98 protein-coding genes and 1 tRNA gene (2 of these 99 cut by a window edge) are annotated in these 115,343 nt (G+C 58.8%); 70 read left to right on the top strand and 29 right to left on the bottom strand.

The annotated features are described in order from the left end of the window. Positions 1 to 714 carry the start of an ammonium transporter gene (locus H8711_RS02370; protein ID WP_249281922.1) on the bottom strand. Its footprint begins 993 nt before the window's first position, so only the first 714 of its 1,707 coding nucleotides appear in the window; it begins with the start codon at positions 712 to 714; the stop codon falls past the left edge of the window. Between the two features lie 88 nt (positions 715 to 802). Then, positions 803 to 2,905: a glutamine synthetase III family protein gene (locus H8711_RS02365; protein ID WP_249281921.1), complete on the bottom strand. Its 2,103-nt coding sequence runs from the start codon at positions 2,903 to 2,905 to the stop codon at positions 803 to 805. A gap of 446 nt (positions 2,906 to 3,351) precedes the next feature. On the opposite strand from H8711_RS02365, the gene H8711_RS02360 reads away from it, so the two are divergent. From H8711_RS02360 to H8711_RS02295, 14 genes are all read left to right on the top strand, one after another. Continuing rightward, positions 3,352 to 4,446 carry a class II glutamine amidotransferase gene (locus H8711_RS02360; protein ID WP_249281920.1) on the top strand — a complete coding sequence of 365 codons (1,095 nt, stop codon included), beginning with the start codon at positions 3,352 to 3,354 and terminating at the stop codon, positions 4,444 to 4,446. Beyond that, entirely contained in the window at positions 4,446 to 5,951 is a 1,506-nt protein-coding gene (locus tag H8711_RS02355) for a glutamate synthase-related protein (RefSeq protein WP_249281919.1), read from the top strand. Before H8711_RS02360 ends, H8711_RS02355 begins: the two co-directional genes overlap by 1 nt. A gap of 54 nt (positions 5,952 to 6,005) precedes the next feature. Continuing rightward, on the top strand, positions 6,006 to 7,277 hold the full coding sequence (locus H8711_RS02350; protein ID WP_249281918.1) for an adenylosuccinate synthase: 1,272 nt from the start codon (positions 6,006 to 6,008) through the stop codon (positions 7,275 to 7,277). Between the two features lie 12 nt (positions 7,278 to 7,289). Then, positions 7,290 to 7,727 (top strand): 4Fe-4S dicluster domain-containing protein, encoded by a 438-nt coding sequence (locus H8711_RS02345; RefSeq protein ID WP_249281917.1) that lies wholly within the window; start codon positions 7,290 to 7,292, stop codon positions 7,725 to 7,727. Next, positions 7,724 to 8,956 (top strand): NAD(P)/FAD-dependent oxidoreductase, encoded by a 1,233-nt coding sequence (locus H8711_RS02340; RefSeq protein WP_249281916.1) that lies wholly within the window; start codon positions 7,724 to 7,726, stop codon positions 8,954 to 8,956. Before H8711_RS02345 ends, H8711_RS02340 begins: the two co-directional genes overlap by 4 nt. Continuing rightward, positions 8,953 to 9,678: a GltB/FmdC/FwdC-like GXGXG domain-containing protein gene (locus H8711_RS02335; protein ID WP_249281915.1), complete on the top strand. Its 726-nt coding sequence runs from the start codon at positions 8,953 to 8,955 to the stop codon at positions 9,676 to 9,678. The genes H8711_RS02340 and H8711_RS02335 overlap by 4 nt, the downstream gene beginning before the upstream one ends. Before the next feature lie 92 nt (positions 9,679 to 9,770). Continuing rightward, complete coding sequence (locus H8711_RS02330; RefSeq protein WP_249281914.1) at positions 9,771 to 11,090, top strand: glutamine synthetase family protein; 1,320 nt, start codon at positions 9,771 to 9,773, stop codon at positions 11,088 to 11,090. A 41-nt stretch (positions 11,091 to 11,131) separates the two neighbouring features. Then, positions 11,132 to 11,701, top strand: coding sequence for an ANTAR domain-containing response regulator (locus tag H8711_RS02325; protein ID WP_249281913.1), 570 nt, complete (start codon positions 11,132 to 11,134; stop codon positions 11,699 to 11,701). 91 nt (positions 11,702 to 11,792) lie between these two features. Beyond that, positions 11,793 to 12,890 (top strand): carbamoyl phosphate synthase small subunit, encoded by a 1,098-nt coding sequence (locus tag H8711_RS02320; protein ID WP_249281912.1) that lies wholly within the window; start codon positions 11,793 to 11,795, stop codon positions 12,888 to 12,890. After that, complete coding sequence (gene dapF / locus H8711_RS02315; RefSeq protein WP_249281911.1) at positions 12,887 to 13,726, top strand: diaminopimelate epimerase; 840 nt, start codon at positions 12,887 to 12,889, stop codon at positions 13,724 to 13,726. Before H8711_RS02320 ends, dapF begins: the two co-directional genes overlap by 4 nt. Beyond that, complete coding sequence (gene pyrG / locus H8711_RS02310) at positions 13,723 to 15,315, top strand: CTP synthase (RefSeq protein WP_249281910.1); 1,593 nt, start codon at positions 13,723 to 13,725, stop codon at positions 15,313 to 15,315. Before dapF ends, pyrG begins: the two co-directional genes overlap by 4 nt. Positions 15,316 to 15,423: 108 nt before the next feature. Further along, complete coding sequence (gene glmS / locus H8711_RS02305) at positions 15,424 to 17,247, top strand: glutamine--fructose-6-phosphate transaminase (isomerizing) (RefSeq protein WP_249281909.1); 1,824 nt, start codon at positions 15,424 to 15,426, stop codon at positions 17,245 to 17,247. 65 nt (positions 17,248 to 17,312) lie between these two features. Continuing rightward, entirely contained in the window at positions 17,313 to 18,494 is a 1,182-nt protein-coding gene (locus H8711_RS02300; protein ID WP_249281908.1) for an LL-diaminopimelate aminotransferase, read from the top strand. A gap of 69 nt (positions 18,495 to 18,563) precedes the next feature. Next, positions 18,564 to 20,471: an NAD(+) synthase gene (locus tag H8711_RS02295; protein ID WP_249281907.1), complete on the top strand. Its 1,908-nt coding sequence runs from the start codon at positions 18,564 to 18,566 to the stop codon at positions 20,469 to 20,471. 62 nt (positions 20,472 to 20,533) lie between these two features. Here the strand turns inward: H8711_RS02295 and fba are convergent, their stop codons facing one another. Then, on the bottom strand, positions 20,534 to 21,397 hold the full coding sequence (gene fba, locus H8711_RS02290; protein WP_249281906.1) for a class II fructose-1,6-bisphosphate aldolase: 864 nt from the start codon (positions 21,395 to 21,397) through the stop codon (positions 20,534 to 20,536). Between the two features lie 152 nt (positions 21,398 to 21,549). After that, positions 21,550 to 22,386, bottom strand: coding sequence for a DNA-3-methyladenine glycosylase family protein (locus H8711_RS02285; protein WP_249281905.1), 837 nt, complete (start codon positions 22,384 to 22,386; stop codon positions 21,550 to 21,552). Positions 22,387 to 22,864: 478 nt separating this feature from the next. Between H8711_RS02285 and H8711_RS02280 the strand changes: the two genes are divergently transcribed. The 20 genes from H8711_RS02280 to carB all read left to right on the top strand — a co-directional run bounded on the left by H8711_RS02280 (position 22,865) and on the right by carB (position 48,047). After that, entirely contained in the window at positions 22,865 to 23,128 is a 264-nt protein-coding gene (locus tag H8711_RS02280) for a hypothetical protein (RefSeq protein WP_249281904.1), read from the top strand. 125 nt (positions 23,129 to 23,253) lie between these two features. Continuing rightward, on the top strand, positions 23,254 to 24,012 hold the full coding sequence (gene rlmB, locus H8711_RS02275; RefSeq protein ID WP_249281903.1) for a 23S rRNA (guanosine(2251)-2'-O)-methyltransferase RlmB: 759 nt from the start codon (positions 23,254 to 23,256) through the stop codon (positions 24,010 to 24,012). A 33-nt stretch (positions 24,013 to 24,045) separates the two neighbouring features. After that, entirely contained in the window at positions 24,046 to 26,787 is a 2,742-nt protein-coding gene (locus H8711_RS02270; RefSeq protein WP_249281902.1) for a hypothetical protein, read from the top strand. Positions 26,788 to 27,083: 296 nt separating this feature from the next. Beyond that, on the top strand, positions 27,084 to 29,156 hold the full coding sequence (locus H8711_RS02265; protein WP_249281901.1) for an elongation factor G: 2,073 nt from the start codon (positions 27,084 to 27,086) through the stop codon (positions 29,154 to 29,156). Between the two features lie 129 nt (positions 29,157 to 29,285). After that, complete coding sequence (locus H8711_RS02260; RefSeq protein WP_249281900.1) at positions 29,286 to 30,023, top strand: DUF4830 domain-containing protein; 738 nt, start codon at positions 29,286 to 29,288, stop codon at positions 30,021 to 30,023. 222 nt (positions 30,024 to 30,245) lie between these two features. Then, the gene (locus tag H8711_RS02255) at positions 30,246 to 30,980 is read left to right on the top strand and encodes a pseudouridine synthase (protein WP_249281899.1); all 735 of its coding nucleotides are present in this window, start codon (positions 30,246 to 30,248) and stop codon (positions 30,978 to 30,980) included. Between the two features lie 321 nt (positions 30,981 to 31,301). Continuing rightward, positions 31,302 to 32,387: a PucR family transcriptional regulator gene (locus H8711_RS02250; protein WP_249281898.1), complete on the top strand. Its 1,086-nt coding sequence runs from the start codon at positions 31,302 to 31,304 to the stop codon at positions 32,385 to 32,387. 95 nt (positions 32,388 to 32,482) lie between these two features. Continuing rightward, positions 32,483 to 33,157, top strand: coding sequence for a cell division ATP-binding protein FtsE (gene ftsE, locus H8711_RS02245; protein WP_249281897.1), 675 nt, complete (start codon positions 32,483 to 32,485; stop codon positions 33,155 to 33,157). 1 nt (position 33,158) lies between these two features. Then, entirely contained in the window at positions 33,159 to 34,058 is a 900-nt protein-coding gene (gene ftsX, locus H8711_RS02240; RefSeq protein ID WP_249281896.1) for a permease-like cell division protein FtsX, read from the top strand. Positions 34,059 to 34,141: 83 nt separating this feature from the next. Continuing rightward, positions 34,142 to 35,338 carry a murein hydrolase activator EnvC family protein gene (locus tag H8711_RS02235; RefSeq protein WP_249281895.1) on the top strand — a complete coding sequence of 399 codons (1,197 nt, stop codon included), beginning with the start codon at positions 34,142 to 34,144 and terminating at the stop codon, positions 35,336 to 35,338. Positions 35,339 to 35,396: 58 nt separating this feature from the next. After that, on the top strand, positions 35,397 to 36,677 hold the full coding sequence (locus tag H8711_RS02230; protein ID WP_249281894.1) for a S41 family peptidase: 1,281 nt from the start codon (positions 35,397 to 35,399) through the stop codon (positions 36,675 to 36,677). Between the two features lie 167 nt (positions 36,678 to 36,844). Next, positions 36,845 to 37,234 (top strand): GNAT family N-acetyltransferase, encoded by a 390-nt coding sequence (locus tag H8711_RS02225; RefSeq protein ID WP_343253304.1) that lies wholly within the window; start codon positions 36,845 to 36,847, stop codon positions 37,232 to 37,234. 159 nt (positions 37,235 to 37,393) lie between these two features. Next, on the top strand, positions 37,394 to 38,245 hold the full coding sequence (locus H8711_RS02220; RefSeq protein ID WP_249281893.1) for a hypothetical protein: 852 nt from the start codon (positions 37,394 to 37,396) through the stop codon (positions 38,243 to 38,245). A 145-nt stretch (positions 38,246 to 38,390) separates the two neighbouring features. Further along, positions 38,391 to 38,873 (top strand): transcription elongation factor GreA, encoded by a 483-nt coding sequence (greA, locus tag H8711_RS02215; protein ID WP_249281892.1) that lies wholly within the window; start codon positions 38,391 to 38,393, stop codon positions 38,871 to 38,873. Positions 38,874 to 39,018: 145 nt separating this feature from the next. After that, positions 39,019 to 40,539, top strand: coding sequence for a lysine--tRNA ligase (gene lysS / locus H8711_RS02210; protein ID WP_249281891.1), 1,521 nt, complete (start codon positions 39,019 to 39,021; stop codon positions 40,537 to 40,539). Positions 40,540 to 40,935: 396 nt separating this feature from the next. Continuing rightward, complete coding sequence (pyrR, locus tag H8711_RS02205; RefSeq protein WP_343274340.1) at positions 40,936 to 41,484, top strand: bifunctional pyr operon transcriptional regulator/uracil phosphoribosyltransferase PyrR; 549 nt, start codon at positions 40,936 to 40,938, stop codon at positions 41,482 to 41,484. Further along, positions 41,478 to 42,767, top strand: coding sequence for a dihydroorotase (locus H8711_RS02200; RefSeq protein WP_249281890.1), 1,290 nt, complete (start codon positions 41,478 to 41,480; stop codon positions 42,765 to 42,767). Before pyrR ends, H8711_RS02200 begins: the two co-directional genes overlap by 7 nt. Further along, entirely contained in the window at positions 42,764 to 43,696 is a 933-nt protein-coding gene (pyrF, locus tag H8711_RS02195) for an orotidine-5'-phosphate decarboxylase (RefSeq protein ID WP_249281889.1), read from the top strand. The genes H8711_RS02200 and pyrF overlap by 4 nt, the downstream gene beginning before the upstream one ends. Before the next feature lie 50 nt (positions 43,697 to 43,746). Further along, the gene (locus H8711_RS02190) at positions 43,747 to 44,856 is read left to right on the top strand and encodes a carbamoyl phosphate synthase small subunit (RefSeq protein ID WP_249281888.1); all 1,110 of its coding nucleotides are present in this window, start codon (positions 43,747 to 43,749) and stop codon (positions 44,854 to 44,856) included. Next, a complete protein-coding gene (carB, locus tag H8711_RS02185; protein ID WP_249281887.1) occupies positions 44,856 to 48,047 on the top strand; it encodes a carbamoyl-phosphate synthase large subunit in 3,192 nt (1,063 codons plus the stop codon). The genes H8711_RS02190 and carB overlap by 1 nt, the downstream gene beginning before the upstream one ends. Positions 48,048 to 48,104: 57 nt before the next feature. Here carB and H8711_RS02180 read toward each other — a convergent pair whose 3' ends face one another. The 4 genes from H8711_RS02180 to H8711_RS02165 all read right to left on the bottom strand — a co-directional run bounded on the left by H8711_RS02180 (position 48,105) and on the right by H8711_RS02165 (position 51,683). Beyond that, positions 48,105 to 48,506: a hypothetical protein gene (locus tag H8711_RS02180; RefSeq protein ID WP_249281886.1), complete on the bottom strand. Its 402-nt coding sequence runs from the start codon at positions 48,504 to 48,506 to the stop codon at positions 48,105 to 48,107. 91 nt (positions 48,507 to 48,597) lie between these two features. Continuing rightward, entirely contained in the window at positions 48,598 to 49,437 is an 840-nt protein-coding gene (locus tag H8711_RS02175) for a DeoR/GlpR family DNA-binding transcription regulator (RefSeq protein ID WP_249281885.1), read from the bottom strand. 59 nt (positions 49,438 to 49,496) lie between these two features. Beyond that, the gene (locus H8711_RS02170) at positions 49,497 to 49,949 is read right to left on the bottom strand and encodes a hypothetical protein (RefSeq protein ID WP_249281884.1); all 453 of its coding nucleotides are present in this window, start codon (positions 49,947 to 49,949) and stop codon (positions 49,497 to 49,499) included. Between the two features lie 591 nt (positions 49,950 to 50,540). After that, positions 50,541 to 51,683, bottom strand: coding sequence for a ribose-phosphate pyrophosphokinase (locus H8711_RS02165; RefSeq protein ID WP_249281883.1), 1,143 nt, complete (start codon positions 51,681 to 51,683; stop codon positions 50,541 to 50,543). A gap of 217 nt (positions 51,684 to 51,900) precedes the next feature. On the opposite strand from H8711_RS02165, the gene H8711_RS02160 reads away from it, so the two are divergent. The 8 genes from H8711_RS02160 (at position 51,901) to H8711_RS02125 (ending at position 60,408) form a co-directional block, all read left to right on the top strand. Further along, positions 51,901 to 54,177 (top strand): vitamin B12-dependent ribonucleotide reductase, encoded by a 2,277-nt coding sequence (locus tag H8711_RS02160; RefSeq protein WP_249281882.1) that lies wholly within the window; start codon positions 51,901 to 51,903, stop codon positions 54,175 to 54,177. A 77-nt stretch (positions 54,178 to 54,254) separates the two neighbouring features. Then, positions 54,255 to 55,082, top strand: a complete 828-nt coding sequence (locus H8711_RS02155) for an epoxyqueuosine reductase (protein ID WP_249281881.1) — start codon at positions 54,255 to 54,257, stop codon at positions 55,080 to 55,082. A 369-nt stretch (positions 55,083 to 55,451) separates the two neighbouring features. Then, the gene (locus H8711_RS02150; protein ID WP_249281880.1) at positions 55,452 to 56,507 is read left to right on the top strand and encodes a lipid II:glycine glycyltransferase FemX; all 1,056 of its coding nucleotides are present in this window, start codon (positions 55,452 to 55,454) and stop codon (positions 56,505 to 56,507) included. 1 nt (position 56,508) lies between these two features. Continuing rightward, positions 56,509 to 57,867, top strand: coding sequence for an aminotransferase class I/II-fold pyridoxal phosphate-dependent enzyme (locus tag H8711_RS02145; RefSeq protein WP_249281879.1), 1,359 nt, complete (start codon positions 56,509 to 56,511; stop codon positions 57,865 to 57,867). 58 nt (positions 57,868 to 57,925) lie between these two features. Continuing rightward, a complete protein-coding gene (locus tag H8711_RS02140; RefSeq protein ID WP_249281878.1) occupies positions 57,926 to 58,249 on the top strand; it encodes a cyclic-di-AMP receptor in 324 nt (107 codons plus the stop codon). Positions 58,250 to 58,257: 8 nt separating this feature from the next. Next, the gene (locus H8711_RS02135; protein WP_283245799.1) at positions 58,258 to 59,232 is read left to right on the top strand and encodes a DNA polymerase III subunit; all 975 of its coding nucleotides are present in this window, start codon (positions 58,258 to 58,260) and stop codon (positions 59,230 to 59,232) included. Between the two features lie 44 nt (positions 59,233 to 59,276). After that, a complete protein-coding gene (locus H8711_RS02130; protein WP_249281876.1) occupies positions 59,277 to 60,140 on the top strand; it encodes a PSP1 domain-containing protein in 864 nt (287 codons plus the stop codon). A 97-nt stretch (positions 60,141 to 60,237) separates the two neighbouring features. Continuing rightward, positions 60,238 to 60,408 carry a DUF362 domain-containing protein gene (locus H8711_RS02125; protein WP_249281875.1) on the top strand — a complete coding sequence of 57 codons (171 nt, stop codon included), beginning with the start codon at positions 60,238 to 60,240 and terminating at the stop codon, positions 60,406 to 60,408. Between the two features lie 245 nt (positions 60,409 to 60,653). Here H8711_RS02125 and H8711_RS02120 read toward each other — a convergent pair whose 3' ends face one another. The 3 genes from H8711_RS02120 to H8711_RS02110 all read right to left on the bottom strand — a co-directional run bounded on the left by H8711_RS02120 (position 60,654) and on the right by H8711_RS02110 (position 62,197). Further along, positions 60,654 to 60,908: a helix-turn-helix transcriptional regulator gene (locus H8711_RS02120; RefSeq protein ID WP_425516018.1), complete on the bottom strand. Its 255-nt coding sequence runs from the start codon at positions 60,906 to 60,908 to the stop codon at positions 60,654 to 60,656. Between the two features lie 148 nt (positions 60,909 to 61,056). Continuing rightward, positions 61,057 to 61,578, bottom strand: a complete 522-nt coding sequence (locus H8711_RS02115; protein ID WP_249281873.1) for a spore maturation protein — start codon at positions 61,576 to 61,578, stop codon at positions 61,057 to 61,059. Then, positions 61,571 to 62,197, bottom strand: coding sequence for a nucleoside recognition domain-containing protein (locus H8711_RS02110; protein WP_249281872.1), 627 nt, complete (start codon positions 62,195 to 62,197; stop codon positions 61,571 to 61,573). Before H8711_RS02110 ends, H8711_RS02115 begins: the two co-directional genes overlap by 8 nt. 198 nt (positions 62,198 to 62,395) lie before the next feature. Between H8711_RS02110 and H8711_RS02105 the strand changes: the two genes are divergently transcribed. Next, entirely contained in the window at positions 62,396 to 62,638 is a 243-nt protein-coding gene (locus H8711_RS02105; protein ID WP_249281942.1) for an AbrB/MazE/SpoVT family DNA-binding domain-containing protein, read from the top strand. Between the two features lie 233 nt (positions 62,639 to 62,871). Here the strand turns inward: H8711_RS02105 and H8711_RS02100 are convergent, their stop codons facing one another. The 3 genes from H8711_RS02100 to H8711_RS02090 form a co-directional block, all read right to left on the bottom strand. Further along, positions 62,872 to 63,777, bottom strand: a complete 906-nt coding sequence (locus H8711_RS02100) for a DUF975 family protein (RefSeq protein WP_249281871.1) — start codon at positions 63,775 to 63,777, stop codon at positions 62,872 to 62,874. A 15-nt stretch (positions 63,778 to 63,792) separates the two neighbouring features. Next, positions 63,793 to 64,878, bottom strand: coding sequence for a 3-isopropylmalate dehydrogenase (gene leuB / locus H8711_RS02095; protein WP_249281870.1), 1,086 nt, complete (start codon positions 64,876 to 64,878; stop codon positions 63,793 to 63,795). An 81-nt stretch (positions 64,879 to 64,959) separates the two neighbouring features. Next, positions 64,960 to 65,688 (bottom strand): histidine phosphatase family protein, encoded by a 729-nt coding sequence (locus H8711_RS02090; RefSeq protein ID WP_249281869.1) that lies wholly within the window; start codon positions 65,686 to 65,688, stop codon positions 64,960 to 64,962. Between the two features lie 143 nt (positions 65,689 to 65,831). Here H8711_RS02090 and H8711_RS02085 point away from each other — a divergent pair, with 143 nt between their 5' ends. From H8711_RS02085 to H8711_RS02055, 7 genes are all read left to right on the top strand, one after another. Further along, positions 65,832 to 66,533, top strand: a complete 702-nt coding sequence (locus H8711_RS02085) for a helix-turn-helix domain-containing protein (RefSeq protein ID WP_249281868.1) — start codon at positions 65,832 to 65,834, stop codon at positions 66,531 to 66,533. 223 nt (positions 66,534 to 66,756) lie between these two features. Further along, the gene (locus H8711_RS02080; RefSeq protein ID WP_249281867.1) at positions 66,757 to 68,151 is read left to right on the top strand and encodes a hypothetical protein; all 1,395 of its coding nucleotides are present in this window, start codon (positions 66,757 to 66,759) and stop codon (positions 68,149 to 68,151) included. A gap of 27 nt (positions 68,152 to 68,178) precedes the next feature. Then, positions 68,179 to 68,889, top strand: a complete 711-nt coding sequence (locus H8711_RS02075; protein ID WP_249281866.1) for a response regulator transcription factor — start codon at positions 68,179 to 68,181, stop codon at positions 68,887 to 68,889. A gap of 31 nt (positions 68,890 to 68,920) precedes the next feature. Continuing rightward, complete coding sequence (locus H8711_RS02070) at positions 68,921 to 70,351, top strand: sensor histidine kinase (protein ID WP_249281865.1); 1,431 nt, start codon at positions 68,921 to 68,923, stop codon at positions 70,349 to 70,351. A 75-nt stretch (positions 70,352 to 70,426) separates the two neighbouring features. Continuing rightward, positions 70,427 to 71,368: a DUF1385 domain-containing protein gene (locus H8711_RS02065; protein WP_249281864.1), complete on the top strand. Its 942-nt coding sequence runs from the start codon at positions 70,427 to 70,429 to the stop codon at positions 71,366 to 71,368. Continuing rightward, a complete protein-coding gene (gene prmC / locus H8711_RS02060) occupies positions 71,362 to 72,228 on the top strand; it encodes a peptide chain release factor N(5)-glutamine methyltransferase (protein ID WP_249281863.1) in 867 nt (288 codons plus the stop codon). The genes H8711_RS02065 and prmC overlap by 7 nt, the downstream gene beginning before the upstream one ends. 58 nt (positions 72,229 to 72,286) lie before the next feature. After that, entirely contained in the window at positions 72,287 to 72,694 is a 408-nt protein-coding gene (locus tag H8711_RS02055) for an effector binding domain-containing protein (protein ID WP_249281862.1), read from the top strand. A gap of 55 nt (positions 72,695 to 72,749) precedes the next feature. On the opposite strand, the gene trpS is transcribed toward H8711_RS02055, so the two are convergent. After that, positions 72,750 to 73,778: a tryptophan--tRNA ligase gene (gene trpS, locus H8711_RS02050; protein ID WP_249281861.1), complete on the bottom strand. Its 1,029-nt coding sequence runs from the start codon at positions 73,776 to 73,778 to the stop codon at positions 72,750 to 72,752. Further along, a complete protein-coding gene (locus H8711_RS02045) occupies positions 73,778 to 74,965 on the bottom strand; it encodes an aminotransferase class I/II-fold pyridoxal phosphate-dependent enzyme (protein WP_249281860.1) in 1,188 nt (395 codons plus the stop codon). Before H8711_RS02045 ends, trpS begins: the two co-directional genes overlap by 1 nt. Before the next feature lie 176 nt (positions 74,966 to 75,141). Between H8711_RS02045 and H8711_RS02040 the strand changes: the two genes are divergently transcribed. The 5 genes from H8711_RS02040 (at position 75,142) to H8711_RS02020 (ending at position 80,916) form a co-directional block, all read left to right on the top strand. Next, on the top strand, positions 75,142 to 76,002 hold the full coding sequence (locus H8711_RS02040) for a DUF975 family protein (protein WP_249281859.1): 861 nt from the start codon (positions 75,142 to 75,144) through the stop codon (positions 76,000 to 76,002). A gap of 90 nt (positions 76,003 to 76,092) precedes the next feature. Beyond that, positions 76,093 to 78,093: a fructose-1,6-bisphosphatase gene (locus H8711_RS02035; RefSeq protein ID WP_249281858.1), complete on the top strand. Its 2,001-nt coding sequence runs from the start codon at positions 76,093 to 76,095 to the stop codon at positions 78,091 to 78,093. A 60-nt stretch (positions 78,094 to 78,153) separates the two neighbouring features. After that, on the top strand, positions 78,154 to 79,050 hold the full coding sequence (locus H8711_RS02030) for an ABC transporter ATP-binding protein (RefSeq protein ID WP_249281857.1): 897 nt from the start codon (positions 78,154 to 78,156) through the stop codon (positions 79,048 to 79,050). After that, positions 79,047 to 80,345, top strand: coding sequence for an ABC transporter permease (locus H8711_RS02025; RefSeq protein WP_249281856.1), 1,299 nt, complete (start codon positions 79,047 to 79,049; stop codon positions 80,343 to 80,345). Before H8711_RS02030 ends, H8711_RS02025 begins: the two co-directional genes overlap by 4 nt. Next, positions 80,302 to 80,916: a hypothetical protein gene (locus H8711_RS02020; RefSeq protein WP_249281855.1), complete on the top strand. Its 615-nt coding sequence runs from the start codon at positions 80,302 to 80,304 to the stop codon at positions 80,914 to 80,916. Before H8711_RS02025 ends, H8711_RS02020 begins: the two co-directional genes overlap by 44 nt. Before the next feature lie 116 nt (positions 80,917 to 81,032). On the opposite strand, the gene gltX is transcribed toward H8711_RS02020, so the two are convergent. Continuing rightward, on the bottom strand, positions 81,033 to 82,490 hold the full coding sequence (gene gltX, locus H8711_RS02015) for a glutamate--tRNA ligase (protein WP_249281854.1): 1,458 nt from the start codon (positions 82,488 to 82,490) through the stop codon (positions 81,033 to 81,035). 310 nt (positions 82,491 to 82,800) lie between these two features. Between gltX and H8711_RS02010 the strand changes: the two genes are divergently transcribed. Both H8711_RS02010 and H8711_RS02005 read left to right on the top strand, forming a co-directional pair. Next, entirely contained in the window at positions 82,801 to 84,345 is a 1,545-nt protein-coding gene (locus tag H8711_RS02010; protein ID WP_249281853.1) for an alkaline phosphatase, read from the top strand. Between the two features lie 93 nt (positions 84,346 to 84,438). Further along, positions 84,439 to 85,614 (top strand): YibE/F family protein, encoded by a 1,176-nt coding sequence (locus H8711_RS02005; RefSeq protein ID WP_249281852.1) that lies wholly within the window; start codon positions 84,439 to 84,441, stop codon positions 85,612 to 85,614. Here the strand turns inward: H8711_RS02005 and H8711_RS02000 are convergent. Beyond that, positions 85,593 to 86,735, bottom strand: a complete 1,143-nt coding sequence (locus tag H8711_RS02000; protein WP_249281851.1) for a slipin family protein — start codon at positions 86,733 to 86,735, stop codon at positions 85,593 to 85,595. The genes H8711_RS02005 and H8711_RS02000 overlap by 22 nt on opposite strands. A gap of 795 nt (positions 86,736 to 87,530) precedes the next feature. On the opposite strand from H8711_RS02000, the gene H8711_RS01995 reads away from it, so the two are divergent. Beyond that, positions 87,531 to 88,769, top strand: a complete 1,239-nt coding sequence (locus tag H8711_RS01995; protein ID WP_249281850.1) for a WYL domain-containing protein — start codon at positions 87,531 to 87,533, stop codon at positions 88,767 to 88,769. Further along, complete coding sequence (locus H8711_RS01990) at positions 88,769 to 89,755, top strand: WYL domain-containing protein (RefSeq protein ID WP_249281849.1); 987 nt, start codon at positions 88,769 to 88,771, stop codon at positions 89,753 to 89,755. The genes H8711_RS01995 and H8711_RS01990 overlap by 1 nt, the downstream gene beginning before the upstream one ends. A gap of 67 nt (positions 89,756 to 89,822) precedes the next feature. On the opposite strand, the gene cls is transcribed toward H8711_RS01990, so the two are convergent. The 5 genes from cls to H8711_RS01965 all read right to left on the bottom strand — a co-directional run bounded on the left by cls (position 89,823) and on the right by H8711_RS01965 (position 96,699). Next, complete coding sequence (gene cls / locus H8711_RS01985) at positions 89,823 to 91,361, bottom strand: cardiolipin synthase (protein WP_425516108.1); 1,539 nt, start codon at positions 91,359 to 91,361, stop codon at positions 89,823 to 89,825. Positions 91,362 to 91,364: 3 nt separating this feature from the next. Further along, complete coding sequence (locus tag H8711_RS01980) at positions 91,365 to 92,555, bottom strand: AI-2E family transporter (RefSeq protein ID WP_249281848.1); 1,191 nt, start codon at positions 92,553 to 92,555, stop codon at positions 91,365 to 91,367. Between the two features lie 169 nt (positions 92,556 to 92,724). Next, positions 92,725 to 93,093, bottom strand: a complete 369-nt coding sequence (locus tag H8711_RS01975) for a PqqD family protein (protein ID WP_249281847.1) — start codon at positions 93,091 to 93,093, stop codon at positions 92,725 to 92,727. Between the two features lie 14 nt (positions 93,094 to 93,107). Further along, positions 93,108 to 95,057, bottom strand: coding sequence for an OPT family oligopeptide transporter (locus H8711_RS01970; protein WP_249281846.1), 1,950 nt, complete (start codon positions 95,055 to 95,057; stop codon positions 93,108 to 93,110). 181 nt (positions 95,058 to 95,238) lie between these two features. Next, positions 95,239 to 96,699, bottom strand: coding sequence for an aminoacyl-histidine dipeptidase (locus H8711_RS01965; RefSeq protein WP_249281845.1), 1,461 nt, complete (start codon positions 96,697 to 96,699; stop codon positions 95,239 to 95,241). Between the two features lie 247 nt (positions 96,700 to 96,946). Between H8711_RS01965 and H8711_RS01960 the strand changes: the two genes are divergently transcribed. Further along, a tRNA-Leu gene (locus H8711_RS01960) sits at positions 96,947 to 97,032 on the top strand. Between the two features lie 189 nt (positions 97,033 to 97,221). Here H8711_RS01960 and H8711_RS01955 read toward each other — a convergent pair. Continuing rightward, a complete protein-coding gene (locus tag H8711_RS01955; protein ID WP_249281844.1) occupies positions 97,222 to 97,404 on the bottom strand; it encodes an SRP1/TIP1 family protein in 183 nt (60 codons plus the stop codon). A 124-nt stretch (positions 97,405 to 97,528) separates the two neighbouring features. Continuing rightward, on the bottom strand, positions 97,529 to 98,545 hold the full coding sequence (locus tag H8711_RS01950) for a glycosyl hydrolase family 18 protein (RefSeq protein WP_249281843.1): 1,017 nt from the start codon (positions 98,543 to 98,545) through the stop codon (positions 97,529 to 97,531). A gap of 37 nt (positions 98,546 to 98,582) precedes the next feature. On the opposite strand from H8711_RS01950, the gene H8711_RS14170 reads away from it, so the two are divergent. The 3 genes from H8711_RS14170 (at position 98,583) to amrB (ending at position 105,112) form a co-directional block, all read left to right on the top strand. Next, on the top strand, positions 98,583 to 98,963 hold the full coding sequence (locus H8711_RS14170) for a hypothetical protein (protein ID WP_249281842.1): 381 nt from the start codon (positions 98,583 to 98,585) through the stop codon (positions 98,961 to 98,963). 249 nt (positions 98,964 to 99,212) lie between these two features. Next, entirely contained in the window at positions 99,213 to 104,165 is a 4,953-nt protein-coding gene (locus H8711_RS01940; protein WP_249281841.1) for an Ig-like domain-containing protein, read from the top strand. Then, positions 104,162 to 105,112, top strand: coding sequence for an AmmeMemoRadiSam system protein B (amrB, locus tag H8711_RS01935; protein WP_249281840.1), 951 nt, complete (start codon positions 104,162 to 104,164; stop codon positions 105,110 to 105,112). The genes H8711_RS01940 and amrB overlap by 4 nt, the downstream gene beginning before the upstream one ends. A 22-nt stretch (positions 105,113 to 105,134) precedes the next feature. Here the strand turns inward: amrB and H8711_RS01930 are convergent, their stop codons facing one another. Then, a complete protein-coding gene (locus H8711_RS01930) occupies positions 105,135 to 106,352 on the bottom strand; it encodes a nucleotidyltransferase family protein (RefSeq protein ID WP_249281839.1) in 1,218 nt (405 codons plus the stop codon). Between the two features lie 157 nt (positions 106,353 to 106,509). On the opposite strand from H8711_RS01930, the gene H8711_RS01925 reads away from it, so the two are divergent. Both H8711_RS01925 and H8711_RS01920 read left to right on the top strand, forming a co-directional pair. Further along, entirely contained in the window at positions 106,510 to 107,709 is a 1,200-nt protein-coding gene (locus H8711_RS01925) for an acetate/propionate family kinase (protein ID WP_249281940.1), read from the top strand. 63 nt (positions 107,710 to 107,772) lie between these two features. Beyond that, entirely contained in the window at positions 107,773 to 108,855 is a 1,083-nt protein-coding gene (locus H8711_RS01920; protein WP_249281838.1) for an FAD-binding protein, read from the top strand. A 75-nt stretch (positions 108,856 to 108,930) separates the two neighbouring features. Here the strand turns inward: H8711_RS01920 and H8711_RS01915 are convergent, their stop codons facing one another. After that, positions 108,931 to 109,140, bottom strand: a complete 210-nt coding sequence (locus H8711_RS01915; RefSeq protein ID WP_249281837.1) for a DUF378 domain-containing protein — start codon at positions 109,138 to 109,140, stop codon at positions 108,931 to 108,933. 292 nt (positions 109,141 to 109,432) lie between these two features. Between H8711_RS01915 and guaA the strand changes: the two genes are divergently transcribed. Further along, a complete protein-coding gene (gene guaA / locus H8711_RS01910; RefSeq protein WP_249281836.1) occupies positions 109,433 to 110,962 on the top strand; it encodes a glutamine-hydrolyzing GMP synthase in 1,530 nt (509 codons plus the stop codon). A gap of 115 nt (positions 110,963 to 111,077) precedes the next feature. Here the strand turns inward: guaA and H8711_RS01905 are convergent, their stop codons facing one another. After that, the gene (locus H8711_RS01905) at positions 111,078 to 112,151 is read right to left on the bottom strand and encodes a site-specific integrase (protein WP_249281835.1); all 1,074 of its coding nucleotides are present in this window, start codon (positions 112,149 to 112,151) and stop codon (positions 111,078 to 111,080) included. A 42-nt stretch (positions 112,152 to 112,193) separates the two neighbouring features. Further along, entirely contained in the window at positions 112,194 to 112,799 is a 606-nt protein-coding gene (locus H8711_RS01900; RefSeq protein WP_249281834.1) for a helix-turn-helix domain-containing protein, read from the bottom strand. Positions 112,800 to 113,002: 203 nt separating this feature from the next. Between H8711_RS01900 and H8711_RS01895 the strand changes: the two genes are divergently transcribed. The 4 genes from H8711_RS01895 to H8711_RS01880 all read left to right on the top strand — a co-directional run. Next, complete coding sequence (locus H8711_RS01895; RefSeq protein ID WP_009260790.1) at positions 113,003 to 113,209, top strand: hypothetical protein; 207 nt, start codon at positions 113,003 to 113,005, stop codon at positions 113,207 to 113,209. Further along, positions 113,196 to 114,368: an AAA family ATPase gene (locus H8711_RS01890; protein ID WP_249281833.1), complete on the top strand. Its 1,173-nt coding sequence runs from the start codon at positions 113,196 to 113,198 to the stop codon at positions 114,366 to 114,368. Before H8711_RS01895 ends, H8711_RS01890 begins: the two co-directional genes overlap by 14 nt. Positions 114,369 to 114,468: 100 nt before the next feature. Then, positions 114,469 to 114,723: a complexin-2 gene (locus tag H8711_RS01885; RefSeq protein WP_117461373.1), complete on the top strand. Its 255-nt coding sequence runs from the start codon at positions 114,469 to 114,471 to the stop codon at positions 114,721 to 114,723. A 394-nt stretch (positions 114,724 to 115,117) separates the two neighbouring features. Next, positions 115,118 to 115,343: the 5' end (the start) of a plasmid recombination protein gene (locus H8711_RS01880; RefSeq protein WP_249281832.1), read on the top strand. It continues 1,037 nt past the right edge of the window; only the first 226 of its 1,263 coding nucleotides appear in the window; it begins with the start codon at positions 115,118 to 115,120; its stop codon lies beyond the right edge, outside the window.

Here is a 115,343-nt window from a genome sequence, read left to right as displayed (position 1 = left end):
TTCACCCATCGAGGACAGGACGCTGTCGCCGGTCGCGGAGACAGTGGAGCCGCCGTTGAACCCGAACCAGCAGAACCATAGGATGAATACGCCGAGCGCGCCGATGGTCAGGTTGTGGCCGAGGATCGCATTGGGCTTGCCGTCGGGGCCGTATTTGCCGAGGCGGGGCCCCAGGATTTTTGCGCCGATCAGGGCGCACAGGCCGCCCACCATGTGAACCGCCGTGGAGCCCGCGAAGTCATGGAAGCCCATTTGGGCCAGCCAGCCGCCGCCCCAGATCCAGTGGCCCGATACCGGGTAGATCAGGGCGCTGATGGCGATGCTGTAGATACAATAGGCCGAAAACTTGGTTCGCTCCGCCATCGCGCCGGATACGATGGTCGCGGCCGTGGCGCAGAACACCGTCTGAAAGATCAAAAATGCGTAGAGCGGGACGCCGCTGGGCAGGATCGCGCTGTAGTCCCCACGGACCATGGGGTCGAAGGAACCGAACAGCAGCCCGCTGGAACCGAACATAATGCCGAACCCGAGCAGCCAGTAGACCGGGGTTCCCAGGGCAAAGTCCATCAGGTTTTTCATGATGATGTTACCGGAGTTTTTCGCACGGGTGAAGCCCGCCTCCACCATCGCAAAGCCCGCCTGCATAAAGAACACAAGTGCGGCCGCAACCAACACCCATATGGTGTTTACCGAAGAATAGATTCCCGTTTCCATAAAGTCGCCTCCTAAAGATTAGAGTCAAAAAAAGGCGTGCACACCGCCTCAAACTCACGGTGCGCACGCCATTGTGCCTCTTCTATGTTTAAATGTCGTACAGCAGCTTGCTGTAGGTGGGGAACGGCCAGTCCTCCTGGCTACAGACCGATTCCAGTTCATCCGCCACCGCGCGTACCTCCTGCATCGAGGCGAAGATGACATCCTTGTAGTAATCGGCGAGCTCCTTTGCGCTGCCTTCGTGCTCCTTCACCTTCAGCAGCTCGTCGTCGAGCTGGTTGACCTTCTTACATAAGCTCGCGGAGAGGGAGGTCAATTTTGTAATCAGCGTCTCTTCCATCTCGCAGGAAATCGAGGGGAGCAGGGCGCGCTTATCCAGCGCGGACCGGCAGAGCTTGTCGGTATATTTTGAAATCGCCGGCAAAATCTGTTTTTTCACCATGTCGCACATGGTCAGCGCCTCGATACCGATCGTCTTGCTGTAGTTTTCCAGCAGGATCTCGTAGCGGGAGAGCATCTCGGTGGAGGTGAAGATCTTGTGCTTGGTGAACAGCGCCACATTTTTGTCCGCGACAAAGTAAGGCAGCGCATCCGGCGTGGATTTCAGGTTGAGCAGGCCGCGGCACTCCGCTTCGGCCACCCACTCGTCGGAGTAGTTGTTGCCGTTGAAGATGATGCGCTTGTGCTCCTGGTAGGTGGTTTTCACCAGTTTGGTGAGATCGGCGTTGAAGTCGGCGGACTGTTCCAGCACATCTGCGAACTGCGACAGCTCCTCGGCCACGATGGTGTTGAGCACGATGTTGGGGCCTGAGATCGAGAAGGTGGAGCCCAGCATACGGAACTCGAACTTGTTGCCAGTGAATGCAAACGGGGAGGTGCGGTTGCGGTCGGTGGTGTCCTTGGGGAAGCGCGGCAGGGTATGTACGCCCAGCTTCATAACCTCGGTGCACTTGGGGCTGTAAGGCGCATCGTTCGCGATCGACTCCAGCACTTCGGTCAGTTCGTCGCCCAGGAACATCGAGACGATGGCGGGCGGGGCCTCATTCGCACCCAGGCGGTGGTCGTTGCCCGCGTTGGCTACAGAGACGCGCAGCAGGTCCTGATACTCGTCGACCGCCTTGATCACCGCGGAGAGGAACAGCAGGAACTGCGCGTTCTCCCGCGGGGATTCGCCGGGCTCCAGCAAGTTTGCGCCGGTGTCCGTGGAGATCGACCAGTTGTTGTGCTTGCCGCTTCCGTTGACCCCCGCGAACGGCTTCTCATGCAGCAGGCAGACCAGGTCGTGGCGGGCAGCCACCTTTTTCATGATCTCCATCGTGAGCTGGTTGTGGTCGGTGGCGGTGTTGGTATTGCTGAAGATCGGGGCCAGCTCGTGCTGTGCGGGCGCGACCTCGTTGTGCTCGGTCTTGGCGAGGATGCCCAGCTTCCAGAGCTCCTGGTCGAGGTCCTTCATATAGGCCATGACGCGCGGTTTGATGGAGCCGAAGTAGTGGTCCTCCATCTCCTGGCCCTTGGGCGGCTTTGCGCCGAACAGCGTGCGCCCGGTGAGAATCAGGTCCTCGCGCTGGCTGTACAGCTTTTTGTCCACCAGGAAGTATTCCTGTTCGGGACCGACCGTGGTGGTGACACGGGTGGTCTCGGTGTCGCCGAACAGCCGCAGGATGCGCAGCGCCTGCCGGTTGATATCCTCCATCGAGCGCAGCAGCGGGGTTTTCTTATCCAGCGCTTCGCCCGAATAGGAGTAGAACACGGTGGGGATGCAGAGCGCGTTGTCTTTGATGAACGCGTAGGAGGTGGGGTCCCAAGCAGTGTAGCCCCTCGCCTCAAAGGTGGCGCGCAGGCCGCCGGAAGGGAAACTCGACGCATCCGGTTCGCCACGGACCAGCTCCTTGCCGGAAAACTCCATGATCACCCCGCCGCCTTCGGTGGGGGAGATGAAACTGTCGTGCTTCTCAGCGGTCACTCCGGTCATCGGCTGGAACCAGTGGGTGAAATGGGTAACCCCCTTTTCCACCGCCCAGTCCTTCATGGCGTTGGCGACGATGTTGGCGATGCTGGGGTCCAGGCTTTTGCCCTTTTCCATGGTGCGCTTGAGCGCCTTATAGGTTTCTTTCGGCAGGCGTTCCTTCATCACATGGTCGTTGAAGACGAGGCTGCCAAAGATTTCGGGTACCTGAGTGGATGCACTCATTCAAAATCCCTCCTCTAAAAATTCTGCAACAGCCGGAAAATAAAAAAGACGCTGCGGGTGGTTCCCCACCCACAGCGCCTTTGCTGTCTACGCTACGCATTATAGCCCGGTGTGAAAGATTTGTCAAGGTCTTTCTGTAAAAAAATTGCAAGTTTTTTTATGCTGTTGGCAAATCTCTTCTAGTTTACACAATGAAAACGAGAAATCAACCCCATTTTTGCAGAAATTGAAAAAATTTTTGCAAGTTACTTGACATGCTCCTGCAAATTTCCTATAATAACCATGATGAACAAAGGCGTTCATAGAAGGGTAAGCCCACGGCGGCATATCCTTTTATGAGCGCCTATTTTTTGTTGTGTAAAACATGGCGGCAGCCACGCGCGCAACGGACCTCACAACATCCCGGGGTGGTCCCCGAAACGCTTTTGGATAGGGAGGAAGCCCACATGTTAAAAAAGGAAGGTCAAGTCAGAATTCCATCGGGCTGTGCGATATCTGGAATTTTTTCCCGTAGCGGCAAGCGCCTGTGCGGCGACGCGATCGTCAAGTCGATTGCAACCATGCACGACCGCAGCAACGGTTTGGGCGGCGGCTTCGCAGGCTACGGTATCTACCCCGAATATAAGGACCTGTACGCATTTCATATCTTTTACGACGATACCAAGGCCAAGGAGGAGTGCGAGCGCTTTCTCGAGCGCCACTTCGACGTGGTCAACCTCTCCAAAATCCCGGTCAAGAAGGTGCCCAGCATCACCAACGAACCGCTCATCTGGCGCTATTTCGTCGCCCCGCTGCCCACCCGCCTGGCTGACGCCCAGCTCGACGAGCGGGAATACGTGGTGCGCTGCGTCATCCGCGTCAATACGCAGATCGACGGCGCCTACGTCTTTTCCAGCGGCAAGAATATGGGCGTCTTCAAAGCGGTGGGTTTCCCCGAGGATGTGGGCGAGTTTTACCGCCTCAGCGAATACGAGGGCTACTGCTGGACGGCGCACGGCCGCTACCCGACCAACACCCCCGGCTGGTGGGGCGGCGCGCACCCCTTTGCGCTGCTCGACTATTCGATCGTACATAACGGGGAGATCTCCTCTTACGATGCCAACCGGCGCTACATTGAGATGTTCGGCTACCAATGCACCCTGCTCACCGACACCGAGGTGATCACCTATCTGGTGGACTTTCTGCACCGCCGCAAACAGCTCACCCTGGAGGAGGTGGCCAGCGTGATGGCCGCGCCATTCTGGAGCACGATCGAGCAGAGGCCGGCGGAGGAGCGCGAGCGCCTGACCTACCTGCGCACCATGTTTTCCAGCCTGCTGGTCACCGGGCCGTTTTCCATCCTGTTGGGGTTCGACGGCGGCCTGATGGCGCTCAACGACCGGCTGAAGCTGCGCTCGATGGTGGTGGGCGAAAGGGGAGACATGACCTACATCGCCAGCGAGGAGTGCGCTATCCGCGCCATTCAGCCCGACCTCGACCGCCTGTGGTCGCCCAGGGGCGGCGAGCCGGTGATCGTCACATTGAACGGAGGTGTCCGGTAATGGCAGTGGATTTCCTGTATCCGGAATATGAAGTGATCCGCAACCCGCAGCGCTGCATCGCCTGTAGGGTGTGCGAACGCCAGTGCGCCAACGAGGTGCACAGCTACGACGAGGAATTGGGCGTGATGCTCAGCGACGAGAGCAAATGCGTCTGCTGCCACCGCTGCGTGGCGCTCTGCCCTACGCGCGCGCTGAAGATCGTCAAATCCGACCATACCTTTAAGGAAAGCGCCAACTGGAGGGGCGACACCATCGCCGAGGTCTACCGCCAGGCGGGCAGCGGCGGGGTGCTGCTCTCCTCGATGGGCAACCCCAAAGATTTTCCCGTTTACTGGGATAAAATTCTCATCAACGCATCCCAGGTGACCAACCCCTCCATCGACCCGCTGCGTGAGCCGATGGAGACGCAGATCTACCTGGGCAAGCGTACCGCCGATGTGACGCGCGGCGCAGACGGCAAGATCGCCGCCGAGCTGCCGCCCCATCTGAGCCTGAAGGTGCCGGTGATGTTTGGCGCGATGTCCTACGGGTCGATCAGCTACAACGCGCACGAGAGCCTGGCGCGCGCCGCGTGCGAGCTCGGCACCTACTACAACACCGGCGAGGGCGGCCTGCATCAGGATTTCTACCAGTACGGGCCGCACACCATCGTACAGGTGGCCTCCGGCCGGTTCGGCGTCCACAAGAGCTACCTGGAGGCGGGCGCGGCCATCGAGATCAAGATGGGCCAGGGCGCCAAGCCGGGCATCGGCGGGCACCTGCCGGGCGCGAAGATCACCGGCGATGTATCCCGCACCCGCATGATTCCGGAGGGGAGCGACGCGATTTCGCCCGCCCCGCACCACGACATCTATTCAATTGAAGACCTGCGCCAGTTGGTTTTCAGCCTCAAGGAGGCCACCGCATATCAAAAGCCGGTCAGCGTAAAGATCGCTGCGGTGCACAACGTGGCGGCAATCGCCAGCGGTATCGCGCGCAGCGGAGCAGATATCATCGTGATCGACGGCTTCCGCGGAGGCACCGGCGCGGCGCCCACCCGCATCCGCGACAATGTGGGCATCCCGATCGAGCTGGCGCTCGCGGCTGTGGACCAGCGGCTGCGCGAGGAGGGCATCCGCGACAATGTTTCCATTGTGGTCAGCGGCAGCATCCGCAGCAGCGCGGACGTGGTCAAGGCGGTCGCGCTGGGCGCGGATGCGGTGTATATCGGCACTGCGGCGCTGCTGGCGCTCGGCTGCCACCTCTGCCGGAGCTGCCAGGCGGGCCGCTGCAACTGGGGCATCGCCACCCAGCGCCCCGACCTGGTCAAGCGCCTTAACCCGGATATCGGCTACAAGCGCCTGGTCAACCTCGTCACCGCTTGGGATCACGAGATCAAGGAGATGATGGGCGGCATGGGCATCAACTCGATCGAAGCGCTGCGCGGGAACCGCCTGATGCTGCGCGGGATCGGCTTAAACGAGAAGGAACTGCAAATACTAGGGATTAAGCACGCCGGTGAGTGACGGGCATGGCCCGCTGAAAATCACCGTGATAGGGAATGAAAGGACTGGAGCAATATGTTAACCTCGATTGTAGGCATCAACTGGGGCGACGAGGGCAAGGGGCGCATGGTGGATCTGCTCTCGGCCGACTACGACATTGTGGCGCGGTATCAGGGGGGCAACAACGCGGGCCACACGGTCATCAACCACCTGGGCAAGTTTGTGCTCAACCTGCTGCCCTCGGGAATCCTCCGCCCGAAGGTGGTCAACGTGATGGGAAACGGCATGGTAATCGACCTCGAGCACCTGTGCGGGGAGATCGGCCGCCTCACCGCGGCGGGGGTCAAAATCAGTCCGCAGAACCTCAAGATCAGCGACAAGGCGGTCGTGTGTATGCCCTACCACAAGCTGCTCGATTGCCTGGAGGAGGACCGGCTGGGCGACGCGAAGTTCGGCTCCACCCGCCGGGGCATCTCGCCGGTCTACAGCGACAAATATATGAAAAAGGCGATCCGCATGGGCGACCTGCTGGAGCCGGAGGCCCTCAAGGAACATCTGAAGGGAATCGTTGCGTGGAAGAACCTGACGGTGCAGGGGGCGTACGGCGCCGACCCGGTCAGCTTCGACGAGATATGGAGCTGGCTGCGCACCTACGGCGAGCCGCTGCTCCCCTACATCTGCGACGCTGGCCTCTATCTCGACAACGCCGAGCAGATGGGAAAAAAGATCATGTTCGAGGCGCAGCTCGGCGCGCTGCGCGACATCGATTTCGGCATCTACCCGTTCACCTCCGCGTCCTCCACCATCGCGGCCTACGCCCCGATCGGCGCGGGCATCCCCAACCGTAAGCTCGACAGGACCGTCGGCATCATGAAGGCGTACTCCACCTGCGTGGGGGAGGGACCCTTTACCTGCGAGTTGTTCGGCCCCGAGGCCGACCGGCTGCGCGAGGCCGGCGGCGAATACGGCGCGGCCACCGGCCGGCCCCGCCGGGTGGGTCCCTTCGACGTGGTAGCGTCAAAATACGGCGTGAAGGTGCAGGGGGCCGACGAGCTGGCGCTCACCAAGATGGATGTGCTCAGCTACCTGGAGGAGATCCCCGTCTGCGTCGGCTACGAGGTGCGCGGCGCGTTCACCCAGCACTTCCCGGTGGGGGCCAGGCTGGATGCGGCGAAGCCGGTGGTGGAGACCATGCCCGGCTGGCACTGCGACATCAGCGGTTGCCGCCGTCCGGAGGATCTGCCGAAGGCTGCGCTCGATTACATCCGTTATCTCGAGGAACAGGTCGAGTGCAGAATCAAATACGTTTCTGTGGGGCCCGAGCGGGAACAATATATCGTACTGTGAGGCGGAAAAGAGATGAAACGAATCTACGTCAATGAAAAGTGGTGCCTCGGCTGCCATCTGTGCGAATACTACTGTGCGTTTGCCAACTCCGGAGCGAAGAATATGGCCAAGGCGCTGCGCGACATCACCATCCACCCCCGCATTCGCATCGAGGAGGGGCGGGATGTCAGCTTCGCGGTGTCCTGCCGCCACTGCAAGGAGCCGCTCTGCGTCAAGAGCTGTATCACCGGCTCCCTCAAAATTGAGGATGGAGTGATCACCTTCGATCGGGAGCGCTGCGTGGGATGCTACACCTGCATCCTGTCCTGCCCCTATGGCGCGATCATGCCGGCCGAGGGCGGGGTGATTCAGAAGTGCGAGCTGTGCGTGCAGAATGCCGGTGGGTCCCCCGCCTGCGTGGCGGGATGCCCGAACAAGGCGATCGTATTTGAAGAGAGGGGAGAGCTATGAAGTACATAATCATCGGCAACTCCGCCGCCGCGGTGGGCTGTATCGAGGGCATCCGCAGGCAGGACGCCGATTCGCCGGTCACGGTGATTTCAGCGGAGCGCTACCATACCTATTCCCGTCCGCTCATCTCCTACCTGCTGGCGGGCAAGACCACCGAGCGCAAGATGAAATACCGTCCCGAGAGCTTTTACAGCGACAACCGCTGCAAGCTGATCGCGGGCAAGACGGTTATTTCCATCCAACCGGACAAAAAGACGGTGACCCTTTCCGACGGGAAGAGCCTGGATTACGATAAGCTGTTGGTCGCCACCGGTTCCACCCCGTTTGTGCCGCCCATCGCCGGGCTGGACAGCGTTACCCGAAAGACCACCTTTCTATCATTGGACGACGCGAAGGGGTTGGAGCAGTCGATCGCCAAGGATTGCCGGGTGCTGATCCTGGGCGCGGGGCTTATCGGCCTCAAGTGCGCCGAAGGGATCAACAAGCGGGTGCAGAGCGTCACGGTGGTGGATATGGCAGACCGCATCCTGCCGAGCATCCTCGACCAGGCGGGCGCGGCAATGGTCAAAAGCCACATGGAGAAAAAGGGAATTCAGTTTCTCCTCTCCGATTCGGTGCAGGAGTTCAGGGGCGACCTGGCGATTCTGAAAAGCGGCAAAAAGATCCCATTCGACCTGTTGGTGATCGCGGTGGGCGTGCGGTCCAACACCGCGCTGGTGGCGAATGCGGGCGGCGAGGTCGGCCGCGGCATCGCGGTGAACGACCGCTGCGAGACCAGCCTGCCGGATGTCTATGCGGCGGGCGACTGCACCGAATGCAAGGAGGTGACCAGCGGCGAGCGGCGGGTGTTGGCGCTGCTGCCCAACGCCTACATGCAGGGGGAGTGCGCGGGCGTCAATATGGCGGGGGGCAGCGCGCACTACGACAAGGCGATCGCGATGAACGCCATCGGCTTTTTCGGCCTGCATATCCTCACGGCTGGAAGCTACGAGGGCGAGGACTACATCACCAAGAGCGCGGGCGTCTACAAGCGCCTGTTCTGTAAGGATAACCGCCTGTGCGGCTACATCCTGATCGGGGATGTGGCGCGCGCGGGCATCTACACCCAGATGATCAAGGATCGGACCCCGTTGGATACGGTGGACTTTGAGCTCATTAAGGAAAAGCCCCAGCTGATGGCCTTTTCGCGGGCCAGGCGGAAAGAGATGTTGGGAGGGGAATCGGCATGAGAATCCAAGCGGGAGACATGCATTTTCAAAAGCTCAATCAGGCGGTGCGCGCAACCGAGGACACGCGCGTCATCATCGACAATTGCCTTGGCCAGCGGTACATCGCCAGCGGGCTGGGCGGCAAGGAGATTGTCATCAACGGCACGCCGGGCAATGCGCTGGGTGCCTACATGGACGGCTGCACCGTCACGGTCAACGGCAACGCGCAGGACGCCACCGGGGACACCATGAACGCGGGGGAAATCCGCATCCACGGCAGCTCGGGCGACGCCACCGGCTACGCGATGCGCGGCGGCCGGATTCTCGTCCACGGGGATACCGGATACCGCGCGGGTATCCATATGAAGGCTTATCAGGACAAAGTCCCGGTGCTGGTGGTGGGCGGCCGGGCGGGCAGTTTTTTGGGGGAGTACCAGGCCGGCGGCCTGATTGTGGTGCTGGGGCTTTCGGGCGACGGCAGGGAGGCACCGGTGGGTTATTTCTGCGGTACCGGGATGCACGGCGGCCGGATGTTCCTGCGCTGTGAGGAGCCTCCAGCGGGGCTCCCGCCGCAGGTGCACGCGCGGGCCGCCACCGATGAGGATCTGGAGGAAATCCTGCTCCACCTCGAGGCGTTTTGCAGCGAATTTTCCGAAGACCTGGAGGCCATCCGGAACAGCCGCTTTTATCTGTTGACGCCGGATACCAAAAATCCTTACAAACAGCTTTATACGCAGAATTAAATGATGTATAATAACCACAGAAAATCGGTGGGAGGGCGGCAGCGGGGTGCGCCGCCGCTTTCCAAATATACCACCCGACGGGAGGAACCACGATGAATTACACCGTGTCCGAGGTGCTGCAATTTGTCCGGGAAAACGACGTCAAGTTTATTCGTCTGGCTTTCTGCGACATCTTCGGCGTTCAAAAGAACATCTCCATCATGCCGGCCGAACTGCCCCGCGCGTTCGAGAACGGCATCTCCTTCGACGCTTCGGCGGTGCGCGGCTTTCTGAATGTGGATGAATCCGACCTCTTCCTGTTCCCGGACCCCGCCACGTTGAGCATCCTGCCCTGGCGGCCGGCCCACAGCCGGGTGGTGCGTATGCTGTGCGATATCCGCCGCCCTGACGGAACCCTCTTTGAGGGGGACACCCGTGGCCTGCTGCGCCGTGCGGTGGCCGACGCCGCGCGGATGGGGCTGCAATGCCGGGTCGGAGCGGAATGCGAGTTTTACCTGTTCGAGCGGGACGAAGCCGGTGAACCCACCATGATCCCGCACGACCGGGGCGGTTACTTCGACGTTTCCCCGCGGGACAAGGGGGAGAATGTGCGCCGCGAAATCTGTCTGACCCTTGAGGAGATGGGCATTCAGCCGGAGAGCTCCCACCACGAACAGGGCCCCGGCCAGAACGAGATCGACTTCAAGTACAGCGACGCGCTCACTGCGGCGGATAATCTTATCACCTTCAAATGGGTGGTGCGCACCACCGCGGCGCGCAACGGCCTGCACGCCTCCTTCCTGCCCAAGCCGTTCGCAGACTGGAGCGGCAGCGGCCTGCACGTCAACCTTTCGGTGTGTAAAAACGGCATCAATCTGTTCGACCACAACCGCTCGATCCACAACCCAGAGGTGGAGGCGTTTATGCAGGGCATCCTCGACCGCGTGCCGGAGATCACCGCGTTTCTCAATCCGCTGACCAATTCCTACGCGCGGTTTGGACGCATGGAGGCGCCGGGCTATGTCACCTGGTCGCATCAGAACCGGTCGCAGCTCGTGCGCGTTCCGGCGGCAAAAGGGGAGTACAGCCGCATGGAGCTGCGCTCGCCCGATCCGTCCTGTAACCCCTATTTGGCGTTTGCGCTGCTCATCCAAGCGGGACTGGAGGGGATCGGACAGAACAAAAAGCTGTGTGCGCCGGTGGACGGCAATCTCTTTTCCATGAGCGCAGAGGAGCTCGCCGCCTATACGCGGCTGCCGCAAGACCTGGAGGAGGCGCTCGGCCTCGCACAGGAAAGCGCGTTCGTCCGGCGGGTGCTCCCGACGGGCACGCTGGATCGATACATTGCCGCCAAGCGCGCGGAGTGCGACGCATGCGGCGCGGCTGGCGACCGTGAGCAATTTGAACGCGACCGCTATTTTGCCGAGGTCTGACCCAGAGCGGATGTATATCGACGACGACAAGGGGGAACCGTATGGACAAACTGCTCATTGTGTCCAGCAGCGACCAGGGGCGGAAATTTTTGACCGAGCTCTGCGCCGCGCAGTCCCTTGGCCGCCCCTCCGTGGCTGAAAACGGCGCGCAGGCCCGTCGGATGTTGATCGACGACTGCTACGACCTCATCGTCATCAACGCCCCCTTGCGCGATGAATTCGGGCAGGAGCTGGCGCTCGGCCTCACCCAGTCCACCGACGCTGGCATCATCCTGTTGGTGAAGGGCGAGATGGCGGACGCCGTCTCCGCCAAGGTGGAGGATTACGGGGTGCTGGTGCTGGCCAAGCCCCTGAGCAAGCAGCTTTTTTTCCAGTCGGTCAAGATGGTGGCGGCCTCCCGCCGGCGGTTATTGGGGCTGCAAACGGAAAACATCAAGCTCCAACACAAAATCGAAGAGATCCGCATGGTGGACCGGGCCAAGTGCGCGCTCATCCAGTACCTCGGCTTTACCGAGCCGCAGGCCCACCGCTACATTGAAAAGCAGGCGATGGACCTGCGCCAGACCCGCCGCGAGGTGGCGGAATCGATCCTAAAAACCTACGAAAGCTAACCATCGCGGCCCCGCATTCATTGTCCGCGCGTGAGGGCCGCGGTTTCAAGATGACGCCGTGCGCGGCGGCCAGGAGTGAGGGATAACAGCTATGGATACCGTCTATTTGATTTTGGAAAACGGCAGGGTATTTGAGGGCAAGGGCTTCGGCGCGGATGCTGAGGTGACGGGAGAAATCGTCTTTACCACCGGTCTGGCCGGATATCTCGAGACATTGACCGACCCCAGCTACTACGGGCAGATCGTGGTGCAGACATTTCCGCTCATCGGCAACTATGGAATGATCTCCGCCGACTTCGAGAGCGACCGCCCCGCCTTAACTGCATATGTTGTACGTGAATGGTGCCAGGAGCCCTCGAACTTCCGCAGCGAGGGCACTCTTGACACCTTTTTAAAAAAGTGGGGTATCCCCGGCATCTGCGGGGTGGATACCCGCGAACTCACCCGTATCATCCGTGAACACGGCGTGATGGGCGCGCGCCTGGTCCATTCGCTCGATCATCTGTCCGAGGAGATCGAACGGGCGAAGGGGTTCCGCGTCACCGGCGCGGTCAGGGCGGTGAGCTGCCGCGAGGCGTCCACTGCGCAGCCTGAGGGCCCGGTGAAGCACCGGGTGGTGCTGTGGGACTTCGGCGCCAAGGCCAACATCCGCGGCGAGCTGCTCAGGCGGGGATGCGAGGTAACCACCGTGCCCTATGATACCACAGCGGACCGGATTCTCGCCCTGCACCCGGACGGCGTGATGCTCTCCAACGGCCCGGGCGACCCCACAGAGAATACCGGCGTGATCGAACAGCTCCGCCTGCTGTGCGCCTCCGGCCTGCCCATCTTCGGCATCTGCCTGGGCCACCAATTGTTGGCGCTCTCCCAGGGCGCGTCCACCCGGAAGATGAAGTACGGCCACCGCGGTTCCAACCAGCCGGTGCGCGACCTCGCCTCCAACCGGGTGTATATTACCAGCCAGAACCACGGCTATGCGGTGGAGGGTGACAGCCTGCCGGAGGGCGCGAGGGTCAGTTTTGTCAACGGCAACGAGCCGGCCAGCTGCGAGGGGGTCGATTATGACTACATGTCCGCTTTCACGGTGCAGTTCCACCCCGAGGCATGTGCAGGGCCGCAGGACACGGCGTTTTTGTTCGACCGGTTTATGGGGATGATGGAGCAGAAGAAGGAGGAGAAGGCGGGATGAAACGGCGGTTTACCAAGATGCACGGCTGCGGCAACGACTACGTCTATTTTGACTGCATGGAGCAGAAATTTCCTGAACCGGAGAAAAACGCTGTCTGGATTTCAGACCGCCACCGGGGCGTGGGGGGAGACGGCATCATCCTGATCTGCCCCTCCGAGGTGGCGGACGCCAAGATGCGGATTTTCAACATCGACGGCAGCGAGGGGAGGATGTGCGGCAACGGCATACGCTGCGTGGGCAAGTTTCTTTACGACAAGGGTATCGTCCACAAAACGGAGCTCGCAGTGGAGACCCTGAGCGGGGTCAAGCGCCTCAGCTTGCAGGTGGAGGATGGCGCGGTGACGTCGGTCACGGTGGATATGGGCCCCGCGGAGCTGGTACCTGAGAAAATCCCGGTGCACCTGCCGGGCGAGCGCGCGGTCGGTGCGCCGCTCGAGGTGGACGGCGAAACCTATGCGGTCACCTGCGTGTCGATGGGCAACCCCCACTGCGTCGTTTTCTGCGGCGATCCGGACGCGGTGGAGCTGGAGAAGCTCGGCCCGCGGTTTGAATATCACCCGGCGTTCCCCGAGCGGGTCAACACCGAGTTTGTCTCGGTGGAGGACAGCCATACCCTGCATATGCGGGTGTGGGAGCGGGGCAGCGGCGAGACGATGGCCTGCGGCACCGGGGCGTGCGCGTCGGTGGTGGCGGCAGTGCTCAATGGGCATTGCCCCAAGGATAAGGATGTGACCGTGCGGCTGCGCGGCGGCGACCTGAGCATCCGCTACACCGATCGGACCGTCTGGATGACAGGGGAAGCGAAAATTGCGTTTGAAGGGGAGATCGAGCTATGACCAAGTACATCTTTGTGACCGGCGGCGTGGTGTCCGGCCTGGGCAAGGGGATCACTGCGGCGTCGCTGGGCCGTCTGCTGAAGGCGCGCGGACTCACCATTGCCGCGCAGAAGCTGGATCCCTATATCAACGTCGATCCGGGCACCATGAGTCCCTACCAGCACGGCGAGGTGTTCGTCACTGACGACGGCGCGGAGACCGACCTGGACCTCGGCCACTACGAGCGTTTTATCGATGAAAATTTGAATCAGTATTCCAATTTGACCACCGGTAAGGTATACTGGAATGTGTTGACCAAGGAGCGCGGCGGGGAATATCTGGGCGAGACGGTGCAGGTCATCCCGCATATCACCAACGAGATCAAGAGTTTCATCTACTCGGTCGGCAAAAAGACCGGTGCGGATGTGGTAATCACCGAGATCGGCGGCACCACCGGCGACATCGAGAGCCAGCCGTTCCTCGAAGCGATCCGGCAGGTGGGCCACGAGGTGGGCCGCGAAAACTGCCTGTTTCTCCACGTGACGCTGGTGCCTTACCTCCAGAGCTCGGGTGAGCACAAATCCAAGCCTACCCAGCACTCGGTCACGGAGCTGCAATCGTTCGGCATCCAGCCGGACATCATCATCGCGCGGTGCGACGAGCCGATCGAGGAGTCGATCCGGCGCAAGATCGCGCTGTTCTGCAACGTCAAGTCCGACTGCGTTGTGGAAAACCTCACCCTGCCCGTTCTCTACCAGTGCCCGATCATGCTCGAGGAGAACGGCCTGGCGGACATCGTCTGCCGGGAACTCGGCCTCACCTGCGGCAAGGGCGACCTGACAGAGTGGCGGCAGATGCTCCAGCGCATCGAGACAGCCGAAAAGACGGTGACCATCGCGCTGGTGGGCAAGTATGTCAAGCTGCACGACGCTTATCTCTCGGTTGCGGAATCGCTGCGCCACGCGGGCTATGAGAACGGCGCCAAGGTCAAAATTGAATGGGTGGATTCGGAGTTCCTGGATGAAGGCAATGTTGCCCAGCGCCTCGCGGGCGCGCAGGGGATCATCGTCCCCGGCGGCTTTGGCGACCGAGGCATCGAGGGCATGATTCTGGCTGCGCGTTATGCCCGGACCAATGGCATTCCGTATTTTGGCATCTGCCTTGGTATGCAGATCGCCGTGATCGAATATGCTAGAAATGTGCTGGGCTGGAAGGACGCCGACTCCAGTGAATTTGTACCGAACACCCCGCATCCGGTCATCGACCTGATGCCCGACCAGCAGGGCAACCTGCCCAAAGGCGGCACTATGCGCCTGGGCGCGTACCCCTGCAAAATCAAAGCCGGAACCCTGCTGGAAGCGACCTACGGCCAGCAGGAAATTTCTGAGCGCCACCGCCACCGCTACGAGTTCAACAACCGTTTCCGCGAGGATTTCACGCGGGCGGGGATGGTGCTTGCGGGCACTTCGCCCGACGAACGGCTGGTTGAGGCGGTGGAGCTGCCGGATCATCGTTTCCACCTCGGGGTGCAGTATCACCCCGAGTTTAAGAGCCGCCCCAACCGGGCGCATCCGCTGTTCCGCGAGTTTATCGCGGCAGCGCTGGAATAAACGGTTTCTTCCTCACATAACTTGGGCCCGTCCGACGAGGCCGGTTTCAGGAGGGATGGAACCGGCCAACAGGAGTAAGGACATCATTTTAGAACGGGGGATCATTTTATGTGTGGAATTGTCGGGTTTACCGGAAGAACAGATTGTGTCAAGGTGCTGCTCAGCGGCCTGGAATCCCAGGAATACCGCGGCTATGACTCCGCGGGCATCGCCGTGCTCGGCCAGGACGGGCTCCAGGTGCGCAAGGCGGCCGGCCGGCTCGCCAACCTGCGCGCGGAGCTCACCCAAAATCCCGTGGGGGGCTGTACCGGCATCGGCCACACCCGTTGGGCCACCCACGGCGAACCCAATGAGGTCAATGCCCATCCGCACACCGATATGTCGGGCAGAGTCGCTGTAGTGCACAACGGCATCATTGAAAACTTTGCCGAACTTAAAAGCCAACTGATCGACCAGGGGGTCAAGTTCCGCAGCCAGACCGACACCGAGGTGGTGGCGCAGCTGCTCGGCCTTTGCGACCGGGGAGACATGCGCGCCACCCTGCGGCAGGTGCTGCCCATGCTGCGCGGCTCCTATGCGCTGGTGATCGCCAGCGCAAGCCAGCCGGACACCCTGTGGTGCGTGCGCTGCAACAACCCGCTGGTGATCGGCCGCGGGGAGGGCGCCAACTACATCGCAAGCGATGTGGCGGCGCTGCTGCGCTATACCCGCGAGGTCTACCTGCCCGACGACCATGAGGTCGCGGAGATCACCGCCGACCGCATCTCCTTCTTCGCGCCGGACGGCAGCCCCATTGAGAAGGAGATTCAGCAGGTCGGCTGGGATGTGGATTCCGCTCAGAAGAAAGGGTTCGACCACTTCATGCTCAAGGAAATTTTTGAGCAGCCCCGCGCGATTGCGGACACCTTGCGGCATTATGTCGATACCGACACCCTCACCCTGCGGCGCGACCGTATGCCGTTCACCCGCAAGCAGGCGGTCCTGCTGCGCCAGCTCACCATTGTGGCGTGCGGCACCGCCTACCACGCGGGCATGATGGGCAAATCCCTCATCCAGCGCCTGGCGCGCATTCCGGTGCAGGCCGAGATCGCCAGCGAATACCGCTACAGCGAGACCCTTGCGACCGAAAACGAGGTGGTCATCGCGGTCAGCCAGTCGGGCGAGACGGCCGACACGGTGGCTGCGGTGCGCAAGGCGAAGAAAAACGGCCAACGGGTGATCTCGCTGTGCAATGTGATCGGCAGCACCATCGCGCGTGAGACCGACGCGGTGCTCTACACCCTCGCCGGGCCGGAGATTGCGGTGGCGTCCACCAAGGCGTACAGCACCCAGATGCTGCTGTTCGAGCTGATTGCGCTCGACCTCGCCAACCTGCGCGGCGAGCTGTCCGACGAGGAGCTCCGGGAACACCTGGCCGAACTGCTGCGCATCCCCGAGAAGATGGAGCAGATCCTCGCGCAGAAGGACATGGTGAAGGAGTTCACCCGCAGGATGAAGGACTGCGAGGACGTTTTCTTCATCGGTAGATTGATGGACTACTACAGCTCGCTGGAGGCGGCTCTCAAGCTCAAGGAGATCTCCTATCTCCACAGCGAGGCGTATGCGGCGGGCGAGCTCAAGCACGGCACCATCGCCATGATCGACGACACCACCCTGGTGGTCGCGATCGCAACCCAGGAGAGCGTCCTGGAAAAGACCATGAGCAATGTGGAGGAGGTGCGTGCGCGGGGGGCGCGGCTGTTGCTGCTGTCCGACCACGAGATCGCCGTACCCGCCAAGGCCGAGGTCTGGGCGGTCCCGCAGACCTTCGACGCGTTCGCTCCCATCCTGACCATCGTTTATCTGCAACTGTTTGCATACTATATGGCGCTCCAGCGCGGCTGCGACATCGACAAACCGCGCAATCTGGCCAAGAGCGTCACCGTGGAATAATATTGGGGCCTCTGAAAGTTTTTTCATCTGACGCCCCAGGACGAAAAAGTGAGGCGAATTTGGGCATGAATATCAATAAGCATTACCTCGAATTGCAGGAAAGCTACCTCTTCTCTACCATCAACCACAAGGTGGCGGAATTTCAGCGGGAGCATCCCGACCGCAAGCTCATCCGCATGGGCATCGGCGACGTGACGCTGCCGCTCGCCCCGGCGGTGGTGGCGGCCATGCAGGCGGCCGTGGCCCAGATGGGCTGCAAATCCACCTTTCACGGCTACGGCCCCGAACAGGGCTATGGATTTCTGCGCGAGGCGATCGCCGTGTATTACCAGAGATTCGGCGTGACCCTGCCTGCGGATGATATCTTTGTCAGCGACGGCGCGAAGAGCGACCTGGGCAACATCCTCGACCTGTTCGACGCGGATAACACCGTGCTGATCCCCGACCCGGTCTACCCGGTGTACGTCGATACCAATGTGATGGCCGGGCGCAAAATCGTGTTCGCCGATGCGAACGAGGAAAACGGCTTTCTGCCCATGCCCGACCGGTCGGTGCACGCGGATATCATCTACCTGTGCTCCCCCAACAACCCCACCGGCGCGGCCTACAGCCGCGGCCAGCTGGAGGCATGGGTGGACTACGCGCTTTCTGAGGACGCGGTGATCCTGTTCGACGCGGCCTATGAGGCGTTTATCTGCGACGAGGACCTGCCGCACAGCATCTATGAGATCGAGGCCGCCAAGCGCTGCGCCATCGAGTTCTGCTCCTTCTCCAAGACGGCCGGGTTCACCGGTACCCGCTGCGGCTACACGGTGGTGCCCTCCGAGCTGGTGGCGCAGGAGATCGGGCTGCGCAAGCTGTGGCTGCGCCGTCAGACCACCAAGTTCAACGGCGTGCCCTACATCGTGCAGCGCGGGGCCGAAGCGGTGCTTTCCGAAGCGGGGCAGCGCCAGTGCCGGGCCAATATCGCGGTCTACCAGGAGAACGCCCGCATCATCGCGGATACCCTGCGCGGCATGGGCATCTGGTTCACAGGCGGGAAAAATTCGCCCTATATCTGGCTCAAATGTCCGGGCGGACTGGATTCCTGGACGTTCTTTGACAGGCTGCTCGCCGAGGCCGGCGTGATCGGCACCCCGGGCAGCGGGTTCGGCAAAAACGGCGAGGGATTTTTCCGCCTCACCGGGTTTGGCGAAAAGGCGGCCACCGAGGTGGCGATGAAGCGGTTCCAAAATTTGTTTGCATAAACGACAGAAGGTTCCCCCGGCCGCTTTCGCCGGGGGAACCTTCTGTTCCAATTGCGGGAGGTCATCAAGATGAAGGATGGATTTGTGAAGGTGGCGGCTGCGACCCCGGCGATCCAAGTGGCGGACTGCGCCTATAACGCCGCGCAGATTGAAACGCTGATGCGCAGCGCGGCGGACCAGGGGGTGTCGCTGCTGGCGCTGCCCGAGCTGTGCATCACCGGGTATACCTGCGGCGACCTGTTTTTGCAGAGCGCTTTGCTCGACGGCGCGCGCGCAGCCCTGCGCCGGCTGATCGATGTGAGCGCCGGACTGCCGCTGGCAGTGGCGGTGGGGTTGCCGCTGGCGCGCGGCAACCGCCTTTATAACTGCGCGGCGGTGTTCTGCTGCGGCGAGCTGCTGGGGGTGGTGCCCAAGACCCATCTGCCCAACTACGGCGAGTTTTACGAGCGCCGCCACTTTTCCCCAGCTCCGCAGGAGAACGCGTCCATCACGGTCGACGGCCGCGATTATCCGTTCGGGCCGCGGCTATTGTTCTGCTGCCGGGCTCTGCCCGCGTTCCAGTTCGCGGTGGAAATCTGCGAGGACCTCTGGGTGCCGTGCAGCCCCTCGGAGACGCATGTTCTGGAAGGCGCGACCGTGATCCTCAATTTGTCCGCGAGTGACGAGACGATCGGCAAAGCCGAGTACCGCCGGCAGTTGGTGTCGAGCCAGTCGGCCAAGCTGCTCTGCGGCTACCTCTACGCGGATGCAGGGGAGGGGGAATCCACCACCGACCTGGTGTTCGGCGGGCACAACCTGATCGCGGAAAATGGCGCGGTGCTGGCAGAAACCCCGCCGTTTACCGGCGGAATGGCGGTCACAGAACTGGACGTTTGCCGCCTGGAGCACGACCGGCGGCGCATGACCAGCTTCCCCGAGCAGCAGAGAAAGTCGATCCAAATCCCGTTTGATCTGCCGCTTACCGAGACCGCGCTCACCCGGCCGGTCGCGCGGCATCCCTTTGTACCGCAGGACGAGCGGGACCGCGCTGCGCGCTGTGAGGCGATCCTTGCAATTCAGGCCGCGGGTCTTCAAAAGAGGATGGAGCACACCGGCTGCAGGAAGCTGGTGATCGGCGTCTCGGGCGGGCTGGATTCCACCCTCGCAGTGTTGGCGGCGATCCGGACGCTCGACCGGATGGGGAGGCCGCACGCCGACCTGCTCGCGGTCACCATGCCCTGCTTCGGCACCACTGCGCGCACCAAGGGCAATGCCGAGCTGCTGTGCGAGCGGCTGGGGGTCGCTTTCCGGACGGTGGAAATCGGCGCGAGCGTGACGCAGCATTTTCGGGATATCGGCCTGCCACCGGGGGAGCGCGGCGCGGCCTTTGAGAACGGTCAGGCCCGCGAGCGCACCCAGGTGTTGATGGATTTGGCCAACCTCGAGGGCGGGCTGGTGATCGGCACGGGCGATCTCTCTGAGCTGGCGCTGGGATGGGCTACCTACAACGGCGACCACATGTCGATGTACGGGATCAATGCGTCGATTCCCAAGACGCTGGTGCGCCACCTGGTGCGCTACGAGGCGGACCGCACCGCCGATTCCGAGCTGCGCCGTGTCCTGCTCGACATTCTGGACACCCCGGTGAGCCCCGAGCTGCTGTCGGCCAAGGACGGCGAGATCACCCAGATCACTGAGGAGTTGGTGGGGCCGTACGAGCTGCACGATTTTTTCCTCTACCATGTCATCCGCTTCGGTTTTGGCCCGGCCAAGGTGCTGCGGTTGGCCGAACGCACCTTCGCGGGCGCCTACCCCCGCGACACCCTGCTGCACTGGCTTAAAACCTTCTACCGTCGGTTCTTCTCTCAGCAGTTTAAGCGCTCCTGCCTGCCCGACGGGCCGAAGGTGGGTTCGGTTTCGCTCTCCCCACGCGGGGATTGGCGGATGCCCAGCGATGCGAGCGCCACGCTTTGGCTAAGCGAGCTGGAACGGATTTAAGACGGAAAAAAGCTCCCTCCGAGGCAACCCGGAAGGAGCTTTTGCTGTTATTTTCTGAAAAATCAGGCTTTGCCGACCGAACCGAACATCTCCATCTTCTCTTTGACGGTATCAACGATCGCGGCGGCGCCGGGAGCGAGCAGCTTGCGGGGGTCAAAGCCCTTGCCCTCGAGGTCCTTGCCGGCTTCGACGTATTTCCGGGTCGCAGCCGCAAAGGCGAGCTGGCACTCGGTGTTCACGTTGATCTTGGAAACGCCCATGCTGATGGCCTTTTTGATCATTTCGTCGGGGATACCGGTGCCGCCGTGCAGAACCAGGGGCACGCCCGCGGTGATCTCGTGGATTTTCTCCAGCGCGTCGAAGCGCAGGCCGGGCCAGTTGGCAGGATATTTGCCGTGGATGTTGCCGATGCCGGCAGCCAGCATGGTCACACCCAGGTCGGCGATCATCTTGCACTCAGCGGGGTCTGCAACCTCGCCCGCGCCGACGACGCCGTCCTCCTCGCCGCCGATCGAACCGACCTCGGCCTCGAGGGAGATGCCCCTTGCGTTGGCAAGCTCGATCAGCTCTTTGGTTTTGGCGATGTTCTCATCGATGCTGTAGTGGGAACCGTCGAACATGATGGAGGAGAAACCGGCCTCAATGCAGGCCTTCGCGCCTTCATAGGAGCCGTGGTCCAGATGCAGGCAGACGGGAACGGTGATGCCCATCGACTCGACCATCGCCTTGACCATAGCGGCCACGGTTTTAAAGCCGGTCATATATTTGCCTGCGCCCTCGGAAACGCCGAGGATGATCGGGGAGTTGCACTCCTGGGCCGCCTGCAGAGCGGATTTGGTCCACTCCAGATTGTTGATATTGAACTGGCCGACCGCATAATGGCCATCGCGGGCTTTGGTAAGCATTTCTTTTGCAGATACTAACATAATATTGAAACCTCCCACTACATTTTGAGGTCTTACTTGACCCCATTCCAGTAATCTATTATATCTGATTTTGGCACAAATAGCAAACCACTAATATCATCAAAAAAAGATGGTTTTTAGCTGTTAAATTTATCACAAACAGGAAATCCCGGCTATTTTTTGTCGAATGCCTCTGGGCAGACGCGCGCGTAGTGGAAGATGTACTGCTGCGCGATGCCCGCGTCGGCCCGGGCACAGCGGGGCAAGCCTTTGGGAAACAACTGCTTCATCGCGCGCTTCATCCACACGTCCATCGGGAAGCATTCCCGCCGGCCAAAGCCATAAAGCAGGGCGCATTCCGCCACCTTCGGCCCCACCCCGCGGATGGTTTGCAGCGCCGCGCGGGCGTCGTCCAGCGGCATGCGGGCGATTTCATCCAAATCGAGCTCGCCGGATGCCACTTTATCTGCGGCGTCAAGCAGATAGCCCGCGCGCCAACCCGCGCGCAGGGGCGCGAGATCCTCCTCGGTGTGCCCGGCGAGCTGTTCGGGCCGGGGAAAGGCGTGGATGCCGACTGAGAGCTCGTCCCCGAACCCGCCGCACAACCGCGCGACAATCCCCTTGATGCGGCCGAGGTTGTTGTTTTGGCTGATGATGAACGAGCAGAGGGTCTCCCACGGTTCCTGCCGCAGCACCCGGATGCCGGGCGCAAACGCGGCCGCGCGGGCCAGCTGCCTGTCGCGGCACAAGCGCTCACGGATGGCGGCATAGCTCACCTCCAGATCGAAGTAGTTGCGCCAAAACGGCTCGTCCCCCTCGGCGGCGTGTTCCAGCAGCAGGCCGTCCGGCATCTGCTTTGCGCGGCAGAAGCGGCGCGACACAACGCCATGGTACCAGCCATCCCCCTCCGCCTCCCAGCGGAAGCACTGGCCGCAGTCCAAGGTGTCCGCCAAGGAAAAATTTTCTTCGGCCGGAATTGCGAGCTGCAAAAAAGTTATCGTAGTGTCCATACAACCCCTCCCTTTGTTTCCAGTATACCTGACCCGCGCCGGGGGCGCAACCGAAACGATGCGGTAAAAATTGTTGAAGGCTATGAAAAATTACGGTATGTAATTGGTAAAAAATAGATTTCAACAAAAATGAATAAAAACTTTGTAAAGGGGAAACCGCGTTTCTATGCAGGACAAACCGAATTTATTCCACACTTTCCACGGAGTTTTCCACAAGAAAACGCGGGCCATTGTGGGAAAAATGAATAATACATTCCGTATAACGACAGAAAATAGGGTTGCAATGCAGTTTTTCGCGTGTATCCCGGTGAAAATTCTGCTGTATGGCCGATTTTGTCGGATACTGTAGCCAAATTCACCAGGAGACGTCATCTATGAATGATTTTTGCAGGGAAGGGAATAATTGTATTGTCTACAAAATGTATTGTATTTGGGCTATTTTTGCCCGCTGCGATAAAGAAAGAGAGGCGGTTTTGTCATGCTGCGTGGAGTGAATAAGAAGATCATTGAGGTCGTGGACACCCAAAACGAGTATTTTGAGAGAGCCATTCTGTTTGTCAAGGACCGCAGGCTCGCGGAGAATGAGAGTGAAATCAAGCGGAATGCCGACGATTTTTTGAAGAATGCGAGCGGAAGTCGCCTGCGCCGCATGTTGTTGCGCCTGCCGCTGTTCGAGACCCTGAAGCTGCTGGGGGCGGCGGGTGTGGGGGCCGCTGTGGCGCTCGCTGTGGTTCTGCTGTAAAAAATTCAATCTTTGTGGTTTTATCGTGTCGCATTTTATGCTATAATTTGAATTCATAGGATCGGTTTTACCGGACCAAAACGCCCGCGGGTTTGCCTGGGGCGCAACAGAGGGGAACAACAGCGATGAATCAGAACAGGGAAGAAAGGCCGACCGACCTCATTTATGGCCGGAATGCGGTACTGGAGGCGCTCAAATCCGACCAGTGCCTGGATAAATTGTACATCGCCGCGGGCGATGGAAAGGGCAGCATCGGCCGGATCATCGGCATGGCGCGCGACCGGGGGATCCCGGTGAAGGATGTCACCCAGCAAAAGCTGGACGCCATGTGCGGAACCGAGGGGCACCAGGGGGTGGCGGCCACAGTGGCCGCCGTGCGCTACAGCACCCTCGAGGAGGTCTATCAGCGCGCCGAGGAGAAGGGGGAGCCGCTGTTTGTTATTTTAGCGGATGAAATCGAGGATCCGCACAACCTGGGTGCGCTCATCCGCACGGCGGAGTGCAGCGGTGCGCATGGGATTATCATTCCCAAACGGCGCAGCGCAGGGCTTTCGCCGACCGTTTTTAAGGCGTCGGCCGGTGCGGCCAGCTATCTTCCGGTGGTGCGGGTGGCCAACCTCGCAGCTGCGATGGAGGAGCTCAAGGGGCGCGGCGTATGGCTTTACTGCGCCGATATGGACGGCCAGACCTGGTGCAAGGTGGATTACTCCGGCGCGGTCGGCCTGGTGGTCGGCAGCGAAGGCAACGGCGTGGGCCGGTTAATCAAGGAAAAATGTGACTTTACTGTGGCGCTGCCGATGCTCGGCAGCATCAATTCGCTCAATGCTTCGGTCGCGGGCGGTATTTTGATGTACGAGATCGCGCGGCAGCGTTTGAAGCTGTAGCGGTCCGTCGGGTGGACAGAGGGGGTTATCAACATGGATCGCAATTACGATATCGACAGCATCCTTGCTGAAATCAAGCAGAAGAAAGCGGGCAAGGCCGCGGCGGAGGCCGCGGCATCCCATGGACGTACAGCGGAGGCCGACCCGTACGATCGTCCGCACGCCGCCTATCGCGAGCCGCCGCGCCGCACAGCGGATTACGATGACTTCGACTACGAGAGACCGGGGCGTCCCCTTCCCACAAAGGAATATCAGGAATACGAGGACGACGACGATTTTGGACGCCCGGTCCTCCATCGGCCGATCCGGCCGGTGCGGGACTATGACGACGACTATTTTTCCCGGCCTGTCCCGCCGCGCCGCCGCGCGGGGGAGCCGCAGCAGGCCACGGTGCGCTTGCCGCGCGATTATGACATTTACGACGAGCCGCCCCGCAACCGAGCCTACCGCAGCTACGAACGGGAACAAGCTCATTACGACCCCGTGGATGCCGTTTATTCCGCGGCGCAGGAGGCGGATCGGTACAACCGCCGGGCGGAGGAGGACGGTGGGCGCAAGTCCCTGTCGATTCGCCGGCCGAGTGCCCGCCGCCAGGATGAGCCGGACGAATTTATTATGAAATACAGCGGGCTTTCTCCCATTGGAACCGGCGCCCGCCGGCGCCCGGAATGGAGCGAAATCCGCAACAATTTCGGCGCGCCGGTGAATTCCCCCGAGCGGCGGCAGGCCGAGGCGAGACAGAAAGCCGCGCCGCGCGAGGAGCCGCCCGCCGCGCCGGCGGAACCGGCGCCGGAACCCAAGCATGGGTTCCAGTTCCATGCCGAGGCGGAGACCGCGGAGGAGCCCGTGCCCCAGATGGCGCCGGAACCTGTACGCAAGGAGAAACCGGCGTTTGACGCCGCCGATTTTGGCATTACGGAGGATGCTCCCGCAGGGGCCGCGCCGCCGCTCCCATTCCACGTGGTAGAAAATGGGCCGGAGCAGGAGTTGACGGCGGAGGACGATTCGGGCGACTACGAGGACGAACCGGCCAGCCGGATGGGGATGGAGGAATTCAATTCGACGGAGGAGACCTCCAGCGTCAAGGCCGATCTCAACACCCTGCGCGGTGGCTTGATGATGCGGTTCACCGCCACCATTCTGTGCAGCCTGGGGCTGCTTTATCTGGGGTTCACCGAGAGCCTGCCGCTCCCGCTGCTAGATGCGGTTTCCGCCACAGGCGCGCCCGCCGTCTTTGTGATTCTCAACCTGGTGCTGCTGATGATCGCCGCGCTGTTCTGCCACAATACCATCTCGGAGGGGGTTGCCGGGTTGTTCCGCCTCAGGGCGAACAACGATTCCCTCGCTTCGCTCGCGGTGCTCGCCTCGGTGATGCAGGGCGTCTCGCTGCTGCTCCATCCTGCGGCGCTGGCCGATAACGACATCCATCTGTATTTCGCGGTGGCCTCGCTCGGCCTGCTGTTTAACACCATAGGCAAGATGTTCACCGTGGGGCGGATCACCGGAAACTTCCGGTTCGTCACCTCGAATACGCCGAAATACACCGCGCAAAACCTCGAACAGCGCGACCTGTGCCGCGATTTTACCTGGGATATGAACATCGACGAGCCGCACATCGCCTACAGCGCGCCGACCGGCTTTGTCGAAAATTTCGTGGAGCAGTCCTATGCTGACGACACCAGCGACAACATCGCCAAGATCACGGTGCCGATCATCTTTGTGGGCAGTGTGGTGGTGGCAGTGCTCTCCTATGTGTTCAACGAGAACATCTTTGTGGCTCTTTCCACCTTTGCAGCGGTTTTGGCGATTTCATCGCCCATCACCGCCACGATCGTGGCCAGCCTGCCGCAGCACAAGGCCTACCGGGTGCTCACCAAAGAGGGGGCGGCCCTGTCCGGTTACAACGCGGTGGAGCGCTTTGCCGAGACCAACGTGGTGCTGGCCGACGCGTGCGACCTGTTCACCAGCGACGAGGTGCTGCTGCATAACATCAAAACCTTTGAGAAAAACCGCATCGACGAGGCAATTCTGGACGCGGCGAGCGTGCTCTGCGTCTGCAACGGCGCGGTAAAAAATATCTTTTTGCGCATCATCCAGGGCAACACCAAGATGCTCAAGCCGGTGGAGAACCTGGTGTATGAAGACGCGATGGGCGTCTCCGCCTGGGTGGGCGGCAAACGGGTGCTCATCGGCAACAGCGACCTGATGCGGTTCCACGGCATCGATACCCCCAGCAAGGATTACGAGGCGAAATACCGCACCGAGGACCGCGATATCCTCTATCTGGCCAATTCGGGCGAATTGACTGCGATGTTCGTCATCAGCTATGTGCGCAACGACGACGTCGATTATGTGCTCGGCGAGCTGGAGCACAAGGGCATCTCCATCGTAGTGCGGTCGGTCGATCCCAACCTCACCGCGGCAAAGATCGCCCGCATTTACGACCTGCCCGAGGAGATGATCCGCATTCTGCCCGCCAAGCTGCACACAAACTTTGAAAAGCTGGTGCGGCCGCGCGCAAACAGCAAGGGCTACATCGTGCACAACGGATCGTTTGCGGGCTTTGCGCACGCGGTATCCGCGGCGTCCAGCGTCAAGGTGGCGGTCAATATCGGCCTCATCGTCCAAATCGTGGGCATGATCCTCGGCTATACGCTGGTCACCTTCTTCTCCTTTATGGGCAGCATGGCACAGACCACCATGCCCACGGTGCTGATCTATCAGCTGGTGTGGGGAATTGCGGTCTGGCTCTTTTCGCTGCTGCGCCGCATCTGAACCGGGTGAAAAAGTTGGGCCCAAAAGCAGAATGTGGGCAAATTTTCGGGCAAATCGTGGGAACCTGGTGCAAAAGGGCGACATGTTTATTAAAACTGCACAATACCTGGCCGTCAAATTCTCTTGGCGGCTGGGTGTTTTTTTGTCCATTTGCTTGATTCTTCTGGCAATTGTAGTATAATATACACTATAATTGTTTGATGATATCTGGCAAAGTTATCCACATTATACAATTATGAATTCAACAGCCGGCCGACTTTTTTATTGCGGCCGGCAGAACGAAAGGGGACCTTACTATGAGGCAATACTTGGCAGACAAAATCAAAAACGTTGCCTTGGCTGGGCATGGTGGCTCAGGCAAAACATCCTTGGCGGAGGCCCTGCTGTTTAAAGCTGGCGCCACAGATAGACTGGGAAAGGTGGCTGATGCGAACACCATTTGTGATTTCGATCCGGAAGAAACAAAGCGCAAAGTTTCGGTCTCTATGGCGGTCGCCCCTCTCACATGGGGTTCTGTAAAAATTAACCTGTTGGATACTCCGGGATTGTTCGATTTTGCCGCGGGCTTTTACGAAGGCATTCGCGCGGCGGACAGCGTCATGATTGTATTATCTGGAAAATCGGGGGTAACAGTTGGCGCGGAGAAGGCATATAAGCTGGCGACGCAGCAGAAAAAGGCAAAGATGTTTGCGATCACCAAGCTGGACGTGGAAAATGCCGATTTTTACAAGGTGCTCGAGGAGTTAAAGGGCAAATTCGGCCCGAGTGTTTGTCCTCTGGTGGTGCCTGTCTATGAGAACCACGCCGTATCCTGTTACATTAATCTTATAGATATGAAGGCTTACAAATACGATGCGTCGGGCAAGGCGAGCGAGGTTCCCATGCCCGATACTGGCCACCGGATCGAGGGTCTGGTGGAGGCGATGTCCGAGGCAATTGCCGAGACGGACGAAACCCTGTTTGAAAAATTCTTCTCCGGCGAGGCGTTCACCCGCGAAGAGACGATCGACGGCATCCGCAACGGCGTGCGGGAGGGCACCATTTCGCCCGTGGTCTGCGGCTCCAGCCTCACCATGGAGGGCGTGGACATGATGCTCGATTGTATCGCGGATCTGCTGCCGGCCGCCAAAAAGGTCGCCGACGAGGTGGGTGAGAACGCCGACGGCGAAGCGGTGGAAATCGAGTGCGACGACACCCAGCCGCTGGCCGCCTATGTGTTTAAGACGGTGGCCGACCCGTTTGTCGGCAAGCTTTCCTATGTCAAGGTGATCGCAGGCAAGCTCTCGAGCGACCTGATTCCGGTCAACGCCACCACCGGCCAGCCGGAGCGCCTGGGCAAGATCATCTACATCAAGGGCAAAAAGCAGGAGGACACCGCATTTATCTCGGCGGGCGACATCGGCGCCATCACCAAGATTTCGGCCAACACCGGCGACACCCTGTGCGACCCCAAGCGCGTGGTCAAGCTGCCGAAGATCGACTATCCGCTGCCCTGTATGTCCATGGCGATCACGCCCAAATCCAAGGGCGACGAGGGCAAGATCGCTTCGAGCATCCAGCGGCTGATGGAGGAGGATCCGACCGTCAGTTACGAAAACAACGTCGAGACCAAACAGCAGGTGGTTTCCGGTCTGGGCGAGCAGCATCTCGATGTGCTGGTTTCCAAGCTCAAAAATAAATTCGGCGTGGATGTCCTGCTGGAAAAACCGCGCGTCCCCTACCGCGAGACCATCCGCAAGAAGGTCAAGGTGCAGGGCCGCCACAAGAAACAGTCGGGCGGCCACGGGCAGTTCGGCGACGTATGGATCGAATTCGAGCCGTGCGAATCCGAGGAGATGGAGTTCTGCGAGAATGTGTTCGGCGGCGCCGTGCCCAAAAACTTTTTCCCGGCGGTGGAAAAGGGCCTGCGCGATTGCGTCAAACACGGCGTGGTGGCCGGGTATCCGGTGGTCGGCCTGAAGGCGACCCTGGTGGACGGCTCCTACCATCCGGTCGATTCCTCGGAAATGTCCTTCAAGATGGCGGCGACCCTCGCCTACAAGGCGGCGCTGCCGCAGGCCAATCCGGTTCTGCTCGAGCCGATCGGCAGCCTGAAGGTGATGACCCCCGAATCCAATACCGGCGACCTGATGGGCGACATCAATAAGCGCCGCGGCCGTGTGCTCGGTATGAACCCGATGGAGGACGGCCTCACCGAGATCGAGGCCGAGGTCCCCATGAGCGAGATGCACGACTTCACTACCGCATTGCGCCAGATGACCCAGGGGCGCGGCTCCTTCACCCTCGTTTTCGAGCGGTATGAGGAACTGCCCAAGATGCTGGAAGCGGCGGTCATCGCTGACGCACAGGTGATGAACGCAGAAGAATAAAGAGCGATCGGTGGGGCTGTCCGTTGCGGCGGGCAGCCCCGTTTTGCGCCCTTTTTTCCAGAGTGGATATATTTTTGTCCGTTTCCTCATATAGTGGTGGTAAGACATTGTATAGACGGGGGAATGGCTATGTTCGTGAAGTCCTATAAAATTTCGGGCGGACGGCTTCTGGGGGCGGGCGTAATTTTTTTGGCGGCGATCGCGCTGTTTGTCTACGGCGTGGGCGCGCGCATCTCCAACCCGCAGGGGGAGTCGGAGGTGGAAGTTGGCGCAAAGCTGGATAAAAATGCCGCCAAGGGGGTGGCCAAGACGGAACGGGACCGATTGGCCTTCATCGCCCAGTTCGGCTGGGAGGTCGAGGAGGAACCGCAGGAGATCGCTGAAATCGTCATCCCTGAGGAGTTCGACGAGGTTTACACCAAATACAACGAGTTGCAGCAAAAGCAGAATTATAATTTGGAAAAATTCAAGGGAAAACGCTGTAAACGCTACACTTACAAGATCACCAATTACCCCGAATGCCCAGATAACGCCCGCATCAACTTGCTGGTCTGCGACGGTAAGGTGATCGGCGGCGACGTGTGCTCGGTGGAGCTCAACGGATTTATGCACGGCTTTGCGGCCGATTCCTCGGCGATGGCGCAGGCGCAGACCCTGCCGCTGCCTGAGACGGAGGAGACAGCGGTGGTGGAGGACACGATAGGCGGCGAAACCCTGCCGGCCGAAGAAGCTGCCGAAGCTGAGGGCGTGGAGCTGGCCGAGGATACGGCGGTCGACCCATCCGCAGAACCGCCGGTGCAGGACACCATGGATCAGGAAATGGCTGAGATGATGGAAATTTTGCAGGGTATCAGCGACGAAGAATAGCATAAAACGTTCGCGCCGGTTCGTAATCTTCTAAAAAGAAGCTGCGAACCGGCATTTTTTGATGTTTTTTACGAAAAAAGCGAAAAAATTTGTTTAGATTGGCCGCCGATACCTTTTCAGCCGACACTTTTCATGTTATACTAAAAAACAATGATATTTTCCGTCAGGATATACAAAACTGACAGCAAACTGTCGGATGCCGGAGCGGGAGGAGGTGCTGCGATGAAGCCGGAACGACTGGACAAGCTGCTGGCCGCACAGACCCCGTATTCACGCAAGGATGTCAGGGGGCTGGTGCGCCAGGGTGCGGTGCGGGTCAATGGGGAACCGGCCAAAGCCGCCGAGCAAAAGATCGATCTGGAGCGGGATCGGGTGGAGCTGTTCGGCAACCCGCTGGCGCTGACCAGGTTCAGCTACCTGATGCTTAACAAGCCTGAAGGGGTGGTGAGCGCCACGCGGGACGGGCGCGACCGCACGGTGCTCGACCTGGTGCCGGACGAACTGCGGCGGGATGGCCTTTTTCCGGCGGGCAGGCTGGATAAGGATACCACCGGCTTTGTGCTGATTACCAACGACGGCGCGTTTGCACACCGCATCCTGTCGCCGAAAAGCCATGTGCCAAAAACCTACCGCGCACAGCTCGACCTCCCCATCGATGAGGAGATCATCCGCCGGTTTGAGGAGGGCTTTGCGCTGGAGCGCGATGTGGCCTGTAAGCCCGCGCGCCTGCGTGTGCTGGAAACCGGCGCGCAGGAGTGGGTCGAGGTGATTCTGGTCGAGGGGATGTACCATCAAATTAAGCGGATGTTTGAACATTTTGGACGCCGGGTGCTGGCGCTTCAGCGGGTGCGCATGGGCGCGCTCGACCTCGATACGCGGCTTGCACCGGGACAATGCCGGTTGCTCATCCCGGACGAGGTGGCCAAAATCACGGAATCCTGCGGCGAAAATGGATAGCCGCGCGAAGCGTTGCACATTCTGCCGGTTGCAGTCGGTACGGCTGCGGTCAATGTGACGAAATTTGTCGGGCAAACGGCACAAAACTACGGGACAAAAAGAGTTTTTGTTCATATTTTTCTCATAATATTAGGGTAAAATGGGTAGCTAGGATGATGTAGGAAAGAATATTTGCAGATTTCGCACATTCATCCACAACTTTTTTTGTTTATTGTGTTGCAAGTTGACAAATTATTCGGTAAAATAAGAATGATTGGCAGATATGACATCGAATGGATTTCGGCAATTTGCCGAACAGAATAAGCAAAGAAGGGGATTTTTATGTCGAACAGACTGTTTCAAGGCGTAATCCATCAAATGCGGGACTCCATCGACAGAATAGTTGGTGTGATCGACGACTCGGAGACAATCATCTCCTGCAGCGATCTGACCCGGGTGGGCGAGAAGGCGGAGCTCATGAGCTTTGAAAACCTCGACCCGAACGAGATCTTCACGCGCGACGGCTTCACCTACAAGCCGTTCGGCAGCCGGATCAAGCCCGACTATGTCGTATTTGTGGAAGGAAGCGACGAGCTGGCCGCGAAGTTTTGCAATGTGCTGGCCATATCGCTGCTCACCATCAAGCAGTATTACGACGAAAAATACGACCGCAACAACTTCATCAAGAACATCATCCTCGACAACATTCTGCCGGGCGACATCTTTGTGAAGGCGAAGGAGCTGCACTTTAACACCGATGTGTCCCGCGCCGTGTTGCTCATCCGCGTGGTGGCGGCCAACGATATCTCGTCGTTTGATGTGATTCAAAACCTGTTCCCTGATAAACAGAAAGATTTTGTGTTCAATATCAGCGAGTCGGATATCGTCCTTGTCAAGGAGATCAAGACCGGCATCGCGGTGAAGGACCTGGAAAAGCTGGCGCGTTCCATCGTGGATACGCTGGGCGGCGAGTTCCATACCCGTGCGGTGGTCGGTATCGGCACCTCGGTGGATGGGATTAAAGACCTGGCCAAATCCTTCAAGGAGGCGCAGGTCGCGCTCGAGGTCGGCAAGGTGTTCGACACCGAAAAATCCATTGTCAGCTATGACAACCTGGGCATTGCAAGGCTGATCTATCAGCTGCCCACCACCCTGTGTGAAATGTTCCTGCGCGAGGTGTTCAAGAAGGGTTCGATCGAGAGCCTGGATCAGGAGACCCTGTTCACCATCCAGAAGTTCTTTGAAAATAACCTCAACGTTTCGGAAACTTCGCGCAAATTGTTCGTCCACCGGAATACGCTGGTATACCGGCTGGAGAAAATTAAGAAGCTGACAGGTCTCGACCTGCGCGAGTTTGACCATGCCATCATCTTCAAGGTCGCGCTGATGGTCAAAAAATACCTGACAGCCAATCCAATCAAATATTAAGGGACTCCAAACAGACAAGCTTAGTTTTGGCCCAAGGCGGTAGTCTGCCCTTTTGAGGGCCAAATTTGGCGGTCCTGATGAGAGGGCGTGTGCAAGTGATAAGATTTACCAATGTGTCAAAAACCTATAAGAATGGCACAATGGCTCTGAAGGACGTAAATTTGGAAATCCAAGACGGAGAATTTGTATTTATCGTCGGTTCCTCCGGCGCGGGAAAATCCACGCTGATTAAAATGCTGCTGCATGAGGAGGTGCCGACCTCGGGCGAGGTTGAAGTCAACGGCTTCAAGCTGAGCAAAATGCGCCGCCGGCAGATCCCCAAATTCCGCCGGTCGCTCGGTGTGGTGTTTCAGGATTTTCGCCTGATTCCCACTATGAATGTATACGACAATGTGGCATTCGCATTGCGCGTCACCGATGTGCCGACGCGCGACATCCGCAGAAGGGTGCCCTACATCCTGAGCCTGGTGGGGCTGGGCTCCAAGGCCCGGTGTATGCCCGACCAGCTTTCGGGCGGCGAGCAGCAGCGCGTCGCTCTGGCGCGTGCGCTGGTGAACAACCCGCGCCTTATTATCGCCGACGAGCCCACCGGGAACATCGACCCGGAGCTGTCGTACGAAATCGTCGATCTCTTAAACGAGATCAACAACGTTGGCACTACGGTGATCATGGTGACCCATGAGCACGACCTCGTTGCGCAGTTCAACCGCAGGGTGCTGACCCTGGAACATGGACATATCATTGCCGACGATCAGGAATGGAGGCAGTGATATGAGAGGAAGCAGTTTAGGATATTTGTTCAAAGAAGGCGCCAGGAATGTTTGGGTCAACCGGCTGATGTCCCTGGCGTCGATCGGCGTCTTGATCGCCTGTATGTTGCTCATCGGCTCGTCGGTTCTGCTGAGCGTCAACATGAACAATGTGGTCGGCTACGTGGAGGACCAGAACGAGGTGGTCATCGTCCTGGAGGACGACATGGACCAGAGCGAGCTCGACGAACTCGACGATGAGCTCCACGACATTGAGAACATCAACAATATCGTGTTCGTCTCCAAGGAGGAGGCGTTCCAGAACGAAAAGGACAAGCTGGGCGACGCGGCTGAGCTCCTGCGGGAGGACGACAACTTTTACCCCAACACCTACCGGATTAAAATTGACGACTTGGAATTTCTCGACGAGACGGTCGACGAGATCGGGCGCCTGTTCGGCGTGGAAGATGTGAAGGCGCCCACCGACATCGCAGAGACCCTCACCAGCGTTAAGAAGCTGGTGATTACCATGGGCATGGGAATTGTTGCGCTGCTCATCGGCGTGACGCTGATTATCATCGCCAACACCATCAAGATCACGGTGTTCAACCGGCGCAAAGAGATCAGCATCATGAAATATGTCGGCGCCACCGATCTGTTTATCAAATTGCCGTTTATGATCGAGGGCTTGATCCTGGGCTTAATATCTGCCATTATGGCTTATTTTATTCTCTGGGGCGGTTACAGCTATCTGCTGAGCTGGTTGGAGGAGAATCCTTCGACCTGGATTCAGTCGATGTACGGCAGCATCCTTCCGTTTAAAGAGATCGGGCTCAAACTGTTCGGCGGCTTTGCGCTGGGCGGCACTGGGCTGGGTGTGATCGGCAGTATGATCTTTGTGCGCAATTACCTCAAAGTGTAATTGCTGGAAATCAGGCGGGCGACGCAACAAATTCGACGCGCGCCGCCACTGTAAAGAACGGAAAGGAAGTGTGACCAAAAACGATGATACGAAAACACCTGAAAAAATTTGTTGCGGCCGCGCTGTGTTTGACAGTGCTGATGGCGGCACAATCGAACCCCTTTGCGGCTGCAAGCGACTCCTACAAAGACGAAATTAACGACCTCAACGACCGGATTTCGGCGCTCCGCCAGGAGCAGCAGGCAATCCAGTCGGAGATCGACAAGACAAAAAACGATAAGGCCAAGAAGGAAAAGGAAAAGAAAGAGCTGCAAAACCAGGTCTACCTGGCGCAGCAGGAGATCGAGCTCCTGTCCGAGCGCATCGGGCTGCTGGAGAACAACATTGAGAAGCAGCAGCGCGAGATCGAGGAGAAGCAGGCTGAGATCGACGAGTATTATGAGATCTTCAAGCAGCGAATGCGTGCGATGTACCTCAACGACGACGCCACCACGCTGGGCCTGGTGTTCGGCGCGGATTCCTATGCGGATTTCCTGACCCGCACCGAGATGCTGCAGCGCACCTCTGAGCACGACAAAAAGATGATCGACGAGATGCTGGATGCAAAACACGCCATGGAGGAAGCGCTGGCGGAGATTCAGGAGAACAAGGCCCAGGTCGAGCAGGATCAGTCGGCCCTGAGCGACCAGAAGGCGAACCTCAACCAGAAGGTGCAGGAGGTGGCCAAGCAGGAGATGCAGCTGGCCGATCTGCAAAAGGAGTTCGAGGCCCAGAAGGCTCAGAAGCTCCAGGAGGAGAAGGAGGCCCAAGCGGAGATCGACCGCATCTATCGCGAGAATGAATCGATCGGCGACTATGTCGGCGGCGACTTCATCTGGCCGGTCAGCGGCTACCGCACCATCACCTCCTATTACGGCTGGCGCTTCGGCGGCAGCGATTTCCACACCGGTATCGACATCGCGGGCCGCAACTCTGCGGGCCAGGCGATTTTCCAGAAACCGATTTTGGCTGCGAACGCCGGCAAGGTGATCTATGCCTCCAATTCCTACACCCCTGGCCGCGGCTACGGGCGCTATGTTATCATCGACCACGGCGGCGGCATGTCCACCCTGTACGGGCATCAGAACCAAGTATATGTCAGCGTGGGCGACTATGTTGAACAGGGCGACGTGATTGGCGAGGTCGGCACTACCGGCTGGAGCACCGGTCCGCACCTGCACTTTGAAATCCGCGAAAACGGTAAGCACGTCAACCCGAAGAAGTATTTCCCCGGCATTTAAACGGGAAGGATAGAGCGGACGACATTCTGCGGCAATCAAGACAGATGGGAGTAATCAGATGAGTAAGAAGGTATCGATCGGCGCGCTGTTCACATTGATGGCGATCGTCGCTGCCGTGACCTTTTCCATGACCTGGATTTTCTCGATGAATGTATTCGACGATAAGATGTACAACCTCAAGGAACGCGAGGCGATCTACAGCAAGCTCTCCGAAATCGATAAGATATTCCGCAACAACTACGCGGGCGAAATTGACGACAAGGTGCTGATGGATGCGCTCTCCGCCGGTTACGCGCGGGGCAGCGGCGACGCCTATGCGCGCTACTACACCGCCGAGGCGTACCAGAAGGAATCGCAGCAGGCCGAGGGCCGCATCGTGGGCATCGGCGTTGTAACCGAGAAGGACCCCAGCGGATATCTGGTAATCACCGATATTTACCCCGGCTCCACGGCGGAATCCTCCGGATTGCAGGTGGGCGATCTCCTCATCAAGATCGACGATGTGGAGATCAACGCCGAGAACAGCAGCCAGATGCAGGAGCTTCTGCAGGGCGAGGCGGGCACCAAGATCGGCTTGGTGTACCGCCGCGACAACGAGGACGTGACCCTGCCCGATGGCATTACCCGCCGGCATGTGGATATCCCCTCGGTGTTTCCCAAGACGCTGGCGGACGGCATCGGCTATCTGCGCATCTCCGATATTTCGGACACCACCGACGAGCAGTTCATCAAGCAGCTGGAGAAGCTGATCAACGACGGCGCGCGGTCGTTCATCATCGACCTGCGCGGCAACGGCGGCGGCATCTTCGATTCTGCGGTGAAGATTCTCGACCGCATCCTGCCGTCCCAGCCGGTGGTGAGCGCCACCTATAAAAATGGGCGGGTGGAGCAGTTTGAGACGACCGATTCCAAGGTTCTGGATATGCCGATCGTGATCCTCACCAACGAGAAGACTGCCCGCGAGGCGGAGATCATCGCACAGGTGCTCAAGGATTACGGCAAAGCCAAGACGGTGGGTACCCGCACGATGGGAAAAGGGACCAAGCAGGATACCATCAAGCTGACCGACGGCTCGGCGATCATGCTGACCACGGCGGTCTATAAAACTCCCAACAGCGATACATTCAATCTGGTCGGTGTCAAGCCGGATTACGAGGTGAAGCTCAGCCCCGACGAAGAGAAAAACTTCGCGCAGCTGGATGAGAACACCGACCCGCAGATCAAGAAGGCGGTCGAGGTGGTGCAGAGCCTGCTCCGCGCTTCGGATGACCAGGCGGCCAATGCGGGCAGCGATGCCGCTTCCTCAGATTCTTCTTCCGAATCCTCCGCCGCTGAGTAACTTCGGCGCAATCGATGTCCGCCATTTTGACAAGTGGTTGTAAAACAGCAAGTCCCCACAGATAGGAGAGCCTGTCTGTGGGGACTTCTTGTTGATAGCCTGATACAGAAAAAATGATGTATGATGAAGCAAAGCGATCGACGATCTTAAGTAGAGGAGGAAAAGAAATGATGGAATATAAAGTTGATGACCAAATTCTGAACGCCGCCGTGTTTATCCCGTTCGTCAATAGAATATGGCCGGGGGATTACGATGTGGAAAAAACACAGGCCGCATTATCGAAAACGTGGAACATAACTGCTTATGATGATAAACTGCTTGTGGGTTGCCTGCGAATTCTTTCAGACGGCTACTATTTTGGGACAATTACAGAGATACTTGTCCTCCCAGAGTATCAGAAACAAGGAATCGGCAGTAAATTGCTCCAGCTTGCCAGGGAGAGTACCCCGACTATGCTGTATTTTGGGGCGCAGCCGGGAGTGGAAGAATTCTATGAAAAGAATGGATGCCAAAGGGGCTTGCAATCCTACACAATTACAAGAAAAGATCGTGATTAAAGTTTGGGCTTATCAGTTGGAAGCGTGAATGTATTTCTCTGTCTCATGCCATCCAGCAGCAGGCGGCAATTTTTGCGGTTCCCGGTTCAGCAAGGGGTATAATCCACTGCGCCCTTCGCATATACTGGTTTCAAAGCGAGCGGAAGGCGGGAAGTGGATTTGTTTGCGGTATTGCGAATCGAAAAGGGACAAAACAGCGGCCTCTTGTCGCGCGCTGTCCACCGCATCAAGCGGCGGAAGCTCACAGCGCAGCCCATCGACACCCCGTTGGGCGGCTACCTGCTACTCACCGCGTATTCAGAGCGAATCAACTGGGACAAGGTGGAGGCGGTCTGCGGCCGCGCCGCGCACGCACTGGTATTGCCGCCCGGCCTGGAGCCCCCCGAGGGCAGCCTGGCGGCGCGCTTTGAACCGGATGCGCTGCGAGCCCAGCTAATCTGCAACGCCTGCCTGGAGATCATCCACCGCTGCCAGGTTCCGCTCTACCGCAAGGTGGTCACCCTGGTGGACCGGCAGGCGCACTTCACCGACCTGATCCCCGATCTGCTCTGCCAATGCATCACCGTGCGGGTGGTGACCGAACGGGAAGGGGAGTATCGCCGCGTCTCGGAACGCATGATGGAGGAGCTGGGGGCGTCACTGTTGGTCTCCAACCATATGGAAGGCGTGGGCGGCTCCCTGCTGGTGCTCTGTCCCGACGGAGACGGTGCGGAGCGGCTGGCAACCACGGTCCCGGTGCTCACCGGGGGCTGTATCGATCGCCCATCCCCCTGCCGCTTGGTGGGTGATCCGCGCATCAAGCCGGCGAAAGAACTGGCCGGTATCGTCCCTGAGGGCATCGATCCGCTGGATTTTGCCGGGGCGTTTTATCAGCTCGGGCGGTGGAAAGCGGCCGAGCAGCTTCGGGTGGACGCCCTGCGCTGCAAGGGCAACCAGCTTAAACCCGGTGACATCGCGCGCTTTATTGAACAGAGCAATCCGCAGCGGGCAGCGGTTCTCCCCATCAAATAATAAAACTTGGGCTTGACATCGGCGTGACGCTGAGCTATAATGAAATGAAATTGGTAATCCGTGAAGATTTTTGCGGGTTACCAATGGTAGTTTTACACAAAGTTTCGTGGCTGCCACAGCCGGTGGATCACCCCGGAAAGGAAGAGTGAAATTGGCAAAAGAGATTATTCTGACAGCAGAGGGCCTGAAAAATCTTCAGGAGGAGTACGAAAACCTGAAGACCGTCAAACGCAAGGAAGTGGCCGAGAAGATCAAAGTGGCGCGCGGCTTCGGCGATCTTTCTGAGAACAGCGAATATGACGAGGCGAAGAACGAGCAGGCGATCGTAGAGGCCCGTATTGCCGAGGTGGAGGCGATGCTGAAGGTGGCGCGCGTGCTGGATGAGACGGAGATCGCGCACGATACCATCAGTGTGGGGTCCACTGTGAAGCTCAAAGACCTGGAATTTGATGAGATTGAGACCTACTATTTGGTTGGTTCCACCGAGAGCGACCCGATGAACAATAGAATATCCGATGAATCTCCGCTGGGCAAGGCGTTGCTGGGCAAAAAAGTCGGCGAACGCATCAGTGTGGACGCCCCGAGCGGTGAGGTCCCTTACGAAATTCTGGAGGTATCCAGATCTTAAAAAGCCACATCACAGGGATATCAATGCGGGCTATGGAACCATAGCCTGCATTTTTGAGGTTTCGCGCGTGTCATAAAACAGCGGAATAGAACGCTCCGGCGCACAAACAGCCGATTGGCGGCGGACGAGATGGAGGTTAAACAGTATGCAGGAAAACCAAAACCCAAACACCGAGCCCCAGACCGAGGAACTCAACGAACAGCAGCTTTCTGAGATTTTGCAGATTCGCCGCGACAAATTGGCCAAGCTCTGCGAGCAGGGCAAGGACCCGTTCCTGATCACCACCTATGAGCGCGACGCGTTCGCCCAGCAGATCCGCGAGCATTTCGACGAGATGGAGAACCAAAACGTGTGCATCGCAGGCCGTATGATGAGTCGCCGCGATATGGGCAAGGCGAGCTTCCTCGACATCCAGGATCACACCGGCCGGATGCAGGTCTACCTGAAGATCGACCAGGTTGGTGAGGAATCCTACCGGGAGATGAAGGAGTCGTGGGATATCGGCGACATCGTCGGTGTGAAGGGCTATGTGTTCCGCACCCGGCGCGGCGAGATTTCGGTGCATGCCACCGGAATTGTGCTGCTGAGCAAGTCTCTGTTGCCGCTGCCCGAGAAATTCCACGGGCTCAAGGACACCGATACCCGTTACCGCCAGCGTTATCTCGACCTGATCGTCAACCCCGAGGTGAAGGATGTCTTTGTCAAGCGTTCCCGCATCATCACCGAAATCCGCAACTTCCTGGATGGGGAAAACTTCCTTGAGGTGGAGACCCCGGTGCTGCACACCATCGCGGGCGGCGCGTCGGCGCGCCCGTTTATCACCCACCACAACGCGCAGGATATGGACATGTATCTGCGCATCGCGCTTGAGCTCTACCTCAAGCGTCTGATCGTGGGCGGCTTTGACCGCGTCTATGAGATCGGCCGTGTGTTCCGCAACGAGGGTATGGACACCCGCCACAACCCGGAATTTACCCTGCTGGAGCTCTATCAGGCGTACACCGATATCAACGGCATGATGGATATCACTGAGAACCTGATCCGCACGGTGGCCAAAAAGGTGTTGGGCACCGCCCAGATTACCTATGGCGACGTGGAGATCGACCTCGACAAGCCGTTCGAGCGTATCTCCATGGTGGAAGCGGTCCGCAAATATGCGGGCGTCGATTTCGACCAGATTCATACGGTGGAGGAGGCGCGCGCCGCCGCCAAGGAGCACCACATCCAGTACGAGGAACGCCACCTCAAGGGTGATATCCTCAACCTGTTCTTCGATGAGTTCTGCGAAGAACACCTGATTCAGCCAACCTTCCTCATGGGTCACCCGGTCGAAATTTCGCCGCTTGCCAAAAAGGACCCCGCCAACCCCGGCTATGCGCAGCGGTTTGAGCTGTTTATCGTCGGCCGTGAGCACGCGAACGCGTTCTCCGAGCTCAACGACCCGATCGACCAGCGCGAGCGCTTCGAGGCGCAGGCGGCTGCCAAGGCCGCGGGCGACGACGAGGCCTGCGATGTGGATGAGGATTTCCTCACCGCGATGGAGTACGGTATGCCGCCGACAGGCGGCTTGGGTATCGGCATCGACCGGTTGGTCATGCTGCTCACCAACACCGCATCCATCCGCGACGTGTTGTTGTTCCCCACCATGAAGCCGCTGGGCAAATAATCGGCCATCAAAATCCGGATGAAATATTTCATCCGGATTTTTTGCATATTTTTTCGTGTATTTTTCGACTGAATTTTATGATAAAGTCAAAAGAAAGTCCGACTAGATGACATATCAACCAAAAATTAGATGAAAACTCCGGTTGTATTTCTGGAAAGAATGTATTTACATTCATTCCATTGTGTATTATAATAAAGACAACGAACATCCTTTAAGTTGGTCCTGTGAGGCCGGCAAGGTTGACGGTAAAGTGAATAAGGCGTTTTTCCACCGCATTCCACATGGAGGAGAACGCGAGAAGTTTCAGCTTACCAGCAAGCCGGTCCGGTTTTCCTGCCAGGGGAGAATTCGGGCGGCTTTTTTTGTTATTGAATATCAAAAAGGGGAGGTGCGCAGGTGCTCAGGGAAAAAGCGGAGATCATGGACGCGAACGCCATGAGCCGGGCGATCACCAGGGTATCCTTTGAAATTATTGAAAAAAACAAGGGGTTGCAGGACGTCTGCATCATCGGTATTCTTTCGCGGGGGGCTTCTCTCGCTGGCCGCATCGCGAAGCGCATTTCAGAGCTCGAGGGGATGCGGGTGCCGGTGGGCTACCTCGACATCACGCCCTACCGCGATGACCTGCGGCGCAGTCCCGAAGAGGACCGTTCGCAGATCGCTTTCGACGTGACCGGCAAGCGGGTGGTGCTGGTGGACGACGTGATCTACACCGGGCGCAGCGTGCGCGCCGCGATCGACGGCCTGATGGATCGGGGGCGGCCGCAGAAGATTCAGTTGGCGGTGATGGTGGATCGTGGCCACCGCGAGCTGCCGATCCGGCCGGATTTTGTGGGGAAAAATCTGCCCACCTCCGCCGAGGAGAAGGTTAAAGTCTATGTGCAGGAGCGCGATGGCGCGGACCGCGTGGTGATTTTATATGAGGAGGAGGGTGCTCCATGCTGATTCGCAATGCACGGGTGGTCGACCCGCAGAATGGGCTCGATGAGCGGCTCGACCTTCTGGTAAAGGGCGGCAAGGTCGCTGCGATAGGACATTCACTTGCGGCCGACGGCGAACCGGTGCTCGAAGCCGGGGGCTTGGTTGCCTGTCCGGGGCTGATCGACATGCATGTGCATTTGCGCGACCCGGGATTCACCCACAAGGAGGATATCGCGAGCGGCTGCGCGGCCGCGGCCGCAGGCGGCTTTACCGCAGTCGCATGTATGCCGAACACCAAGCCGGTGACCGATTGCCCCGAGGTGCTGCGTTACATTCGGGATCGCGCGAAGGAGACCGGCCTGAGCCGGGTCTATCCGGTTGCGGCGATCACCAAGGGCATGGCGGGCGCCGAATTGACCGACTTCGCAGCCCTGCGGGAGGCGGGCGCAGTCGCGCTGAGCGACGACGGCAAGCCGGTGGAGAGCGACGCGCTGATGGAGGAGGCGATCCGGCGCAGCAGCGAAATGGGGATGTTCATCACCAGCCACTGTGAGGACCTTGCGATCATCGACGGCGGGATCATCCACAAGGGAAGCGTCTCCGAGGCGCTCGGCGTGAAGGGGATGGACCGCCGCAGCGAGGACAGCATCACCGAGCGGGAGTGTCTCCTGGCCGAACGGACGGGGGGGCGCATCCACATCGCGCACGTCTCCACCAGGGGTTCAGTCGAGATCATCCGGAGCGCCAAGGCACGAGGGGTCAGGGTCACGGCGGAGACCGCGCCGCACTACTTGATGATGACCCACGAGCTGCTGCGGACCAGAGATGCGAACTTCCGCATGAACCCGCCGCTGCGTGAGCAGGAGGATGTGGACGCGGTGATGGAGGGGGTACTGGATGGTACGCTCGACTGCATCATCACCGACCACGCCCCTCACGCACCCGAGGAGAAAGCGGATTTCCTACATGCGCCCAACGGCATCGTGGGGCTGGAAACCTCTTTGGCGGCTACATTGACGGTGCTGCATCACCGGCATGGGGCGCCGCTTTCCAAGATTGTGGAGCTGATGTCTGTACATCCAGCGCACATCCTCGGGGTGCCAGGCGGCAGCCTGAGCGTCGGCACTTCCGCAGATATCACCCTGTTCGATCCGGATGAAGCCTGGACGGTGCGGGCCGAACAGTTTAAGAGCAAATCACGCAACACCCCGTTCGAGGGCATGGCCCTCAGGGGGCGCGTGAAATATACCATACGGGACGGTAAGATCATATATCAAGATAGGGAAGAGACGGAGGTAACACCATGAGCTTTGACCGTTTGCTCGAACGAATCGTGGAGACGCAGAACCCCACGGTGGCGGGCCTTGACCCCAAATTGGAATACATCCCCGCGTATCTGCGGGAGGAGCAGTTTCGGCTGCACGGGCGCAACCTGAAGGGCGCGTCCCAGGCGATTCTGGCCTACAACAAGGCGCTCATCGACGCGCTGTGCGACGTGGTGCCTGCGGTCAAGCCGCAGTGCGCTTACTACGAGATGTTCGGCTATGAGGGGATGAAGACCCTCCACGACACCATCCAGTATGCCAAAAGTAAGGGGATGTATGTCATCACCGACGGCAAGCGCAACGATATCGGCACCACCATGGAGGCGTATGCGGTCGCCCATCTCGGAGCGACGTTGGTGGACAGCGAGGAGTTTGAAGCCTTCGGCGGCGACAGCCTCACCGTGAACGGGTATCTCGGCACCGACGGCGTCGCGCCGCTGGTGAAGCTGTGCAACGAGCGGGATAAGGGCATCTTTGTGCTCTGCAAGACCTCCAACAAATCGTCGGGCGAGTTGCAGGACCGGCAGATCGGCGATATGCCGGTGTACCGCGTGATGGGCGAGATGTGCGAGCACTGGGGCGCAGATGCCATGGGCCGTTACGGCTATTCCGCGGTGGGCGCGGTGGTGGGAGCCACCTACCCCGAACAGTTGGAGGAGCTGCGCCGGGCCATGCCGCACACCTTCTTCCTGGTGCCGGGCTACGGCGCGCAGGGCGGCGGCGCCTGGGATGTCCTGGGTGCGTTCGACGAGCGGGGGCTCGGCGCGATCGTCAACTCGTCGCGCGGCATCCTCTGCGCATGGCAAAAGGAGGGCTGCGCTGAGCAGGAGTTCGCTGCGGCCGCACGGCGCGAGGCGCTGCGGATGAAAGAAGATATCACACAACACCTGCCGGCCATCACATTACCATAAATTTGACAGATCGGGGAGTGGCGGCAGCCACGGGAAAAAGGGGAGATATTATGTCGTACGAACAGACAACCAGCAAGGCCATCCTGCTTTTGGAGGACGGCACGGTCTTTGAAGGAAAATCCTTTGGCGCGGCGGGCACCGCTGTGGGCGAGGTGGTGTTTACCACCAGCGCGGTCGGCTTTCAGGAGACGATCACCGATCCAAGTTACTTTGGTCAGATCATCACGCAGACCTTCCCGCTCACGGGCAATTATGGGATGAACGCGGCGGACAGCGAGTCCGACCGCGCGCACGCCACCGGCTATATTGTCCGCGAATGGTGCGAGCAGCCGTCCAACTTCCGCTGCGAGGAGACGATCGACGCCTTCCTCAAGGCGCAGGGCGTGATCGGCCTCTACGACATCGATACGCGTGCGTTGACCGCTCATCTGCGCGAACAGGGCACGATGAACGGGGTCATCACCAACGATATGGCGGCCGACCGGGCCGAGCTGCTGAAGATGGCAAAGAGTTTCCGCATCCAACAGTCGGTGCAGGCTGTCTCGGTCACAGAGCTCAAGCGGTATTCTGCAACCGGCGAGCGGGTGGGCGAGGTCGCCGTCTACGACTTCGGCTGCCTCAGAAGCATCATCGACGCGTTCAACGGGCGCGGCTACGATGTGACGCTGCTGCCGTGGAACACCCCTGCCGATCAGGCGGCTGCCCTCGCGCCGGACGGCATCGTCCTGGCTGGGGGCCCCGGCAACCCAGAGGACTGCGGGGAGCTGCTCCCCAGCATCCGCGCCTTGATGGGCAGCGGTATCCCGGTTATGGGCATCGGTCTGGGCCACCAACTGATGGCGCTGGCGGTCGGTGCACAGGTGAAAAAGCTCCCGCACGGCCACCGCGGCGGCAGCCAGCCGGTGGTAGACAGCGGCATCGGCAAGACGTTTGTCACCTCGCAGAACCACGGCTATGCGGTGGATGAGGGGAGCCTGCCCAAATCGGAGGGCGAGGTGTTCTGCCGCAACATCAACGATAAGACCTGTGAAGGCATTTCTTACAAGAAATCTCCCGCGTTTTCCATCCAGTTTCACCCCGAAGCGTTCACCGGCACGGGCGATAAGCACTACTACGTGGGGCGGTTTATCAATATGATGAATGCGGGAGGGAACAGATAATGGGACTGCGCAGCGATATTAAAAAAGTATTGGTGATCGGCTCTGGCCCGATTGTGATCGGCCAGGCAGCGGAATTTGATTATGCGGGCACCCAGGCATGCCGGGCGCTCAAGGAGGAGGGCCTGGAGGTCGTTCTGGTAAACTCCAATCCCGCCACCATCATGACTGATAAAGCGATGGCGGATAAAATCTACATCGAACCCCTCACCCTGGATGTGGTGAAAAAGATCATCGAAATTGAAAAGCCGGACAGCGTGCTGTCCACTCTGGGCGGACAGACTGGCCTGACCCTCTCGATGCAGCTCGCCAAGGAGGGTTTCCTCGACGCGCAGGGCGTGAAGCTCCTGGGCGCTAACCCCGAGACGATCGACAAGGCGGAGGACCGCCAGATTTTCAAGGATACGATGGAGTCGATCGGCGAGCCCTGCATCCCCTCTCAGGTGGAAGAGACGGTCGAGGGCGCGCTCGCGTTTGCGGAGGAGATCGGTTATCCGGTGATTGTGCGTCCGGCGTTTACATTGGGCGGCACCGGTGGCGGCATTGCGGCCACGCCGGAGGAGCTGCACGAGATCGCGGAAAACGGCTTGCGGCTTTCCCCCATCACCCAGGTGCTCATCGAAAAGTGCATCTCGGGCTGGAAGGAGATCGAGTTCGAGGTCATCCGCGACCGCAACGGCAACTGCATCACCGTCTGTTCGATGGAGAACGTCGATCCGGTGGGGGTGCACACCGGCGACTCGATCGTGGTCGCGCCCGCTGTGACCCTTTCCAACCGCGAGTACCAGATGCTGCGCACCGCGGCGCTCAACATCGTCAATGCGCTGGGGGTCGAGGGCGGCTGCAACTGCCAGTTCGCCCTGTACCCCGACAGTTTTGAATATGCGGTGATCGAGGTTAACCCGCGCGTCTCCCGTTCCTCGGCGCTGGCCTCCAAGGCGACCGGCTATCCCATCGCCAAGGTGGCGACCAAGATCGCCATCGGATACACCCTCGACGAGATCGTCAACGCGGTCACCGGCACCACCTATGCCTGCTTTGAGCCGGCCATCGACTACATTGTGGTGAAGTTCCCGAAGTGGCCGTTTGATAAATTTGTCTACGCCAAGCGTACACTGGGTACCCAGATGAAGGCCACCGGCGAGGTGATGGCGATCGGTACCAGCTTCGAGCACGCCATGATGAAGGCTGTCCGTTCGATCGAGCTGGGGATCAACACCATGAACCTGCCCAAGCTCAAGGGGCTCACCGACGAACAGATTGAAGCGAAGCTGCACGACTGCGACGACGAGCGTATCTTCGTGGTGTATGAGGCGCTGAAGCGCGGCGTCTCGCCCGATATCATCTTCGATATCACCAAGATCGATCGTTGGTTCCTGTACAAATTGTTGCATCTGTGCCAGTTGGAGGCGGAGCTCGCCGAAGGCGAGCTGACCCAGGAGAAATATATCACCGCCAAGAAATACGGATTCCTCGATTCCACCATCGAGCAGCTTTCCGGCCAGAAGGTGGAGCACCCGCGCGCAGCGAGCTACAAGATGGTGGACACCTGCGCCGCGGAGTTCGCCGCGCAGACCCCTTACTTCTACTCCACCTTCGATGAGGCCAACGAGGCCAAGGAGCATATCGAGCAGAACCACACAGGCAAAAAGAAGGTGATCGTGTTCGGCTCTGGCCCGATCCGCATCGGCCAGGGCATCGAGTTTGACTACTGCTCGGTGCACTGTGTCTGGGCGCTCAAGGAGGCCGGATACGAGGCGATCATCGCCAACAACAACCCCGAGACGGTCTCCACCGACTTCGACACCTCCGACCGGCTCTACTTCGATCCCCTCACCCCAGAGGATGTGGATTCGGTGCTCGCCACCGAGCAGCCGGACGCGGTGGTGGTGCAGTTCGGCGGCCAGACCGCGATCAAACTTACCAAGTATCTGCAAAAGCGTGGGGTGAAGATCCTCGGCACCAGTGCGGACAGCATCGACGCGGCGGAGGACCGCGAGCGGTTCGACGAGCTGCTGGAGAAGTGCGGCATCCCCCGTCCGCAGGGCCACACCGTGTTCACCGCAGAGGAGGCGATCGCCTCCGCCAACGACCTAGGCTATCCGGTGCTGCTGCGCCCCTCCTATGTGCTGGGCGGCCAGAACATGATCATCGCCCACAGCGACGCGGACGTGACCGAATACATGGGTATCATCCTGTCGCAGCATATCGACAACCCGGTTCTCATCGACAAATACCTGATGGGTACCGAGGTGGAGGTGGATGCGATCTGCGACGGCACGGATTACCTCATCCCCGGCATCATGGAGCATATCGAGCGCGCGGGCGTCCACTCGGGCGACTCCATTTCGGTCTATCCCGCGCGCACTCTGTCCCCGCGCATCCGTGAGACGATCATCGATTACACCGGCAAGCTCGCCAAGGCGCTGGATGTGGTGGGTCTGGTCAACATCCAGTATGTTGTCTACAACGACGCGGTGTACGTGATCGAGGTCAATCCCCGCTCCTCCCGCACCGTGCCTTATATCAGCAAGGTCACCGGCGTACCGATGGTGGATCTTGCCACTAAAATTATGTTGGGCGCATCCCTGAAATCGCTGGGCTACGGCACCGGCCTCTATCCGGAAGGGGATTATATCGCGGTCAAGGTGCCGGTGTTCAGCTTTGAGAAGCTGCACGACCTCGACACCCAGCTCGGCCCTGAGATGAAATCCACCGGCGAGGTGTTGGGCATCGCCAAAACCTTTGAGGAAGCGCTTTACAAGGGCCTGGTGGCGGCCGGATACAAGATGAAGCGCGGCGGCGGGGTGCTGCTCTCGGTGCGCAGCAGTGACCAACAGGAAATTATCCCCATCGCAGAGAAGTTTGAACGGATCGGTTTCACCCTGTATGCCACCCCCGGTACCGCGCTCAACCTTAACCGCCATATGGTGGCCTGCAACTCGGTCCGCAAGATCGGGGAGGGCAAGCCGGATGTGATGGATCTGATCGAAAGCGGCAAGATTGACTATGTCATCTCCACCTCGGCCAAGGGCCGCGATCCGCACCGCCAGTCGGTGCAGATCCGCCGCAAGGCGGTGGAGCGGAGCATCTGCTGCTTCACCTCGCTGGACACCGCCAACGCGATGGCGGACTGCCTGGCGCTGGGTAAAACGATCGATGATATGCATTTTGTGGATATCACCAAGCTGTAAATAAAAAATGACCGCCCTTCTAATGGCTCAACAGGCCAGGGAAGGGCGGTTTTGCGGTTATGCGGCGATTTCTTCGGTGTTGCAGCGCACAAATACCACATCGAACAGGCGGATCGCTGCGGCCAGCAGCACAAACAGGCTTGCGATATAGTTGAGATGGGAGGAACAGCGGGAGACGGGCGTCTGATCGGAGGTGTCCAGGTTTTGTTCAGTCAGCCGGAAAAAATACAGCACCGCCAGCAGCACCATCAGGTTGGAGGTGAAGCGCGGCGGAAAGAGGTCGGGAAAGCAGGCTGAGGACGATTCGTCGAGGCTGCCGCAGATGAGCTGCCGGCGTTGTTCGCTGAGCGTTCCATGGGAGAGCGCCACCGCGCCGAGGATCAACTGAATTTTTGACAGCGATTGGTCGAGAAGGTCGGCCTGCTCCTGAACTTCCGCAGGGAGAACTGAGTCTTGCATGATCCATAACACCGCCTTTTAGGGGATTAATTCATCATATACGCCCGCGCGTCGATTGTTTCCTCCTGAAAAATAAAAAAGCCCGGAGCGCTCAGCGCCGGGCTTGAGAGTGGTTATCTTGTTGAGATGAAGCGAGGAAAAAGGGAACGCCTTTTTGGCGGAGCCTCCGCTGATAGATGGGGGAGAGCCCGTCGTCGGTCACCAAACGATCGACCTTATCCAAACCGCAAACTCGGGCCAGCGTGGGACGGCCGAATTTGGAGTGATCCGCAGCCACATAGACCTGGTCCGCAATCTGCGTCACCAGCCGTTTGATGACCGCATCGGTGTAATCGGAATGGGAGAGGCCGTAATCCGGGTCGATCGCATCCACGCTCAGAATGGCTTTGTCGAGGTGGATATTTTTGAGAAATTCGACGGCTAGGGTGCCCATCAGCAGATGGTGCCCCCCCTCCCGTTTGATGCCCCCAGTCACAATCAAGGTGCTACTGGGGTGGAACTCCACCATGCTGGCGATCACCAGATCACAGGTCACTACGGTGAGATCGCGGTGGGTGTGTAACCGTTTGGCAATTTCAAAGGCCGTGGTTCCCACATCTAGGAAGACGCGGTCCCCGTTGGAGATATAGCTCGCCATGTGTTCTGCAATGCTTTTCTTTTCCTCGAGATGTGGTATGTCGAATTGAGATGAAGTGAAACCGCGCTCAGCGGTCAGGCGCGTCCCGGCGAGGACCGCTCCGCCGTGAGTGCGTTCGATGTACCCTTCGGTCTCCAATTCCGCGAGATCGCGCCGCACTGTGGCCTCCGACACCAAAAAGACATTGGACAGCTCCCGGATTTGCGCGCAGCCGTTTTGCAAAATGTAGCCGAAGATTCGCTTTTTCCGTTCCGCCGGAATGATGTTCGGTCTGAAATCTCCGATTCTTTTCATGGTCTCCTCCTGCTCACTGCCCGGCGTCGCGCAGGCATCCACCAGCCCGGTTGCGAAAACTATCGCGGCGAACGGACAGAATCTGAAAGAACGGCTTTCTGTTCCAGCCCAAAACGGATACTGACGCCGACCAGCGCCAATATCGTCAAAACAGCAAGGATCATGCGAAGAATTTGGCTAAACACCATGGAGATTGACATTCCTGCGAAACCACAGACCATAACCAGTTTAACCGATCCGATCCACCACAGGCGGGAACGAACGATCCTTCCGGTCTGCCTCGCAGTCAGGCCGGAGCGGACCGCGCGCACCTGCGGCAGCCAGCGGATCCAACACAGCAGCACCGAAATCAACAGAGAAAACACAAGGCTTACCACATTTGCCACACGGTGGGGAGCCATGCGTTCCGAGCCCCAGAGGATCGCCAGAAAAACCAGCCAGCCGAGATAAATCAGGCAGGTAGCCAGCTCAAGATATTCCAAAGCGCGCCTGTAGTTGTTGTTTTTTCTCATGCCGTAGCCCCTCCCCGTTGTCCTGTTATGCTGTCGAATCGTGATGATAAAGCGACCGCCTCTACGGTTATTACGCCATGAGCGCAGAGCGCAAATGGTATCATTGCACATATGGGCCGGAGCGCCGGGAAGGCGCGGTGGCCTGCGCATAAGTATAATAGCTGCTTTGCGGTTATTATATCACGAATTCGATGAAAAGCGACCACTTCGGATCGATTTTTAGGAAGATAGACATCGGGATGTAAAAAGCTCTGCTTGCCAGCAGAGTTTCGACAGGAGAGGGCAGTCCCACACGGGGGTGCAGCTTACGCATTAGGCCTATTCGCTTTGCGCCGCTGCCTTTCAGCAGGTTGCCAAATCATATCGCTTGCTTTCCGATCATTGCCGTCGAGCCGGAAACATCCTCAACACCAGTCTCCGGCCGGGCTTTCCATCGGGACAAAATCTCGAGCAAAGATCAGAGCCTTGCATAGAAATTCGTTCCGATTTATTGTTATTATACCATAACAGGATAATATTGGCAACAAAAGTCGAGCAATTCAGATAAATTTCGACAAAAAACGGCGGACTACCAAACAGTCCGCCGCAATCTCACCGATTTGCAAGCAACGCTTTGATTTTTTCATGCGGATCGATGATGGTGCTTACCGAGACATCGTGATTGATCGCCGCAATGAAATAGGCGATATATTTTGATACGTCTACCTCGTGGAACCATTCGCGCTGGCGCAGATCCGGGGTGCGATAGGTCAGGTTGGTGCCGAACACCCCGTCTATGATTCCCTGTTCGTAGGCCTTGTCGAACGCTTCCAGCCCGTTGGTGTAAATGGCGTAGGTCGCATAAGCGAGAATGCGCTTGGCCTTGTGCTTTTTCAGCTCATAGGCGATGTCCAGCATCGATTCGCCCGAGGAGATGATATCGTCTGCGATAAAGACATCCTTGCCCTCCACCGAGGCGCCCAGATATTCGTGTGCCACAATCGGGTTGCGGCCGTTCACCACGCGGGAGTAGTCGCGGCGCTTATAGAACATGCCCAAATCCACGCCGAGCACCGAGGCATAGTACATGTTGCGGCTCATGGCGCCTTCATCGGGGCTGACCACCATAAAATGATCCCGGCTGAGGTCCAGATGATCGATCGAGCGCAACAACGCTTTGAGCACCTGGTAGCTGGGCATGACGTTGTCGAAGCCCATCAATGGGGTCGCATTCTGCACGCGCGGGTCGTGTGCGTCGAAGGTGATGATGTTGCTGACCCCCATGTTTTGCAGCTCCTGCAGCGCTACCGCGCAGTCGAGCGATTCGCGGTAGTTGCGGCGGTGCTGGCGGCTGCCGTAGAGCAGCGGCATGATCACGCTGATGCGGTGTGCCTTGCCGCTGGCCGCCTGAATCAGACGCTTGAGGTCCTGGAAATGGTCGTCGGGGGACATGCAGTTCTGCATACCGAACAGCTTATAGGTGCAGCTGTAGTTCCCCACATCCACCAGAAAGAACAGGTCGTCGCCGCGGATGGTCGATTTGATGAGCCCTTTTCCATCCCCGGAAGAAAAACGCGGGCATTCGCTGTCCACAATAAAGGTGTCGCGGTCGATGCCGCCATCCTTTGCCCACTTTACCAGATGCGCGTTGATCTTATCGGCTAATTCACGTGCGCCCTCGGTCGCGATGATCCCCAGTGGGGCGACCCGGTCCTCAGAACTGAAAATATCCTGTGCCTCAATTTGCTGCGTCATGTCTCCACACTCCTTCTGTTCAATTCTATCCTATCTTCTCCAAAAAATCAACCAAAAACGACGGGAAAAACCATCAGCCTTTCTGGATTTTTTACCTATTTTTTGCGGATTATTCACAAAGCGTATCAAATTGAAAAACAGATGTTGAGATTCATCTGGGGCAGTGCTACAATATATTGTGTTCAATGAAAATCAATGGCAATTGAGGTGCATCAAAATGAAAATAGGAAAGAACGCGATCACCGTTTTGGAGAGGCGTTATTTAATTAAAGACGAAAACGGCGAGGTTGTGGAGACGGTGGACGAGTTGTTCGACCGCGTTGCGGGCGCGATCGCCGGGGCCGACAGCCTGTATAACACCGATGCGGATCGACAGGCGCTGGCGGAGGAATTCCGCGAGCTGATGACCAGCCTGGAGTTTCTCCCCAACTCCCCCACGCTGATGAACGCTGGGCGGCCGCTGGGCCAGCTTTCAGCCTGCTTTGTGCTGCCGGTGGAGGACAGCATGGAGGCTATCTTTGAGGCCATCAAGCAGGCGGCGCTGATCCACAAATCGGGCGGAGGCACCGGCTTTTCCTTCTCCCGCCTGCGGGCCTCGGGCAGCACGGTCAAGACCACCGGCGGCGTGGCCTCCGGCCCGGTGAGCTTCATGCGGGTGTTCAACATGGCCACCGAGGCGGTCAAGCAGGGCGGCACCCGGCGCGGCGCCAACATGGGCATCCTGCGCGTCGATCATCCGGATATCCTGGCGTTTATCGACTGCAAGAAAAACAACGCGGACATCACCAATTTCAACATTTCAGTGGGCATTACAGAGGAGTTCATGGAGGCCGCGATCGCAGGGCGGGATTACGCCTTATACGACCCCCGCACCAGGCAGGAGGTCGGCCGCCTGAATGCAAAAGAGGTGTTCGACCGCATTGTGGACGGTGCATGGCGCAACGGGGAACCGGGCATCATCTTTTTGGACCGGCTCAACCGCGACAACGTGGTGCCGGGGCAGGGACAGATCGAGAGCACCAACCCCTGCGGCGAGCAGCCGCTGCTGCCCTACGAGTCCTGCAATCTGGGGTCGATCAATCTGGTGACGGTGCTGCGCCGCATGGACGACGGCAGCTTTGTCATCGACTACGACAAGCTCGGCCGGATCGTCAAATTGGCGGTACACTTCTTAGACAATGTGATCGACGTCAACAAATATCCGCTCGAGATCATCGACAAGACCACCAAGGCCACCCGCAAGATCGGCCTCGGCGTGATGGGGTGGGCCGACATGCTGTTGCGCATGGGCATCCCCTACAACTCGGAGGCGGCGGTTGAGCTGGCTGGGCGTGTGATGGGCTTCATCACCGAAACAGGCCGGCAGGAGAGCCGCGAGCTCGCCAGGGCGCGCGGCAGCTTCCCGCTGTTTGCAGAGAGCATCTATGCGGACGGCGAGCCGCTGCGAAACGCCACTGTCACCACCATCGCGCCCACCGGCACCCTGTCTATCCTGGCGGGCTGTTCGTCCGGGGTCGAGCCGGTGTTTGCGTTCGCCTATATCCGCAATGTGATGGACGGCACCGAGATGATCGAAGTCAACCCGGTGCTCAAAGAGGTTCTCACTGAGCGCGGGCTTTATTCGGACGAGCTGATGAAAAAGGTCATCGAGGCGGGCTCGCTTCAGCACATCGATGAGATACCGGACGACATCAAGCGGGTGTTCGTCTGCTCGCACGACATCAGCCCCCTGTACCACGTCAAAATGCAGGCGGCGTTCCAGCAGCACACCGACAACGCCGTCTCCAAGACGGTCAACTTCACCCACGATGCGACGCGGGAGGACGTGGCTGAGGTCTATCTACAGGCCTATCGGCTGGGCTGCAAGGGGGTCACCATCTACCGCGATGGAAGCCGCGACAGCCAGGTGCTCAACATCGGCCATGTCAAAAAGGAGGACGCCCCCGCCGCACCTGCGGGCGGCTACCGCACCGACATCACCCCGCGCCCGCGCCCGGAATCGGTCTACGGCATGACCGAGCGGATGAAGATCGGTTGCGGCAACCTGTATGTCACGGTCAATTACGATGAGCACGGCATTTGTGAGGTGTTCACCAACACTGGCAAGGCGGGCGGCTGCCCGTCCCAGTCGGAGGCCACCGCGCGGCTGGCGTCGGTCGCGCTGCGTTCGGGCGTGAGTGTGGACGAGGTGATCGACCAGCTCAAGGGCATCCGTTGCCCCTCCACCATCCGCCAACCGGGGATGAAATGCACCTCCTGCCCGGATGCGATGGCCAAGATCATCCGCAAGGTCGCGGATTACCAGAAGATGCTGGCGGAGCACGGTGCCGGCGCCGTGGAGGAGAATCCAATTCAGAAGGTCAACGCAAAGCTCGAGGCGGACGCGGAGCGCTACCAGAAAACCGCAAAGTACTGCCCCGAATGCGGCGCTGAAATGGAGCACGAAGGCGGCTGCGTATCCTGCCGTTCCTGTGGTTATTCCAAGTGCAACTGAGATTATATTCACTGCATATGGGCGGGCCCCGGCACATCGGGCCCCGCCCTTTTCCGCGCGAAAGGAGGACGACCGGGTTGACAACTGAAGCTGTGGAACAATGCCTGCGGAAAGCCGGCATTCCCCGCTGGGGGGTATGCGCCTTTGCCGACCTGCCGCCGCTGCTGCCCTGCCGGGCGGCCGCGCGCCTGCCGGAGGGGGCGCGCAGCGTGGTGGTTTGCCTGTTTCCTTACTATGTCGGGGAGTACCCCGACCGCAACCTCTCCCGTTACGCCATCGTGGACGATTACCACACGGTGACGCGCGCGATGCTGGAGGATGCCGCTGCACGTCTGTGCGGTGCGTTTCCGGGGCACCGCTTTGAGCCGTTTGTGGACAGCAGCCCGGTGCGCGAGGTGGCGGCTGGTTGGCGTGCGGGCCTCGGCTTCATCGGCCGCAATGGGCAGTTGATCGCGCCCGAATACGGTTCCTATTGCTTCCTCGGCGAGATCGTCACGACTCTGGAGCTCCCGCCCGCAGTTCCGTCGAGACAAACCTGCGGCGGGTGCCGGCGATGTGTCGAGGCGTGCCCGGGCGGCGCGCTCAGCGGGGACGGAGGTCTGGAATTGTCCCGCTGCCGGTCCCATATCACCCAAAAGAAGGGGGAGCTCACGGAGTGGGAGCAGCGGGCAATCGCAGAGGGCGGGTTCGCCTGGGGGTGCGACCGCTGTACCGATGTTTGCCCACACAACCAAAATCCGAGGTGCACCCCGATCAAAGGATTTTACCGCGATATTGTGCATAAACTAACCCTGGAGAACTGCCGCGCGCTCTCCAAAACGAGGGCGTACGGCTGGCGGGGCGCGGCTGTGTTGGAGCGCAATCTCCGGCTGTGCCAGGGGGAAGCCCCGGTGGGAAAAGAGTGAGGCGGGCTTGCCCCGCGGCGGGACGCTGTGCTATAATAACCGCAAACCAAAAGGCTTAGTCCTTTTGGTTGCCCGCGCTTCGCGCGGATGCGGCGCAGTTGCGCCGCAATGCGGTTCTTTCAGCGGAAACGGGTCCCGCCTGTAGGGCGGCCAATCGTTTTGCAACGATTGCAAAAGCGGCTTCTCCGCTTTTGCCCCGCTTTATGCTATAATAACCGCAAGCGGTTATTATAAATTGATGGCCAAAGCGATCCGCGCGCTGCGCGACAGCGGCGTGGCTGTGGGCTATGCCGCAGAACCTAATGACAGAAACAACAGCCGCCTTCGGGCGCGGCCGGCCTGTCCGGCAACAATGGGGAGTGAACACGGTTGGAGATCTTATCAGAAGAGCAATACGGCGAGTATGAGGCGTTTGTTGCGAACCACCCGCAGGGCGGGTTCACCCAGAGCGCCGACTGGCGCAAGGTGAAAAACAATTGGGGCTGGGAGGCGGTCGTATCGCGCGATGCCAGCGGCAAAATTGTGGGTGCGTGCGGTGTGCTGGTGCAGCAGATCCCGCTGATCGGCATCTCGTTTTTGTACGCGCCGCGCGGCCCGGTGTGCGACCTGCACGACAGGGCGGTGCTCGCCGACCTCAAAGCGGGCGTCGATGCGCTTGCCAAAAAACACCGTGCGCACACCTTTAAGATGGACCCGGATGTGCTGATGAGCGACAGCGAGTTTATCTCCATCGCCAAGGGGCTGGGCTTTCGGCAGTTTGCGGGCCCGGAAGGGTTTGAGACCATCCAGGCGCGGTTCAACTACCGCCTGTATCTCGGCGGCCGCAGCGAGGAAGAGCTGTTCGCCAACCTGACCCAGACCACCCGGCGCAAGGTGCGCATCGCCATGCGCAACGGGGTGGAGGTCCGTCCGGTGGGACAGGAGTATCTGGACGAGTTTGTCCGCATCATGCGGGTGACGGGGGAGCGCGACGGTTTCAACGTGCGCCCCAGGTCCTATTTTGTGCGGATGCTCGACGCGCTGGGAGAGCATGTGCGGCTGTATATGGGCTTTTATCAGGGCACGCCGGTGTGCGGTGCGATTTCCACCAACTATGCGGGCAAGGTGTGCTATGTCTACGGCGCGTCCGACAACGTCCACCGCGACGTGATGCCCAACTATTTGATGCAGTGGGAGATGATCCGCTGGGCGGTTGAGACCGGCTGCACAGTGTACGACTTCCAGGGCGTCTCCGGTATTCTGGAGGAGGGGCACCACATGTACGGCCTCTACCGCTTCAAAAAGGGGTTCAACGGCCAGTTGGATGAGCTGGCCGGCGAGTTCGATTACGTCTACCGGCCGCTGGCCTGCCGGATGACCGATGCTGCGATTGCAGCCAAGGAAAAGCTGGATGCGATCAAGCGGAGAGGGAAGGGCAATCGTTGATATGATGGAAAAACAGACGCCGCTTTTTAAAGCGGTTTCCGCTTATCTGGCGCGGGATGCGTCCCGCTTTCACATGCCGGGGCACAAGGGCTTCCCCGCGAACCGCAGCGGCGAGCGTTTGCCGTTTGGCGGAGCAGAGCGGTACGATATCACTGAGGTGGAGGGCGCAGATAGCCTGTACGAGGCGGACGGCGCGCTGCGCGCGCTGGAGGAGGCCTATGCCAAGCTGTACGGCTCCAAGCGCACCCTGCTCTCGGCGGGTGGGGCGACGCTCTGCATCCAGACGATGCTGGCGCTGGTGGCGAAGCCGGGCGGTCGGGTGCTTGCAGGGCGCAACCTGCACACGTCGGCTGTCAGTGCGATGGCGCTGCTGGGGCTCACCCCGGTATGGATCTACCCGGACGGCGCCGCGGGCTGCGGCATGGGCGGGCGCATCCGTCCGGAGGAGGTGGAGGAGTGCCTGCGCGGGGACGCGGGGGTCTGCGCGGTGTACATCACCAGCCCGGACTACTTCGGGGTGCTCAGCGACGTCGGGGAGATCGCCCGCATCTGCCGGTTCTACCGCGTGCCGCTGCTGGTGGACAACGCCCACGGCGCTCATCTGAAGTTTCAAACGCCCAGTTTGCACCCCATCGATCTGGGGGCGGACCTCTGCTGCGATTCGCTGCATAAAACCCTGCCTGTGCTCACCGGCGGGGCGCTGCTGCACATCGGCAACCCGCGCTACATACCGGCGGCCAAACAGAAGATGGCGCTGTTCGGCTCCACCAGCCCGAGCTATCTGATCCTGCTTTCGATCGACCGCTGCGCCGCCTACCTGGAGTGCGGACATGTGGCGGAGGAATTCGCCGCGGTGCGCGACCGGGTCAAGGAGCTGGAGCAGCTCGCGGTGCAAAAGGGGTTCGTACCCTTGACCGGCCCGCGCGATTATACCAAGCTGGTGCTCTCGGTCTACAACTGGGGGCTCACCGGCGCGGAATTCGGCGCGCGCCTGCGCGAAGCGGGTATCGAGCCTGAATATGTCAGCGGACATTGGGCGGTGCTGATGGCCAGCCCTGAAAACACCGGCGGGGACTACCGGCGGGTGAGTAAGTTTTTAAATGCTTGGGATCTGCCTTCGGTAGGGGGGGAGGAGTATTATCCGGTGCCGCGCTTGGAAGCGGCGCTTTCCCTGCGCGACGCAATCTTCGCACCGAGCGAAACCGTCCCGGTGGAAAACAGCGAGGGGCGGGTGGCAGCTTCGATGGTCTGCCCTTGTCCGCCGGGTATCCCGGTGGTCATGCCGGGAGAAAAAATTAACCGCGACGCGGTGAATCTTTTGAAAACAAGTGGAAACTCGATCGTAAAAGTGATATTATAAAGGTGGAAAAACCAAAACAGCCGCAGCGCGGCGATTCGACCGACAAGGAGGTATTCTGATGAAACTGATTCTTGCAATTGTATCGAGCGACGATGGTTCAATCGTGTCCTCGGAGCTGACCAAGGCCGGCTTTTCGGTCACGAAGCTCGCCACCACCGGCGGCTTCCTGATGAGCGGCAACACCACCTTTTTGGTGGGTACTGATGACGAAAAGGTCGATACGGTCATTGATATCGTGGGTACCTACAGCAAGAAGCGCAAACAGATGGTACCCTCCTCTGCCTCCTATGGCGTGGGGATGTGCACCTCCTTTCCGGTGGAAGTCACGGTGGGCGGCGCGACCATCTTCGTGCTGAACGTCGAAAAATTTGAAAAGCTGTAAAGTCTGAGATGAACAACCGATTGTTACAAGCCTTTTATGGCAATGAAAAAGCAAAAGCAACGCTCGCCTTGGGCTGGAAAGGCGGGCGTTTGCCTCATGCAGTGCTTTTGGAGGGGGAGAGTGGAGCGGGCAAAAAGACCTTTGCGCGCCTGATTGCCGCCGCCGCTGTTTGTTCCGGGGAGGAGCGCCCCTGCGGCGTTTGCCGCCACTGCGCCAAGGCGATGGAGGGCGTCCACCCCGACATCCGGCTGATCGACGGCGGGGAGTCGGCCAAGAACCTGAATGTGGACGCCATCCGCGAGATCCGCTCGTCGGCAAGCGTGCGGCCCAACGAGGCCGAGCGCAAGGTGTATATCCTGGCCGATGCGCAAAATATGACGGTGCAGGCGCAGAACGCGCTGCTCAAGGTGCTGGAGGAGCCGCCCAAAGGGGTGGTGTTTGTCCTCACCTGCGAAAACCGCTCCGCCCTGCTCGAGACTATCCTTTCCCGTGTGACCCTGGTGCGCATCGAGAACCCGCCACCCGCGCTGTGTGAACAGGTGCTGCACGAGCTGGCGCCCGGACACGGCGAGGAGGAGTACCGCCTGGCCGCCGATGTGTTCGATGGGAACATCGGCCGTGCGGCTGCCAGCCTGGGCGACGCCGGATTCCGCCGGATTGTAGACGGAGCGGACGCCATCGCCAAAGCTGCGGTGCAGGGCACCGAATACGACCTGTTGGAGCAGCTCGCCGCATTTGAAAACGATAAGGACAGCTTTCGCGCCTGTCTGCGCCGGGTAAAAGCTGTGTTCGCCGACCTGCTGCGGCGCAAATATCTCCCGGAGCAGCGGCGGGATGCGCTGGGTTCGGGAATCTCCGCATTGCAGTGCGAACGGATTGTTGCTATAATAGAGGCAGCGTTGCAGATGATGGAGCAGAACATGGGCTATCCGCTCGCTTCGGTGTGGCTGTGTTCCCAGATAAAAAGCGCGCTGAATCGTTAAAAAGAAACGGGCCGGCTGTCGGCCGGTCCTGTGGGAGGAAATACATGGCAAATATCGTTGGAGTTCGTTTTAAAAATGTCGGCAAGGTCTATTACTTCGATCCGGACGGGCTCGACCTGGAGATGGGTCAGTGCGTGATCGTGGAGACCGCACGCGGCGTGGAGTGCGGCGAGGTGGCGATGCCGCTGCGCACCATCGAGGACGGCGAGACCCCCAAGCCGCTCAAAAAAGTGATCCGCGCGGCCAACAGCGACGATCTGGCGCAGATCGAACGCAACCGGCAGCGGGAGCAGCAGGCGTTTTCCATCTGCGAGGCCAAGATCGCGGCGCACAAGCTGGATATGAAGCTAGTGGATGTGGAATACACCTTCGATAACAACAAAATCTTGTTCTATTTCACCGCCGACGGCCGGGTGGATTTCCGCGATCTGGTCAAGGATTTGGCGTCGGTTTTCCGCACCCGCATTGAGCTGCGGCAGATCGGCGTGCGCGATGAAGCGAAGATGCTGGGGGGGCTGGGCATCTGCGGTAGACCGTTCTGCTGCTCCACCTTCCTGGGGGAGTTCCAGCCGGTGTCCATCAAGATGGCCAAGGAGCAGGGCTTGTCGCTCAATCCCACCAAAATTTCGGGCACCTGCGGGCGGCTGATGTGCTGCCTCAAATATGAACAGGAGGCCTATGAGGACCTGCTGCGCCGCACCCCCAAGCAAGGGGCGGCGGTCAATACGCCGGAAGGGCGCGGTACGGTGGTGGAGGTAAATCTGCTCACCGGCATCCTCAAGGTCAAGATCGACAAATCGGACGGCGCCGCGCGCACCTTCACCAAGGATCAGGTCAAGGTGATCCGCGACCAGTCCCGCGGGGAGCGCGGCGACAACTCCACCCACAAGGGGCGGGAGGAAAAATGAGCCGCGCCGATTTTTCTTAGATTAATTGCACAATTACGGTTGCAAATTTTGCAAACTGTGGTACAATGATCTTGAATCTTTTTTGGAGGTGTTACCATTGGCATATTGCATCAGTGATGAGTGCCTGAACTGCGGCGCGTGCGAGGCTGAATGCCCTGTTTCCGCGATTTCCGCTGGCGATGGCAAATATGTGATCGATCCGGATACTTGCATCAGCTGCGGCGCGTGCGAGGGTGTTTGCCCGGTCGGAGCTCCCCACGAGGCGTAAGTTCTGTACATGTGACAAACGGCAGGGGATGCTTGCGCCGCCCGCTCAGGAGGAGGTTTTGGTTCTATTTGGGACAAGACCCGTTGTGAAGGGTTGCGGCGCATGGATCTAAAACAGAATTCGCAAGAGGGGGCACCATTTTTATAATGGTGCTCCCTTTTACATTCTGAAAAAAGCGGCACAGCCTCCTGGCTGCACCGCTTTTCTGACTATCTGTGGGGATGGATCCGCTGAATGCTGACCGGTTATTCAAAGTCGAATAGGCGGCGGATATCGATTTCCAACGCATCTGCGATGCAAAACAGCGTATCGACACTGGTAAAGGATTTTCCGTTCGGTGATTCGATGCGGTTGATCTGTTCGCGCGATAAGAAAACCATGGAGGCAAGCTCCTCCTGGCTCAGTTCACGAAGATTGCGATAATATGCGATCTTCAATCCAACTTTTTTGATACGATCTATATTTTTAATTTCATCATCCCCTAAATTATAACTATTTATAAGTTTACCTCGAAATTAATATCATATAAATGACAGAAAATGCAATAAATATGATTGGTTTTGTCACTTTGTTTCTTGACAAAGGGAAAAATGTCTTGTAAAATATTATTATGTTAAATATTGGAATTGTTTCAAATATTATCATGCGTTATGAAAAAATCAATCGAACCATGAGGGCACTCATCACAAACCCCACCAGATCGCCGGTGAGTGCAGAGGGGAGGGTGTGGCGCGTCTTCTGTACCTGCGTCGCTCCGTAGTAGACCGCAATTGTGTAAAATGTAGTCTCGGTGGAACCCTGCATCACGCTGGCTACCCGACCGATCGTGGTATCCGGGCCGTAGCTTTGCAGGATATCCTGAAAAATCGCCATAGCGCCGCTACCCGAGATCGGCCGCAGGATCGCCAGCGGCAGCACCTCGCGCGGAAGCTGCAACAGGGAGGCCACAGGGGAGAGAACCCAGGTTAGGATATCCAGCGCCCCCGACGCTTTGAACATCCCCACAGCGGTCATCAGCGCCACCAGCGCGGGCATAATGCGCATCGAAGTCATCAGACCTTCTTTGGCGCCGTCCAGGAAACTTCCGAACACGTCCACCCGACGGAACAGCCCGTAAAATAAAATCCCGCCCATCACGGCGGGGATGATGTAGTCAGAGAGTCTAGCCATGTGCACCTCCCCGGCGCGGCCGTGCGAGCTCTGGCAAACCGTTGCGCGTGGTGTGAGAGAGCAGTTTCGCCATCACCAACACCGAGATCACAGAACAGATCGAGGTGACCCAAACCGCCGGCAGGATGTCAAACGGAGCGGCGGCCCCTGCCTGCAAGCGCAGCGCGGCGGTGGTGGTTGGAATCAACTGAAGGCTTGCAGTGTTGAGCACCACAAAGGTGATCATGTAATTGCTTGCCACAGAGGGGGTGGGGTTAAGCAGCTCAAGTTCGCGCATTGCTGCGATACCCAGCGGGGTGGCCGCGTTGCCCAGGCCCAGCAGGTTGGCGGCGACATTCATCGAGATAGCCTTTGCTGCGCGGCTGTCAGGGTCCAGGCCGCGGAACAGCAGACGGAGGACGGGAGAAAAAAAGCGGCTGAATTTTTGGGTCAGTCCCGATTTCTCTGCGACATTCATCAGGCCGCTCCACAGGCACATCACGCCGGCCAGGCCGATCACCAGGGTGATTGCTTTCCCACTTTCGCTCAGCGCGGCGGCGGACACTTCCCCAATGCGCCCGTTGGCGATTCCCAGTACGACCGAAAGCAGGATCATTCCGCTGAAGATCCAGGTCATCATGGCGGTTTCAACTCCTCAATTGTACTCTTGGCTACAGAATATGATACGAAATGACAGAATATGAATAATTTGTTAAACTTAAATTTTGAAGAAAAAATTATTAGAAATTTATATTCTAGTATTTGACATGTTTTCTAGTTTACGCTATATTAAAATTAGAAAATCGACAATGTCGAAAAAAGGGGGAAAATCATTTTGATAAAATCTACAGGAATCGTAAGAAAAGTGGACGAGCTGGGGCGCATTGTGTTGCCCAAAGAACTGCGCAATACGTTGGACATTAAAGAAAAAGACTCCCTTGAAATCTATGTGGACGGGGATCAGATCATTCTGAAAAAGTATGCCCCTGCCTGTATTTTCTGCAGCAATGCAGGGGATATTGTGACATTTAAAGGCAAAAATGTCTGCAAAGAGTGTCTTGAACGTATGAAGGACCTCTAACGCGCAGAATTATTTGACAGAAGCCATTCTTAGAGCGAAAATCGAAACTGTGTTCCTATGAGATGCCGGCGGAGTGGCCGCTTTCATCCCGAAGGACAAAAGGTTATCAATCAATTGAACCAAACAAAGATTTCGCATCGGGTTGTGACATAAATGGAAAGAATGGATAAAGAAAAAGATGGACAGCCGGAGGGTTTCCTCACGGTTATCCATCTTTTTTATTTTACAAATGTTCAGGCTTCCGTATTAATTTCTGGGATTTCGCCGGTCACAGGGTCGCGCGGGTCAAAACGGAGCGTTTCATCCTCCGGCTCGTTCAGCTTGCCCTTTTCCACCAGATATTTGGCGTAAAGCGCGAGCGAGGCGTTATAGTAGGGAACCACATAAAGCAGAGGCAACAACAAGACGGAGAGCAGCGCCCACGGCAGGAAAGAGAGATCAAACAGAAACAGTTCATTTTTATATCCGCGGGTGTACCGGATCGAGGTCCGAAACGCCTGCCGCACACTGATGCTGGGGTTATCCACAATCAGGTAGGGTGCCAGGAGATAGCGCTTGCTGAAAATTGAGAAAAACAGCCCGGCCAGGATACTGAGCACACAGGCCAGCGTCAGCAGCAGGAACCCGCCTAGGCGCACCGTCCGTGTAGGTTCGGCGTTGTACAGCAGAAAAAGGGCGAACGTGCCAATGCCCCCGGGTAGAAGGGCGAACGGGATACTCCACAACAGCAGGCGCACCGAGAGGCTGATATCGTGCCAGATAGCTTTGAAAAACAGGCGCAGTCCGGAGAAGAAGGAGAAGACCGCGGCCACCTCCTCCGAGTCCCCGCCAGCCAGCCGGTAGTACCAAAGGCGGATGCCGAACGAGAGCGGGGAGTTGACGATCAGGCTGAATAGGGTGAACGCCGCAGCGATGAGGAACGAGGGGATCGAAAGGTTTATCACATCGTCCAGGTAGTATTGGGGGGTTGTCAGGACATCTGAAAAATCCGGGATACCCAGAAGCAGGGAGGTAAGCCCCTGCAATAGGCTGAAGATCAGCGAAATAGAAAAGATGATGAGCAGAAGGCAGATGGCTTTTCCCCAACTGCCGCCCAGCGCCCGGCGGGCATTCAGTTTAATTTGTTTTCTCAGTTTCATGGTTCAACGCCTCGGTTAAGCTAAAATTTCTGCGGCTCGTGCCGCGACAAAGTCGCCGATCTCCTGGGTGGACTTCGCCGGATAAGCGGGGTCAGCGAGGTCGGGGGTGCGCCCAAAGGCGAGGCTTTCCTCCACGGCCTGTTCCACAGCGCACGCTTCCTCCTCGAGCGAGAAGGAATAGCGCAGCATCATTGCAACTGAGAGGATGGTCGCCAGCGGGTTGACAATCCCTTTTCCGGCGATATCCGGCGCCGAGCCGTGGATCGGTTCATACAAGCCCAATGTGCCGTGGCCGGTACTGGCCGAAGGCAGCATACCGATCGAACCGGCCAGCATGGCGGATTCGTCAGAGAGGATGTCGCCAAACATGTTCTCAGTGAGCAGCACGTCGAATTGGGAGGGATCGCGCAGCAGCTGCATGGCCGCATTGTCCACATACAGGTAATTGAGCTCCACTTCGGGGTAGCGCTCCCGCACGCGGTCTACCACCCGCCGCCACAGCCGCGAGGTCTCCAGCACATTGGCCTTGTCCACACAGGTGACCTTGCCGCGGCGCTTCTGCGCGGCCTCAAACGCCACCTTTGCAATGCGTTCCACCTCATATTCGCTGTAAAGCATCTTGTCGTATGCGGAGGGATTGCCGTCCACCTCAGTTTGCCCCTTCTCACCGAAGTAAATTCCGCCGGTCAGCTCGCGCACCACCAGCAGATCGACCCCGCGGGCGATAATCTCATTTTTGAGGGGCGAGGCGTTTTGCAGCGCAGGAAAGACGCGCGCAGGGCGCAGGTTGGCGAACAGGCCCAGCTTGTTGCGGATGGCGAGCAGACCGGCCTCGGGACGCAGGTTGGCCGGCTGACAGTCCCACTGAGGGCCGCCGACCGCACCGAGCAGCACCGCGCCGGACATGCGGCATTTTTCTACGGTGGCAGGCGACAGAGGAATCCCCTCGGCGTCGATCGCACAGCCGCCGATCAAACCTTCGGTGAGATCAAGCGGAATTGACCGCGTCCGGCAGACGCTTTGGAGGGTTTTCAACGCCTCGGCGGTGATTTCCGGGCCCACCCCGTCGCCCGCCAATACACAAATCTTGATGGGATTCATCGCTAAAAACACCCTTTCTCATTCAATCGATCAATCGGAAGCAAATACAGCGGACACTGCCGCAGAAAAGCAAAGAAAGGTTTAATCCCCGCCGAAATCTTCTCCCTCAAAAAAGAGGTCCTCGCCGCCGCGTTCCTTCCATTCGCGCAGCTGCTCCTCAAAGGCCTCCAGCCCCAGGCGGGCAAACGCCTCGTAGCGGTAAGGGATCGGTTCGTACACCTCAAACCCCTCGTCGCGCATCCACATCTGCGGGGTCATCTGGATGGTGTAGCCGGCGCCGTTGGCGACGACCCAATCGTAGGGGCTTTCGCGGCGTGGATAGCCGTATTTGGCCAGCAGGGTCATGATCACGCCGCCGTGGGTGACGATCGCCGTGGAGGTGAGCCGGCGGGACATCATGTCGGCAAAGACATATTCCAGCCCCCGGCTGACGCGTTCCTCCAGTTCGCGGCTGGACTCGCCGCCCGGCGGCGGGGTCTTCATGCCGGAGTCGATCCACGCGTTGAAGGCGGGGTCGTTCTTGAGTTCGCCGATCGCCTTGCCGTCAAACGCGCCGAAGTCGCACTCGACAAAATCGGCGGCCACCTCGCACATCCGGTCGGGGTATAAAATTTCGGCGGTTTCCCGGCAGCGGGAGAGGGGGCTCGAGTAGAGCTTCTGGATTTCCGGATACCCGCAATGGTCGCGCAGCATGCGCAGTTTTTCCCGACCCTCGTCACATAATGGGGTATCGGTGCGCCCCACATACAATCCCTTGAGGTTTGCCTCGGTCATGCCGTGACGAATCAGATGTACTTTATAAGTAATCACCGAAATTCTCCTTTCGCCAACAGAAATTTGGCCCAAAACGTCGAAATATTTTGCTTTCAGGACTTTACAACTCGTATCAAAATGGATTATAATTTACTGTACGTAAAAAATCGCTGGATGAGGCGTTAGCGGGGGTATTGACTATGAACGCGGATTTTCCCAGAATTCTGACCCTTCTGCGGAAAGAAAAGGGAATCAGTCAAAAGGAAGCGGCCGGTGAACTGGGAATTTCACAGGCCCTTTTGTCGCACTATGAAAAGGGAATCCGGGAATGCGGATTGGATTTTCTGGTGCGCACCGCCGATTTCTACCATGTATCCTGCGATTATCTGCTCGGGCGTTCGCCCGATCGCATGGGGGCCACCCTCACCGTGGAGGATATCCCGGAGCCCGAGCAGGCGGCCGGCAAGGAGAACACCTTCCGGGGCAGCATTCTGCCGGTGCTCAACAAAAAATTGATCTCCAATTCGCTCAATGTGCTGTTCGACCTGCTCCAACGCGCCAACAACAAGTCCCTCACGGGCGAGGTGTCCAGCTTTTTGATGCTGGCGGTCTACCGCATGTTCCGTGTGGTTTATGCGGCCCACCCTAAAAATCAGGACGCGATGTTCACCGTGCCGCGCCGGGTGGCCGACCAGTATGCGGGCGCCATGATGCAGGTGCACAGTGCCAACGCGCAGGCGTTGGTGGGCGGGCAGCCTCTCGATGGGCAGGAGCCGCTGCGCTCCTCGGAGGAGCTGGCGCTCACCACCGACGTGATCAACGAGCGCTATCCGATGTGCGCATCCTCGCTTTTTAACCTGGTGCAGAACAGCGAGGACAAAATGACCCTTCAACCCAAGTGATACTGTCTTGGTAATATTGCATATTGTACCATTATGTGGGCGAAAAATAAAGAGGATTGGTTGAAATTCACCCTTTGCACATAAAAATCTATAGAATGTTCAAATTTGTATGATAAAGTGAAACCTGCTGAAGAGTTGCAAGTTTCACTTTATTTTATTATTCCGATATAGTATAATAATAAGGCGAGTGTTTCACGAAGAGATACAGAAAGGGGGACAGCCCATGCGCTTTCAAACAATGCTGTTGTTGCTTACAACAATCTGCTGCGCGCTGCTGTTTTCCTCCTGTGCGAGGCTGGAGCTCAGCCCTGAGAACCTGATGGATGCGCCGCTGCTCACCTCCGAACAGAGCGCGATCCGCGAAGCGCTGTTCGACGGCACGCGCACCCGCGACGTGAAGTTTAAATACCCCAAGGCGGGGGATTACCGCTCCGCCTTTGTGATGCACGATATCGACGGCGACGGCAAGGAGGAGGCGATCGTCTTTTACGATCCGCAGATGGGCAACGCCAACGCAATGATGGGGATTTTGGTGCAGACCGACGAGGGATGGGTGTTCGACTACAGCATCCCCGGCCAGGGCGACAGCGTGGAGCTGGTGCAGTTTGGCAGCATGTTGGAACAGGGGGCCGAAAACATCATTGTGGGCTGGAGCCGCGGCGGCGGGGAAAAGACAGTCGCAGTTTACCGCTATCAGCCACAGAACAGCCAGGACAAGCTGGAAAACCTGTTGACCAGCAGCAGCGGGCAGTACAACGAGCTGATGGTCTACGATTTCAACCGCGACGGCCTGACCGAGCTGCTGTTGCTGCGCACGGGAAGCCCTGAGGCGCGGCTGGTTTCAGCCGGCAAGGAGACGGGCGAGCTGGATGTCAGCTCTAAGATCGAGCTGTCCGGTTCGATCTCCGAGATACAGCGGGTGAAGATCGGCCAGTTGACAAGCGAGATCGAGGCGGTGTTCATCGATTCCCGCCTGCAATCCGGACGCTTTGTCACCGATATTTTGAAATACGAAGCTGAATCCCCGCGCAGGATGGTCAACGTCATCAGCCAGTACAACAAGCAGCTCAGCGGCACCGACGAGGAGATCGAGGAAAACGAGATCAACCTCAAGCGGGAGCAGCGCTACTACTGCGAGGATATCGACGGCGACGGGGTGATGGAGATCCCCTACCAGCCGAGCGAATCGTCCGTTCTGCCGGGTTACAGCGAGGACAGCGACGCGGACAAGCTCTATTCCGCGCGCTATGTCCGGTTTGACGGCGAGCGGTTCGAGCAGGTCTGGTACGGCGTGGTCAACCCCGATGCGGGCTACCGCCTGGAGTTTCCCGAACAGTGGATGGAAGGGGAAGTGACGGTGGCGGCTGAGGTGGCCACCGGCGAATGGCGCTTCCTGGAGTACGGCGGCTCGCTGGCGGCCAGTTACCGCGAGCTGCTGCGCATCAATGTGGTTAACCGCAACAGCCCCCCCGACAAGAATGCGGGGGAGGATCAATACAAGCTGCTCGGTTCCCGGGGCTACTACGACTACAAGGTCTATTATCCTGCCGTGCTGGAGGACGAGTCCTTCCGGGTGACCGAAAGCGATATCGGGCGGTGCTTTTCCTTACTGCCCTGACTTTAGTTTGGAAAGAAGGGATCAAGAATGAAACGAATCCTGGTGGTGGAGGATGAGGACGCGATCCGCGACTTTGTCGTCATCAACCTGCAGCGAGCGGGCTACGATGTCACTCCGGCGGCCAACGGGGAGGAGGCGCTGCGCATCTTTGAAGAACAGCAGGGCAACTTTGACGTGGCGCTGCTCGACATTATGATGCCGGGCATCGACGGATTCACCCTGTGCAAAAAAATCCGGGCGCAGTCGAGCACCATCGGCATCATCATGCTGTCGGCCAAGTCGCAGGAGATGGATAAGGTCAACGGCCTGATGATCGGCGCGGACGACTATGTCACCAAGCCGTTCTCCCCCTCGGAACTCACCGCGCGGGTGGACGCCATCCACCGGCGGGTGACGATGACGTCCCAGCGGCAGGAGCAGCCGGACGAGATCATCTCCGGGCCGTTCATCCTCAACCTCAAGAGCCGGATGCTCTCCAAGAACGGCAAGGTGATCGATCTCACCCAGGTGGAATATCAGATCATGGATTTCTTTTTACACAATCAGAATGTGGCGCTTGAGCGCTCAGAAATCCTCAAAAAGGTCTGGGGCGACAACTATTTCGGCGATATCAAAATTGTGGATGTCAACATCCGCAGGCTGCGCATGAAGATTGAGGATGAGCCGAGTTCCCCGCAATATCTGTTGACGGTGTGGGGGTTCGGATACAAATGGACGGCAGGTCCTAAGGAATCGTAGGCCCAAAAGGCGGGAGGAGGGAAGAAGCGCCATGGCGATGAAGCGGATTACCAAGCGGTGGTTGTTCAACAGCTTTGGCGTGATCCTAATTATCCTGCTGGCGATCGAGCTGATCGGCGCGGCCGGTATCCGCGGCTATTACTACAACAGCGTGCGTTCCGCCATCAATTCCCGCGCGTCGGTGATGGCCTCGTCCCTGTTGCGCTATTCCGAGGACAGCTCGGTCGATTACCAGGCGCAGGTGCGCAATCTGGTGGAAAATTTCGAGGATAAGGACAAGATGGAGCTGATGGCTGTGGACGGCTCGGGCAATGTGCTGCTCACCTCCAGCGGCTTCAAGCCCACCGGCCAGGTGGAGATGCCCGACCACGCGCTCGCCTTTGAAAAACAAAAGACGGCGGCTGCTGGGTCTTATTCTTTCGGGGAGTATGTCGGCAAGCTGGACAGCGAAAAGGTCATGGCAATCACGATGGTTTCCCCCGTGCAGGACAGCGAAATTGCGGCCCTGCGCTTTGTGGTGTCCCTCACCCGGGTGGACCGGCAGGTGCGCACCCTGATCCTGGCGGTGACGCTGGTGCTGGTGGCGATCCTCTGTTTTGTCGGTTTTTCCAGCTCCTATTTCATCAATTCAATCGTCATCCCGGTCGGAGAGATCGGGGTGACTGCGAAGAAGATCGCGCAGGGCGACTTCGACGCGAGGCTGGAAAAGAAGAACGACGACGAGATCGGCGACCTCTGCGAGGCGATCAACTACATGGCGAGCGAGCTTGCGGCCGGGGAGCAGATGAAAAACGACTTTATTTCGTCCGTTTCACACGAGCTGCGCACCCCTCTCACCGCCATCAAGGGCTGGGGTGAGACGCTGGTGGGCGCAACCGACCACGAGACGATCGAAAAGGGGATGGGGGTCATCCTCAAGGAGACCGACCGTCTCTCCTCCATGGTGGAGGAGCTGCTGGACTTCAGCCGGATGCAGAACGGCCGCTTGACGCTGATGATGGACCGCATCGACATCATCGCAGAGCTGGGCGAGGCCTATTTGATGTTCACCCAGCGCGCCATGCGCGAGGGAATGACCATCCGCTACGACGAGCCGGAGGAGTCGATCCCGGTGATCGGCGACCGCAACCGGCTGCGCCAGGTGTTTGTCAACATCATCGACAACGCCATCAAATATTCCGATGCGGGCGCAACCATCGCCATCGCCGTGACGCACGACGACAAGACGGTGCGCATTGCTGTGACCGACACCGGCTGCGGCATCAAGGCTGAAGATCTGCCGATGGTGAAGAAGAAGTTTTACAAGGGCAATTCCACGCGCCGCGGTTCTGGTATCGGGCTCGCGGTGGCGGATGAAATCGTCTCGATGCACTCGGGCCGTCTGGATGTGGACAGCCAGGAGGGCAAGGGGACGACGGTGGTGATATCGCTGCCCATCGCCCATAAAAAAGTGGAGGAGTGATCCTTCCGGCGGCGAGAAATACCCGGACAGGGAACGCCGGACCGCAGGAACGGCCGGCGGGAAAGGAGCAATCAGATGGAAGAAAAGAAGGCCTGCTGCCACAAAACAAGCATCGGCGGACAGGCGTTGATCGAAGGGGTGATGATGCGGGGCCCCAGGCTATCGGCGATGGCCACCCGTATGCCCGATCAGAGCATTGACACCGAGACTTGGGAGAACAAGGGGGTCGGCGCTTGGTACAAAAAGGTGCCGCTTATCCGCGGCATCTTCAACTTGGTCGATTCGCTGGTCATCGGCTATACCTGCCTGATGAAATCGGCTGAGAAGAGCGGCATGGATCTGGAGGACGAGGAGCCGGGCAAGTTTGAAAAGTGGCTGACCGAAAAGCTCGGTGACAACATGATGAAGGTGATCTCCGGCTTTGCCATGGTGCTGGGCGTTGTGCTGGCGCTGCTGCTGTTCATGGTGATTCCGACCTACGCCATCAAGTTTTTGGATATGGCGATTCCGCTGGGTGGGATGAAGACCGCGCTGGAGGGCATTCTGAAAATCGCCATCTTCGTCCTCTATCTGGCGCTGGTCGCACGGATGCCCGATATCCGCCGCGTATTTGAATACCACGGGGCTGAGCACAAGACCATCGCCTGCTACGAGGCGGGCGAGGAACTCACAGTGGAAAACGTGCGCAAATACCGCCGCTTCCATCCCCGCTGCGGCACCAGCTTTATCCTAATCGTGCTGATCATCAGCATCATTGTCTTTTCGTTCGTCCCCTGGGGCAGCGGGATGCTGCGCGTATTGTACAAGATCATCCTGCTGCCGGTGGTGGTCGGCATCGCGTATGAGATCATCAAGCTGGCGGGGCGCTACGACAACATCCTCACCCGCATCATCTCAGCGCCCGGTCTGTGGCTGCAGCACCTGACCACCAACGAGCCGCACGACGACCAGATCGAGGTGGCGATCGCTTCGATGCTGCCGGTCATTCCGGAGACAAAGGACGAGGACAAATGGTGACGCTGCGCGCACAAAAAAAAGAGTGGATACAAGAGCTGAAACAGGCAGGGGTTTTTGCCCCTGCCTTTGAGCTTTGCGAGCTGATTGCCTTCGGCATGGGGCTCGATCGCGCTGCGCAGCTCGCGGAGCCCGATCGCCCGGTCACGCCGGAGGAGGCCGGCCGGATGGCAGCGCTTTTGTCGCAGCGTTGCGCCGGACAGCCGCTGCAATACATCTTGGGCCGATGGGAATTCTACGGGTTGGAGTTTCTGGTGGGCGAGGGGGTACTCATCCCGCGGGCGGACACCGAGGCGCTGGTGGACGCCGGGCTGCGGCTGTGCCGCGGATTTTCCGCGCCGCGCATCCTCGATTTGTGCAGCGGCAGCGGCTGTATCGCGGTCGCACTGGCCAAACACCGGCCGGACGCACAGGTGACAGCGGTGGAGCTTTCGGATGTAGCTTTCGAGTATCTCACCCAAAACGTCGCACACAATGGCGCGAGCAACGTCCGCCCCATCCGGGCGGATGTACTGGAGGGTCCGGACGGCGTGACCGCCGGGGAGCGCTTTCATCTGATCGTCTCCAACCCGCCTTACATCCCCTCCGGGGAGCTGGCCGGGCTACAGCGCGAGGTGCGGCGGGAACCGGCCATGGCGCTGGATGGCGATAAAGACGGCCTGCTGTTTTACCGTGAGATCGCGCGGCTCTACCGGGACAGCCTCACCCCGGGCGGTTGGCTCGCCTTTGAGGTGGGGGACGGCCAGAGCGGCGATGTGCAAAAAATCCTGATGCAGCAGGGCTTTACCGAGATTTCTATTGCGAAGGATTTGGAGGGCTTTGAGCGGGTTGTGATGGGGCGGCGCTCCGAAGGTGGAAAATAAGATGGCAAGTTTTGAGGTGACGTTGGAGCGCCGGGAGTAGGCGCAGGAGGTTTACGGCGTGTGGGCCGAATCGGGCGACCGGACGGCCGCCAAGGACATCCCGCGTCTCTCGGAGGAGTTCTACCGCAGGGTCGGCAGATCAAAGAAGGAGGTTTTGCCGTTCTTCGTGCTGTCCCGCGACTACTGCAAGCAGACGGGGAACTTCAAGCTCTTCATCGGTGGGACAATCCCCGGCGATGGGTTGGAACGCTTGGTGCTGCCTGCGGGCCTGTACGCCCGTGTGACGGTGGAGCCAAAGCTCGGATTTCTGTGGGGTCCCGCCATCGGGGAGGCCAAGCGTCGCTTTTACACTCAGTGGCAGCCTGCAAGCGGCTGCCGCTGTGCGGGATGGGAGTACGAGTACCACACGGAGAAGAGCTTCGGCCGCTCGCCGTCCATCGATCTTTTATTTGCCATGCAGGAATGACAAAAATACGGGCCGCTGAGGAAACCCCTCAGCGGCCCGCGCTGTTTTTTGCAGCTTATTTCGGCAGAAAGCCGATCTTTTTGTAGACCTTATCCATGGTGCGGCGGCTGATGCATTCCGCCATCTCGGCTCCGCGCTTGTAGCAGCTCTCGAGGTAAGCCTTGTCGGCCATCAGGCGGTCAAAGTTTTCCCGCACCGGGCGCAGGTGTTCGGCAACTGCCTCGCCCACGGCTGTCTTGAAATCGCCGTAGCCGCGGCCGGAGAACTCGCGCTCGATGGCGGCAAAGTCCGCGCCGGTCACAGCCGAGTAGATGGTCATCAGGTTATTGATTCCGTCCTTGCCTTCGCGGTAGCAGACTTCAGCCTCCGAATCGGTGACTGCGCGCTTAAACTTTTTCACAATCACCTCGGGTTTATCGAGAATCGAGATGAAGGCGTTGGCGTTGTCGTCCGATTTGGACATCTTTTTGGTGGGATCAGCCAGCGACATAATCTTCGCTCCATGCGCCTGGTCGGGGATATACGGCTCAGGGATGACGAAGGTGTTGCCATAAGCGTTGTTGAAGCGGGCCGCCACATCGCGGGTGAGCTCGAGGTGCTGCTTCTGGTCGATGCCGACCGGCACCAGATGCGCCTGATACAGCAGGATGTCAGCCACCATCAGCACCGGGTAGGTAAACAGGCCGGCGTTGACATTTTCGGGGTAACGCTTGGCCTTGTCCTTAAACTGGGTCATGCGCGAGAGCTCGCCGAACTGGGTGCTGCAAGCGAGCACCCAGTTGAGCTCCGCGTGGGTGGTGACATGGCTCTGGATGAAAGCGATACTCTTTTCCGGGTCGATGCCGCAGGCGAGCAGCAGGGCGTAGGCCTCCAGGGTGTTCTGCCGCAGCGCCTTGGGGTCCTGCCGCACGGTGATCGCGTGCATATTGACGATGCAGTAGATGCAGTTGTAATCCTCCTGGAGCTGCACCCAGTTTTTTACAGCTCCTAGGTAGTTGCCCAGCGTCATCACGCCGGTGGGCTGGATGCCCGAGAAGATCACCTTTTTGCGCTCGGGCTGCGCGACGTTTTTCGTATCTTCCATCAGAAAAGCTCCTTTGTCAATTTGCCGAGAATTTGGCACCCCTCCACGATCTTGTCGTCGGTGGGAGTGGAGTAGTTGAGGCGGAAGGACAGGGTTGGCGCACCTTCCTCCGCAGTGAAGGCGGAGCCGGGCACCACTGCGACCTTATTTTGCGCGGCGGCCGTGCAGAACGCCATCATGTCGCTGCCCTCAGGCAGAGTGCACCACAGGAACAGGCCGCCCTCCGGGCTGGTACGGGTCACCGCGGGGCTGAAATAGGCGTCGATGCTGTCCATCATCAGCTTGCTCTTGCCGCGGTAGATGTTTTGCAGCTTCTGAATGTGCGCATCCAGATCGCATTCGGTGATAAATTTGTGGCAGATGAGCTGTGCGAGGATGTTGGTATGTACGTCGTTGCACTGTTTGGCCACCGTCATCTTCCCGAGAATCGACTTGTGCGCGCAGACGTAGCCCACGCGCAGGCCGGGCGAGAGGATTTTGGAGAAGCTGCCGCAGTAGATGACGCGGTTGTCGGTGTCCATCGATTTGATGGTGGGGATCGCTTCTCCCGCAAAGCGCAGGTCGCCGTAGGGGTTGTCCTCCAGGATCAACACGTTGTAGCGCCCGGCCAGCTCGTATACGGCCTTGCGCTTGGCGAGGCTCATGGTGATGCCGGACGGATTCTGAAAGTTGGGGATCAGGTAGATCAGACGCGCGCGGGGATTGGCCTTGAGCGCCGCCTCGAGCTGCTCGAGCGAAAGGCCGTCCGGCTCGAGGTCCACCCCAACCAGGTTGGCGCGGTAGCTGCGGAAGCAGTTGAGCGAACCGATGAAGCTGGGGTTCTCGCAGAGGATGGTATCCCCCTCGTTGACCAGGCTTCGGATCGCCAGATCGATGCCCTGCTGCGCGCCGGACACCGCAAGAATGCCGTCGTTCTCGTTGCCGCTATGGTAGCGGCTGTGGAGCATGTCGGCCAGGGCCGCGAGAAACGCGGGATAACCCTCGGTGACCGAATATTGGAGCGCCCCGATCGGGTTTTCCGTCAGAATATCATCGGTGATGCGGCGAATCTCCTCCACAGGAAACGCCTCAGGCGCGGGGTTCCCTGCGGCGAACGAGATCACCGAGGGGTCGGCCGTCGCCTTGAGAATCTCACGGATCGCGGACGGCTTGAGCGCGCTGATCCGGTCGGAAAAAAGATAGTTCACAAAAATGTCCCCCTTTGAAATAACCACATTGAAATTATTATATCACGATTGGAGAAATATTGGAACTATTCGCGGATATTTCGCCGGCAAGTCGATTTACATTTCCCGGCAAAAAAGCTATAATAAAAGTAATGTCCTGCGGCAAGAGGTGCGCAGGTTGGAATGGAGGAAAGATTATGTGGACGAGAGCGGAGCTCAAGACGAATGCGAAGGCCGCGCTTTCGCGGTTTTACTGGATGGCGTTTGCGGTCTGCCTGGTGTATCAGGCGATTGCAGGCTTTATCGGCAGCGGCAGCTATCTGATCAATCTTACGGTGAATTTTGGCGAAACCGGCGCTAATCTGCCGCCTGCGGTGCTGATGGGGATTCTCATCGCGGCCATTGCTTTGGCGGTGGTTTCCCTCGCTGTGTCCTTTTTGGTGATGAACCCGCTGGCAGTGGGGATGCTGCGCTACTTTATGGAGAGCCGCAACTTCAAGAGCGACTTTTCCACCCTGTTCTATGGGTTTACCGGCGGCCGCTATTGGAAGGTTGTCAAGGTCATGGCGGTTATGACCTTGAAGGTTTTGCTGTGGACGATGATGCTGTTTCTCCCGGGGGTCATTTTGCTGGCGTTTTTGGCGGTCAGCAATCCCATCCTGGTCTACAACGGCAGTTTCTTTTTCCTGTTGTTCCTCTCGATGCTGCTGATGATCCCCGGTTTCGTCAAATCGTATGAATATTTTATGATCCCGTACCTGCTGGCGGAAAATCCCCATCTGGAGACCAGGCGGTATTTCCAGCTCACCAAGGCGATGACCGACGGGGAAAAGATGAACATCTTCGTGTTGGGCCTGTCCTTCATCGGATGGGAGCTGCTGGGCCTGCTGCTGTGCGGCATCGGCACCCTGTTTGTCATTCCTTATCAAATGGCAACCTTTGCGGAGCTATATGCACTGATGCGCGCCAAGGCGTTTGCCATGGGCTTTTCCGGCCCCGATGAACTGCCCGACTTTAACCCGCCGGTCCCTCCGTTTTATGGGCAGACCTCGATGTAATTGTCATTCCATCAGCAAGGCAGTTGCCGCCACGGCTGCTGCCTTGTTTGCTATCACCACCGGACAACAAGAAAGGGGAATCATCAGGCGATGCAGTACAGCCAACCGGAAATCATGGAAAATTTGCGCTACCTCAAGGCGCTCTCCGTCCAGTACCCCAATGTGCAGGCGGCCTGCACCGAGATTATCAACCTGCAAGCAATTTTGAATCTGCCCAAGGGCACCGAGCACTTCATGTCCGATTTGCACGGGGAGTACGAGGCGTTCAACCACATCCTCAGCAACGCCTCGGGGGTGATCCGCGAGAAGGTGGACATCCTGTTTTCCAAGACGCTGCCCGCCCAGGAGCGCGCGGTGCTCGCCACCCTGATCTATTACCCCGAAGAAAAACTCAAGGAGCTCAAGGAAAGCACCGGCGACCTGGAGGAGTGGTACCGCATCACCCTCAACCGCCTGATCGAGGTTTGCCGCCTGGTGGGCTCCAAATACACCCGCAGCAAGGTGCGCAAGGCCCTGCCGTGCGACTTTGAATACATCATCGACGAGCTGCTGCACACCAATTATGACGAGCTCAATAAAGAGACCTACTACGAGAACATCATCTCCACCATCATCGATATCGAGCGTGCCGACGAGTTCATTCTGGCGCTGAGCAACACCATCAAACGGCTGGTGGTGGACCGGCTGCACATCGTGGGGGATATCTTCGACCGGGGGCCGCGTGCAGATATTGTGATGGATTCGCTGATGGAGCACCACTGTGTCGATATCCAGTGGGGCAACCACGATATCCTCTGGATGGGCGCGGCGGCGGGCAGCCGCACCTGCATCGCCAATGTGCTCAACAACTCGATCACCTATCACAACCTGGAGGTGGTCGAGATCGGTTACGGCATCAATCTGCGGCCGCTGGCGCTGTTCGCAGCTGAGACCTATGGCACGAAGGATGTCTCCTGCTTCCTGCCCAAGCTCCTGGAGTCGCGCTACTACAACCCGAAGGATGTCCGCCTGGTGGCGTGTATGCACAAAGCGATCGCGGTGATCCTGTTCAAGCTCGAGGGTCAGATTATCCTGCGCAACCCCAGCTTTCAGATGGAGGACCGCCTGCTGCTCGATAAGATCGACTACCAGCGCCGGACGGTGCGCATCGGCGACCGGGATTATCCGCTCAAGGACTGCGATTTTGCCACAGTGGACCCGCAGAACCCCTACCAGCTCACCGACGAAGAGACGCTGTTGATGGAGCAGCTCAAATTTTCCTTTTTACACAGCGAAAAGCTACAACGGCACGTGCAGTTCCTCTATTCCAAGGGCGGGATGTACAAGTGCTGCAACCACAACCTGCTGTTTCACGGCTGCATTCCGTTGGACAGGGACGGTTCCTTTCAGCAGTTCGACTGCGAGGGGAAGCGACTCTCCGGCCGGGCTTTCCTCGATTACACCGAACAGCTCGCCCGGCAGGGCTACAACGCGCCGCCCCATTCGCGCGAGCGGCTGCGCGGCAAGGATTTTTTGTGGTTCCTGTGGTGCGGCCGCAATTCGCCGCTGTTCGGTCGCGACAAAATCACCACCTTCGAGCGCCTGCTGGTGGATGATCCGTCCCTGTGGGCGGAGGAAAAGAACCCATACTATCATTTTACCGCCGAAGAGGAGACCTGTGTGCGCATCCTGCGCGAATTTGGGCTGGATCATCCGCATGCCCACATCATCAACGGCCATGTGCCGGTGCGCAGCAAGGACGGCGAGACCCCAGTGAAGGCGAACGGAAGGCTCATCGTGATCGACGGCGGCTTTTGCCGCGCTTACCAGCCGGTCACGGGTATCGCGGGCTATACGTTGGTCTACAACTCCCACGGCATCCGCATCATCTCCCACGCCCCGTTTGACGGCGCGCGGGACGCGATCCGCAACAACCGGGACATCCTATCCACCTCGGTGATCTTTGAGACGATGGAAAACCGCATCAAGGTGGGGGAGGCCGACGAGGGCCAGGGGATTCAGGAGAATATCCAGGGCCTGCGGATGCTGCTGGAGGCCTACCGCTGCGGCATCATCAAGGAGACCGCAAAAAAATCTCCCGGGCGTAGATAAAAAGTTTATTTTTACCTGTTACACTCTCCTGGAAGTCAAATTTCGGGAGAGTGATTTTTTATGTCCGAACAAGCGATTACAATCCGCGACCTTTCCAAGCGCTACGGGGAAAAGCGCGCGCTTGACCACCTCACCCTGAGCATCCCACATGGGATGTTCGGCCTATTGGGGCGCAACGGCGCGGGCAAGACCACCCTGATGAAGACCATCTCCACTTTGCTGCAAAAGCAGAGCGGCAGCGTGACGGTGTGCGGCGTGCCGGTGGAGCGGGCCCGCGAGGTGCGCCGCATGATCGGCTACCTGCCGCAGGACTTTGCGATGTACGGCTCGATGACGGTGGCCGAAGCGCTCGACTACCTCGGCCTGCTCTCCGGCATGAGCCGCAGTAAACGGAGGGAGCGTGTTTCGCTGTTATTGGAGCGGGTCAACTTGACGGGCCAGGCCCGCAAGCGGGTGCGGGCGCTGTCGGGCGGGATGCGGCAGCGGCTTGGGATCGCGCAGGCGCTGCTGCACGACCCCAAGGTGCTGATCGTGGACGAGCCCACAGCCGGCTTGGACCCGGAGGAGCGGGTGCGCTTTCGCAATCTGCTGTGCGAGGTGGCGCAGGAAAAGACGGTGCTGCTCTCCACCCATATTGTGGGGGACATCGAGGCCACCTGTGAGAACATCGCAATCCTCGACCGGGGCAGGCTGCTGTTCGGCGGCACGGTGGCGGAGCTGCTCGCTGAGGCCGAGGGGAAGGTCTATTCGATCGAACTGCCCCAGCGGGAGCTGGCCGGTTTTCGCAAGCGGTATGAGGTCACCACCACGGTCGCCGGACCGCGGACAGCCACCGTGCGGTTTGTGGCGCCGGAGGGGGACCCCGGCATCGGGCGGCTGGAATCCCCGCGCGTCGAGGACGCCTACCTGCTCTGTCTGAGCGGGGCGCAATCCGGGGAGAGGGGGGAGCGGGCATGAGGCTTTACCTCGCCGAATGCAGGCGCATCCTGTTCTCCCTCACCTGGGTGGTGATGGCGGCTGTCTTTGTAATTTTTGCCGTGTCTCAGGACGTGCTGCCCCCTTCGCAGCCGCTCCAGGAGCCGCGTCCCGGCGGCAGTTACGGCGGCAAGGCGTCGGGCAATCCCGACCTCATCATGCCGGAGGCGCTCGAGTCCCTCTACGGGGAATTTTCCGCCAATGATTATACCACCTATCCGCATGGATTCATCAAGACGGTGCGCCTCAAGGAAAAAAAGCGGGTTCAGATGGCGGGCATCCTCTCGGAGCTCACCGGGAAACCCGCTGATGAACTCTTGAAGGCAGGGACTGATGCTTCCTCCCAGGGGATGACCTTCCCATATCGGGGCGATGAGCTCGTACCCGACGAGGACGGCGAGGTGGTGATCCTCCCGCCGGAGGCGGCGTCTATGAGCTGGGGCGAGCCCATTGTCTCCCTCGCACAAGGCGTCACCTGGGATCGCTTCCAGGAGCTGATGGGGGAGGTCGACCGCTTGGTGGGCGGCGGTTCGAGCTATGCTGCTGAATCCCTGTCCAGCAGCTTTGGCATGATCCCCAGAACCTACGAGGAGGCCGTGGCGGATTACAGGCTGATTGTGTCGCACGACCGGTTCACGGGGGCCCATGCGCGGCTGTTCAGCGACTATATGGGATGTATGATGGGGCTGCTTCCGGTGTTTCTCTCGGTGGGCTTCGCCATGCGGGATACCCGTGAGATCCGCCCGGCGATTTATGTCCGGGAGGCCTCTTCGGTGCATCTGGTGCTGGCGCGGTTTGCGGCGCTGGTCACTTTGTCGCTGCTGCCCGCGCTGCTCATGGGGGCGGTTCTCACCGGGTTGCATATCGAGGCCTACGGCGCGGCCTCGGTCGACCTGTTGGCCTACCCCAAATACATCCTCGCCTGGTTGCTTCCCACCGCAATGGCCGCGATATCGGTGGGGCTGTTCTTCACCACGCTGACCGGCACCCCGGCGGGCGTGGCGGTGCAATTGATCTGGTGGTTTCTCGACCTGAACGGCGGCCTCCCCGGCGGATTGACTGGGAACTACGCCGGACGGCTGAGCCCGCGTCACAACAGCCTGGGCGCAACGCAGGTCTATCTCGACCATTTCGGCGAGCTGGTGCGGAACCGCGCAGCAATCGCGCTGATTGCACTCATTTTGGTCGGGCTGACCATCGCGGTATTGGAGGGAAAAAGGAGGGGAAAGCTCGATGTATCGTTACCTCGATTTGATAAGCGCGACCCTAAGGCATAGCCTGATGCCCCATCTGCTGATCGCCTCAGGGCTGCTCCTGCTGCTGCCGGCGGTGTTTGGAATCGCAGCGCTGGATGCGCAGGCGGCTGCCGTCCCGCTCGAGCTGGGTCTCTCCTTTCTGGGGGTGATCCTGTTTTCCCCCATCCTCCAGCCGGAACAGGAGGCGGGCGTCTGGGCAGCGGTGGCCTCGCGCAGCACCCCTTATCCGGCGGTATGCCTGCTGCGCGCGCTGCTTTCCCTTCTGCTGACGGCTGCGCTGTCAGGCGGCTTTGTCCTGCTGATGCGGGGGAACGCCTGCGCCGTGGGGATCGGCCATTGGTTCGGGGCTGTGTCAAACGCGGTGTTCCTCGGCGGTCTCGGGTTGTTGAGCGCAGCGACGGGCGGGAATATCGCCGTCGGTTATATGGTGCCGATCTGTTATTATGCGCTCAACCTCATGGGGGATTTCGGCCGCTTCTCGCTGTTTTCAATGATGCAGGGGGGCGGGGACAACAAGCTGCTGCTGTTTGGGCTCGGCACTGCGGCGCTCGCTGCGGCGGTGGGGCTGCGGCAATATCTTCAAAGGCGATAAAAGCAAAGCCGCCCAGAGGTGGCCGGTTCTGGGCAAGGCTTCCATTTGAAGCCCCGCGGGGACAAAAAGAGGGATACCGCTTTTCAATGGGCGGTATCCCTCGCTTTTCATTATGATTAATTTTTGGTGAGCTTTTCGATGCCCTTGCGGATGCGGCGCAGGCTTTCCTCCTTGCCGAGCAGGGCGCAAATCTCCACGCCGCCGCCGGGAGTGAACTGTTTGCCGGATACTGCGACGCGCACCGGCCACAGGATCAGGCCATTTTTTACGCCGAGCTGTTCGATCACGCCGAACAGCGCCGCGTGAACCCCTTCGACGCTGTAGTCGTCCAGCGCCTCCAGGACGGGCAGCACCGCCTTCAGGCTTTCCAGCGAGTTTTCCTCGTTGGTTTTCATCTTTTTGTGCACATACAGGGCGTTGTCGTAATCGGGCAGCGCGTCGATAAAGGCGAGCTGTTCGGGAATTTCACACAACACCTCGGTGCGGGGCTGGAGCATCTGCGCGATCAACATGGTGTCGACTTCCGACTGCACCGCCTTGCGCACCCAGGGAAGCGCGATTTCATGGAACTGTTCCAGCGGCATTGCCTTGATATATTCGCCGTTGATGTAGCGCAACTTTTGTGTGTCAAAGATCGCGGGGGACTTGGAGATACCGGCGGGGTCCCACTCCTCGATCAGTTCGGGCAGGGTGAAAATCTCGCGGTCGCCCTTGGGGCTCCAGCCGAGCAGGGCGATATAGTTGAGCACTGCGTCCTTCAGGTAGCCCTGCGCGATCAAATCCTCATAGGAGGCGTCGCCGTTGCGCTTGGAGAGCTTATGGGTGCTGTCCTTCATCACCGGAGGGCAGTGGATATAGACGGGAATCTCCCAGTCGAACGCCTGGTAGAGCAGGTTGTACTTGGGGGTGCTGGAGAGGTACTCGTTGCCGCGGATGACGTGGGTGATGCCCATCAGGTGGTCGTCCACCACGTTGGCAAAGTTGTAGGTGGGCATCCCGTCTGCTTTGATGAGGATTTGGTCGTCCAGCGTCTCGTTTTCCACCGTAATGTCGCCGAAGATTTCATCGTGGAAGGTGGTGGTGCCGGTCTTGGGCATCTTCTGGCGGATGACGTAGGGTTCGCCCGCATCGAGGCGCGCCTGCACCTCCTCCTTGGAGAGGTCACGGCAATGCCCGTCGTAGTGGGGCGACTGGCCGGACGCCTTTTGCAGCACACGCACCTCCTCCAGCCGGTCTTTATCGCAGAAACAGTAGTACGCTGCACCCTTTTCCACCAGCTGCAACGCATAGTCCTTGAACATGCCCATGCGCTCGCTCTGGATGTAAGGGCCCACTGGGCCGCCGATGTCCGGCCCTTCGTCCCACACCAAGCCGGTTTCACGCAGGGTGTTGTAGATGATATCCACCGCGCCCTCCACATAGCGCTCCTGGTCGGTATCCTCGATGCGCAGCAGGAATTTGCCGCCCTGGGACTTCGCCGTGAGAAACGCATAAAGCGCGGTGCGCAGATTGCCCACGTGCATATAGCCGGTCGGGCTGGGGGCAAAGCGGGTGCGTACACCTTCTAATTTCATTTGTATTACCATCCTTTTGATGCAGAGCGCGCAGCCCTGCCAAATTTCGGCAGAAAAGTCCGCCGCCTTTTCATTCTACCGCCGCGCGGCTCCGATGTCAATGAGAAAGCGCGCCGGGCCAGAATTCGCCGCATTTGGGCCGGTTGGTCGGACTTTTTTACTAGTTTTTCCCGTCCTTCTTTGGTTATCACCGCCAACGGCTTGACCAATCTCTTACAGAGCTTTTACCTTCTTTTGCTTTGTCCCCTCCGTTTGTTTTGCTATGATGAGAGCGAACCAAAACATCAAGATTACAACGGAGGAGAACAAGATGAATCGTAAACAGATTTTAACGGCCGCGCTGGCGGCTGTGACCGCAGTATCGGTGCTCACCGGCTGCGCTTCCAACGCTGCTGCCCCATCCGCGCCGTCCCAGGCGCCGAGCTCTTCGGCCGCTGCGCCTGCGCCCGCCCCGGTCAAGGAGAAAACAGCGCCGAAATATGTCTTCCTGTTCATCGGCGACGGTATGAGCTACCCCCAGTTCCAGGCGGCGTCTGATTACCTCGGCGCAATTGCAGACCCCAACCCGGAGATTTTAAAGGGCGGCGAGCCGCTGAGCTTTATGAATTTTCCGGTCGCAGGCAGCGCCACCACCTTTGACTCCACCTCCTTTGCACCCGACTCCGCCTCCACCGCGACCTCCATCTCGACCGGATACAAGACCCACAGCGGTGTGATCAACATGGACGAGTCCAAGACCAAATCCTACGAGACGATCGCGGAGAAGCTCAAAAAGCAGAAGGATTTCAAAATCGGCATCATCAGCAGCGTCAACCTCAACCACGCCACCCCCGCGGCGTTTTATGCGCATCAGCCCACCCGCAGCAACTACTACGAAATCGGCGAGGAGTTGATCGCGAGCGGCTTCGACTACTTCGCAGGCGGCGGTTTGCTTTCCCCCACCGGCAAGGAAGAGAACAAGACCGACCTCTATGAGCTGGCGGCCCAGGGCGGCTACAAGGTCATCAAGACGCAGGCGGAGGCCGAAAAGCTGACCGCCGCGGACGGCAAGGCGCTCATCATCGGCGAGACGCTGGCGGATTCCGACGCGCTTTCCTACGACGGCGACCGCGCAGAGAGCGAATGGGCGCTCAAGGACTATGTGAAAAAGGGCATCGAGGTGCTGGACAACGACAACGGCTTCTTTATGATGGTGGAGGGCGGCAAGATCGACTGGGCCTGCCACGCCAACGACGCGGGTTCTACCATCGGCGATACCCTGGCGCTGGCCGACGCGGTGAGCGAAGCGGTCGCCTTCTATAATCAGCACCCGGACGAGACGCTGATCCTGGTGACCGGCGACCACGAGACCGGCGGCCTGACCATCGGCTACGCGGGCACCGACTACGACACCTACCTGCACAACATCGAGAACCAGAAGATCTCCTACGCCAAGTTCGACAGCGACTATGTGGCAAAATATAAAGAGAATAACACCCCCTTCGCGGACGTGATGAAGGATGTCAAGGCCAACTTCGGCCTGATGCTGCCGGACGACCCCGAAGCCACCGAGGAGAGCAAGCTGGTGCTGACCGACTACGAGGCGGGGCGGCTGCAGGCGGCCTATGAAAAGACCCTCGCGGGCAACGAGGACCCCAATCAGGAGGAGTATGTGTTGTACGGCACCTATGAACCCCTCTCGGTGACTGTCACCCACATCCTCAACAACAAATCGGGCATCAACTTTTCCTCCTATGCGCATACCGGCCTGCCGGTGGCGGTGTTCGCCCAGGGCAATGGCCAGGAGCTGTTCCGCGGATTCTACGACAACACCGCGATCTATGACAACATGGCGTCGCTGCTGGACGTCCAGTAACATTCAGCGGCACAGCACTTCGGGAAAAAGCAGCCGGCATCCCGCCGGCTGCTTTTCTTGCAGGACCGTGAAATATTGTTAGGAGGATACGAGATGGAGGACATAAAACAGCAAAGGCTTCGCTACAACCTGCCGGTGTTGGTCTGTCTGGCGCTGGTGGTGCTGCTGCTCTTTCTGCCAACCGGCTACGAGGATGCGGTGATCTACAAAGGGGCCGACCGCTGCGCCGCACGGGTGCTGGCGGTCAACAACGAACGGGTGGTCGACACCGGGCTCATCCGCTCGGGGGAACAGACCTGCACCGTCGAGCTGCTGGGCGGCCGGTTTCGCGGCCGGACCACCGAGGGCTTCAATCTGCTGAACGGGTCGCTCGAGCAGGACAAAATCTTTCAAGTGGGGGACCGGGCGCAGGTGGTCGTCAGCTACGAGGGGGACCGCATTCTCTCCACCAATATGATCGACCACTACCGCCTCGATAAGGAAGCGGTGCTCGCCGTCTGCTTTGCCGCGTTTCTCGTCCTGTTCGCGGGACGGACCGGCGTGCGCGCCATTCTTTCGTTCGTGCTTACCGTGCTCATCCTCTGGAAGGTGCTGGTGCCGCTCTATCTGAACGGCTGGAACCCGATCTGGACCGGGCTGTTCATCACACTTCTGCTCACTGTGCTGATCATCGCGCTGGTCTACGGGTTCGACCGGCGGTGCGCCGCGGCCACCTCGGGCGCGGCGATCGGCCTGCTGGTCACCGCACTGCTGGGCGTCGTGTGCACCGGGCAGTTTCAAATCCACGGAGCGGTGATGGCCTACTCGGAGAGCCTGCTCTACAGCGGTTACCAGGACCTCAATCTCACCAAAATTTTTATGGCGAGCATCTTCATCGGCTCTTCAGGCGCGGTGATGGACTTGGCGGTGGATATCTGTTCGGCGGTCAACGAGGTGGTACAAAAAAAGCCCGGGATCGGATGGCGGGAAGCCACCCGGTCCGGGCTCAATGTGGGGCGCGCGGCCATGGGCACCATGACCACCACCCTGCTGCTCGCCTATTCCGGGGGCTACATCGCGCTGCTGATGGTGTTTATGGCGCAGGGCACCCCCATTTACAACATTCTCAACTACAAGTATGTGGCCGCTGAGATCATCGACACAGTCGTGGGCAGCTTCGGCCTCGTGTCGGTCGCGCCGTTCACCGCGCTCACCAGCGGGTTTCTACTGACGCGCGGCCGCGGGGCTCAGCCCAAGCCGGAGGAGATTCAGCAATCGCTGCCGTCCTGAGTGGAAGCGTGTGCGCTGATTTTTCCCGCGCCGAGCAGGCCGCTGAGCTGCTCCAATACGTTGCCCGCGCCGTTCAGGGAGATGTTCCCCACCCGGTCGCAGACCTTCTCCAAATATTCCAGCTCTTTGAGGCGGTAGAGGGTGTGGTTTTCGTCCATCAGGCGGGCGGTGTTGAGCAGGCTGCGGGTGGAGGCGACCTCCTCCCGCCGGGTGATGACGTTGGCCTGCGCGTTCTTCTCCGCCACCAGCACGGTGTTCATGATCTCGCGGATTTCGCCGGGCAGGATAATGTCCTTGATGCCCGCGGAGGAGAACTCCACACAGAAAGCGTCTTGGCCGGCCTGAAGCAGCTTTAGCAGCTCGGTTCCAAGGGTGTCCTTGCGGGCGAGTAGCTCGTCGAGGCTGAGCCGCCCAACCAGCGCCCGGGCGGCGAGCTGCACATAGGCGTAAAGCTGCTCCCTGTGGTTTTGTATCCGGACGGACAGCTCCACAGGGTCGGTGATGCGGTAACCGCAGAGCAGATTGAGCCGCACCCCCACCTTGTCCGCGGTCAGAATTTCCTGCCCGCCGATCTCGAGCTGCTGAATTTTGAGGTCGTAGAGCTTGTGGGTTACGGTCACCGACCAGCTCCAGAACCAGTAGGTGCCCGCGCTGAGCGAGCGCTGATATTGGTTGTCGAAGTAGAGCAGCGCCGTCTCGCCGCTGCCGACCTCCGCCTTGTGGTAGAGCCGCGCCGGGATGAACCGCCACAGGTAGGCGGGCACTGAGGCCGCGTCCTCCGGATTTTGCAGGCTCAGCAGTTGGAAGGTATGTTTTTCGTGGACGTTCCAAAAGAGGTAGTCCTTCCCGGTGAGCACCCCGCTGAACATGCCGTCGGTCGAGTGCACGGCGATGCAGTCATCGGGGATTTGTAGCCGCACCGTGGAGGCGGCAAATTCAGCGTTGGCCATCAGCACATCCGCGGGGATGCCGCAGGTGTTCACCTCGCCGGACAGCTCCACGGCTTTGGCCGTGTAGCCCAACAGCGTATTGATGCGGTGCTTGCCCGCGAAGAGCAGCTTTTGGAACACGCCGTCCTTCATCAGATAGGCGCACTGGTTTTCATTCAGGATCAATTTCATCAGGATTCCCTCTTTTCTGTCGATGGTTATGGTCAATCCGGGCGAGGCCGCCCGGTTGCACGGCGGACGGAAGTTCTCGCGCAGCCCACAGCGCCGCTTCGGGGCGGAGGTTGAGCGCGCGCGGCCGCGGCCGGTTCCCCATGGGGGCGTGGGCTGCTTATCGCGCGGCGCGGTATCCTCCCCGCCGCAGGGAAGTTTTGCTGTTGCCGCGGTTCTTCCGCCGTCGGATACAACTGCGGCGGGGCCGCGCGGGCGCTTCCGTTCTTTTGAGCGTGGAGTCGAACCACAACGCGTGAGAGGCGTCACCATTGGCTGAACCGCTTTAACCACTTAGCAATCCTTTCGGAGGCGGATTCGAACCGCCGAATGTTCAGAAGCGAACTGCTCTACCAACTGAGCTACCTTTTCAGGGGCGGAGTTGAACCGCCGACACGTTCGTGATCGGAGCGCCGCCTTGACCGCTTGGCTACCCGGGGAAACCGGGGCGGGAATCGAACCCGCGTCTGCGCCCCACTCCAACCGGATTTCCGGCATACCGCCGGGCAGAACCCGCGGCACCGCGATGGCGAAAAACCATCCGCATAGGATTTCCGGCCTATTTAAGGCCTATAAGGCCGAAAATACGGGATGTTGTTTGGAATCGCCGGCCGGGCCGGCCTTTTTCCGTTTGCTGTGGTTTCAGTCTACCACCGTTTTCCAGATCGTTCATATGAAAAAAGCTGCGAACATCGCCCCAATTGCTTTTCTGGGGTTCCGCTGGTACAATAGAGGGCAGAAAAGAGAGGGGGAACGGCGGTGTCCGAGTTCAGCGAGCTCATCAAAAACTTCGACAAGATTCGGGAATATATGAGGGACTTCTATGTCTACGGCTTCAAGACGCGCGGCGACTACACCGCAAAGAGCGCCCGCACCTACGACAACGAGCGCCGCCGCATCGAGAGCTGGCTTTCCCACAGCGTCCGCTGGGAAAATTCCGCCAGGGGCAAGCGGGTGTTCCTCTCGGTGGATAGCGCCCGGGTGCCGCAGAATCCGCTGTATGCCGCGTGGAAGTCCAAGAGCTTCACCAAGACCGACATTCGGCTTCACTTTTTTCTGCTGGATTTATTTGCGGATGGCGAAGCGCGAACCACCGAACAAGCGGCTGACGCGATGAGCGAGCGGTATGGAGCGGTGTTCGATGCCCAGACGGTGCGCGCCAAGCTGCGCGAGTATGAGCGGGAAGGGGTGATGCGCGGCGAGAAGCGGGGCAGGGCACTCTATTATACGCTTTCCGCGCGTGCGCTCGATTCGATGCCCTGCCGCCGCGAGCTGCTGGATGCGGTGCGGTTCTTCCAAGAGGTCGCGCCGTTCGGCTTTGTGGGCAGCACCCTTCTGGACACGGCGGAGGAGGAAAACGACCTCTTTTATTTTAAGCACCACTTCATCGTCCACACGCTGGAGGACGGTGTGCTGGGGGCGCTGACCGACGCGATCGACGGCCGGCGGTCGGTCACCTTGGAGAACTACAGCCGCCGCAGCGGACATCGCACCTTTATCCAAGGCATTCCTCTGCGCATTCTGGTGAGCGTGCAGAGCGGCCGGCGGTATGTCTGCCTCTACCGCAGTACAGTCTGCCGGTTTGTCAATCTCCGCCTGGACAGCATCGCGGCGGTATTGCCCGGGGAATCTGTACCCGAATTTGAGGCGCTGCAACAGGCGCTCGACCGCGCTTTACCAAGCTGTTGGGGGGTCTCATTCGGTGGACGGCATCGCAAGGAACAGCTTTTTATGAAGCTGCGCATCGATGCGGAACAGGAGAGCTACCTGCTCGACCGCGTGCGCCGGGAGGGACGGGGCGGGGAGCTGCTTCAGATCGATGGGAACACCTTCCTCTATTCCATTGAGACCTATGATGCGAACGAGATGATGTCGTGGATCAAGACCTTCACCGGGCGGATTCTCTCGCTGGAATGCACCGACTCCACATTGGTTCGCAAGTTTTGCAGCGATATGCGCCGCATGTACGACATCTACTGCGGGGAGGGGAAGAGATAGTGGAACTTTTTTCCGAGCTTTACAGCTGCTATTATCAGGTGGTTGCGCGGATTCTGCGCGCGGCGGAACAAGAACCGCTCCCGCGCAGGGAGATCGCGCGGATGATCGACCAGCAAGCCTTTGCGGAGAGCGGGCTGTACCTGCTGCCCCGCTTGTGCGGGGGTGAGTGGGGGCTGCTGGACGAGACGCCGGATGGTTATGCTTCCAAAACGACCCATCTGCCGCGCCTGCCGGTGACCGATTTGCAGGCGGCGTGGATCAGGGCGGTGCTGGCCGATCCGCGCGCCCGGTTGTTTTTTACCGACAGCCAGCTCACGGAATTGGATGAGCACCTCTGCGGGGTTGAGCCGTTATTTTCCCGCGACGACTTTTGTGAGTTCGATGTCTGCCTGGATGGGGACGACTATGTGGACGAGGGCTATCGGGAGCGGTTTGGCCGCATTTTGCGGGCCATCCGCGAGCGCACGCCGCTCAAGTTTCATTACCAGTCCCCCAAGGCGGAGGAGCCGATCGTCGGCGATTATCTGCCCTGCAAGTTGGAATATTCCCAAAAGGACGACAAGTTCCGCCTCTACGCCGCGCGCCTCGCCTATGGCTGTGTGAAGGGAATCCAAATCATCAACCTCGGGCGGATCGTCAAGCTGGAGTCCTCCCGGCAGACCTTCCCGGGCGAGGTGGATTTGGACGGCTGGCTCAGGCGCAGCCGCTGCGCCCAGCCGGTAGTTCTGCGTATCTTTCGCGAGCGCAACGCGCTCGAGCGGTGTATGCTGCACTTTGCTGACTATGAAAAGCGCACCGAGTACGAGGAGGAGACCGACAGCTACCGCTGCACGATCTATTACGACCTGCACGACGAAACTGAGCTGCTTATCCGCGTCCTGTCGTTCGGGCCCGTGGTACAGGTGCTCGGCCCTGAGCCGTTTTTAAGGCAGGTGCGTGACCGCGTGCGCCGCCAGTACGCCCTGCTATATGGCGAAACAATATAAAAATAGAAAGAAAAACCGGCCGCGGGCGAATTCAATTTCGCTCGCGGCCGGTTTGCGCAATCCGATATCACATCAGCGGGGCAAAGGCGCGCAAAATCGCCCGCCCGATCCGGCGGTACCACTTCACCTGGCGGCACTCCTTCAATGTGATCTGATGGCAGAACTCCAGCGTCTTTTGGTAGTCGTCGCGCGCGGCCAGCACGCTCTGGGTTCCGTATAGCCATGCGGCGCACTCAAAGTGAAGATAGAGGCTGCGGTAATCCAGGTTGATGCTGCCCACCACCGCGTACTCGTCATCCACCACGAAGGTCTTGGCGTGGATGAAGCCGGGGGTGTACTCGTAAATTTTCACCCCGGCTTCGAGCAACTGTTCGTAGTAGGCGCGGGTGACGGCGTGGACAAACCATTTGTCCGCCACATGGGGTGTTGTGATGCGCACGTCCACCCCGGCTTTGGCGGCGATGGAAAGGGCGGTCACCATCTCGTTGTCGATGATGAGATAAGGGGTGCTGATATAGAGATACTGTTTTGCTTTATTGATGAGGTTGAGGTAGACCGTCTCGCCGACCGCTTCGCCGTCGAGCGGACTATCGCTGAACGGCTGTACAAAGCCGTCGTTTTCCGGCCGCGCTGCCTGATGGACGGTGGGGCGGTAGCGGGAATAATCATTTTCAGGGAGGCCGCACAGGTAGTCCCACATCGAGAGAAAAGCCACGGTGAAGCTCCACACCGCGTCCCCCTTGAGCATGATGCCGCAGTCCTTCCAGTGGCCATGCTTGGGATAGGCGTTGATGTACTCGTCCGCCAGGTTGATGCCGCCGGTGAAAGCGGTATGGCCGTCGATCACCGCGATCTTCCGGTGGTCGCGGTTGTTGAGGCGGCTGGAGAGCACGGGAATGAAGGGGCTGAACACCTTGCAGCGAATTCCCAGCGATTCCAGCTTTTTGTCGTATTTGTAGGGCAGGGTGGTGATACATCCCATGTCGTCGTAGATGACGCGCACATCCACCCCCTGTTTCACCTTTTCCACCAGGATATCCAGGATCGTGTTCCACATCTTTCCCTCCTGGATGATGAAATACTCAAGAAATATGTAGTGCTCGGCCTTGTTGAGCTCCTTGGCGAGTCGTTGGAATTTGACCTCGCCCATGGGCAAAAATTCGGTTTGGGTGTGTTGATAGGGCGGGTAGCCGGCCCAGTCGTTGATATAACGGGACTGATTGCCCGCCTCCGGGTTGAGTTCGCACAACTTGTCCAAAACCGGGCAGTCGTCCTGGCTGACAGCGCGCGTTCGCTCCGCCACCACGGCCATCTTCCGGCGCTCCCGCTTGCCCAGTCGGTTGCCACCGAACATCAGGTAGAACAGCCCGCCGAAGATGGGCACCAACAGGATCGGCACGATCCAGGCGATCTTATAGCCCGGATTGCTGCGGCTGTTGATGATATAGAGAACCACCACAATGCTCAGCACCGTGCAGATCGCATAGAAGTAGACAAAGTAATCGTTGAATTTCCAGATCATCGCAACCAGCAGGAACGCCTGAACCAGGATGAAAAAGGCGACGATCACGACCCTCTGAAACAACATCCGAAATAATTTTTTCACCGCTTATTCCTCCTCCGGCGTTTGCTCTCCGTTCCATTTTTCCGGGGAAATCCTGCGCTGTGCCAAGCGCCTTCCCACCGTTTCCCGCAGCAGGGTGTACAGCACCGAACACAGGGGGATGAAGATCAGCATTCCAACGACCCCCATTGTACTGCCTCCCACTGTCACCGCGACAAGCACCCACAGGGACGGTAGGCCCACCGAGTTCCCCACCACGCGCGGGTAGATCAGGTTGCCCTCGATCTGTTGGAGGATGATAAACATGACCACAAACCAAAACGCCTGCATCGGGTTGATGATGAGGATGACAAACGCGCCCACCGCGCAGCCGATAAACGCGCCGAAGATCGGGATCAGTGCGGTCACCGCAACCAGCACGCTGATCATCAGCGCATAGGGGAAACGAAACAGGGACATGACCGCAAAGAACAGCATCCCCAGGATCACCGCCTCGGTGCATTGGCCGGTGAGGAAGCTCGAAAAGGTCCGGTTGGACAGGGTGAGGATCGAGATGGTGCGGTCGGCCACGGTCGACGGGAAAAACGCATACAGCAGCTTTTTACATTGGCGCGCGAGCTTTTCCTTCTGCATCAGCAGATAGATGGAAAAGACAAATCCCAAAAAGAAGGTGAACACGCCGCTGAAAATGGAGGCGGCCACGCTGATGGTGGAATTGAGCAGGTTGCCCGCGCCGTTTTGCACAAAGCCCAGCACCGTCTGCCCGATTTGGTTCCAGTCCAGTTCCAGCTTCGTCAACCAGCCTGCAATCTCCGGCATCCGTACTGAGATCGCTGTAATCCATTGCTCGGCCTGCTTGATAAAACCGGGGATGCTGTTTTTGAGCATCGCCAGGCTGTTGCCGAGTTCCGGTACGATCAGAAACATCGCGATGGCGAGCAGTCCGATCACCGCCAGCAGCGTCAGCACGATGGAGGCCGGACGGCGCAGCTTTTCCTTCCAGAGCTGCGGCTTTTTGGATTTGGGATTGGGGCGCAGCACCCACCTTTCAATCAGGCGGAGCGGCACGTTCAGGATGAACGCGATGCACGCCCCAATCAGAAACGGCGCGGCAAGCCCAACCAGAAAACGGAAAAAGTCCGAGAGGGAGGAGAGGTTTTGCAGCCCCCAGTAGAGCAGCACCCCAAAGGCGACAATTCCAAGGACCTTGCGCGTATTTTGTCTGTTAAATTCCATAAAACACCTCTTGTTGTGGATTCGACATGCGCAGTCAAAAAGGACGAGTATTTTTCTATGATTCACTCTAACGCGAGGCCGGGAAATTGTCAAGTCCGCCCCGATTCTTTTGCGGAAACTTAGTAATAATGCTGCCCCGCCGGGCATTTTTCTCCCGGCGGGGCAGCATTCAGTGTTGGGCCTTGATCCGTTCGTGCTGGAAGTTGATGAATCGGTTGTCACGCAGGATGCCAAAATAGGTGACGATACGCTCGTAGAGCGGCTCGGCCTCTTCGCCGTATTCCTGCTTGACAAGCTGCGCGATCTCATAGACTGAGCGCTCGCCGTCCACCTGTTCCCAGACGAAACTGCCAAACCGGTCGAGGGTGATCCGGCTCGCCTCGGGCTTGCGGAACAGCATCTGAGCCAGGCGGTCGTAAAAGCCGGTGTGCGGCACCTTGACTACGACCCCTTCCGGACGGCGCTCCCAGAAAAATTCCGGGTTGCGCTCCGGGATATAATCGAGGTAATTGGCGGCGGATTTTTTGCGTTTGCTCATAGTGTCAATCCTCCTCACCGCCCGGACGGCTGCGGCTTTTCTCTGTGCCAAAGGGAAGCGCGCAACAGGGTGTAGAGCAGCAGCAAAAAGAAGACGATGGACCCAATGGTGCCCAGCGAAATGCCGCGCGAGGAGAGATCGATCACGTTGCTCAGGGAGATTTTATCCCCGGCCGCGTCCACGCCCATCGGGATGATGGCGAACACCGCGAGCAGGATACCCACCAGGCCCTCGCCCGCAATCATGCCGGAGGTATAAAGGATGCCGCGGTCCACAGCGTCCTTGCGCTTCTCTTCGGAGATGCCCTTGACCTTTTCAATGAACAGCCGGATGAGGCCGCCCACCATGATGCCTGCGCTGAGGTGGATCGGCAGATAAAGCCCCACCGCAAACGGCAGCACCGGGATGCGCAGAATCTCCACCGCGACCGCGAGCCCCGCGCCCGCGACCACCAGCGTCCAGGGCAGGTTGCCACCCATCACGCCCTCCACCACCATCTTCATCAGGATGGCCTGTGGGGCGGGCAGATCGGTGGAGCCGTAGCCCCAGGCGGCGTTCAGCAGGTAAAGCACGCCGCCGATGGCCAGCGCGGCGGTGAACACGCCGATGACCTCGCCGTACTGCTGTTTCTTCGGGGTAGCGCCCAGGATATAGCCGGTTTTGAGGTCCTGGGAGGTGTCGCCGGCGATCGCCGCGACGATGCAGATGATCGAACCGATGGCGATGGCGCCCAACATGCCTTCCTGGCCGATCCGCCCGGTGGCTTTGAGCAGCAGGGTTGAAATCAGCAGGGTGGCGATGGCCATACCGGACACAGGGTTGTTGCTGCTGCCCACTAGGCCCACCAGACGGGACGACACGGTGGCAAAGAAGAAGCCGAAAATCGCAATGATGGCGGCGCTGAAGAGATTGACGGGGAAGACCGGCAGCAGCCAGATCGCAAGAATGATGATGACGATGCCGATGATAATATATTTCATGTCGATGTCGTCGTCGGTGCGCAGGCCGTTGTTGGTGTGGCTGCCCTTTTTGGCGAGTCCCCCAAGCGCGTGGCCGAACGTCCGCACGATCAGCGGCAGCGATTTGATCAGGCTCATGATACCGCCCGCAGCCACCGCGCCTGCACCGATGTAGCGGATGTAGCTGCCCCAGATGTCGCTCGAGGCCATCTCGCTGATCGGCTTGAGGCCGGGAAACAGCAGCACGTCTCCGCCGAACAGGCTGAGCAGCGGCATCAGCACCAGCCAGCCCACCACGCCGCCCGCCAGCATGTAACCGGCGATGCGCGGCCCGCAGATATAGCCCACACCCACCAGGGCGGGCAGCACGTCCACGCCGACTGCGGAGCCCTTGTAGGAGCGGATTTCGTGATGTACCTCGCTGGGGAACAGCTTCAGCCCATCCGCGATGAATTTGTAAATTGCCGCGATTCCAAGCCCGGCGAATACGGTGGAGGCCTTCGCACCGCCCTCCTCGCCGGCCAGCAGCACTTCGGCGCAGGCGGTGCCCTCGGGGTAGGGCAGGGTGCCGTGCTCCTCCACGATGAGCGCCTTGCGCAGGGGGATCATGAACAGCACGCCCAGCAGGCCGCCCACCAGCGCGATCAGGAAGATTTCCAGCAGCGAAGGGGCGCCCCGTCCCCATTCCTCCATCCACATGAACATAGCCGGCAGGGTGAAGATCGCGCCGGCCGCCACAGATTCGCCTGCGGAGCCGATGGTCTGTACCAGGTTATTTTCCAGGATCGAGTCCTTTTTCATGATAACGCGGATAACGCCCATCGAGATGACCGCGGCGGGGATCGACGCAGAGACAGTCATACCCACGCGAAGCCCCAGGTAGGCGTTGGCAGCGCCGAACAGCACCGCCAACAGGATGCCCAAAATCACCGAGGTTGCGGTGAACTCCGGCAGGGTTTTGTCGGCGGGGATATAGGGCTTAAAGCTGGATTTGTCATTTGCCATATTACGCACCCTTTCTATGTGAAGCAAAGTTTGCAGATGTCGTTTCCGATGATAGATGTCAAATTTTCCTGTACAAAATCAGAAACTTTTCCCTTATTCTTTCCTTATGGGCGGCATAATATGCAAAAACCGGGCGCCGTGCGGCAGTTCTCCGCACAGAGCCCGGCAGATCAACCAGATTTTATTTGGACAGATTTTCCAGCACATGGGTCAGCAGGCGCCAGAAGCGTTCGCAGCTTGCCAGATCGAGCGCCTCGTCGGGGGTGTGCACTCCGCGCATGGTGGGGCCCACCGCAATCGCGTCGAGTCCGGGCAGCTTGCCGCTGAACAAGCCGCATTCCAGTCCAGCATGAATCGCCTCAATGCGCAATTCGCTGTGGAATAGCTCGCGGTAGGTTTCGCAGAATATGTCGCGCACGCGCGACACCTCAGCATAGCTCCAGCCGGGGTACTCGCCGTCCACAGCGACGCGGCAGCCAAACAGCTCGGCCAGCAGCTCGAGCTCCTGGCGGGTGTCGCGTTGCAGGGAATCCACCGAGCTGCGCGGGGAGAAGCAGACCATCACCTCTTCGTCGCCGGTGGCCACCACCCCGAGGTTGACCGAGCAGACGACGAAGCCGCCCTTTTGCACATTGCGCTTGCGCATCCCATCGGGTGCCAGATAGAGCAGGCGGGCGAGCTCCTGCGTGTTGTGGCTGCTCATGCAGCGCGCACACCCGTCCACCGGCCGTACCGTGATCTGGACATCCGGTTCGGCGGCGGCAAATTCCGCACGGATCTCCGCACCCAACGTCTCGGCGATCTTCTGCGCGCGGTCGCGGTCGGATGCGGTTTCAAATGTGAGCACGCAGTCGCTTTCCCGGGCGATCGCATTGTCCTTGTTGCCGCCGCGGATCGAGCAGAGGCGCGTGGAAACCGCCTGCTGTACCGCATAGAGCATCCTGCTCATCAGCTTGTTCGCATTGCCGTGCTCCAGGTGGATGTCCGCGCCGGAGTGCCCGCCCAGCAGCCCGCGAATCGAAATCTCCATCGGGAAGGTGCCGGATGCGTCGGTCCACTCGACCGCTTTGAACAGCCGGACGCGCATCCCGCCCGCGCAGCTCACCGTCGCTACGCCTTCCTCTTCTGAATCGAGGTTGATCATCATGCGGGCGTCCAGTACGCTGCCGTCGAGCTCAGACGCGCCGGTCAAGCCGGTCTCCTCCTGCACAGTGAACACGCATTCCAGCGGCGGATGGCGCAGGGAATCATCCGAGAGCAGCGCCAGCATCATCGCCACAGCGATGCCGTTGTCCGCGCCCAGGGTGGTTCCTTTGGCGTGCAGCCAACCGTCGGTCACCTCCAGCTCAATCGGGTCTTTGGAGAAATCGTGCACGGTGCCCGCATTCTTTTCGCATACCATGTCGGTGTGGCCCTGTAGCATCACTGCGGGCAGATGCTCGCATCCCGCGCTGCCCGCTTTTTTAATCACTACGTTGTGTAGTGCGTCGCGGTAACAGGGGAGATTGTGTTTGCGTGCAAATCCCTCCAGATAGTCTGCGACCCCTTTTTCGTTGCTCGACGAACGGGGAATGGCGCTGATCTCCTGAAAATATTCCAGCACCGCCCGGGGTTCGCACTCGTCCCATAAATCCTTGTTCATCGATCGTTGCCTCCTCACTGTGTAATCAATCGTTTATTCTGCCCGAATAAGGGCTGTTTTTTCAGATGCGTTGGAAAATAGGCGCATCACACCCGTACTAGAAAAACTATTGTTAAGTATATCATAAGATCGGCCGGTTTGCCACGGAGGTTTTCAGAAGAATCAGAAGAAAAGGTTAAAAATAGCTTGACATTTATTTCATCGGTTGATATAATAGTTTACGTTGCACAGCATGTGTGGCAACAATGCGAGGGTGGCGGAATGGCAGACGCACTAGCTTGAGGTGCTAGCGGTCGCAAGACTGTGTGGGTTCAAGTCCCATCCTTCGCACCACAAAAAACGGCTTAGATATCACGTCTAAGCCGTTTTTTCTTTTTCCCAATACCCCACTTTAAATTGCTCTATTTGTGATGCCATCAAAAAATGACCTCGATATCCGGGCGCAGAGAGCGGTGAGGCTTTCGCCTTATCGCCGCTGAAATAAAAAAGAGCGGCTCAGATCATATCGCTGAGCCGCTCCTTTTAACCCTTGCGCATCATTGTTTCTGCAAACCGCCTGAGCTCGTCCATCGAATGAAATTCGTCGATGTGCTCATTGACGGCCTGTTTGACCTCATCGGGCAGCGTATCGAAATAGGATGCCCCCGATACATCTGCGAAGCCAAAGGAAAAGTAATCGTTTAGATTGTTGAAAATATCGTTCATCTGACCACCTCAGGCCGAAAGCGCATGTTCCATGCGACCTTTCGGAATTTCAGGTCGCCCAGTGGCTGCCTGTACCATTAGTATTGACCTGAGCGCGACGCGTATGTACGATTAGAAAAAGCGATTAGGAATTGAGCAGTGCGCGTCGTGCACTTTTCAATAGCTGGAAATTTTTATTGTGAGAAAGTTCCCAGGCGCCGATGCCGGCAAGGCCCTTGGATCTCGCATAAGATGCCTTCTCCGCCACAGAATCTTCGTCGTCGTACGAGATGAAGGTCTCGCCATCGAACAGATAAGGCACTCTCGCGTCGCTGTGGTAATATTGGTCAAAGCTCGAATCGGATAGATAGTTCTTCTTGATCAGATCAAAACCGATCGATTTTGCCGAGGAAAAACTGCCGAACAGCCCGTCGTCACGCCCGTCATAGACGGAGTAGCGGTAGCCGTAAAGCGGCATTCCCAGAACGATTTTGGAGGCCGAGACGCCGGCGTTCAGATAAAGCTGTACCGCTTCGCTGACGCTGTTGGCGTAGTGGGGCGAATCCTCGTTGGCCGGGTAGAGCGGAGCGGTGAGATCCGCGTAGTTGTCCCACGGGCCGTGCATATCGTAGCCCATCAGGAAGATGTAATCCACCAGGGAAGCGACTGCCTGCGGCTCGATGTTGTTCAAAAAGCTGCGGTTGGGCGCCCCGGCAATGGTCAGATAGTAGGGGCGGCCGTTTTTGGCGGAAAGCTCGTCCAGCTTGGAACGCACTTCACGCAGCAGCAGGGTAAAGTTTTTTCGGTCGCTTGCGCTCGGGAATTCCCAATCCAAGTCGACGCCGTCGAACCCGTGCTCCACGATGAAGTCCACACAGCTTTGGGCGAAGGTCGCGCGGGAGGATGCGGTGGACGCAGCGCTGGAAAAGTTGGTGGAGTAGTCCCAGCCGCCCACCGAAATGAGCGTGACCAGGTGGGGATTGGCCTCTTTGAGGGAGCGCAGTCCCTTGAAGTTGTTGCGGTCGGTGGTGGGATTGGCGAGCACCAGCTTATTTTGCGAGCTGATGTCCGCGAACGCATAGTTGAGGTGGGTAAGCAGGCTGGCGTCGATCGAACTGGGCGGCAGGCCGCTTCCAGTCGCCCAAGAGGCGTAGTATCCCACCACATATTTGCCGGGTTTGGAGGTCGGTTTTACTGGGGTGGCTTCGGAGGCGCTTGATTCCGGAGCCTTTGAGCTGGAGGACGACGAACTGGAGGAAGAGGACGAAGAGGATGAAGAAGACGACGAACTCGAGCTTTCGCTGGAGGACGAGCTTTCTGACTCTGAAGAGGATGTGCTGCTCGACTCTGAAGATTCCTCAGAGGAAAGGGAGCTGCTGCTGGAAGGGGAGCGCGATTCTTCGGAACTTTCCGGTTGGGAAAAAGCTGTGAACAGGAAAACAAGCGCGACGGTCAGTGCAACAGCAGCCGATCCACCGATGATCAGCCATCGCGCCGTCCGGGGCGTGAGTTTTAACATAGAAATAACCTCATTTACAGTATTTTGTAGGGAAGAATGCTGGTACCAGGATGGTGAATAAAATGTTAACAGAGGATTGGACGTGAGACAACCGCTGAAATGTTGGAAGAAAAATCGGCACTTTTTGTGATGAAAAATTTGTGTGAAACTTTATCTATATTAAACAAAAAATAATAGGGAACTCCGCCCTAAAATGCAAAAAATGATTGACCAAACAGGGGACAATCGCACGAAATGATTGAAAAATAACCTCAATTGCCATATACTGATAACATCAGGTGATTTACCTGAGAAAGGAGATGGTATGGAAATGAGAGGATTTTGGGATAAATATAAAACCAGCAAACTTTTTTGGGGCCTCTGCTCGGGCGCGCTTTTGCTGTTGGTAGCCGCTGTAGTTGTCATCTGCCTGCGCTCGGTGCGGGATGTACAGATGAAGGCGATCGGCGCCACCGAGGAGGGCGTCGCGCCGGACGGAGCGTTTGCTATCACCGTCAATGGAACCACCACAGCGGAGGAGCTGCGCGAGCAGATCACAGTTGAACCGGCGTTTTCGTTCGATCTGACCGGCGAACAGGGCGATACCTTCACCTTGCAGCCATTCCAGCCGCTGTTTGCAGGGGAAAACTACACCATTACGGCGCTGGGGAAAAAGTTTGCATTTCATGTGCGCAATGCGTTGGTCCTGCGGTCGGTATTCCCGGCGGACAATGGGCAGAAGGTGCCCACCAGTACGGGTATTGAACTGGAGTTCAACAGCAGCGACATCGACCTGGAACGCTACCGGCAGGCATTTTCCATTGAGCCCGCAGTCGAGGGCGATTTCTCCGCCGGCGACCGGCGCTTTGTGTTTTATCCGCAGGGCGCGTTGGAGCCGAACACCCGCTATACGGTGACGGTGGATACTTCGCTGGAATCAAAGAGCGGGGCAAAACTCGAGCAGCCGGTCACCTTCTCGTTTGTCACGGCGAGCCAGGAGGACGAGGAGACGCGATACCTGTTCCAGCTCTCCGGCAACGGGGTCAGCATGAATTCGTTGACCAGCGAAACGCCGCTGGTTCCGGTGTACATAGAGGAATCGGTTCCGCAAAGCGAACGCAAGGTGCAGGTGACGGTGTACGACTTCGGCGGTTTCAAAGCATACCGCGAGCAGCTCCTGCAAAATGTGCGGCAGCCGCGCTACAAATATGTCACCACCACCATCGACACCGAGGGCCTGCAGCAGCGCGCCTCGTTTGAAGTGCAGCCGATCGATTCGGCGCAGGGCCAGGAGAACAATTACCGCTATGCGGGGCGCAAGCTGCTCCAGTTCCCCGAGGCGTTGCCCGAGGGATGGTACGCGGTGGAATTTGAGCTCACCACCGGGGGCAATACCCTCAAGCGACAGATGTTTTTGCAGGTGAGCGATCTATCGGTGTTCTACATGATGAACGGCGAAACCCTCTTGGGATGGGTGAACGACGCCTCCACCGGAAACCCGGTCGAGGGCGCGGTGATCGAGATCACCGGCGCGTTCCGCGCTAAGGGCCAGACCGCCGCAGACGGCACGGTGATGATCGAAAACGGCCTGTTTACCACAGACACTCCATCGGAGGCTGGCGGCGGTGCGGTCACCGTCACCAGCGAGGAGCACACCTTCGTGGATGTGGGGTATTTTTACAGCTACGACGAACCGGCGGCGTTGGATGCGCACAAATATATGTCCTACCTGTTTACCGACCGGCCGATCTATCACACCTCCGATAGCATTATGGTCTGGGGCACGGTGATGCCGCGCAGCCCGGAGACGCCCGCGCCTGAAACTGTGACTATCGAGCTGGAGGGCGGCGTAGCGAGTGTCGAACTGCCGCTGCAAAGCGACGGCACCTTCACCGGCGAACTCAAATTTGAAAATATGCAGCAGAACTACTGGGCCTCCCTCGAGCTGAAGGCCGGGGAAACCACCTTGCGCACGGAATATCTGCGCGTGGAGGACTTCGTCAAGCCGATCTATACCGCGACTACCGCGACCGAACAGATGGTCTACGCGGCGTATGAAACCGGGCAGGCGGTCATCAACTTCGATGTGTCGCTTTACGACGGCACCCCGGCGTCCTCCTTCTCCGCCCAGGCGAGCACCTGGAGCTCAGGGCTCGAGCTCAGCGGCGCCCAGGTGGTCACCGATGAACAGGGTCACGCCAGCGTGACGGCGCGGTTTACTGAGAGCCCGAACACCTGGTATCCGCAGTCCTACCGCTACCAGTTTTCCAACAGCGATGCGGAGTCGGAGAATTTTTACCGCTATGGAAACGTCTATGCGGTGCACCGCGACGTTCAGCTCCTGGCTGAGACGGTCAAGGCCGAGGGCGGCGGCCGGGATGTCCAGATTTCTACCTATCAGGTCGACCTGTCCCGCGTGGATGGGGAGGAGGACCTGTGGAATGTGGAGACACTGCGGGGCGCCCCCATTTCGCGCACGGTCACAGCTGAGATTCACAAGGTGTACTACACCCGCGAGACGCTCGGCTGGTATTACGACTTTGTCAGCCGGGAATCCAGGGAATCCTATGACTACAAGGAACACGACGACGTGGTGGAAACGCGCACCGTCACCACCGGCGCGGACGGGATGGCCGTCCTGACCGGCCTGCCGCAGTCGGATAACGACAACTGCTATTACGTGGTGCTGCGCACCCCGGATACCGGGGAGCGGACAGTGGAAACCACCGCCTACCTGGGGATGCTCTATGAGCGCGGGCAGAACGATGGTATCCACCAATATGTGCTCAACAAAGTGGTCGATCCCAACGCAGCCGACCTGAACGATCTGGGTGGGGATGAGGCCACGTGGAGGCTGAACCAGATCCGGTCGCAGTTTATGGATGAGGAAGCGGTCACCTTCCAGTTGGAGGACAACACCGCCGCGGTGGCCGGCTTTACCGGGCGCATCCTCTACAGCGTGGTACAGGATGGATTCAGCCGGACGGCGGTGATCTCAGACGCGCGGTTCACCCTGCCGTTTGAGGAAGGGCTGTTGCCCAACTATGTGATCACCGGCGCCTACTTCGACGGCAAGCATGTCTACGCGCTGGACAACAAGTATATGTATTTCGACCCCAAACAGCGCGAGCTGGAGGTGGAGCTCACCGCGGACCGGGAATCCTATCACCCGGCGGACACCGCGACGGTCACCGCTACGGTGAAGCAGAAGGCCACCGGGCAGCCGGTGAAAAACGCATCGGTGGTGCTTGCAGTGGTGGACGAGGCGATCTTTGCCATTAAGGAACAGCAGATCGATATCCTCGACAGCCTCTATGAAAGCGTCTATCACCCGAATCTCATCAAATACACCTCCTATCTGCAGAATGAATACGGAGGCGGCGGCGAAAAGGGAGGCGGAGGCGGCGAAGCGGACGTGCGCACCGATTTTAAAGATACCGCCTGGTTCCAGGTGCTCAAAACCGACGGGGACGGCCGGGCGAAGTGTCAGTTCAAGCTGCCCGACAACATCACCGAGTGGCGGATGACCTCGCTGGCGCTCACCCCGCAGGGACAGGCGGGCAGCGTGACCACCAAGGTGAAGGCCACACAGGAATATTTCGTCCTGCCGATCGTAAACGAGACCATTTTGGAGGGCGACACCTTTGCTGTGATGCTGCGCAGCGCAGGTGTGGCCATCGGCGACAACGACCCGGTGCGCTACACGGTGCGGGTGCAGGGCGGCGGTATTGACAAGGTCGTGGAGGCGTCCTCGACCGCAAAGGGGTACGGTGTTGCCACGTTTGAAAATCTGGACAGGGGCGAGTACACTATGACCATCACCGGAAGCTGCGGGCAATACAGCGACAGCGTGCGCTTGCCATTCTCGGTGATTGGTTCCGGCGTGGAGGTGTCGCTGGTCAAGACGGTGGAGCTGAAGAACGGCATCTCGATCGAGCCGCTGCGCTACCCGGTCAATGTCGCTGTCTACGACAGGACCCAGCAGTTCCGCAGCCGGATTCTCAACCATCTGCTCTGCTCGGGCTATGGGAACCGCACCGACCTACGCATCGCCCGCACCTATGCCGCGCGGGAGTTTGAGCGGCAGGGCGCGCAGTGGTACGACGAAGAGGCGCTCCAGCAGTCCTTCTCGGATGTGATGAATCAGAGCGGAGCGATCAGCCTCTTCCCTTATTCCGAGTATGATATCGAGTACACCGCCAAGGCGTACCTGGCGGCTCCCGAGCTGTTCCCGCCCGAGCGAATTCGCGGCTCGATTACGCCAGCTGATGTGGATGCCATGAGCGGGGCGAAATCGGCGTTCTATCTGTTGCAGGCGTCGGTGGGCGGCGAGCTCCCGGACGATCTGGCGCAGAGGATCGACAGCGACACCACCCTCGATTATGTGGATAAGATGTACCTCGCCGCAACGTTGGCGGTTTCCGACGATCAGAAGGCGGCGCTCACCTGTTACAACAGCTTGGTGCGGCCCAACCTGGAGACCCTCACCGGCATTTCCGGGGAAATCGCCTACCGCGTGCGGGATTCTGTAGATCCCTCGCGTTCACAGCACGACTGCACCGCGGCGGCTTCGCTGCTGGCCTCGGTGCTCAACACCGAGGAGGCCAAAGGCCTGGCCAATGCGCTGTTGGAAAAGCAGTCGTTTTACGAAACCTATCCGTTGGAGCTGATGATCTATCTGACCCGCGTCCAGCCGGAAAAGGGCACCAACGCGAAGTTCAGCTATGTGATGGGCGGCAAGACCATCACCGAGGAGCTGAAGGAAGGCATCTGCTACCTGAGCTTCTCCAAAACTCAGCTCGCCACCGCCAATTTCAAGGTGCTTTCTGGCGACGTGTGGGCCGATGTCTATTATACCGGCGCGCCCGATCAGACCGCCGACCAGTCACGCAAGACCATCGGCCTCACCAAGACGATCGAACCGGTGGAGGGGGACTTCTCACGCGGCAAGCTGGTGAAGATCACCCTGACCCCCGACCTTTCGGTCTTCGATCAGGATCTCGGTTCCACCGAACTGGTGATCGACGACTACATCCCATCCGGGATGCGGTTTGAGCGGTATCACTACGAGGACGCAGTTCAGGGGAACAGTTGGTATCTGGCCAGCCGGCAGGGGCAGCGGCTTCGCTTTTCCGCCTGGGGGGATCACGGCGCACTGACGCCGATCATCTACTATGCGCGCTGTGCCGCGCCGGGCGACTATGTGGTGGAGAGCGCCTACATCAGCAGCGCATCCAGCGACCTGTGGGGCGCGACCGACCGCGCCGAGGTGAAGCTCTCATGAACCGGCGCAAAGCCTTGGCATTGCTCGTCGCCCTGTCGATATCCTTCAGCGGCTGCGGCGCGCAGGCTGCGATTCCCGGGGAGGTCTTGCCGCCGCAGGTGGAGTCCGCTTCCGAAGGTAGCGCGGCGTCCGAGTCGCCTGCACAGAAGCCGATGGAGTGCCGCTATTACGAGCGCGAAACCTGCGAGGCGGCGATGGCCGCCCCGCGGGCCTACACGGGGGCAGGACGCTTGACAGCGGGGATGGTGCCCCACCACCTGGTGGCGGCGGACATGATCGCGGGCTTCTTCTCGCTCGCAGCCGCGCAGGAGCAGCCGTATGATACGGTGATCCTGGTGTCCCCTTCGCACTTCCCCGAAAATTGCGGCAGCGACGTGGTGACAGCAACCGCCGACTGGAACACCCCCTATGGCTCGCTCGCCACCGACCGGAGCGTTGCGGACGCGCTGCTGCAGGACGCCGTGATCGCGGCCGAGGACAATCGGGACGCAGTGGAGTCCGATCACGGGGCGGCTGGGCTGGTGCCATTTGTGCGGCGCTATCTGCCTGAGGCGAAGCTGGCGGTCTGTCTGCTCTCCAACCGGCTCTCCCGCGAGCGGCTCGCACAGGTGCAGCGGGTGCTGTTGGAGCAGCAGGAAAACGGGCGGACGCTGTTGGTGGCCTCCGCCGACTGTTCCCACTATTTGATGCCCGACGAGGCCGCGCGGCGGGACGGGGAGACCGCCGCCGCCATCGAGAGCCGGGATTTTGAACGTCTGCTCACCTTTGGCGACGCCAACATCGACTCGCCGCAGGCTGTGACCACCTTTTTGTGCGCGGCGCAGGGGAACGGCGACGTGGTGCGGCTGGACCATTCGAGCTCGGCGGAAAAGCTGCCGCACGCAATGGGCAACCCGATCTACGACGAAGGCATCACCACCTATTTTGTCTACGGCATATTTGCATAAAAAATCCCCCGCCTTCGGCTTTTCACCGAGGGTGGGGGATTGTTTCTTTCAACAGAACCGGCGGGCAGGTGTAGTCGTATCCGCAGGGGAGGACACCGGGCAGGGTCAGGACGTAAAGGTCGGTGGAGCGCGCCTCCAGGCAGGCAAACCGTGCGCAATCGCCCCCCATCCGTTCCAGCTTCGCCAGGGAAGAGGAGAGCGGCAGCCGCGCTGTTTGCTTGGCGCGGTTCAGCACCTCCGCCCCGCGCCGGTTGAAGCCCAGCACCCGCAGATAGGGCGGCGGGGTTTCCGCATCCGCGCGCGTGAGCCCCAGATAAGCCGACAGCACCAGCCGCCGGATGCGGGCGAGGGGATAACGCTTGCTTTTGACAGCGGCGTACAGCTCATCGAGCGAGCGCGCCTGCTGGATCGCGGCGGACAACCGGTGTTCCAGCCCCTCCGAGAGGTCGGGCAGCTCGGCGAGCTCCTGCTCGTTCAGCCGGCGCAGCACCGCCAGAATAGCGGCCTCCGCTTTCGACGGATCGGCGGGGATCAGCCGCGCGTCCAGGGCGCGCCCGTAGGTCTCCCACGCGGCGGGAGGCAGATAGGGCCGCAGCGCGCCGAGGCCCTGCGCGCCCATGCTCTCCCGCAACAGCGACGCGGAGGCAAAGCGACCGCTGGCCCGTGTGCTGTCGTGGGCGGCGCCCCGGCGGGGCACGGCCAACAGTTCGGGCGCGAAGCCCAGCCGCCGGGCGGCCTTGAGGTATTCCACCCCGAGGATGTTGTTGGGGTGGCGCAGCAGCTCGGCGCGAGCGGCTCCCAAGCGCTGTTCGAGCGCCGCCTGCCGCGCGCGGGCAAAGGTGACGCCGGTTTGCAGATGAACCCGTAGCCTGCCGTTCAGTTCTTCATCCAACAGCGCGTCTACCAAGGGGAACAGCTTCTCCAGCGCGCTTTCCGCACCGAAGCTGAGCAGATCGACGCAGCCGAGCGCCTGCATCAAGCCGACTGCCCCGGCTGCAAACCGTTCGGCGGTGGCCATTGAGGCGGGGAGGGGGAGTTCGAGGACGAGATCCGCGCCACAGCGCAGCGCGGCCTCGGCGCGCACATGCTTTTCAAATTGGGCCGGTGCTCCCCTCTGCAAAAAGTTGCCGCCCATCACCGCCACGATATGGGAAGCGCCCGCCACCCTGGTTTGGTCGATCTGATGGGCATGTCCGTTGTGGAACGGGTTGTATTCCGCCACAATTCCCGCAATTTTCACATCTGATCCCACTTTCCGGTGTATTTTCGCCTTGCATTTTGGTCTCTCTTGTAATAATATATAAGGGTATGACGATCTGTCAAGCCACCTCCCGGACAAGCCTGGGGGACGGAGATATCAACGCATGGCAAACGATGATGAGGAGGAACATAGAACAATGAAGGTATTGGTAATCAATGCAGGAAGCTCGTCGCTGAAATATCAGCTCATCGATATGACCGATGAGAGCGTCCTGGCGAAGGGGAATTGCGAACGCATCGGAATCGACGGCCACATCGGCCACAAGACCAGCGACGGCCGTGCGGTGGAGCGCGACGTGAGCTTCCCCACGCACAAGGAGGCGTTTATGGAGGTGGTCGACGTCCTGACCAAGGGCGAGGGCAAGGTGATCGACGATATGTCTGAGATCGCTGCGGTTGGCCACCGGGTGCTGCACGGCAGTGAAAAATATAAAACCTCCACCGTCATCACCGACGAGGTGATCGACGACATCATGGCGTTCCGCGAGCTTGGCCCCCTGCACAACCCGCCGCAAGCCATCGCGATGCGCGCCTGCCAGGAGGTATTCGGCAAGGATACTCCGATGGTCGGCGTGTTCGACACCTCGTTCCATCAGACGATGCCCCCCAAGGCATATATGTTCGGTGTGCCCTACGAGTATTATGAGAAATACTCCATCCGCCGCTATGGCTTCCACGGCACCAGCCACCGCTATGTGAGCGCGCAATACTTTAAAGTGACCGGCAAGGCGAAGGAGGGCAGCAAGCTGATCGTCTGCCACCTCGGCAACGGCAGCTCGATCACCGCAGTCAAGGACGGCAAGGTGTTGGATACCTCGATGGGTCTCACCCCGTTGGACGGCTTCATCATGGGCACCCGCTGCGGCGGCATCGACCCCTCGGTTGTGACCTATATCGCCAATAAAGAGGGCAAGACTCCGGACGAGATGTCCACGCTGATGAACAAAAAGTCCGGGTTCCTGGGCATCTCCGGCGTGTCCAGCGATTGCCGCGACCTGCAAAAGGCCGCGAGCGAGGGCAATGAGCGCGCGCGCCTGGCCCTGGATATGTTCGTTTACCAGATTCGTAAATTCATCGGCGGCTATGCGGCGGCGATGGGCGGCCTAGATGCGATTGCATTCACCGGTGGCATCGGCGAGAACGACAGCGAGATCCGCTATGATATCTGCAAGGATATGGAATTTTTGGGCCTGGAGGTCTGCAAAGAGCGCTGCAAGGAGGTCTCCCGCCACGACGCGAAATTCTCCACCGATTCGTCCGAAGTGGAGGCGTGGGTGCTTCCCACTAACGAGGAGATCATGATTGCGCGCGACACCGTGGAGCTGATTTCCAAATAAAGCGAAATCCCCAAGGGCCATCTGTGCAGTCAGGTGGCCCTTTTTCGACGGGAGTTGGGAAGAATGTACGATATTGCAATCGTCGGCTTGGGCCCGGCGGGCGCAACGCTGGCCCGGCTGCTTGATAGCCGCTTTTCGGTGGTCGCTTTGGACCTCAAGCGCGCGGACGGGCAGGGTTTTCACAAGCCGTGCGGCGGCCTGCTCGCGCCGGATGCGCAGAAGGCGCTCGCCCGCTTCAACCTGACGCTGCCCAAGGAGGTACTGGTCGATCCGCAAATTTTTACGGTGCGCACCATCGACCTGCAAAGCGGGCTGACGCGCTACTATCAGCGGTTTTACCTGAACCTGGACCGCGCCCGCTTTGACCTCTGGCTGCGCTCCTTGATCCCCGCTGGGGTAACTATTTTAGAGGATAGCCGCGTCCTGTCGATCCGCCGCGCAAAGGGCTGTTACCAGCTCACCTATCAGGCGGCGGGCCATGCCCCGCGAACCCTGTCGGCGCGGTATCTGGTGGGGGCCGACGGCGCGCATTCGGTGGTGCGCGGTTGGCTTTATCCGCAGAAAAAACTGCGCAGCTATCTGTCCATCCAGCAGTGGTTCCAGGACACGAATCCTTCGCCGTTCTATTCCTGTATCTTCGATTCCGAAAACACCGATTGCTACTCCTGGGCGCTCTCGAAGGACGGCATGTTTCTCTTTGGCGGGGCCTATCCTGCCAAAGATTGCCGCGCGCGGTTCGAGCGGCAAAAGAGGCGGTTGGAACAGTGGGGGTTCCAGTTCGGCGAGGTGCAGAAGACGGAGGCCTGCCAGGTGCTGCGCCCGCGCGGGCTGCGCGATTTTTGCTGTGACCGGGACGGGGCTTTCTTAATCGGGGAGGCGGCGGGTCTGGTGAGCCCCAGCTCGCTGGAGGGGATCAGCAGCGCCATGGAGAGCGCCTTTGCGCTGCGGCGGGTGCTCAACCGGGGAGTGAACAACCCCTGTGCCGCCTACCGCCGCGCGATTCGTCCACTGCGCTGGAAGTTGGCGGCAAAGGTGCTCAAATGTCCAGTTTTGTACTCCCCGCTGCTGCGCAGGCTGGTGATGGGGAGCGACCTGCAGGCCATCAGGGTCGTGAATTCGCCGCAGTCCCCAGGCGAGAGCGGCTGAGCGACCGAAAAAAAGCGCCGCCCCATCCGTTCCAATAGAACAGAGTAGCGGGGCGACGCTTTCAAACAAATCCGGTTATTCGTGGATCTCGCGGCGTCCGTTGTCGCGGAACAACAGCGAGATGGCCCATACACCTGCCAGCGCGACCAGCGTGTAGATCACACGGCTGAACATCGCTGCCTGGCCGCCGAACAGCCAGGCCACCACGTCGAACTGGAAGATGCCGATTGCGCCCCAGTTGAGCGCGCCGATGATGACCAGAATCAAAGCAATTTTATCCAACATAGAAATTTCAACTCCTTTTCTTTCCCTGAGAGGCGTCCGGGGAGTTCGCCTGTTTTTTTGTCCGCCTGTGGATAGTATCGGCCGCCGGATCACGATTTATTCAATGGTCGGGAAGAAGCCGCCATTTTATTGATTTAATCGACAAGGATTTAAAGACGCTTTTAAAAAATTTTGGCGGATTGCAGAAACTTTATCGAAATTGTGCGGAATCGTTGCAATTTTTTTGAAATGATGGCACAATAAAGTGTATCACAATGGCTTGAGAGATTGAGAGAAAGTCGAGGGTTTTGCTGTGCATCAGACAATTTTAGTATTGGACTTCGGCGGTCAGTATAATCAGCTGATTGCGAGGCGTGTGCGGGAATGTAACGTCTACTGCGAGGTCTATCCTTATCAAATCGGTATCGACAAAATCAAAGAACTCAACCCGGCCGGTATCATCTTCACCGGTGGGCCCAACAGTGTTTATCTGGAGGATTCTCCGCACTGCGATCCGGCAATTCTGGAGTTGGGCATTCCGGTGCTGGGCATCTGCTACGGTATCCAGGCGATGGCACACGCGCTTGGCGGCAAAGTGACCACCCCGGACAGCCGAGAATATGGAAAAACTCAGACCTATTACGATACAACCTGCCCGCTGTTTGAGGGGCTACCGGAGTCGGGTATCTCCTGGATGAGCCATACCGACTATGTCAGTGGGCTGCCCGAAGGATTTGAGGCTGTGGCGCACACCGACTGTACCCCGGTCGCCGCCATGCAGAACAAAGCCAAAAAGCTGTATGGGGTGCAGTTTCATCCAGAGGTGTTGCACACGGAAAACGGCATTGCCATGCTGCGCAACTTTCTAACTAAAGTGTGCGGACTCACCGGCGACTGGACGATGGGCGATTATGCCATTGCTGAGGTGGAGCAGATCCGCCAGAAGGTCGGCGACGGCAAGGTACTGTTGGCTCTTTCAGGCGGCGTCGACAGTTCGGTCTGCGCCGCTCTTTTGGCCAAGGCGATCGGCAGTCAGCTCACCTGCATCTTTGTCGATCACGGTTGTATGCGCAAAAATGAAGGCGATGAGGTTGAAGAGGCATTCCGCCAGTGGAAGGTCAACTTTGTGCGTGTCAATGCAGAGGATCGCTTTTTGGGCAAGTTGGTTGGCGTGACTGAGCCTGAGCGCAAGCGCAAAATCATCGGCGAGGAATTTATCCGCGTTTTTGAAGAAGAGGCCAAAAAGGTTGGCAAAGTGGATTTTCTTGCGCAGGGTACGATCTATCCTGATGTGATCGAATCGGGTCTGGGCGATGCGGCTGTCATCAAAAGCCACCACAATGTCGGCGGTTTGCCAGATTATGTGGACTTTAAGGAGATTATTGAACCCCTGCGCCTGTTGTTTAAGGATGAGGTGCGCCAGCTCGGCCGCGAACTGGGGCTGGCAGATGTATTGGTCAATCGCCAGCCGTTTCCCGGTCCGGGCTTGGCGATCCGCTGCATCGGAGAGGTGGTCAAGGAGAAGCTGGACATCCTGCGGGATGCTGACTGGATTTTCCGCGATGAAATCGCAAAGGCGGGATTGGATCAATCCATCAACCAGTATTTTGCCGTCATCACGGATATGCGCTCGGTCGGTGTGATGGGCGATGCCCGCACCTACGATTATACGTTGGCGCTGCGCGCGGTTACGACGACTGATTTTATGACTGCGGATTGGGCGCGCATCCCTTATGAAGTGCTGGAAGCCGCCAGTGTGCGCATCGTGAATGAGGTGCGTGGGATCAACCGTATCGTCTACGACATCACGAGCAAGCCCCCGGCGACGATAGAGTGGGAATAAATATTTAGTGTTTTCTGAATCCTGAAAAGCGTTGGTAATACAGCGTTTTTCAGGATTTTTCTTTTTTAGCGGCTACAAATTGGCTACATTTGCAGCGATTTTTGTAGCCAGAGGCTCACGGCATAATGCCGTCAAGCTGTCTGGCTACCTCCACCTGCTTGTTGGGGTACAGGTGACTGTACGTGTCCATCGTTGTCTGTACCTTTTCATGTCCGAGCCGCTCCGCGATCAGCAGCGGAGAGAAGCCCATCTCCACCAGCAGGCTGGCGTGGCTGTGTCGAATGTCATGCACCCGTATCCGCTTCACGCCCGAAGCCTTGCAGCCGTACTTCATTTCGTGGTACAGAAAGCTCTTGGTGTAGGGAAAGAGCCTGTCGTCCTTTTGCAGCCCGTAGCAATGGGACATATACTCCTGCAAACAGTTGCAAAGGCCGTCGGGAATAGGGATAGTACGGATGCTTTTCGGTGTTTTCGGAGTGGTGATAATATCCTCTTTGCCGAGGCGCTGATAGCTCTTGTTCACCGTCAGGGTCTTCTTCTCGAAGTCGATGTCCGACGGTGTGAGTGCCAGCAGCTCTCCCTCCCGAATCCCCGTGTAGTACATGGTCATGAATACCGTGTAGCTGGCGGGACGGTCTTTCATGCTCTCGATAAATGTCTGGAACTCGTCCTTTGTCCAGAACAGCATTTCATCGGCTTTCTTCTTGCCCATGCTCCCCGCCTTGTGGCAGGGATTTTCTTTCAGCCCATAGTATTTGACTGCGTAGTTGAAAATCGCCGTGAGCTGGTTGTTGATGCACTTGAGATAGGTCTGGGCGTAAGGCTTGCCGTTTTCATCCCGGTAGCTGGTCAGGGAGTTCTGCCATTGGCGCACGTGAGTGGGCTTGATCTCGTTCAGCGGAATTTTCTTGAAGAAAGGCGTTACCTTCAGGTCGATCAGCCATTTCTTGCTGGCAACGGTTGAGGGCTTGAGGCGGTGCTCCATATCCTTGACATACAGAGAGATGAAGTCACCGAAGGTCATGCCGAGGCTGCCCGTGGATTGGCTGATAAAGTCACGTTCCCATTGCAGGGCTTCCTTCTTGGTGGCAAAGCCACGCTTCTTCTTGTGGATGGTCTTGCCTGTCCAGTCCGTCACGCGGATCTGGGACATCCAGCGACCGGTGTCGCCGTCTTTTGTTACTGACATTTTTACCTCCTTCCCTCAAGAATCAGGCTTTGATCAGGTTATTCACTCGTTACTCTCGCTTTTACCGTATTCCTTTTCCAGAAACTCCGTCCGCTTTGCGATTCGCTCATCGCGGTCAAGTTCCTCCGGCTCTGTGCATTTGACTGCGTTCGCGGCGTAATATGCCAAAGTCTGCTCCTTCCAGCGCTTATATGCTGCCTGCGTGGAGTTATAGGCGCGAAGCTCGCTGCGCTCGTCCTCCCACTGTTCAAGAAAGAGGCACATATCGGCGTTGAACTCTGCCATGCTCTTTCCGTCAAAGGAAATGGAACATTCCCACTGCTTGCTGCGGGGTGGCTTCTGCACGTCGATCTTGAAGTCGATGCCCTCTACCGTTTCCAGCTTAAAGAGGAAGTCCATCACGTCGGAAAGCGTTCTGATCTGCGTTGAACTGGATTCGTAGCCGAGGATATAGGTCGGCGTTGAATCCAACAGGTCGGCAATCTGATTGACAACGGCAATCGACACTTCGATCTCTCCGGTTTCGTACTTCTGTACGGTGCGGAGAGATTTTTTCAGCATTTGTGCCAGTTCGGTCTGGTTCAGCCCCTTGCGTTTTCGGAGCTGCTTAATTCTCTGCCCAATGGCGGGATAATCGAAATTGTCCATGTCTGATTCACCTCGTCCATATCATATCACAGAATAAAACGAATTGCAAGTACATATTTTTATTTTCTAAAGGCTTGACAGATGCATCTTGTGTGCGTATAATAAAATATGTACTCAAGATGCGCATTTCAGAGGGAATAGAGAAAGGAGGATGAACAAAAGATACGCAGACTGAGGAAAAACACATTGAAACAGGAGGTACTATGAGAGCACAGTTTATCACAGCGTCAGAGGTGGCGGAGATCATGGGCATCAGCCGCAGCAAGGCATATCAGATCGTCCGGGAGATGAACAGAGAGCTGAAATCCCAGGGCTATCTGACCGTAGCCGGAAAATGCCCCGCCCAGTATTTCAAGCAGAAGTTCTACGGCTTCCAGATTCCCGGAGGTGAGCGAAATGACGGAAAATGAGAAAACGACCGCCCTCATCCCATCTGTTGGCGCAGATGGAGGGCAGCCGCCTCACGATTCAACTAAACAGAGGATACCACATGAAACCTGCGAAAGCAATCCCCCTGAGGAAAATATTGAGGAAATGCGTGAGAGAATCCGGCGCATGAACGACCCGCATTATCTTCATACCGTTTCCATGACAGAGCTGTATCAGACCGCCTACAAGAGCAGACCGCCCGTCATAGACGGTCTGCTCTACTCCGGGGCATATATCCTCGCAGGAGCGCCCAAAATCGGAAAATCATTTCTGGTAGCGCAGCTTGCCTACCATGTCAGCACAGGGCAAAGGCTGTGGGGCTATGAAGTCCACCAGGGTACGGTTCTGTACCTTGCGCTGGAGGATGATTTCCAGAGAATCCAGAGCCGGATGTTTATGATGTACGGCGTGGCGGATACCGCCAGCCTGCATTTTGCAACGGCAGCAAACAAAATCGGAAACGGTCTTGACGAGCAGCTTGAGAATTTCATAAAGGAACACCCCGATACGAAACTGGTTATCATTGACACCATGCAGAAGATTCGGGAAGCCGGAGGTGAGGCTTACAGCTACGCCAGCGACTATGAGATCATCGGCAAACTCAAGCGTTTTGCAGACAGGCACAGCATTTGCATCGTTACCGTCCATCACACAAGAAAACAGCCAGCTGGGGACAGCTTTGAAACGATCTCCGGCACAACAGGACTTCTCGGTTGTGCAGACGGAGCACTCCTGATGCAGAAGAAGAAACGGACAGCATTGGAGGCCACGGTCGATGCGGTGGGGCGAGATCAACAGGATCAGATTCTATATCTGAAAAAAGATGCCGGCACGCAGATATGGAGCCTTGAACGGACGGAGAACGAGCCTTATCAGGAGCCTCCCGACCCTGTATTGGATACGGTTTCCCAGCTTGTTTCCTCCGAAAGCAGAGAATGGGCAGGCAGTCCGACCGAGCTTGCGGAAGCGGTGAATACAGGCATGGCGGCAAATGCCCTCACCAAATACCTGAACGTTAAATCCGGCAGGCTGCTGGACGAGTACCATGTGAGGTATGAGAACAGGGCCAAACACTCCGGGCGGCAGGTGAAGCTCACCTATATGGTAATCGGCAATGTTGAGTACGAAGTAATCGACTGAGGACAGCGCGACGGCTGCGACGGTCGCGACGGTGGAAATGATGCCATCAAAGCAACCGTCGCAATCGTTGCGACCGTCGCGGATAGGAAAGGATAGGAAAATGAAAAGCGTACAAATCCCCTATGATCTGTTCATCGACCTCGCCATGTACCATCTGCGGGGCGAGGATGATTTTGAAGAAGAAATCCGGCAGGGCTTGGAGCAAAAGCTCGACGCCATGCTGAACCGGCAGCTCTATTCCCGGTACAAAACCGCTCCCAACGAAGAAGAACGGGAGCAGGCGCGGCAGGAGTATCTTGACCGGCGTGGAGTGCCGCAGAGCTACCGATGGACTACTCCTCCTTGGGAACTGTGACAGGAGCGTGCCACGCTCCTGTTGCTGGCAGACAAGGTAAAGCATTGGCTGACACAGCCCCTCGCATCCCCGTCTCCATCGAAAAACCCGCAGATTTTGAGATGGATGGCGGAGAGGATTTTCAAAATTCTCTCTGCCTGTGAGCGGCAGCGTTGAAGCAAATTCGATTGCTGAAAGGCTGGCGGTCACGCCGTGGATTTTGCAAAGTGGGTACTACTTGCAAGCCACGGCAGAGGCTTCCGCAGAAGCCGCATTCCCCGTTCCCCCTCGGAGAGCCCACGATACTTTGCAGCCACAGGATGAAAGTATCATAGTGGGTTATTACACTTCCGCAGAAGTGCTCCCCCAAAGCTCTCCCGTCCTGCACAATCTGAAACCAGGAGGTAAACTGCCTATGGCAAGAGGCGACGGTATTCACCGTACCAACGCAAGAAATATGAGGCTGACGGCTGCCAGAATCGGCAACGCGCAGCAGCACAACGAACGGGAAAAGGAATCCTATGTCAATCAGGATATTGTCCCGGAAAGAACGCGCCTCAATATTCATTTCAAGAAACCGACCGCTGGATATGCGGAGATGTTTGAGCAGATGAAAGAGGATGGGATCATCTCCACCCGCG

Source organism: Ligaoa zhengdingensis (genome assembly GCF_014384885.1).
GTDB classification, from domain to species: domain Bacteria; phylum Bacillota; class Clostridia; order Oscillospirales; family Ruminococcaceae; genus Ligaoa; species Ligaoa zhengdingensis.
This window is presented reverse-complemented; position numbering and strand designations above follow the sequence as displayed.

Excerpts from the sequence above, each read along its gene's own strand:
- H8711_RS02365 (WP_249281921.1), bottom strand. The coding sequence starts at position 2,905 with ATGAGTGCATCCACTCAGGTACCCGAAATCTTTGGCAGCCTCGTCTTC.
- H8711_RS02360 (WP_249281920.1), top strand. The coding sequence starts at position 3,352 with ATGTTAAAAAAGGAAGGTCAAGTCAGAATTCCATCGGGCTGTGCGATA.
- H8711_RS02355 (WP_249281919.1), top strand. The coding sequence starts at position 4,446 with ATGGCAGTGGATTTCCTGTATCCGGAATATGAAGTGATCCGCAACCCG.
- H8711_RS02350 (WP_249281918.1), top strand. The coding sequence starts at position 6,006 with ATGTTAACCTCGATTGTAGGCATCAACTGGGGCGACGAGGGCAAGGGG.
- H8711_RS02345 (WP_249281917.1), top strand. The coding sequence starts at position 7,290 with ATGAAACGAATCTACGTCAATGAAAAGTGGTGCCTCGGCTGCCATCTG.
- H8711_RS02340 (WP_249281916.1), top strand. The coding sequence starts at position 7,724 with ATGAAGTACATAATCATCGGCAACTCCGCCGCCGCGGTGGGCTGTATC.
- H8711_RS02335 (WP_249281915.1), top strand. The coding sequence starts at position 8,953 with ATGAGAATCCAAGCGGGAGACATGCATTTTCAAAAGCTCAATCAGGCG.
- H8711_RS02330 (WP_249281914.1), top strand. The coding sequence starts at position 9,771 with ATGAATTACACCGTGTCCGAGGTGCTGCAATTTGTCCGGGAAAACGAC.
- H8711_RS02325 (WP_249281913.1), top strand. The coding sequence starts at position 11,132 with ATGGACAAACTGCTCATTGTGTCCAGCAGCGACCAGGGGCGGAAATTT.
- H8711_RS02320 (WP_249281912.1), top strand. The coding sequence starts at position 11,793 with ATGGATACCGTCTATTTGATTTTGGAAAACGGCAGGGTATTTGAGGGC.
- dapF (WP_249281911.1), top strand. The coding sequence starts at position 12,887 with ATGAAACGGCGGTTTACCAAGATGCACGGCTGCGGCAACGACTACGTC.
- pyrG (WP_249281910.1), top strand. The coding sequence starts at position 13,723 with ATGACCAAGTACATCTTTGTGACCGGCGGCGTGGTGTCCGGCCTGGGC.
- glmS (WP_249281909.1), top strand. The coding sequence starts at position 15,424 with ATGTGTGGAATTGTCGGGTTTACCGGAAGAACAGATTGTGTCAAGGTG.
- H8711_RS02300 (WP_249281908.1), top strand. The coding sequence starts at position 17,313 with ATGAATATCAATAAGCATTACCTCGAATTGCAGGAAAGCTACCTCTTC.
- H8711_RS02295 (WP_249281907.1), top strand. The coding sequence starts at position 18,564 with ATGAAGGATGGATTTGTGAAGGTGGCGGCTGCGACCCCGGCGATCCAA.
- fba (WP_249281906.1), bottom strand. The coding sequence starts at position 21,397 with ATGTTAGTATCTGCAAAAGAAATGCTTACCAAAGCCCGCGATGGCCAT.
- H8711_RS02285 (WP_249281905.1), bottom strand. The coding sequence starts at position 22,386 with ATGGACACTACGATAACTTTTTTGCAGCTCGCAATTCCGGCCGAAGAA.
- H8711_RS02280 (WP_249281904.1), top strand. The coding sequence starts at position 22,865 with ATGCTGCGTGGAGTGAATAAGAAGATCATTGAGGTCGTGGACACCCAA.
- rlmB (WP_249281903.1), top strand. The coding sequence starts at position 23,254 with ATGAATCAGAACAGGGAAGAAAGGCCGACCGACCTCATTTATGGCCGG.
- H8711_RS02270 (WP_249281902.1), top strand. The coding sequence starts at position 24,046 with ATGGATCGCAATTACGATATCGACAGCATCCTTGCTGAAATCAAGCAG.
- H8711_RS02265 (WP_249281901.1), top strand. The coding sequence starts at position 27,084 with ATGAGGCAATACTTGGCAGACAAAATCAAAAACGTTGCCTTGGCTGGG.
- H8711_RS02260 (WP_249281900.1), top strand. The coding sequence starts at position 29,286 with ATGTTCGTGAAGTCCTATAAAATTTCGGGCGGACGGCTTCTGGGGGCG.
- H8711_RS02255 (WP_249281899.1), top strand. The coding sequence starts at position 30,246 with ATGAAGCCGGAACGACTGGACAAGCTGCTGGCCGCACAGACCCCGTAT.
- H8711_RS02250 (WP_249281898.1), top strand. The coding sequence starts at position 31,302 with ATGTCGAACAGACTGTTTCAAGGCGTAATCCATCAAATGCGGGACTCC.
- ftsX (WP_249281896.1), top strand. The coding sequence starts at position 33,159 with ATGAGAGGAAGCAGTTTAGGATATTTGTTCAAAGAAGGCGCCAGGAAT.
- H8711_RS02235 (WP_249281895.1), top strand. The coding sequence starts at position 34,142 with ATGATACGAAAACACCTGAAAAAATTTGTTGCGGCCGCGCTGTGTTTG.
- H8711_RS02230 (WP_249281894.1), top strand. The coding sequence starts at position 35,397 with ATGAGTAAGAAGGTATCGATCGGCGCGCTGTTCACATTGATGGCGATC.
- H8711_RS02225 (WP_343253304.1), top strand. The coding sequence starts at position 36,845 with ATGATGGAATATAAAGTTGATGACCAAATTCTGAACGCCGCCGTGTTT.
- lysS (WP_249281891.1), top strand. The coding sequence starts at position 39,019 with ATGCAGGAAAACCAAAACCCAAACACCGAGCCCCAGACCGAGGAACTC.
- H8711_RS02200 (WP_249281890.1), top strand. The coding sequence starts at position 41,478 with ATGCTGATTCGCAATGCACGGGTGGTCGACCCGCAGAATGGGCTCGAT.
- pyrF (WP_249281889.1), top strand. The coding sequence starts at position 42,764 with ATGAGCTTTGACCGTTTGCTCGAACGAATCGTGGAGACGCAGAACCCC.
- H8711_RS02190 (WP_249281888.1), top strand. The coding sequence starts at position 43,747 with ATGTCGTACGAACAGACAACCAGCAAGGCCATCCTGCTTTTGGAGGAC.
- carB (WP_249281887.1), top strand. The coding sequence starts at position 44,856 with ATGGGACTGCGCAGCGATATTAAAAAAGTATTGGTGATCGGCTCTGGC.
- H8711_RS02180 (WP_249281886.1), bottom strand. The coding sequence starts at position 48,506 with ATGCAAGACTCAGTTCTCCCTGCGGAAGTTCAGGAGCAGGCCGACCTT.
- H8711_RS02175 (WP_249281885.1), bottom strand. The coding sequence starts at position 49,437 with ATGAAAAGAATCGGAGATTTCAGACCGAACATCATTCCGGCGGAACGG.
- H8711_RS02170 (WP_249281884.1), bottom strand. The coding sequence starts at position 49,949 with ATGAGAAAAAACAACAACTACAGGCGCGCTTTGGAATATCTTGAGCTG.
- H8711_RS02165 (WP_249281883.1), bottom strand. The coding sequence starts at position 51,683 with ATGACGCAGCAAATTGAGGCACAGGATATTTTCAGTTCTGAGGACCGG.
- H8711_RS02160 (WP_249281882.1), top strand. The coding sequence starts at position 51,901 with ATGAAAATAGGAAAGAACGCGATCACCGTTTTGGAGAGGCGTTATTTA.
- H8711_RS02145 (WP_249281879.1), top strand. The coding sequence starts at position 56,509 with ATGATGGAAAAACAGACGCCGCTTTTTAAAGCGGTTTCCGCTTATCTG.
- H8711_RS02140 (WP_249281878.1), top strand. The coding sequence starts at position 57,926 with ATGAAACTGATTCTTGCAATTGTATCGAGCGACGATGGTTCAATCGTG.
- H8711_RS02135 (WP_283245799.1), top strand. The coding sequence starts at position 58,258 with ATGAACAACCGATTGTTACAAGCCTTTTATGGCAATGAAAAAGCAAAA.
- H8711_RS02130 (WP_249281876.1), top strand. The coding sequence starts at position 59,277 with ATGGCAAATATCGTTGGAGTTCGTTTTAAAAATGTCGGCAAGGTCTAT.
- H8711_RS02115 (WP_249281873.1), bottom strand. The coding sequence starts at position 61,578 with ATGGCTAGACTCTCTGACTACATCATCCCCGCCGTGATGGGCGGGATT.
- H8711_RS02110 (WP_249281872.1), bottom strand. The coding sequence starts at position 62,197 with ATGATGACCTGGATCTTCAGCGGAATGATCCTGCTTTCGGTCGTACTG.
- H8711_RS02100 (WP_249281871.1), bottom strand. The coding sequence starts at position 63,777 with ATGAAACTGAGAAAACAAATTAAACTGAATGCCCGCCGGGCGCTGGGC.
- leuB (WP_249281870.1), bottom strand. The coding sequence starts at position 64,878 with ATGAATCCCATCAAGATTTGTGTATTGGCGGGCGACGGGGTGGGCCCG.
- H8711_RS02085 (WP_249281868.1), top strand. The coding sequence starts at position 65,832 with ATGAACGCGGATTTTCCCAGAATTCTGACCCTTCTGCGGAAAGAAAAG.
- H8711_RS02080 (WP_249281867.1), top strand. The coding sequence starts at position 66,757 with ATGCGCTTTCAAACAATGCTGTTGTTGCTTACAACAATCTGCTGCGCG.
- H8711_RS02075 (WP_249281866.1), top strand. The coding sequence starts at position 68,179 with ATGAAACGAATCCTGGTGGTGGAGGATGAGGACGCGATCCGCGACTTT.
- H8711_RS02070 (WP_249281865.1), top strand. The coding sequence starts at position 68,921 with ATGGCGATGAAGCGGATTACCAAGCGGTGGTTGTTCAACAGCTTTGGC.
- H8711_RS02065 (WP_249281864.1), top strand. The coding sequence starts at position 70,427 with ATGGAAGAAAAGAAGGCCTGCTGCCACAAAACAAGCATCGGCGGACAG.
- prmC (WP_249281863.1), top strand. The coding sequence starts at position 71,362 with ATGGTGACGCTGCGCGCACAAAAAAAAGAGTGGATACAAGAGCTGAAA.
- trpS (WP_249281861.1), bottom strand. The coding sequence starts at position 73,778 with ATGGAAGATACGAAAAACGTCGCGCAGCCCGAGCGCAAAAAGGTGATC.
- H8711_RS02040 (WP_249281859.1), top strand. The coding sequence starts at position 75,142 with ATGTGGACGAGAGCGGAGCTCAAGACGAATGCGAAGGCCGCGCTTTCG.
- H8711_RS02035 (WP_249281858.1), top strand. The coding sequence starts at position 76,093 with ATGCAGTACAGCCAACCGGAAATCATGGAAAATTTGCGCTACCTCAAG.
- H8711_RS02030 (WP_249281857.1), top strand. The coding sequence starts at position 78,154 with ATGTCCGAACAAGCGATTACAATCCGCGACCTTTCCAAGCGCTACGGG.
- H8711_RS02025 (WP_249281856.1), top strand. The coding sequence starts at position 79,047 with ATGAGGCTTTACCTCGCCGAATGCAGGCGCATCCTGTTCTCCCTCACC.
- H8711_RS02020 (WP_249281855.1), top strand. The coding sequence starts at position 80,302 with ATGTATCGTTACCTCGATTTGATAAGCGCGACCCTAAGGCATAGCCTG.
- gltX (WP_249281854.1), bottom strand. The coding sequence starts at position 82,490 with ATGAAATTAGAAGGTGTACGCACCCGCTTTGCCCCCAGCCCGACCGGC.
- H8711_RS02010 (WP_249281853.1), top strand. The coding sequence starts at position 82,801 with ATGAATCGTAAACAGATTTTAACGGCCGCGCTGGCGGCTGTGACCGCA.
- H8711_RS02005 (WP_249281852.1), top strand. The coding sequence starts at position 84,439 with ATGGAGGACATAAAACAGCAAAGGCTTCGCTACAACCTGCCGGTGTTG.
- H8711_RS02000 (WP_249281851.1), bottom strand. The coding sequence starts at position 86,735 with ATGAAATTGATCCTGAATGAAAACCAGTGCGCCTATCTGATGAAGGAC.
- H8711_RS01980 (WP_249281848.1), bottom strand. The coding sequence starts at position 92,555 with ATGGAATTTAACAGACAAAATACGCGCAAGGTCCTTGGAATTGTCGCC.
- H8711_RS01975 (WP_249281847.1), bottom strand. The coding sequence starts at position 93,093 with ATGAGCAAACGCAAAAAATCCGCCGCCAATTACCTCGATTATATCCCG.
- H8711_RS01970 (WP_249281846.1), bottom strand. The coding sequence starts at position 95,057 with ATGGCAAATGACAAATCCAGCTTTAAGCCCTATATCCCCGCCGACAAA.
- H8711_RS01965 (WP_249281845.1), bottom strand. The coding sequence starts at position 96,699 with ATGAACAAGGATTTATGGGACGAGTGCGAACCCCGGGCGGTGCTGGAA.
- H8711_RS01955 (WP_249281844.1), bottom strand. The coding sequence starts at position 97,404 with ATGAACGATATTTTCAACAATCTAAACGATTACTTTTCCTTTGGCTTC.
- H8711_RS01940 (WP_249281841.1), top strand. The coding sequence starts at position 99,213 with ATGAGAGGATTTTGGGATAAATATAAAACCAGCAAACTTTTTTGGGGC.
- amrB (WP_249281840.1), top strand. The coding sequence starts at position 104,162 with ATGAACCGGCGCAAAGCCTTGGCATTGCTCGTCGCCCTGTCGATATCC.
- H8711_RS01925 (WP_249281940.1), top strand. The coding sequence starts at position 106,510 with ATGAAGGTATTGGTAATCAATGCAGGAAGCTCGTCGCTGAAATATCAG.
- H8711_RS01920 (WP_249281838.1), top strand. The coding sequence starts at position 107,773 with ATGTACGATATTGCAATCGTCGGCTTGGGCCCGGCGGGCGCAACGCTG.
- H8711_RS01915 (WP_249281837.1), bottom strand. The coding sequence starts at position 109,140 with ATGTTGGATAAAATTGCTTTGATTCTGGTCATCATCGGCGCGCTCAAC.
- H8711_RS01905 (WP_249281835.1), bottom strand. The coding sequence starts at position 112,151 with ATGTCAGTAACAAAAGACGGCGACACCGGTCGCTGGATGTCCCAGATC.
- H8711_RS01900 (WP_249281834.1), bottom strand. The coding sequence starts at position 112,799 with ATGGACAATTTCGATTATCCCGCCATTGGGCAGAGAATTAAGCAGCTC.
- H8711_RS01895 (WP_009260790.1), top strand. The coding sequence starts at position 113,003 with ATGAGAGCACAGTTTATCACAGCGTCAGAGGTGGCGGAGATCATGGGC.
- H8711_RS01890 (WP_249281833.1), top strand. The coding sequence starts at position 113,196 with ATGACGGAAAATGAGAAAACGACCGCCCTCATCCCATCTGTTGGCGCA.
- H8711_RS01885 (WP_117461373.1), top strand. The coding sequence starts at position 114,469 with ATGAAAAGCGTACAAATCCCCTATGATCTGTTCATCGACCTCGCCATG.